Raw genomic sequence first — 115343 nt, 5'->3', positions numbered from 1 at the left:
GGACATGAAGGAAATGCTTATCCATTCGATCGGCTCGGACCAGACCATGACGGCGCTCGGCGTTTCCAGCAAGTTGAATGCGGACTGGGACTTTCTCTGCTACCTACGCACCCAAGGGCGCGATCAGGCCGAGCACTGGCTGGCACAGAACTTCAGTGCGATCGGCGAACGGTGCAGCATCGATTTGCGCAAGGAATTCCTTTAACGCCGCGGTGCGCCCCTGTTCGAGCGACACTGGGCGTACGCGTGTGCCAGCACATTCTCACGATAGCATCACCGAGATTGGGTGCATTCGAGGCCCTGTTGTTCGGCAAACGAGTGTCGATAAAATTGACAATTCAATTTCCCCCACCTTTGGGCGACAAGGGTTCCAGCCGGATACCCCAGTGACAAATTTATTTTGAGATACGCCTGTACGATGGCATCCGTCTGGTATGGACCTGATGCCCCCGCGTCGTTCATCGGGAACCACAATTAGAGCGCACATCGATGTCAGGACAAGTCCTCCAACAGCTCCCTTGCCTGACGCTAATCCACGGTATCAAACCCCTCCGTGAAGGAGCCATGAATCTCGGCCAACCCCTGCCGCGCCGCGCCGCTCTTGCCTTGGCGATGACTGACCTGGCCCCTTGGTCACGGGCGAGAGCAGTTGCCTGCTGAAAACAGGCCTCGGCTTCTTTGGTCCGAGCGGACGCGCAGGCCTCCTCTCCCGGCATCTGCAGCATCAAGTCCCCCTTGAGCCGAAGCAGTCTCGGTTCATCGAACCGCTCGCCGGTACTGCTCACCAGCGCCAGCGCCTCGCTCAGCACGCGAAGCGCCGCTTCAGGTTGCCCTGCCCTGCCATAAGCGTCGGCGAGCAGCCTCAGAAGTGATGGCTGGCCCAGTACCGCTCCGGTTGCTTCGCGGGCGTCAAGACCCTGGTGCATTTGCGCGATGCCCTCCTCATGACTCCCCTGCCTGGCGAACGCCCAGCCGCGCAGAATCGTTCCCCACGCCAGATAGAGTGGGAACCCCAGGTCGCTCGAGAGTGCGATCGCAGCGTTGGCATACTCCAGCGCCGGTTGCACTTCGCACCGGCGCTGATGCAGTTCGGCCGCGAAGATCAGGGTCAGGGCAAGGCCGAACGTGTCAGAGACTTTTCTGGCCAGCTCCAGTGCCTCCTCGCAGCGGGCGCGGGACTGATCCGGCAAGCCCAGATACCAAAGGAACCAGCTCAAGGTGCTCCGCATATGAACGGCGGGGTTTCGCGCATAACGCAGAAGATGACCGTATGACTGCCGGTCGGGCCGGTGCAGCTCCAACGCCCGCTCCATGTGGGTCCGGGCCAGCCTGATCTCGCCCAGTCGGAACACCGTCGTCCCAAGAACACGGTGCGCCTCCGCGAGTTGCTCCGGGTCTTGTGTGTCCCGCGCGAGACCGAGCATCCGCTCCGCCAGGCTCAACGCTGTCTTGAGTTGGGAAAACGCAACAGGTAGAACGACCACAGGCCTAGCTGCGCGGAGAAAGACTGCGGAGTTTCCCCGCCCTGTTCGCTCAGGGCGAGGGCACGCGTGTAGGTCGCCTCCACCTCTGACGCCCCAAAACCTCGCGCAGCCATCCAGGCTGGACCAAGGGTCAGCAGCAGAGTGAGGTCCTCGCGCAGGCGCTCCGGGGTATCAGGCAGGGATTTGAGCAGATCGAGGGCTGCACTGAGATGCCCGATCGCCTCGAGCTGAGCTGAACGTTGCAGCGCCTCCGCCTGGTCCAGCGGCTCCAGGCACAAATGGGTGTAGTAGGGCCTGTGTGACCAGTCATGACGGTACTCGGAGCGGTAGTTGACGAGCAGAAGCATCCTGGCACCCGGCACGTCCTCGATGAGGACATTGAGGAAAGCCTCCGTCTCACTATCCAGCCATTGCAGGTCTTCGATCAGGAGTATGAGTGTCTGATTCTGACTCTCGCGCACAAGCAGCCGCGCGATCGCCTCAAAGGTGCGCTGACGCCGGATGGCCGGATCCATCGTCGGCAATGCCGAGCCCGGCTCAACAATACCCAGCAGGTAGAGCAAGTAGGCAGTTGATCCTCCAGGGCGCGGTCCAGAATCAGGAGTCTGCCAGTTGCCTTCTCGCGATATCGGCGCTCGTCATCCTGTGCCGTAATCTGGAAATAGTTGCGCAGCAGGTCGATTAGCGGCAAGTATGGAAACGCCTTGCCATGCGACACCGAGAAGGTCTCGAGCACCATGCAGCCTTGCTGCGTGCGTGCCTTGAATTCATGGAACAGGCGCGACTTGCCCACGCCCGCCTCGCCCACCACGCCGACGATCTGCCCCTGCCCTGCGCGGGCCAGTTCGAGCGCTTCGCCCAGGCGCTTTAGTTCGGCCTCGCGACCGACAAACCGCGCCAGGCCGCGATGCGCTCCCACCTAAAGCGCGTGCGCAAGGCGCCCAGGCCAAGCACCTCGTACACCGCCAGCGGCTCGCGCAGGCCTTTGATCCGTGTGCGCCCTTTGAACTCGAAATACCCCTCGGCCAGTTTGTGGGTCGATTCGCTAACGAGGATCGATGACGGGGTCGCGACCCCTTCCATCCGCGCGGCGATATGGATTGTGTGGCCGACCGGGTCGTAGTCCGTGCGCAAGTCATCCTTGCGGATCGAGCGCACCACCACTTCGCCGGTATGGACGCCAACCCGGATCTGTAGCGGAATGCCCTGCTCCAACCGGACCTTGTCGCTATGGTGGCGCATGACCTGCTGCATGCGCAGCGCCGCAAACAGCGCCCGCAGCGCATGGTCCTCGTGGGCGATTGGCGCGCCAAACAGGGCGAGGATTCCGTCGCCGAGGGATTTGGCCACGTATCCCTCGTAGTGATGCACGGCTTCCATCATCAGCGCCACGACCGGATCGATCAGGCTGCGGGCTTCCTCGGGGTCCAGGTCTTGGATCAATGCCGTCGAGCCGGCCATGTCCGCGAACAGGGCGGTGATGGTCTTGCGCTCGCCACCAGCCTCCCCGCCCTTCGCCTCCATGGCGGACTGCTCGGCGCGGATCCGTTCGGCCAGATGGGGCGGTGTGTAGAGAATCGGTGCCGGCGAAGGTGGCCCAACAACGCGCCGCCGGGCCTGAGCCCTGACATCGTCAAGAAGGCCAACGGCGCCCTGAATACGGCGCTGAAGGACCTGAGCGTCGTCAAGAGCATCGTCGATCGTGGCGACGAGCCCGGCGGCGGCACGCCCGAGCAGTTCGCAACGCTGACCCGCACCCACTACAAGATGTGGGGCGATGTGGTGAAGGCAAACAACACACGGCTGATTAAGACAGCAAAGGCGCTGCACCTCCACGTGGCCAGGAAAATCGGTTTGCCCGGCCACGTGACGCGCCTTGTCCAGCCAGCCTACTTGACGCACGCGAGGTTGACGGCGAGTCCGCCCCAGTCGGTGGCCTGGTTGCTGTCCACCTGGACCTGCAGCTTGTCGTTGTGGAGAATGGTTCCGGAAGGCACCTCACGGGTGCAGTTCTGCAGACCGTTGGTCACCTTGCAGCCCAGGCTGCCGACCTCCGCCAGCTTCACCGCTGCGCCCGCCCCTGTCACCTTGTACACCGAGATGTCCAGCGATCCGTGCACCTTGCCGAGCGTGCTGGCCGTGAGCTTGACGCTGCTGCAGTCATAGGGAATCACGACACCGAAATCCGACGGCAGAGGCACCGCGCCGCCCGAGCCGGTCATGGCATAGTGGCCGCGGCTAAGCGTATCCGGCACGTTGAAGTTGCCGTTGTAGACCGTCGCAGTCGTCATTTTCGCGCCGGAGGTTGGCCACTTGCCGTCCTGCTTCGGGCCGTACAGCGTCGATGTCGAGGTATCGAAATAGAAATCGCCATCGACACCGATGCTGTCCGTCGGCGCGCCGCTGCCGTACAGGATGTGGCCGCCATTCCCAACCGTGCTCCCACCGGCCCCACCGGTCCCGCCGGTACCACCAGTGCCACCCGTACCGCCTGTACCGCCAGTGCCGCCAGTCCCGGACTGGCCGGCCAGCGAGACCCCCTGCGGCCACTGGTCGTTGGCCTTGGGCCCGTACAGCGTCCAGGTGTTAGTATCCAGGTAGTAATCGCCGTTGTTTCCGACGCTGTTGTCCGGCGCGCCCGCGCCCGTCAGCACGGTGCCGCCGCCGGGGCCCGACGAGCCGGACCCGCCACCCAACGGGACACCCGGCGGCCAGGTGCCATCCGCCTTGGGCCCGAACAGTGTCGAGGTGGTGGTGTTGATGTAGTAGTCGCCGTTGTTGCCGACGCCGCTGGTCGGATCGCCCGAGCCGGACAGCATGGTGCTACCGGCCAGACCCGTATTGCCGCCGGCCCCGGTGTTGCCTTGGGTGCCGCTCCCGCCCACCGGCCCTGCTATCGACACCCCAGCCGGCCACACGCCGTTTGCCTTGGGCCCGAAGAGCATCCAGGTCGCGGTATTGAGGTAGAAATCCCCGTCCTTGCCGATATCGGGCCCCGGGTCACTGGTACCGGACAGCATGGTGCTGCCAGCCGTGGCGGGAGTTGGCGCCGTCGTGGATGTGGACGTGGCCGATCCCGGGTTACCTGTCGTATCCGATCCCGGGTTGCCTGTCGTGGTCGCGGCTGACGTGGCGCTGGCAGGCGCCGAGTCGCCTCCGCCTCCCCCGCAACCGGCGACCGTGACGATCAGACAGGCGAGCGGCACGGCAGCCAGCCTCATGTGGATGCGTTTCATAGAGTCCCCCCTTTCCCGGCTTTTTTAGCCACTTTGAAATCCGATGGCTTGCGCTAGCGCCAACGATGCGTTCAATCTAGGTGGCGGGATTGGAAAGAAAAATCGCCTCTATGGACGAGCGCCGGGTATGCGGCAAGCGCGATCGGACGCCAAAAGGATGTTTAAGAAATGAAACATCGGGCCATCAAAGCGGCGCCCCTCTTGCCATGCATTTACCCCAGCAGAGATGTCAACTGCCCGCAGCCGCCATGCACACGTTAAATGCGCCCGCTTGCAGTGAAGGCCAGCCGACGCACACGACCCTGGCAGTTGTTTCAAAGTCGAATCAGCCTGCATTCCCCTGTTTGAAGGTAGGCGGTCGCCGCCTTACTTTCGAATCTGGACGTCGGCTACGGACTGGGGCAGCTTCGCGATATCACGCTCGATGTCAGCGTCGAGTTGCTTTCCGATAGCGCGAATGGCGACCAAGGGGCTGCCGGCCAACACCTTCAAGGAATTGCTCGCCCTCGCGACCCGCAGCTTGAATTGCGTATCAACACCAGCGTGCAGCCCGTGGACTTCGAGTCCGAGGATGTCGACATCGGGATGCAGCGTTCGGCGCAGCCGGATCCAGGGCTGCATGCCATCTCCGTCATGGATGAAACCGGAATCCTGGTTTGCTCGCCAAGGCTATGGGGCAAGCGCAAACCGCGGCTGGCCGAACTGGAGTCGATGACCCTGCTTCACAGCGCCAACCGTCCTGAGGACTGGCCGCTCTGGCTCAAGCTCATGGAGGTGCCGGACTTGCAGCCAGCAAACCAGATCGAATTCAGTTTCTCGCTGTTGATGTACCAAGCCGCACTCGAGGGTCTGGGTGTCTGCATTGCGCAGCCGGAATTCGTGGGAGAAGATCTCGCGTCGGGCCGACTCATCGCACCGTTCCCAGAGATCGTTGACGGGAAGAAAGCACTTCCTCGCCTGTCCGGAGCGGCGACGTCACGATCCCGCTGTCGCGCGCTTTTTCTCCTGGATACAGTCGGGTGCAGAGGCCCAGCCGGCGGGACGTGTGCGCTGACCGCATCCGAGCGTTATGAGCACCATTACAATTGACGCGATGATCGCTGCCGGCGCACCTGGACTGGTCGAAATTGGGCATCATCACGAAATCTATTTGAGTGACCCGCGCAAGATTGCTGCCGAGAAGCTTAAGACGATTTTGCGTAAGCCCGTGCGCGACGAAGAGACACCTCGCGAGCTTAGCGATGTTTATCGCATGGGCCGCTGCCTGTTCGAGCAACGGCCCATACGCCTTAAGAACGACCCATCGTCAAACCCGTAAGGAGTCAGCTGGACCCGCTGCGCGAATCGTCGCTGACTCATCCACTAGCGTTGGAACGGATCGAGGTTGAGGAACGGCTTAAGGCCGGTGCTCGCGCCCCCCGCTCCCACCGCACTAATGCATTCCGTGTTGTCCACGCCGTTCCCGGTGCTTCCGTCCTGCAGCAAGGCTCCGGAAGAGCTGACCTTATGCCCCTGGGGGAAGCAGAGCGAGGGGTGATCGAACGGCGCTTTGCGATAGCGCACGCGGTCATCACTCAGGGCAAGCATGAAAGCCACCAGGTCTTGCTTGTCCGACTCCGTCAGGCCGAGCGGCGCAATGCCCCGATCCAGATTCGCCCTGTTGACGTCCGCAAAATCCCCGCCACGGTTATAGAAGTCCACCACCTGCATCAGGGTAGATTTTCCGCCGTTATGGAAATACGGGCCGGTAAACTCCAGATTGCGCAGACTTGGTGTCTTGAAGGCACCGTCAACCGCCACACGCTGGGTCTCGCCAACTGCCGTCTCCTTGGTGGTATCGAAGCCGTTGCCCAGCAACTGGGTCTTGCCCTGCTGCGCCATCCGCGTTTCGGAGAACGGATTGCCGAACGGATCGATGCCGCCGACGCCGAGATCCTCTGCGGTCGGTTGCACGCCGATGTTGTAGAAGCCGTTGTCATAGACAGCTTCCAGCCCATCTCCCATTGGCATCCGCCTGAGCCGCTGCGCGGTCACGCTGGAGAATGAGGCGGCGGTCAGCTCAGCGCCTGAGTGACAGCGGCTGCAACGCCCGGTCCCGGTGAAGATTCTGGCGCCGCGTAACTGCTGCTCATTCAAGGCTCCGGTCTGGCCCTCGAGGTAACGGTCGACCGGCGTGTCATTGGCAATCAGGGTGGACTCGTAAAGCTGAACGGCGAGGCCGAAGAAGAGCGCGAAGTTGGCCTCCATCTGGCTTACCTCGAACTTCTCGTTGCTGCGCTTGAACTGGCGGGCGGGCAGCAAATCCATCGAGCCGACTTTCGCCTCATCCGCAGCCGACATGCGCATCAGTGTCGGTGAGGCCCAATACTCGGGGCGGAATGCCTTCTTGACCAGCTCAGAGTAAGTCGGTAGCTGATCGTTGTTGCGCAGTAACTCCAAGGGGCCAAGTACGCTGTCGTCCGCAGCGATGGTCTGGCCGGCCAACGGCCGCTGGCCAAGCAGCTTCTTGCCGAGCTTCATGAATGACCGGCCCGCGCAACTCATCTCGACCGCGCTCAGGGGCGGCCCGTCACTCTGCGACGCCAGGGAGGCGCCTGGAATGGCCACCTGGATTTGCCTGAGCACGCCACCCTCGTGCTTCCACACAAGGGCATTGGGATTCCTCATGCCAAACGGATCGCCGCCGTTGTACATGTTGTTGGCGCGCCCATCCCAGAAGTTGCGGAAATTGAATACCGCATTGATCACGGACGGCGTATTGCGTCCGGTCACTTGCCGCGTGTTGACGCCGTTGATGTTGAAGCCTGTACCGCCGTGGAAGATGTCGTCGGAAACCGTGGCGCAGACATCGCCTGTCTTGCCCGTGCCGAATTCAACGAAGTTGCGGGTGAATACCCCCTGCGAGCCAGAAACCTCATTGACGTTCGAGAGTTGCGGCTGCGCCTGGTTCACGTCCACGTGCTTGGTGAACGCAAAGTCTTCCGGCTTCAGGGTGTAGTTAGGCCGGCCCAGCTGGAAGGTCTTATCGCCGCCCAGCAGGCCTGGAGAGAGCTGGTTCGTGATGCGGTTGTCGACACCGGCATGGAAGTGGCAACTTGCACAGGCGGTCTTGTTGTCGCTGCCCACTTTCATGTCCCAGAACAGCGCCTTGCCGAGCTGGATGGCGGCCGCCTTGTCCTTGACAAACTGATCGAGAACTTCGGCAGGCGGACCGGGAACCACAGCGGTCTTGAGCGACTTCAGCCCCGCCAGGGGATCTACCACTTGCGCCTGCAGTAAGCGCCACATCAGAACTGGTGTCCCCAACAAGATGGCGACCATGAGCATCGCCTTAAGCGGTGCCTGACCGCGTTGCCTTTGGCGGCGCAATTTTCCAGCGCCCGGGGACGAGGAGCCGGCGCCGTCGATGCGTGACGGCAGGCAATCACCGGACCCGGGCGCATGAGCCCGGGATCGCGACTGCGCCGGGTCGGGGTTGGTATCACAAGCGTGGCTATTGCTGTTGTTGTTGGGCATATCTTTCACCTGGACCGTAGACGCTACAGCACATGAGTTTGAGCGGCGTTGTCGTGGTTCCCGTCGCCAAGGCATCGCCTCGCGCCAGGACTGCGCTCGGCCTCCTCACGCGTTGGCTGCTGCCTTGCAGGAGGACCCGCAGGAACCACGTCCAATCATATGTAGCTGCGACAGGGTGCAACGTGAGCCGTCTATGTGCGTTACCGCACAGACATTGCCGGTCACGCCACGGCACCAGAGCGTCGAGCAGGTCAGCTGCCTGGCCAAACGGGTCCTGCCGTGGAGCATCGCCTTAGCAACAATGAGACGGGGAGCCGCCCTGCGAGACACGATCGTTCTCGAGTTCGACGACGGCGATGGAATCGCGGTCAAGCGGATCGAGGTAATGCGGTTTCACCGCCTCGCTGGGAGTCACGCCTCGGGGAGGTCGGATTGTCCTTGGCTGAAGGTAAGGTCACTGATCAATTGCACCCAGCGGGAATTTATCGTCGAGCAACTCGATCGCTTTCGCCCGTCGCAGAGAGCATGCAAGGCATGCGGCGTGCACCGTCGCCTGCACGACGGTCATTGCTTCGAGCTGAAGGCCACACTCGGGAGGGTCTTTTACCGCCATAGACCAAATCGCGGTAGGAATACCAGTTGCCCGGTACCCCGCGCACATAGATCCCGGCGTGCTCCATTCGGGCACCGTATGTGCTTACCCACATACGGTGCCAGGAACTCGCGCGCAGTCATCCGGACTGGCGCCCGTTTGCCGGGCCGCTGTCACCCGCCAGCGTGCGCCACGCGATGGTGATCCTGAACGCGCTCTTCGCCTGGCTGACCGAGGCCGGCTACCTGGCCGGCAACCCGCTCGCGCTCGCGCGGCGCCGGCGTGCCCCGCCCCGGCCGCGCATCACGCGCTATCTGAGCCACCAGCTGTGGGCGACCGTCAAGGAAACCGTCGAGGCGATGCCGGTCGGCACCGTGCGCGAGCGCCTGCATGCGGCACGCTGCCGCTGGGTGCTGACGGCACTCTATCTGGGTGGGTTGCGCGCGTCGGAAGTCGCGAGCACGCCCATGGGAGCGTTCTTCTGCCGGCGCGACGCCCAGGGCATCGAGCGCTGGTGGCTGGAGGTAACCGGCAAGGGGCAACAAGACCCGGCAGGTACCGGCCACCGATGAACTGATCGCCGAACTGGCGCGCCCACGGACTGCCATCTAGCCCGCAGCATGGGAAACGCGCCCGCTGGTGCTGCCCGTTATCGGCCGTGAGACGGGTATCTTGGCCCTGGCAGAGACCGTCCCGGGCCATTTAACGGCTTCCGTCAACATCTGGCATGCGATGCAGCCGGTCCCGAAGGTGTCCCGGCGCGGGCCGGTTAAACCGCTACGCGCCGGCGCGTGAACTGCCGGGCTCAGCCCGAATCGAGGCCAGTTTCACGTATAACGTACTCCTCGAAATACCCAGTGTCCGGGCGGCCATAGACATGTTTCCATGGGCATTCGCGATCGCGTCGAGTATCGCTTGCCTCTCCATTTCCTCAAGACGACCAAATGAAACAGGTACTGACGTCGAGGTTGATACGGAAAGGGAGTCCTTTGGCGTCTGTGCGATGCTCGGGGGGAGCAGAGAAGTATCGATGATGTTGCCTTCGCTGAGCGCGAACATCACCTCGAAGACATTCTGCAGTTCACGTATGTTACCCGGCCAGCGATGGCTCAGAAGCGCCTGGCGCACGGCGGGTTCAAGCTGCTTGGGCGCACAGCTATACTTGCGTGCCAGTTTGCTGTTGAGATGCTCGATGATTGCCGCGATATCGCCCGGCCGGTCGCGCAGCGGCGGTAGCGGCAGGCTGACCACGCAGAGGCGGTGGTACAGGTCTTCGCGGAAGCGCCCGGCGGCGATCTCCTTCTGCAGATCACGGTTCGTGGCTGCGACGACGCGCACCGAAACGCGCCGCTCGCGGGTATCGCCCAGGCGGACCACAACGCCATCCTGCAGCACGCGCAACAGGTGGGGCTGCATGTCTAGCGGCAGCTCCCCAAGCTCGTCCAGGAAGAGCGTGCCGCCGTCGGCCTGCTCAAACTTCCCCGGAAGGCCACCACGACGGGCACCTGTAAAGGCTCCCTCGGTATAGCCAAAGAGTTCGCTGGCCAGGAGCTCACGGGTAAAAGCGCCGCAATTGACGGCAATGAATGGACCCTCGGGGCGCTTACCCGCCCGATGCAGCGCCCGGGCAAAGAGTTCTTTCCCTGCTCCGGTCTCGCCGAGGAGCAGTACGGGCAGATCCAGAGGGGCGATACGACGGGCGCGTGCCTTGGTCGCCTCCAGCACCTCACTTCCCCCGATGATCTCGCCAAACGCATCGTTTCCGGCCATTGTCGCCGTGACAGTGGCCGTAGCCGTGGACAGCGATACAGCGCTTCGGTTCTGGCGCGTCCCGAGCGGGATCACCAGCATCGTACCCAGCATCCCGTCATGGTCCTTCACCGGGTGCAGCCATTCGGGGCGCAGCCATTCCGGGCGTTGGCAGGACCGATCGATCTGGGGCAGTGCAAGGTTGAGTCCCGGCACCTGGCCGCCGACTTCCAACGGCAGCCGCACGTCATAGCTCTCCCGCGCCACCTGTGCATTTCCGTTAGCACGGACAATGCGTCCACGGCTGTCGACAAGCACAACATAATCGCTCGCGTAACGGATGAAATGGTCGATGGCTCGGGTCAGCAATCGCTCGTGGAGTGCAACTTCGCGACGTGCCAGTTCGCTTTCGATCTGCCTGGCTGCAGCCACCACCAGCCCCAAGGTGTGCCCATGGAAGGTTTCCTTGACGCCAGAAACATCCACGACTCCCAGCAGGGTGCGACTAAACGGGTCAAGAATGGGAGCCGCGGCGCAGGTCCAGCGCTTGACGTCCAGGCAGAAATGCTCGTCGGCATGGATCTGAACTGGAGCGGCGGTGGCGATCGCGGTGCCAATGGCATTGGTGCCGATGACATCCTCATTCCAGCAGCCACCGGTGGCCAGGTTGATCCCCTCGCCGATGCTCCGGGCCCTGGTCTCGCCATTGAGGTGGAGAACGGTGCCGCCCGGGTCACAGAGCATGATGAGGGTGCCGCATTCCCGCAGGATATCGCGCAGGCCCTCGAGTGCCGGACGCGCGGCCTCGCAGAGCTCCCGGTTCTGCCGCTGCAACTGACGGACACGTTCGGTGGCAGCTCCCGGTGCGGAGTGCCTGGCAGGGTCAACGGCCTCGGAACGACACCGCTGCCACGACGCCAGGACGACGCTGCGCACACCTGCCACTTCCAGGGGCTGGTCCTGCACAAATCGCTCCCAGGCGGAGGCCACGACGGGTTCGTCGCCGAGGCGGGGGATCAGGGTGCCGCAACGAGAAAACGGCATGGGACGATCGCTCTCAATTGACTGGAGTAACCGTATCCGCGTGCCATCGCCAAGTCAATAAATCTCTTTTCAAATCAATAATTTGTGCTTTGCAGCATACCAACGGAAGGTGTCCGGTTTCCGGCCATCGCAGCCAAAAGTGTACGGAAACCGGACAGCGACAGCAGCGCTCTCAGACAAGCGCGGTAGCGGCGACCGCAGCCGCCACGAACGGCCGCCCGTATGCACGGCGGCCGCTGAGGCGTAAGCCAGCATGCCCTGGTCTTTCCCGATGCGACACAGGCACGGGCTCACGATAACGATTGCGTTGAATTCGCGAACGTCCCGCCCTTGAATCCGACTCGGGAAACCGCTCGCAGCACGGACACACTTCGCAAGGCCGTGACCGTGAGCCGCCCGACAGCTTTGCACCCGCCAGCCAGCACAGCGCTTGCCCAAGACTTCCATACGTCGACCTGATCACTGCGGCTCTCGCCATATAGGCACCACATACAGAAGTGCTCACAGTTGTTGGAAATCAGGCGATAGCGGTCCTCGCCGATGCGGGAGTAGGCGCGTTGGACAGCTTCCACACCGGCGAACCTGGCACCGGGGCTTTGCCGGACCCAGACCGGATGCCCATGCGCGAATTCTGCGAGCGTGACTTCGAGCACCGGGGCGCGACGCAGTGACAGCGACAGCCCAGCGTAATGCACGACCTTGCCGGCCCCCGCATAGACGCCATGATGCGTGTACCAGAGTCGATCGGTGACGAGATGGGTTCCGATCGCCAGGTTCGTGTCGGCAGCCGCTTCGAAAGCTTCGACAATCAGGCGCCTTGACCTCATTGAATTCTTCATGGGCTTCACCACGTTCCGCTGCCATTCGTGTGAAGCCAGCGCATAGCGCGTGCCAGCGCTACAGCGATCTGCGCGGCGGAGCCCAGGAACGTCAGGGTCCATCGGCGTCCATCGCGGCAGCGACAGGGCAGACCTCCATGCCGCCCACGCCTGGCGCGATCCGCGTTGGGCAATCGTCAATGCTCCAACAGCTAAATGCCGGGGCTTGCCGAAGGCAATCGCATCGATCGCTGGCCAGAGAGCGTCCGATTCCCGGACACCGCTGCGCAGGGCGTCGTGAATCCGGACACCGACGCCAGGCATGCCGCGACCAGCGACGTGGTCAGGCAATGCCGGCAACTCGTTGATTTCAATCGCTTGCCGGGGTTGCTCCCTGGTGCCAGCCAGGCCTGGCACAAGCTTTGCCATGGATGAGTCGTGGGAGATCCCACCATGACTACACCAACGACAGGAGGCAGTATGCAACCGCAGTCCACCGTACAGGTGATGGGCATCGATGCTGGTGGCACGATGACCGACACATTCTTCGTTCGCTCGGATGGCCGCTTCGTGGTCGGTAAGGCGCAGAGCAATCCCGGCGACGAATCCCTTGCCATCTACAACTCCTCCGAAGATGCCCTCGCCCACTGGGACCGGACAGTGGACGACGTCTATCCGGAACTGGTGACTTGTGTCTATTCCGGTACGGCCATGCTCAACCGCATCCTCATGCGCAAGGGCCTCGCCGTCGGCCTCATCTGCAACCGCGGCTTCGAGCAGATCCATTCAATGGGCCGTGCGTTGCAGAGCTATCTAGGCTATGCCCTGGAGGACCGCATCCACCTGAACACCCACCGCTACGACGAGCCGCTGGTGCCCGTCTCGCGCACGCGCGGTGTCACCGAACGTACCGACGTGCAGGGGAAGGTGGTCATCCCCCTGCGTGAAGACGAGGTCCGCCAGGCTACCCGGGAACTGGTGGAGGCCGGCTCGCAAGCCATCGTCATTTGCCTGCTGCAATCCCACAAGAACGAATCGAGCGAGCAGCGCGCCCGTGACATTGTGCGAGAGGAGCTGAAAAAGCTGAAGACGGATATCCCAGTCTTCGCCTCGGTGGACTACTACCCGTCGCGCAAGGAGAGCCACAGGATGAATACCACCATCCTCGAGGCTTACGGCGCAGAGCCTTCGCGCCAGACCTTGAAGAAGGTGAGCGACCGGTTCAAGAAGCACGGCGCCAGGTTCGACCTGCGGGTGATGGCCACGCACGGTGGCACTATCAGCTGGAAGGCCAAGGAACTCGCACGCACGATCGTCTCCGGCCCCATCGGCGGTGTCATCGGCTCCAAGCTGCTGGGCGAGTATCTGGGCGACGAGAACATAGCCTGCTCCGACATTGGCGGCACAAGCTTCGACGTGGCCCTGATCACCAAGGGCAATTTCGCCATCAAGTCCGACCCCGACATGGCCCGCTTGGTGCTCTCCCTGCCCCTGGTGGCAATGGACTCGGTCGGCGCCGGCGCTGGCAGCTTCGTGCGCCTCGACCCCTACAGCAAGTCGATCAAGCTTGGCCCCGACAGCGCCGGCTACCGCGTCGGCACCTGCTGGCCGGAAAGCGGCCTCGACACGGTGTCCGTTTCCGATTGCCACGTCGTGCTCGGCTACCTGAACCCGGAGAACTTCCTGGGCGGTGCCATCAAGCTCGACGTGCAGCGCGCCCGCGACCACATCAAGGCGCAGATCGCCGACCCGCTCGGCCTGTCGGTCGAGGATGCCGCCGCCGGCGTCATCGAACTGCTCGATCTCACCCTCTCCGAGTACCTGCGCGCCAACATCAGTGCCAAGGGCTACAACCCGGCGGAATTCACCTGCTTCTCCTACGGCGGCGCCGGCCCGGTGCACACCTACGGCTACACAGGGGGCGTCGGCTTCAAGGACGTCGTCGTGCCAGCCTGGGCGGCAGGCTTCTCGGCTTTCGGCTGCGCCTGCGCCGACTTCGAGTACCGCTACGACAAGTCAGTGGACCTTGGTGTTGCCCAGCACGCCCCCGACGCCGACAAGGAAGCCGCCTGCAAGAGCCTGCAGGAAGCCTGGTCTGAACTGGCAGTCAAGGTCATCGACGAATTCGTCCTCAACGGCTATAAGCCCGAGGACGTGCTGCTGATCCCCGGCTACAAGATGCAATACATGGGCCAGCTAAATGACCTCGAGATCGTCTCGCCGGTGACCAGCGCCGCCACCGCCGCCGACTGGAACCAGATCGTCGAGGCCTTCGAGAACACCTACGGCCGCGTCTACGCGAGCTCCGCCCGCTCGCCGGAACTGGGCTTCTCGATCACCGGCGCCATCCTGCGCGGCACCGTCGTGACCCAAAAGCCCGTGCTGCCGGAAGACCCGGATGCCGGCCCCACGCCGCCCAGCGAAGCATATCTTGGCACCCGTCCCTTCTACCGCCACAAGAAGTGGGTGGATGCCGCGCTCTGGAAGATGGAAGCCCTCAAGGCCGGCAACCATATCGTGGGTCCCGCCATCATCGAATCCGATGCCACGACCTTCGTCGTGCCCGACGGCTTCGAAACCACGATCGACAAGCACCGCCTGTTCCATCTCAAGGAAGTGAAGTAAGGAGACCCGCCATGAACATGATGAGCAATAAAGAAATCGGCTTCGCCGACCTGCTGCAGAACGGCCAGACGCTCAAGCAGCACCGCGACGGCATCATCGAGCGCACCAAGGCCACCGGCCACTACAACGGCCTCGAGGAGCTGGAATTCCGGGACAGCGACCCGATCGGCTACGAGAAGCTGTTCTCCAAGCTGCGCGGCGGCCTGGTGCACGCCCGCGAGACCGCCAAAAAGATCGCCGCCAGCCCCATCGTCGAGCAGGAAGGCGAACTCTGCTTCACGCTCTACAACGCCGCAGGCGACTGCGTCCTGACCTCGACCGGGATCATCATCCACGTCGGCACCATGGGCGCGGCGATCAAGTACATGATCGAGAACAACTGGGAAGCCAACCCCGGCATCAACCCCGGCGACATGTTCACGACCAATGACTGTGCCATCGGCAATGTCCACCCCTGCGACATCGCCACCATCGTGCCGATCTTTTGGGAACGCCAGCTGATCGGCTGGGTCGGCGGCGTCACCCACGTGATCGACACCGGCTCGGTGACTCCGGGCTCAATGTCAACCGGCCAGACCCAGCGCTTCGGCGACGGCTACATGATCACCTGCCGCAAGACCGGCGTGAATGACGAGCCGCTGCGCGACTGGCTGCACGAGTCCCAGCGCTCAGTGCGCACGCCCAAGTACTGGATCCTCGACGAAAAGACCCGCATCGCCGGCTGCCACATGATTCGCGACCTGGTCGAGGAAGTGATTCGTGCCGACGGCATCGAGGCCTACGAGAAATTTACCTACGAGGTCATCGAAGAAGGCCGCCGCGGACTGCAGAGCCGTATCAAGGCCATGACCCTGCCTGGCAAATACCGCAAGGTCTCCTTTGTCGACGTGCCATACAAGCACGAGGACGTGCAGGTTTCCAACGCCTTCGCCAAGCTCGACTCCATCATGCACTCGCCGGTAGAGATGACCATCAAGCCGGACGGAAAGTGGCGCCTCGACTTCGAGGGCGCGAGCCGCTGGGGCTGGCACACATTCAACGCCCACCAGGTGGCATTCACTTCCGGAATCTGGGTGATGATGTGCCAGACCCTGGTGCCCACTCAGCGCATCAACGACGGTGCCTACTTCGCCACCGAATTCCGCCTGCCAAAGGGCACCTGGTGCAATCCGGATGACCGCCGCACCGGCCACGCCTACGCCTGGCACTTCCTGGTGTCCGGCTGGGCGGCCCTGTGGCGCGGTCTCTCACAGTCCTACTTCAGCCGCGGATATCTGGAAGAGGTCAACGCCGGTAACGCCAACACCTCCAACTGGCTGCAAGGCGGCGGCATCAATCAGGATGGCGAGATCCACGCGGTCAACAGCTTCGAGGCCAGCTCCTGCGGTACGGGTGCCTGCGCCGTCAAGGATGGCCTCAACCACGCCGCAGCCATCTGGAACCCGGAAGGCGACATGGGTGACATCGAGATCTGGGAGATGGCCGAGCCACTGCTCTACCTCGGCCGGAACGTCAAGGCCAACTCCGGCGGCTATGGCAAGTACCGTGGCGGTTGCGGGTTCGAGACGCTGCGCATGGTGTGGAACGCCCAGGACTGGACCATGTTCTTCATGGGCAACGGGTTCATGAACAGCGATTGGGGCATGATGGGCGGCTATCCCTCAGCCACTGGCTACCGCTTTGAGGCGCACAAGACAGGGCTGGACAAGCGCATAGCCATCGGCGATTCCTTGCCTCTGGGCGGCGACATCGATCCGGGCAACCCGGACTATGAGCGCCACATCGATGCCACCGCCGTGGTCAAGCGTGACAAGCAGTGCATCACCACGGAGGACTGCTACGCCAACCACGACCTGTACCTCAATTACCTGCGCGGGGGCCCAGGCTTTGGTGACCCGATCGACCGCGATCCGAAGGCCGTCGAGGCGGACCTCAATCAGAAATTCCTGCTGCCGGAATATGCGCGCAAGGTCTATGGCGCCGTCTTCACCCAGGACGCCAAGGGCGTGTTTACGGTGGATGCGGGCAAAACCCAGGCCCGCCGTGCCGAGATCCGCAAGGAACGCCTGGCCCGGTCACTGCCAACCCGCGAATGGATGAAGGAAGAGCGCGAACGCATCCTCAATAAGCACGCGTCCGTCCAGGTGCAACACATGTTTGCCACCAGCTTCGCCCTGTCGGAGAAGTTCACGCGCGAGTTCAAGGCATTCTGGAACCTCCCCGCGGACTGGCAGTTGCTGGAGGAAGAACTGGGCGTGCCGTCCTACGGCGCCAAGCACCGGATGGACCTCTCCCTGCTGCCCGACGTCACCACCGTCGTGCAGGTCGAAGAGTAATCACCGAATCAAGGAGCTGAACAATGTCTGCCTACACCAATGAACAGGTTGCCCACCTCGTCGAAGGCTCCCTGGACTGGGAAACCACCTTCCGCATGCTCTCGATGCCCAAGGATGACAGCCGGTTCGAGCAGTACCTGGCTGCCCTGCAGGCCAAGGTGAGCTTCCCGGACCGTATCGTGCTTCCACTCGGCCCGCACATGCATATTGTGCAATCGGCCGGCACCAGGAAGTGGGTGGTCAAGTGCGATTGCGGCCACGAGTTCTGCGACTACCGGGAGAACTGGAAACTGCATGCGTCGATCTACGTGCGTGACACTGAGGAGGCGATGACCGAGGTCTATCCAAGGCTCATGGCCCCTGACACCCAGTGGCAGGTATATCGCGAGTACTACTGCCCGGCGTGCGGCACCATGCACGACGTCGAGGCGCCCACGCCGTGGTATCCGGTGATCCACGACTTCGAGCCAGACATCGAGGCCTTCTATAAGGAATGGGTGCAGCTACCGGTCCCGGAGCGCGCTCCGGACTGATCGGAGGGTGAAGAGCGGGGGCAGACACCGTCTGTTCCCCGAGCCCAAGCGACAGGAACTGTGTGCCGTACCGATCAACGCCAAGCTGCATCCGCGGTGAAATCAACGGCATCCTGCAGCACAGTGGCGCCTGCCTCTCGTCACCGACGTCGGTACAGAGCTTGGCACACGGACCATCGTCGTCGGCTCCACCGACTACCATGCCCTTTTCGTGGCACCGGGCATGCCGGTCACCGATCTTGCCGAAGGCGCCCTCACCTGGCTGTTCTACACCAGCGGCACGCATCAGGCTGCCGCCGGAACGACGCGTGTGACGGCGCTGGCATAGGCCCGCGACACGGCGGTCAGATTGCGGTGGATAGCAGCACTGAATTTACCGAGGCACACCCCGAAGTGCCGTGGCGCAGCATGCGCGGCATGCGAAACCGCATTGCCCACGGCTATTTCGACATCAACCTCGATGTGGTGTGGGACACCGTGCAGACGGCGCTACCGGAGTTGTTGAAGCAACTGCCCGGCGTGCGCCTGGAGGCCAATGATGAAGACCGGGACGACTATGGGATGGAACCATGACCGGCTGGTTCGTCATCATTGAGCGGGCGAGAAACAAGCCATGTTGATCGGCTACGCGCGCGTCTCGACGCAGGATCAGAACCTGGAGCTACAGCGCGAAGCCTTGACCAAGGCGGGGTGCGAGAAGGTTTTCGAGGACAAGGTAAGCGGCACGTGGGCCGAGCGTCCCGGCTTGGCAAAGGCCGTTGAAATACTGCGCGGCGACATCCTGGTCGTCTGGAAACTGGATCGCCTGGGCCGCAGCGTCAAGCAACTGGTTGATCTGGTCAGCGAGTTGGACTGCTCGCCAGCGGCGTCCCGCCCAAGGACGTGGCCAAAAACCTGGGCGTGTCCATTCCTACGCTCTACCGCTGGGTGCCGGCCTCCGCGCACGCTTAGCGTACAATTTTTTCCGTGTCATGAGCAGCGGCACTGGCTGCCCGTCACAAGCGAGAGGTCTGGCGAAATCGCAAACTTCTCTGCAGCGCTCAGCCAGGCAGCATCATCGGCGAACGTCGAATGTTCGCGCCGACCTTCCTTGGCGTAGGACAGCTCCTCGAGAGGGAGGGCACTCTGGCCCAACGCGGCGCCCACATATTCTTCTGGACCGGTGCCATAGTCAAAGCGCTCCCGACGGTGGTTTGTTCGAAAAGCGCCCGCACGAACTGCGTGTAGCCGCGGCATTCCATGTTGGCACGCGCGTTGACCCGGAGATGTCGGCCTTGTCGGGGTTCGGGGAGCAATGGAACAGCCAACCGACTTAAGCCGATAGTTTTGCGGTAAACAAGGCAACTTTGCCATGTTGCCGCACGCTAACCTTGGCGAAATATCTGGCCAATGCAGATTCGAGACCAGACAGCGTATCGTCCCGGTTTCCAAAGATTCCCTTTTTGTTATACAGCTTCATCAGCCGACGCCCCAGCCAGTTGTGGGCAAATTGATCGCCAAGAATGGTCGCACCATACAGTGTGCCATCCGGAGTCAAATGCCGTTGCAATAACTCAAAAGCCGCTGTTGCTTTTTCTACCAGATTGCCTGGCAAGCAATGTAGCAAATAGAAAAGTGATATGGAATCGAACCTTTGGTGCCCTAGTGCACCACTAGGTTTGAGGATGTCTTCCTGTATCAACAACGGCTGTAAATGTACAATCGGTGAACATGCAGATTCAAGACTGTTGCGGTTCAAGTCGAGCAAAGCAATCTTTTGGTTCTCAGAGAATGAACTATGTGCCAGATAATATCCAGTGCCCACACCAATATCGAGGTGGTTCGCACTGAGGTATTTTTGGAAAAACGGAAGAAGAACAGAACGAGTTGGACACTGCCATGCATATCGGTTAGAAAACCCAAGTACCCACCAATCGTATATTTTCAGGACCAGCGGTGAGTAAACGGCTGCGCCGTTCTGGGTATTGTGATCTAGCTTGTTTTTCATACGTTGAGCCGCCTGAACGCCTGCTTCATGTTCTTTCGCGTCAGCGCCGCTGCCAGCAGCGCCGACCCCGTGTCCTCCGGTCCCTGTCGCGGACCACCGGCTTCGTCGCAGGCGGGGCCGGCTTCCGCTACCCCCTCCCGCACCGCTCGCGCGGGCTTCTGACGCAATGCCTTCGGTATCGACATGGCTTCGAACACTTCCTCTCGTTTGGCCCTTCGCCCGCAGCCCCTAGCCTTGCCGGCCACGGGTAAGAACGCACTACTTGCACCCACAAGAGTGCGCCCACGCTGGGCGCACCAAAGAAGCGTTCGACCTGGTTCAGCCACGAACTGCTAGTCCGACCGCAGCGTTTTCCTCTGGTGTCGCCAGCCAGTAGCCGGAACGAATGGCTGTTGCCACAAAGTACTGGATGGCTTCTGGAGTGGGAGGCATCGGCTCATCGTTGGCGGAGACTGGGCGGCCTATCTCTTCAAAAAAGCGGCCGAGCACGGCCGTCGTGGTGACGAGGCTGACCGACAGTTTATCCGATAGATTTCGAAAGGCGTGTTTCGCTTCGCTTGGCACCTGGATGAAATCGCCAGGCGAACACAGGGTCCAACTGTAGGTCCCGTTCGTCTCGACCAGGACCTCTTGTTCTCCGGACAACATCAGGAAGCATTCAATGCCCGCGTGACTGTGCAAAGGCACCACACCTCCAGGCGGAATGACACATCGCATCACGCAGTGTGTTTCGTCCGTCTCGGCGGGCGCCGTGAGGAACTGAACGGTCGGACCGAAAACGTCCAGCACGGGGTTGGCGATTTCTTTGTACACACGTACCGAGGGCCGCTGGGGCGATGACTGATTCAATTTAGGTACTCCGTTTCAACATCTGTAGTTGAGGTAGATTAGCGTAGGGGAAAAACGGACAAATGGTGTGTCTAAATCCAGAACGATGGATGGCCGGGATTCGTTAAAAATCCGCCACATCTCGACCTAAGAGGCTGATTTGAATGCAGAATCGATGGTCGGATCAGAGCGGTGAAACGGGGCGTTGAAGATCCAGCAGATAGTCTCCCCAGCCGGTGGGTGTGCTCCTATGGCGACAGCACCTTGCGCTCCTCAGAATGGATAGTAAATCGGTTTGTCCAGCGCACTCACCCATTGAGTCTGCGTGAACTCATGGAAGTTGGCTGGTCCGCCAAACCTTCCTCCGTTTCCGGATGCGCCCATACCACCAAATGGGGCATGAAACTCGTTGTTCACCGTTTGGTCATTGATATGAACCATGCCTGCGCGGATACCGGACGAAAAGGCGAGGCCGCGCGAGAGGGAGGCCGTATATACCGCTGCAGCAAGCCCGTATTCGGAGGCATTCACCAGGGCTACCGCTTCGTCATCGTCCTCGAAGACGGTGATTGGTGCAACCGGTCCGAAGATCTCTTCCGTGAATGCCGGCATATCGGACGAAACATCCGTGAGTACCGTCGGTTCGTAGAAAAGCTTCTCATAGCATCTCGGGCCGTTGATCAACCAGAAGCCGCTTGACCGGATCGACAGCACCGTCAGGATGACGACATTGCCGAGCGCCGGCGCCGGCGCGACTGACCTCATCGCCAGCAGAATGGGAAAGTTCCACGGCGCGAGGGACGCCTACGACACCAATCGGTACATGGCGGCAGATATTCATTCGCCCCGACATCGCCGAGGAATACAGCGCCGTCGGGTTGAGCCGGCATCGCGGCCGCCATGAGCAATTGCTCGTACGTCGCGTGTAGTTCCCATTCAGCCTTTGTGCCAGTCGATCCGCACTCGCGGACATTCCATTCGTTGAACTCAGCCGCCCGCTCCTTCAGGAGTCGCGCTGCTTCACGGATAATTTCAGCCCGCTTATCGAAGGGCGTGGACACCCATGCCGGTTGCGCGATGCATGCCGAGCTTACGGCCCGGTCGATATCCTCCGGAAGCCCCATTCCGATCGTCGCCAGTGTCTCTCCGGTCGACGGCTCGATAACGTCCGCCACACCACCGGTTGCCGGCACCCAACCACTCGAGAAGATTCGCCCTTCCCATGCGGGTGAACTGCTGTTGGTCATTCTGCTTATCCGCAAAAACGGTGGGACTGTTGTCAGGTCGATCAATCGACGGAGCTGGCCAGTACCTGCGCGTTGCTTGTCACCTGCACACTGGCAGATTGATGAAATGTTGTTCTATCACCGACGCAATGTTGATGCGGGGCGGATGCATGGGTCTCCTGCTATGCACGGCATTCCGTGTTGGCGCTGCGTAGTGCCGTCGATCGTGCGAGCTCCGTGACGGCGGTGACGGAATTCTCGTTCCGGGCTTCTCATTCCGCAATCAGATTACGGGAATGATGTTCATGAACGAGATGAATAACTTCAACATGAACCTGCTGCGCGGTTCTGACGCGCTCGGCCGGGCAGCGGAGGAGGATAGCGTGCAAAAGATGGAGGTCGATTTCGTCAGGCGCCCTGACTTGCGGCGAGGATGTCAGGGTTAATTCTGTTCGTTGGCCGGTGACGGTTTGGCGATGCTGGCCCCAAGGATTTGCTGTGACGCGAGGCGGCGCATTGTCACGTTGGCCAGTGCAAAGCGTAAGATCCAGCGACGCAAAAGAAAAATCGCTCTATCACGGCCATCGATTCTCGGCTGCGGTCATCAGCCAAGCGGTGCGCTGGTACTTTCGCTTTCAACTGAGTCTGCGCGATATCGAGGAATCGCTGTTCGAGCGCGGCGCTGTCGTCAGCCACGAAACGATCCGGCGATAGTGTGACAAAGTCGACGCGGGCTTCGCGCATCACGTCAGATTCGCACGCCGCAAGCCGGGCTCAACCTGGCATCTCGACGAGGTGTTCGCTGCGCGGCGAACCCTGCCTGCTGTGGCGTGCCGTGGTGCCGAACCCGACCATCGCTGCTGCCTGAAACGCCATCCTGAGCGCCCCCGTGGTTTCTGTCGGCGCCAAAGGCGCCGTATCCCGCATATGCCAAAGCCCACGATTGTGGCTCTCCCGGCTGCATCATTGTTCCTATAGTCGTATGGGGAATCAGGCCGAGCCTTCGTGGCATCGGTTTAAGCACGGGCCGCTCCGCCGAGGACCTACGGTGTGTCGCCATGATCGGCGAGCCGTATTCATCCACAAACAGGAGTCCAGGTCATGAGCGATAAGCCGACGATTGTGTTAGTGCACGGATTCTGGGGCGGTGCCGCGCATTGGCGGAACGTCATCATTGAGTTGGCGCGCGAGGGGCTATACGTCCCTTCGCGCCGTCGAGCTTCCGTTGACCTCGCTGGCTAACGATGCCGAGCGTACCCGCAAGATGATTGCCCAGCAGACAGGCCCCGTCCTGCTGGTGGGGCATTCGTACGGCGGCGCCGTGATTACCCAGGCGGGTGACCAGCCGAATGTGGTCGGGCTTGTGTATATCGCGGCTTTTGCTCCCGACGCGGGGGAGAGTCCCGGCGGCATCACGCAGCAGCATCTTCCTGTCGCGGCGCCGAACCTGGTGCCCGACAGCGATGGCTACCTGTGGCTCAACCCCGACAAGTTCCATGAGAGCTTCTGCCAGGATCTGTCGCCCGACGAAGCGCTGGTGATGGCGGTGACGCAGAAGGCGCCGCTTGCCAGCACCTTTGGCGATACCATCACTGCGCCAGCGTGGAAGACGAAGCCGTCCTGGTACCAGGTCTCCAGCGAAGACAGAATGATCGCCCCGGAAAACCAGCAGAGGATGGCGGCCCGGCTCAATGCCAGGAAAGTCATGACCCTGGCGGCAAGCCATGCTTCGCTTGCGTCGAAAGCAGCAGAAGTCGCGGCCTTGATCGACGAGGCTGCAACCGAGGCCATCAAGGCGTAGCTACTGCCGCCTCCCCTTATGCCGGCATGGGGGCGCTTGCCGCCCCTTCAGTCGCTACAGAGAAGAGGTTTCCCGTACAATCAGGGCTTACTTCGGAACACCGCGCCACCGATCCGGACCTACCCGATCCCGGCAACAAGGTATGTGTCCAATATGCTGCAAGGTCTACCCCACAGCACTGCGCCGGACCTGGTTGCAGTTGACAAGTTTCTTCCGCCTCGCGGCCCGGCCCGCGTCCTCGCGCGTGAGCGGCTGCTGACCCAGCTGTTCGAAGCGCGGCACAAGCGTTGCCTGGTACTGCAAGGCCCAGCCGGCTGCGGCAAGAGCACCACGGTGGTGGCCTGGCGGCAGGCGCTGCTGGGGCTGAACTTCGACGTTGCCTGGCTGCCCCTCACCGAGGATGACAACAAGCCTGGGCACTGGCTCGACAGCCTTCTGGCCAGCCTGGAGCAGGCCGATCCCGCCATTGCGCGCGAGGCGGCCCCACTGTCGGGACGGACCACCAACACCGAGGCGGTGGAATGCGCCGTGATTTCGCTGCTGCACGGCATCGCAGCCCATCAGCGCGACCTGACGCTGATCCTGGACGACGTCCACCACATCACCAGCGCCCGCATCCACGAAGCATTGCAATGGCTGCTGGACTACGCCCCGCCCGATTTCCACCTCGTGCTGCTGTCCCGTGCCGCCGTGCCGCTGTCTCTGGCCCGCCTGCGCGATCAGGGACTGGTACTGGAGCTGGACCAGCGCGACCTGCGCTTCACGCTGCCGGAGTCCGAGCAGTTCCTGAACGCCCAGCTCGACCATATCAGCCCTCGCGACGCCCGCACCCTGCAGGAACTGACCGATGGTTGGGTGGCAGGCCTGCACCTCTTCGTGGCGCACTGGAAGCGCAGGAAGCAAGCCACCGGCGGCGCATCGCGCTGACAGCCTGGTGCGCGCGCATGTGCAGAACGCCGGGGCGTTCACGCAATGTTTCGAGCGCGAGGTGCTGGCGCGCCTGTCACCGAGCGAAACCGCGCTGCTGATCCGCGTGGCGAGCAGCGACCGCTTCTGCACCGCGCTGTGCGCGGCGCTGACCGAGCCCCCCCAGCCGCCTTGCGGCCATTACCGGCAAAACCCCGCATTTCGTCGAGGGCGATGTGCGCGACCGCGCCTTGCTGGAGCAGCTGTTCGCCAGCCACCGGATTGCCGGCGCGATTCATTTCGCCGCACTCAAGGCGGTGGGCGTTTCGGTGCCGCAGCCGCTGGCCTATTACGACAACAACCTGAACGGCCTGCTGACGCTGTGCTCGGCCATGCAGGCGGCAGGGGTCAGGCAACTGGTGTTCAGTTCCTCGGCCACCGTCTACGGCAACCCGCAGAGCGTGCCGATCCTGGAGGATTTCCCGCTCTCGGCCACCAATCCCTATGGCCAGACCAAGCTGATGGGCGAGCAGTTCCGCGCGACCTGGAGCGCTCTGACCCGTCCTGGCGCATTGCCTACCTGCGTTACTTCAACCCGGTCGGCGCGCACGAAAGCGGCTTGATCGGCGAGGACCCCGGCGGCGTGCCGAACAACCCCGATCTCTTCGGCGATGAGGTGCGCGGTCGTCAGCGCGCGCAGCGCCGGGCTCGACACCAGCAGATCGGGCTTCACGTCGCGCTTACGTCACGACTCGACTTGGCGAGCCGAACGAGAAATAAAGTGTTCATGGGTCACCCTCCGCCGATGGGCATTCGCCACCACCTTGCCCGCGCCTGCGCATTTGGGGCAGTCGCTGCCGCGCCCACTGACGCGGTGAGGGCTGCGTGGCGCGCGCCGGTAGGCGTCCACTAGCCCTCCGCGAGCCTTCAGCTCGATTCGCTCGATGCGAATGGACGGCTTGCAGAATGCACTTGAAGTTACTCATAAGTCAGTAATATAGCGGACAGATGGGTGCCTGAAGAACGAGCGCACGAGCTTCGGGTCGCGGCGAATTTGTGCAAGCTGCTCGTGAATTCGCGGACCCAGCTTTTCGCCTTTTTGCAAAGGGGATCGCGCGACGCCGTTGCGCTTGACGTGACTCCACACCAACTCATCCGGATTGAGGTCCGGGGCGTGACCAGGCAGGAAATGCAAGGTCAGTTTGCCCTGCGTACTGGCGACGTAGTCCTTGACGATGGCTTTCTTATGCGCTGGCAATCCGTCGACGATCAGATGCACCGCCTTCTTTCGATTGAACATCAGCTTCTTGAGCAGCGTGACGAACAACTCACCGCTGAGCCCGCCTTCGTACGTTGCGAACCAGAAGGCACCCTTCGAGTTGACGGCGGACGCCGCGCTCATGCTTTGCCGTTGGCCGGGACGCTCGACAATGGGGGTTTCGCCGCGCGGCGCCCAGGTCTTGCCATGCACCGAGTCAGCGCGAAAGCCCGATTCGTCCCAGAAGAAGATATCCGCCTTCTGCTCACGAGCCTGCTTGGCAATGGCCGGATACGTGTCGTGCCGCCAGCGATCGATTGCCTCTGGATCGCGCTGGTAAGCGCGCTGCAGCGGCTTTTGCGGCGTCAGGTTCAGGCGTGCCAGCATCGCGCCGATCGAGGCCAGACTCAGCGTCACGCCGAACTTTTGCTGCACCAGTTCGCGAACCAGGTTGCGCGTCCACAGCCCAAAATCGAACCCGTACTGCATCGGATTCTTGCCGTTGATCCATCGCAACACCCGCTGCTCCTGCGCAGGCGTGAGCGTGCGCGGGCGACCCGTGCCTTTGGTCGAGCGCAGCGCCCGTACACCGCGGCCGCTCGCCTGGGCGCGAATCTTGTACGCCCACGACCGATTCATCCCGAACGATGCCGCGACATCATCCGGATGCTCCCCCTCGGCCATGCGTTGCACCGCCAGGATGCGCATTTCTTCAAGCGTGTTGTGAGCCAGGCTGCGGCCGTCGTGCTTCATGAGCGCTCCCCTCAATGACCATCGCTCAAGGATAGACTATTTGTCCGCCAAATTCCTGACTTATGAGTAATACAGGTGTCAACTAGTTGTATGTCAAGCCCACTTTGTGGGCGCTTATGTCGAGTCACCCGAGTTGAACTCACGAAGATTACGCCAACGCTCGTCCTTGACATCCTCTCCTCCCTAAAGAGGCTGTCGCGAAAGCCCATTGCCGATAAAATCCGGTGACGCAACCCTGATGAAGAGATGAGCGATGAGCACGGCTCGCAAAGTACCATCACCGGACAGTAAGCAACACGATCTGTTTGGTGGAGTGCCGGCTCAAGATGTCAGACCCAGGCCAAACGCGTCGGATACGGGGCGCCGGTTTGTAACAGGCAACCCGCATGAGATTGTCTTGGGCACGACGCGCCTGGAGGACTATCTGAAGCAGGCCGGTCAACGTGCACCATTTGTCGTAGCGCATTTGCTCGGACAGCAGGACTGGCTACCGTTCGAGCAGCGCTATGCAGCCACCGGGCGCGCTCCTTACGCGCCGCGCCTGATGATGGGTCTGATCCTGTATGGCGTCATGCAGGGTGTTCATTCGCTGCGTGAGCTGGAGCGACTGGCGCGGCTGGACTTGGGATGCATGTGGGTGACAGGGGGTATCGCGCCGGATCATGCCAATATTGGTCGCTTCATCGTATTGCACGAGGACTCGCTGACCCAGGGGTTTTTTGAATCGCTCACGCGCGCGATATTGAAAGCCAGTGGTTCCCGCAGCACGCGTTTAGCCGGCGACGGCACCGTCATTGAAGCGGCTTGCTCGCACTACAATTTGCTCAAAGAAGAGGCCGTCAAGGCGCGCGCAGAAGCCGCTATCGAAGCGGTTGAGCGGGCCCCCGATGATCAGGCCGTGCAACAGGAGCTGCAACGCAGCAAACAATGCCAGGACATCTTCGAGCAGCGTCAAGCCGCTCGCCACAGCCATGGCAAGAGCAGCGAGACCTTGCGCATCAGCGCCAGCGAGCCGGAGGCCATGGTGCAGCGCCTGAAGCGCGGACGTGGGTTCGCGGCATCGTACAAACCGTCGGTTCTGGCCAACGAAGATCGGATCATCACGGCCCTCGCGCTGGACGCGTCGAGTGAAACACAGGTAATCGCGCCAATGCTGGATCAAAGCGCACGAGTGACGGGTGCGCAGGCAGAAGAAGTGTTGCTCGATGCAGGATACTTCGACGATGAGGTCATCGAAGCGACGCTTGCGCGTGATGTCAGCCTGTTATGCCCGGATGGGCAGTGGCCTGCAAAGACGCGGGAAGAAGGACTGTTCCATAAAAGCGCCTTTGACTATTACCCGCAAACTGACACCTATCATTGCCCCGCCGGGCAAACGCTGATCCTGCTGAGCAAGTGCGAACAAACACTGCGAAGCCGAGAGCATCGTGTGTATGGGTCTACGAGCTGCGAGGGATGCCACTTACGCGCGAACTGTACGAAAGCGGCGCAGGGACGACGCATCAAACGCTACCCCGAGGATGAGCATCGCGAGGCGCTTCGCCTCGTGATGCAGCATCCTCAGGCGCGACGCATTTTCAGCCAGCGCAAGGCGATCGTAGAACCTGTGTTCAGCAGCTTGCGTTCCCAGCAGGGGCTGAATCGCTTTCGGCGCAGTGGGCTCCAGGCGGTCAAGCGGGAATTCGCCTTGCATGTCCTGGCGCACAACCTGTCCCGGGCAGTTGCCCTGTCGAGGGCATTATTTACCCTTTTGTATGCGGTTCTACGCGGCCTCCACGAGGTTGCGCACTGTTTTTTGGGACAGATTCTTCGATTTGTTGGCTCGCGCCAAAGCAATCACATCCACGCTCGGACTTGAATTGGACGCACAGCAGAAACGTTTTGCGACGGCCTCTAAAGGGAGGAGATTCCCTCTACAGGCGATCGATGTCCCGATCGGGCAAGGATATTTAGCGCAGCGTTCACATCGCGATCATGTACAGCACCGCATCGACTGCATACCCACTGCCTTATTCCAAGGTCTGCGATACCTTTCGGCCTCTCCGGCGGCATCGTGTCACACGAAGAGCAGACCTGGGTGGTGAAACGTTCGTCGACTTCCTCGTACCACGCGCCATGCGCAATCGCCTTGTACGCGAGCATTGTGCGGAAGGACGACCAGCCTGCATCGAGGACGGACTTCGCCATGCTGGTTCTGGCGAGGCTGGCGGCATTCACATTACCCACCGCGATGTAGTCGAAGTCCCGCACGATGCGATGCGAGAGCTTGTGCAGGAAGTCACGCCGCGCATTGGTGATGCGCGCGTGGACGTTGGTGGCCTGTCGTTTCTTGCGCGCACGCTGCGCTTTGGCAAGGGCTTGCTCAAGTTGGCCAAGGTGGCGCGGATTCCCGATCTTCTCGCCGGTGGAGAGTGTGGCAAGGTCCTTCAAGCCCAGATCGATGCCGACGCCGCGTTCCGGGCAGCGGGCCTGAGTGTCGGCAACTTCAATCACGATGTTCAGGAACCAATTGCCCCGGGCGTCGCGCGAGAAATTCGTGCCGTCCTTGATCTTGCCCTCGGGAAGGGGCCTCGAGTTGAACACGCGAAATGTGCTGCCGGCAAAGCGGAATGCGTCGCCCGAGCGCTTGAGATCCCGGCCCTTGAGCGGCACCCAGCCGAGGGATCTGCGGCCGCGATAGCGCAAGTAGGGCCGGCGATGCTGGCTACGCGACTTGGCGTACTGCTCGCAAACCGCATTGACGGTACCCGAATGGATGCCGAGCTCCTTGCTGCTGCCGGTCGTCAGCACGTTCAAATCGAAGCCCGTAGGCCATTTTTTGCCCCATTTGAGCGCGTGCTTCTGCGTATCATTGCAGAATTTCCAGACGTAGTTCACTACGCGGCTCTGCTGATTGAGCAGGCCGTTCAGCGACTTCACCCGGTAGCGATAGACGAGAAGCATGCCGGCCATTCTAACTTGGGAATGCCGCCTGTCGGCGGCGCTCCTTTCACTCCCCGCCCTGAAGGCCCTGAAGGGCGGGGTTTCTCGGAGCAAGTCTGATGAACTACAGTACCAACTGACCGGACGGAGGGTATCGTGGCAAGCCTGGATCGCGACATCTCTTCGTACGAGCGCTGGCTGCGCAAGCAATGCAGCGTCATCGAATCGGATCTGCAGGCGAAGCATGAGCGCATGCGACGAAGCCCCTTCGACTTCCTGCGCGCGACCTACTTTCGCTGGGCCAGAACGATTGGCTCCACCTGCCCCGGATGCACGGATGCGCCGAAAGTCGTGTGTGTCGGCGATATCCACGTCGAGAACTTCGGCACCTGGCGAGATGCGCAGGCGCGCCTGGTATGGGGCGTCAACGACTTCGACGAGGCCGCGGCGATGCCGTATGCCTATGACCTCGTCCGCTTGGCAACCAGTGCCGACCTGGCGCCGACGCTGCGCGTCAGCGCCGGGGACGCCGCCTCGGCCATCCTCGAGGGCTACCTGAAAGGCCTGGACAAGCCGCACCCGATGCTGCTCGACGAGCGCGAACATTGGCTGCGGCCGCTGGTCGCCGGGTCACAAGACGCCTCGCGCAAGTTCTGGAAGGAGGTGGACGACTATCCTGACGCGTCACCGCCGACACCCGTGCGTCACGCGCTTCGGAACAGCCTGCCCAAGGGGGCGAAGATCGAGCGTTACGCCTCGCGCACCAAAGGTGGCGGCAGTCTCGGCCGGCCGCGGTTTCTGGTGATCGCGCGCTGGCAGGGTGGCCGCCTCGTCCAGGAAGCCAAGGCTCTGGTTCCTTCCGCATGGCTTTGGGCCCACTCGAAATCACCCGCCAGGAGCCGCGTCCTGGATCTGGCCTTCGGCGCGCATCGCTCGCCTGACCCGAAGCTGCGCATCAAGTCTGGCTACGTCTTGCGGCGCATCGCCCCTGACGCCCACAAGGTGGAACTCGAGGATGTCGCGGAGCAAGGGCTTGGCACGAAGCTTCTGGAGGCGATGGGCACCGAGCTGGGCGCGATCCACGCCGCCGGCAAGCGCCGCAAGCGAATCCTGGAGGACGTGAGCAAGCGCGATCCCCGCTGGTTGCACGAGCTTGCCGCCGACGCAGTGCGATTCGTGCAAAGCGACTTCGAAACGTTGAAGGCGCTGTAGTTGAATTGCCCGCTCATGCCCGATGGATTTGCTGTGACGCGAGGCGGCGATCTCGAGCGCCGAGATGCGGTCGGGTGAGAGTTCGCCGTTCAAAACCGCGACCCTAACCTGCACCATGCAGTGCGCCCCTTCGTCCGTCCAGCGCATGATCATCGAAGCCAGGTTGGCCGACGAGGCCAGTGACCTTGCGCAACTGGGCCTGACCCTCGCGGAGGGGCGGTCGCTGCTGGCCAAGGTGCAACCACTCTCTTCCACGGCTCGAGCGTCTGCGCCTGCCGCCGGTCCTGGCCGGGCGCGACGGCAGCAACCGCGCACCTGCCCCGGCCGCCCGCATCGCCGCGGCCGACGACCGGGCCGCCGTCACCGCCTGGCTCGCCCGGTACGACGACAAACCAGCGACCCTCCCAACCTACCGGCGCGAAGTCGAGCGACTGATCCCTGTAGGCGGTCCTGCAGCTGGGCAAGCCGCTGTCTCGCTCACGCACGAGGGCCTGCTGGCCTACGAGCGCTTCCTGGCCGACTCGCAACCGGCCGCGCGCTGCGTCCTCGCCGGGAGCAAGAAGCTCGCGCGCAACCATCCGGACTGGCGCCCGTTTGCCGGGCCGCTCTCGCCCGGCAGCGTGCGCCAGGCGATGGTCATCCTGAATGCGCTGTTCGCCTGGCTGACCGAGGCGGGATACCTGGCCGGCAACCCGCTTGCCCTCGCCCGCCGGCGGCGCGCGCCAACGAAGCCGCACATCCCGCGCTAGCTGAGCCATGACCTGTGGGCGACCGTGAAGGCCGGTTCAGGGCAGATTATTGTGGTTGTTGAAACCGATCATTGTGAGCGTAGGGGTTTACCGTTACAAGGGAAATCCCTAATATGCTGCCATCGGATGCCGCAGCGCAACAAACCCTGGTCAAGGGATGACATTGGCATCCACCAGTTTGAAGAAGAGGTGAGCCATGAATACCAATCGCCAAACCCTGATCGCTGTCGCCGCACTCGCCGCCGCTCTGTCGGCCGCTCCGGCGCTTGCCAAGAGTGGCAAATTCGACACTTACACTGACGGCGCGAGGTCTGGGAAGTACGACGTTTACACTGACGGCGCGAAAAGCGGCAAATTCGACACCTATACCGACGGCGCCAGGTACTATATTGCGTCTGACCGCGCCCCCCTCTGAGCTGCAACCCTCGGTCTGGGACCACTCCCCCCGAACCCGGTCCCAGCGTTAAGGTCTTGGGGAGGGCTCCTTCAGGCGCCCTCGTCGCATTCCTTAGTCGAAGTAGCTCGCCCGGAGGTGGGCTTCAGACTGCTGCGAACCCCACACTTTTCTGAAGTGTGGGGTTTTTACTTTTCGGGTACCAGAACTTTCAGGCGGCCCAACTTGCCTGGTGGAAGGCGCATCGCGGGTGGATCTGGCCGGCCAAGAGGCCAGGCACGTCAGCCAGGTCCGATGCGAAACGGGCGCGGCATCTGCGAGCAGTCGTGCGGCAATAGCGCGATCAAATCCTGCGAATGTGTCGAAGCCCAGCTGATTCTCATCGATGTCCCTGAGGTCAGGGTATCGGCACAGGCCCGGCGAAGGTACGCAACGATTTGTCTCAGGGCCACGCGCTTCCCGCGCGGCGTCTTGGCCAACCGCGGCCGCGTCAAACCCAAGTGTGTACATCGCTGACAGGCCGCAGCCCGGCATTACACCTGCGCTGATCAGGGCACCACGCGACTTCTCCAGCTAGGCATGCTGATCCCACGCTGCCAGTTCACCAGGCTTGGCCGCATGGGCTGCTGCCTGTTCGAGCCAAGGCGCATGCGCCTTGGGAACGACCAGCATCGTCAAACCCAGTCCGTCCATCACACGCAGGGCGTGCTCGAGATTGACGCCCTTGCCGTTCTCCAGCTTGGACAGCATGCCGACAGAGACGCCGCAATGCCTCGCCGCCTGGTCAATGGGCATCCCTTCCCCTGCCCGGGTTGCTCGAATGCGGTCGCCCAGTGGTTGTAGGCCTTGCCTGGCGATTAATTGCGTTTTTATTTTGGCGTGCGACGTCTTCAAACTGCGCCAGAATCTGGCGCGGATGTGGCGCAGTATGAGAAATCGTGCGACATAAGTGACCCATGAGATACGGCGCGGCCAGTGCGAAGTTTTTTCGGGCCTGCCTGGAGATGGAGGTGACGTCGCACGGGAACTGCGCCATGACCAACATGTCCACTGCCCGGGCCTGCCTCGTCGAAGGTGCCAGCATCGCATCACGCCGAAATGGCCTGGCACCGAGGCTAGCCCAACGCCTGCCAAATAGCGGCCTTGCCCTGCCTGCGAGTGCACGGCCCCTCGTTGCCAGCCAACGGGCATGCTTGCTCCGCAAAGATGCGGCATCGCACTGGCGATTATTTGCATTTGTGGGGGCGCGAGGTCGCAGCTGTCGGGCCGCTAGGTCGGCCTGTAGTTCTTCGTGCGGACATTCAAACTTTGCCGGTGGGGCTTCCCCTGCGCCACCCTGATCCCGAATCAGCCGCTTCCGGCCAGCATCACCGCCCTATCCACCCCCCTAAAAGCCTTCACCCCCGCGCAAAAAGCACGACCGTGCCGACATTTCTAAACAGCCAGCCCGACATTTGAATCTGGTATTGACAATGTTGGTGTCAGGCACTCGCCGTTGCCGGGCGCGCCATGCAGTTTCAATACCTCACCGCGCCTGCCTGGGAGCTCCGCGCTTTCGATGCAGATTGACGCGAGCGGTGCAAAAATGTCCAAACCAATCAAAAATTCAAGTTACGCTGAATTGTTGCCGCGATTCCGCAAGACTTTGTTGCGCAATGCTTTTTACCGAAAGCGCGGTTACGTCAGACAGGCACCGCTGCGGTTGATCGCCGTGGTGCGCCACTTCCGGCTCAAACTCGGAGATGCGGATGGGCTCCAGCACAGTGTCTCAGCATGCCTCCTGAAGCTCGTTACTCTGTCCGGTTGTTCGGTGAGTTCCATCTCGACGGTGCTGACGCGCACATACCCGATGCGAACTCCCCCCGATTACAGGCGCTGCTTGCCTACCTGATTCTGCGTCGGGGCGCGCCGCAGTCGCGCCAGCAACTTGCATTTCTGTTCTGGCCCGATTCCGGGCAAGCCCAGGCGCGCAATGCTCTGCGTCAACTCCTGTTTCAGCTGCGCAAGGCTTGGCCGCAGGCAGCCCGGCTCGTCCACGCCGATGCGCAAATGGTGCGATGGCTGCCCGATTCGGCGCTCGATCTTGATGTGGCCCAGTTCCAAATCGCCCTCGCCACTGCAGAGCAAGCTGCCAAGAACGGAGACGCCGCCGCCGAAGAGGAAATGCTGACGCATGCCGCGGAGTTGTATCGCGGCGACTTGTTAGCGAATTGCCTCGATGAGTGGATAGCCCCGGAGCGCGATCATCTGCGCGAACAGTGCATCGCGGCGCTCGCCCGTCTCAGCGAGTTGAGTGAGAACAGACGCGACTACGCAAAGGCGTTGAAGCACACGCAACAATTGCAGCGGCTAGATCCATGCCGCGAACCTACCTATATGACGTTGATGCGTCTGCATGCACTGAACCGCGATCAAGCGTCCGCGTTGCGCGCCTATCGATCCTGTGTTGAAACGTTCGAGCGCGAGTTAGGCGTCGTGCCGAGCAGCGCTCTGCGAGAGGCCTATGCGCGCCTCGCTGCCGAGGCTGCACCAACGCAACTCCAACGCCCGCGGGACGCAACGTTGCCCTTGATTGGACGTGATCGTGAATGGCAACAGCTCCTCGAAGTGTGGCAGCGCACGCAACTCGGCGACAAGCAATTCACCCTGATCTCGGGCGAAGCCGGCATTGGCAAATCGCGCCTGGCACAGGAGTTTCTCGTATATATCGCCGGGCAAGGAATCACCGCGGCGCACTCGCGCGCCTACGCCGCCGAGGGACGGCTTGCGCTCACGCCGGTCACCGCCTGGCTACGAAGCCATGCGCTGCACGAAGCGATAAGCCGGCTCGACAAACTATGGCTGACCGAAGTCGCCCGTCTTCTGCCTGAACTGCTGACGCAGCAACCCGGCTTGTCACCGCCCTCTCCGTTCACCGAATACTGGCAACGCCAGCGCTTCTTCGAGGCGCTGGCACGAGCTGTCCTGGCGAAAGGCGGGCCGCTGCTGTTGTTGCTAGACGATCTGCAATGGTGCGACGCGGAGACGCTCGAATGGCTGCGCTTTCTGATGCACTTCGACGTGGGCGCGAAGCTCCTGGTGGTCGCTACGGCGCGTCATGAAGAAATCATGCCATTGCACGCCGTGAACCGGCTGCTTGACGCCTTGCGCCGCGACGACCAACTCATCGAGATATCACTGGACGCCCTGGATGCCGCCGAAACCGCGAAGATCGCGGCCCAGATCATAGATCGACCGCTGGCCGATACGGAGGCCACACGGCTGTTCCAGGAGAGCGAGGGAAATCCTTTGTTCACAGTCGAGATGATGCGCGCCCGCTCGGACATCGCGACGGCCGATGGAGCGCAGAGTGGGACAAGTTCGAAGTTGCCACCCAAGGTATATTCGGTCATCTCGAATCGGCTGGCGCAACTCTCGCCCGCCGCAAGGGACATCGTCGGGCTAGCCGCGATCATTGGACGCGCCTTCAACGCCGACGTACTCGCCCTGGCGAGCGACTTGAGCGAGGACGCTCTCGCAAGCGCGTTGGACGAACTCTGGCAACGGCGCATTGTGCGCCAGCCCGACAGTGGGAGCATGGCCTTTGACTTCAGCCATGACAAGATCAGGGACGTGGCATACGCCGAGGTGAGCCCCCTGCTGCGCCGCCGCTTGCATCAGCGCGTGGCGCGGGCACTCGAGCAGGAACCAGGCGGTGATCTCGACGCTGTAAGCGCACAGATTGCTGCGCACTACGAGCAGGCGGGCCAGACCAGCCGGTCAGCCGCTTTCTATCGTCACGCGGCTGGCGTCGCACAGAGTGTGTATGCCTATGACGATGCAATCGCGCTGCTGCAACGCGGGCTGTCACAAGCCAATCAGATCGTGGACCCACAAGAGCGCGCCAGGCAGTCGTTGGCATTGCAACTCGACCTTGCGCCACCCATCCGCATCTCCCGCGGCTGGGCGGCTCCCGAGCTGGAATCGCCGCTGCGAGGCGCCGTGGAACTCAGCAGATCCGCGGGCGACGTCAGTCAACAGGCGCGCGCTCAGGTCAGCCTTGCATTCTTTCTCGAAGTGAGGGCGGAAATTGCGCAGGCACAGAGCCTGAGCGAGGAACTCCTTGCGGGGTTGGGCCCGCTTGGCTCGGGTACCTACGCGGTGATGGCGTGGACCAACGTGATGGGGAGCCTGGTCCAGAAGGGAGATTGGGTGGCGGTGGAAGCTGCGTATCAACGTGCGCACGACGCGTATGACGAGGCCCAGCACGCCGAGCATGTGTCACTGATGGGCGGCAACTTCGGCGTATTGGCCGCAGCATGGTCGGCGCATGCATTCTGGTTCACGGGACTTGCCGACCAGGCCTTGCAGCGTGGGCGCGAAGCACTGGCGATGGCGAATCGCGTGGCACACCCATTCTCCCAGGCGCTTGCATTGGCCTATCTCGCCATGCAGCATGCCCTGCGACGCGAGCACGGTCTCACGCTTCACTACGCCAGACAGGCGCATGAGATCGCCGAACGGTACCACGTCGGGTATTACCTCGCCTGGGCCGACGTGCTGCTCGCATGGGCGAGCGCCAAACAGTCGCCGAGCCCCGAGGCTGTGGCAGGGATGCAGGCGGCTATCGACGGCTTTCTCGCCACGGGCGCACGCCTGCGGCTGACGCTGTATCGCGGGCTGCTGGCGGAATGTCTGGGCGACGTGGGTGAAACCGAGGCCGCGCTTGCAGCGCTCGATCGAGCGCTCGATGACTCCAGGCGCACAGGGGAGCACTGGCTGGACGCCGAACTGTATCGCCTGCGCGGCGAGCTGCTGTTGCACAACAGCGCCAACTTCGTCGAAGCCGAATCGTCGTTGCTCAGGGCGCTCGAGATCGCCACGAGCCAGGGAGCTCACTCACTCGAGTTGCGCGCCGCCCTGTCGCTGGCAAAGCTGCGACAGAAACAGGGCCACGTTGACGCGCGTACTGCGGTCGAGCCGCCGCTCGCCCGATTCACCGAGGGCTTCGACCAGCCCGACATCATCGAGGCGCGAGCGTTCCTTGTGCGTTAGTTGCGGTTGGACCGCTCAGCCCGGCCGGGCAGGAAGATCTCACATCTAACGCCCGACCTAACGCTTTCCAGACGCTGCGGTTGATACAACTACTGCATACCAACCGTGCAGGAGGCAGCCATGGAATCTTCGCTGAATGAGACCGTCGCAACCGCGCTTAAACCGCATTTTCGGGGCGAATTGATTCAACCTGGTGATGCGGCCTACGACCAGGCGCGCAAGGTATACAACGGAATAATCGACAAGCGCCCGGCGCTGATCGCGCGCTGCAACGACGTTGCAGACGTCATTGCGGCGGTGAACGCCGCGCGAGACGGGGGACTGATGTTGGCCGTGCGCGGAGGCGCACACAATGGCGCCGGGCTCGGCACATGCGATGGCGGACTGGTAATTGATCTGTCACCGATGAAAGGCGTGTTTGTCGATGCGAAGCGCAGGACGCTTCGCGTCGGCGGTGGCTGCACCTGGGGCGATGTGGATCATGCCGCAAGCCCCTATGGCCTGGCGACGCCCAGCGGATTCATCTCGACCACCGGTGTGGGCGGGCTGACGCTTGGCGGGGGCATTGGCTATCTCAGCCGAGCATTCGGTTTGACGATCGATAACCTGCTCAGTGCGGAGGTTGTGCTGGCCGACGGACGCTTGGTCAATGCCAGCGACGACGAAAACGCGGACCTGTTCTGGGCGCTGCGCGGCGGCGGTGGCAACTTTGGCGTGGTCACGTCGTTCGAGTTCAAGGCCCATCCCGTCGGCACGGTCTACGGCGGCCCGATGCTGTGGCCGATGGACAAGGCGCGCGAGTTGATGAAATGGTGGCGCGAGTTCATCTTGACCGCGCCGCAGGACATCAATGGCTGGTTCGGCTTCGTTACGGTTCCGCCCGCGCCGCCGTTCCCCGACGCTGTTCACCTGCAAAAGATGTGCGCCGTGGTGTGGTGCTATACCGGCCCGCTGGATGAAGCCGAAGCCCGCTTCCAGCCGATTCGCGACGCCATGCCGCCAGCGGTGGACTTTGCCGGGCCCATTCCATGGCCGGTCCTGCAGAGCCTGTTCGACGGGCTGTATCCGCCTGGCTTGCAGTGGTACTGGAAAGCCGACTTCGTGAGCGACCTGAGCGACAAGGCGATTGACCTGCACATCAAGTACGCGCAGCAGTTGCCGACGATGCATTCGACCATGCACCTGTATCCGATCAACGGCGCGGCGCATCGCGCAGGCCGAAACGACACTGCATTCAGCTACCGCGATGCGAACTTCGCCAGCGTGATTGTCGGCGTGGATCCCGACGCGGCCAACAACGATCGCATGACTCGGTGGGCGAAGGACTATTGGCTGGCGCTGCACCCGTACGCGGCAGGCGGAGGCTACATCAACATGATGATGGACGAGGGTAATGACAACGTGAAGGCGGCCTATCGCGACAACTATGCGCGCCTGGCGGAAATCAAGCGGAAGTACGACCCGGAAAATCTGTTCCGTGTGAATCAGAACATCAGGCCTACTTGATACAGCGGATGGGGACATGCGGAGGGAATACCCCTTGCGGAGCACTCCCCTTACCTATTGGAATCTGAAGGACATTTTCATGAGCAAGATCGTGTGCACGGGATTCGCGGCCTTGATGTTCGCTTTCGCCGGTTGCGCTGGCACCGGGAGTGACGCGGATTGTTCCGGCGGCAAATCCATGGGTGCAATCGCCGGTACAGGTGATCGGGCAAACGAGGGGCAACGTTCGCTCTACCTGTTTCAATAGGGGGCGCGCGGCGGGAGACCTATCAAGAAGGCGGGCTGGCAAACGATAATGTCTCGATCATGCAGAGCTCGGTGCCACAATGCCCTACCGGCAGGCCAACAGGTCATTTGTGGTGTTCGGCAACTTGTTCCCCCCATAGCCGCGACCCCGCCTTCTCGCCGCAAAGCTCCGGTTCTGATACTTACCGGCCGCAAACGGGGGGGTTCGCAGCCGGCGCTGTCGCGCTAACTCATGATTGGTGCCATCGCGGTTTCGATTCGAGACACCTGGTTCCCAGTGATCATACCGCCGAGAATCTGACTGAAGCGGGGTTCCTGCACTCCGGAAATGATGTATTGCCACCTGTATGCTGCAAGCAGGCTCATGCGCACAGATTCTTTGTCGGCCATTGGCAGCGATCGTCCGCAGATCATCGCAAAGTAATCAGCGTCCGCGCGAGCGTGTGTTTGCAGCATGCCGTCGACGGCGGCGATCAGTTCGATCAGATCGTTGACACCTGCGTCACGTTCTTCAGGTGAAAGCGTCGCATCTTCGCGGCGCCATTCGATTTCATCGAGAATCGCATGCTGTGATTCCTCGCGCCAGTGATAGAGAAAGACATCCTTCCATAGTTCAGACGAATTCGGGTCCCCGTCGATGCTGCCGCGATAGTGCGCGAGCACGAAGAGTTCGATGTGACAGGTTAGAGCGAGCACTGCCCATGTGGACTTCGCGAGTACGAACGACGCCACGCTGTTTGCATCCGGCAAAAACGTGTAACCGGCTGGCATGCCTTCGGCGCACATGCCTTCGATGCGGCGAAACAGCTCCTGATGCTTGATTTCTTCATCGGTGAACCGGACGAGTGCTTCGAGTGCGCTTTGGTCGCCGAGGCGGTATGGGCCGCTCATCTCCAGTACCTTCGCTGCAATGAAGCGTTCGACGAGGCCAAACATGTTTGCGTAAGTGCGGCCCTGAATCTGACTGAGCAGGCGCTGCTCGTCGGAACCAAGAAAGGCGAGAGCATCGACCTTCGATAGCGCGTCCGGGAGAAACTTTTTCGTGAAATCGAAGCTTCTGCCGCGAATCACGTCGCGGTCGATATCCCAGCGGACGCGCTTGGATGCAGCGATACACTTGGCATAGCGGTTGGTGTTGAGCTTATGCCCATCAGTCATGATTTCCATTGAAACATCTCCTTCAGTTGCGATTCACGGATACCTCACACGGCAGCCTGGCGGCAGTTCTGAGGCTCTGGGGTGCGTGAGCTGCCGTGCCGGTGCCGCCCGGGATTTCCCGGCCCCTCGAACGTGTCAGCCAGGTTGGGCGTACGGCATCGTCACGATCCAACTATCGTTGGCGGACGTCATCGATCTGTGAACAGCGTGCGAGGCCGCGTAAAAACGCCGTTAAAAAAAAAGAGACTCATGAAGGACAGACGGGCGGGCAGTCTGCATGGGATGCCTGAATGTCGTGCAGCGCGGAGTACACTGTTTGAGGGCGACGCATCACCTCACGCACGACATGACCCGGCTCAAGATCGAAGTCCTCGGAGGCCTGCACATCCGGCTTGCTGGGCAGCATGTGCCGCTGGACTTTCCCACCAGGAAGAGCAAGGCCATCCTGGCCTACCTTGCCTTGTCGCCAGGCATGCTGCGCTCGCGAGAGCAACTGGCAAGTGTGTTCTGGGAGCGCAGCGCTGAAGAGCAGGCGAGAGCCAGTTTGCGGCAGACACTGTCGAGCTTGCGCCGGATTCTCCCGAACGCGCCGCCATTTTTGAAAGCGGAGCCGGATGCCATCTGGCTCGACGCACATCTCGTGGAAGTCGACGCGTTGCAATTCACGCACCTCGCGACTGAGCGGTCTCCCGATGCACTGGCAAAGGCTGTCGCGCTCTATCGGGGCGCACTACTGGATGGTTTTGGCCTGCGTGAAGAGCCCTTCGAGCAGTGGATGATGGTCGAGCGTCGCTGGTTTCATGAGCGCGCTGTGGAAGCGTTCGCCGAACTCGTCAGCCATTATGAGCAGTCTGGCGAATTTAGTCGTGCAATTGCGGCGGCAAGCAGAGCACTGGCTTTGGACCCATTACTCGAATGGGCCCATGCGGTGCTTATGAGGCTCTATGCGAGGACGGGACGCCGGGACGCTGCCGTTCGCCAATATCAGGAATGCGTCCGTGTGCTCAATACCGAACTTGGCATTGCCCCCGCAGAGGGCACGCAACGTCTGGCAGCCCGAATCCAGCAGGATTCAGGCGGGGATAGAGAGACTGCAGGTCCAGCTGTGTCTGTCGGGAAGCCGGCTCAGCAGTCCGGCAGCGCGTGGCGCGCTGAGTACGAAGCAGACAGTGCGACGGTATTGCCGGCGGAGCGTAAGCAGCTAAGTGTGCTCTGCGCGCGCATGCGCGAGCCAATTAGCGACATGGATCCCGAAATTGCGCTTGAGCGCGTCGACCCTGTGCTGAAAGCAATGGTCGACGCTGTTCGGCGATTCGGCGGCTTGGTCACCCAGCTCAGAAGCGATGGTGTGACAGCACTGTTTGGGGCGCCTGTCGCACACGAAGACCATGCGGTGCAAGCGTGTTACGCAGCGCTCGCGATGCGCGAAGGCATCTCGGCGATCATTGACCGGCCTCTGGATGTACGGATCGGCATACATTCTGGCGAGGCCGTCGTCCGGACGATTGGAAACGACCGGTCGCAACACTATGACGCGCTTGGCTCTGTACCGCAGCTTGCAAATCAGATAGAGGCCGCGCTCTCTGCCGGAGAGATCGGCGTGAGCGCCGACACGGCGCGGTGTGCGGAAGGCTTCATCGAGGTCTCGGATCCTCGCGCGACGCCGCTTCCTGGCGCGACGCCTCCCGTCGAAATTTTCATGCTGCGTACGAAGTCTGCGTTGCGTCTTCGCTGGAACGCTCGCACCGTACGCGGCCTCACACGTTTTGTCGGCCGCGACGCGGAGATGGCCAGTTTGCAGGGGATGCTCGAGCGTGCCGGACGCAGCGCAGGCCAGGTATGCGCGATCGTCGGAGAACCAGGCGTGGGAAAGTCTCGCCTCGTGCACGAGTTTGTCAACTCGGAACAAGCGGCCGGGTGGACAAAATTCGAGACCGGCACGACCTCACACGACACTAGCGCGATCTATCTTCCGCTCGCCAACCTGCTGCGGACATGGTTCGGCATCGGCGAGCGCGAGCCACTGGCCGAGGCAGCCGACAAGCTTCGTCGCGGCGTCGACGCGGTCGACCCGGAACTCGCGTCGACGCGTCCCGCGCTCGCTGTAGTGCTGGACTTGCCGCCGGACGATCCGCAATGGGAGATGGCGAGTCCGCCGCAAAGGCGCAAGCGCACGCTCGAAGCGGTTGCCACGCTTGTGATCCGCGCGAGTGAGCAGCGTCCACTGATACTCGTTGTCGAGGATCTGCACTGGATCGATGACGGCACCCAGGCTGTGCTCGATCATCTCGTCGACTTCATTGGTGCGTCGCGCGTGATGCTTCTCGTGACCCATCGACCCGAGTATCGGCACAAATGGTCTGGCAAGAGCTATTTTTCCCAACTGCACGTGGACAGTCTTGGCGACGAAAGCGCAGAACTGCTGCTGCGGACGCTGCTCGGCGACGACGGCGGGCTTTCCGCGCTTCGCCGGCGCCTGATCGAGCGCACGGGAGGCACGCCCCTTTTCCTGGAAGAGTCTGTTCGTGCGCTGGCAGATGCGGGCGCACTGGTCGGCCAGATGGGTGCCTACCAGATGGTTCGAGCCATCGACACGTTCGATATTCCATCGACCGTGCACGCGGTCCTTGCTTCGCGGATCGATCGCCTGTCCGCGCAGCAGAAGATCCTGCTGCAGATGGCGGCCGTGATCGGTCACGAGTTTCCGGTCGATCTTCTGCAGCCGATAGCCGATCTCGACCGCGAACGGGTACTCGATCTGCTGGCTGATCTGCAGGCGGCTGAATTCGTCTATCAGACCCGGTTTTTGCTGCACCAGCAATACACCTTCAAGCACGCGCTCACGCATCGTGTCGCTTATGCAAGCGTACTCAAAGAGCGGCGACGCTCAGTGCACGTACAGCTTGTGGATGTCATCGAGCGACTTTACGCGCAACGTCTCGACGAGCATGTCGAACGCCTCGCGCATCACGCGCTTGCTGGCGAACTATGGGACAAGGCTGTTCATTATCTGTACCAGTCTGCGGGCAAGGCTCTTCAGCGGTCCGCGTATCAGCAGGCGGTTGAGCACCTGAACAGAGGGCTCGAGATCATCCGGACGTTGCCTCGCACCCCTGCCCTGCTCAGGCAAGAACTCGATTATCAGAAGGTCCTGGGCATGACCATGATGGCGGCGAAGGGCTGGGCGGCGAAAGAAGTGCTTGACGCGTATACGCAGGCGAGGGCGCTCTGCGAGGAGCTTGGAGACGAGAGCGAACTGTTCACCGTGCTACGGGGCGAAGGACAGTATCGAATGATCCGTGGCGAGTCGGAAATCGCCCGCGAACTCGGCAATCGTTGCACAGCTCTGACGGCGGGTTCACATGACCACGGGATGCAAATCGAGACGCATCATCTTTTCTGGACGAATAGTTTTTTCATGGGTGAATACACTACCGCAGAGTTTCATAGTTCAAGAGGAATGGTCCTTTACGAGCGCGAGCGAGACCACGCGCTGACATTCAAATACTCTGGACATGATCCTGGTGTGTGCTGCCGATGCTTCACCGCGTTAGTGCAGTGCCTGCGCGGATACCCGGACAAATCGCTGTCGATTTGCGACGAGGCGCTGGAACTCGCGCAAGAACTTGGTCATCCACTGACGACGGCATTGGCATACTGGGCATGTAGCTTCGCGCATCTCCTGCGTGGCGAGCCGGAGCTGGCGAGACAGTGGGCGGCGCGGGAAATTGCAGTTTGCGAGGAGTACGTTTTGCCCTTGCTGCTGTCGCAAGGGATATTTCAGCTGGGTTGGGCGCTGGCGCAGCTTGGTGATCTCGACGAGGGCATAGAACGGATGCGGGAGGGCATTTCAGCAATCAGTGCAACGGGTGCCGAAATGGGGCTGCCGTACTTCAATGCGCTGCTTGGCGAAGCGCTTGGCCGCGCGGGCAAACCAGAGGCAGGGCTCGTCGAGATCGATCGGGCGCTCGCCGCTGTCAATCAGCACGGCGGACGCTTCCAGCTCTCGGAAATGCTGCGTCTGAAAGGCGAATTGCTCGCAGCTCAGTGCCCCGTGCGACGAGAAGAAGCACTCGCGTCCCTTCGCGAGGCGATCGCGGTTGCGCAAAGGCAGGGCGCCAGTTTTCTCGGGCTTCGGGCGGCGATCAGCCTTGCACGCCTGTTGGCAGCAACGGGTGACATTGAAAATGCATACGCCGTGCTGCAGCCCGCTTGCGAAAGCATAAGGGAAGGAAGTGAACTCACTGATGTTCGCACGGCGCAAGCACTCCTGGCTGATCTGAAGAGTCGCTAGCGCAAGGCTGAGTGGAAAGAACCGTCGGAGGCGCGTAACCAAGCTGAATCGAGACAAGAGCTCTCAGCAAGGCGGAAGGCGCGTCAGCAAGCCCAAGCGAATGGCATTTCCGCACCGATCGAGGACCGCATACGAGATTGACGCCCATCCTGATCGGCGCCTCTACCCTTCCAGCCAGGCATGCTGTTCCCTGGCAGCATCCTCGCCGGTCTTCGCCGCATGGGCTGCTGCCTGTTCGAGCCAAGGCGCATGCGCCTTGGGAACGACCAGCATCGTCAAACCCAGTCCGTCCAATACACGCAGGGCGTGCTCGAGGTTGACGCCCTTGCCATTTTCTAGCTTGGACAGCATGCCGACGGAGACAGCGCAAGTTCTCGCCGCCTGGTCAATGGGCATCCCTTCCGCTGCGCGGGTTGCTCGAATGCGGTCGCCCAGTTGATGAATGGTGCGAATTGTTGCGCGCGAAGGTGGCGTCGGATCAGGTAGTGGTCGCGGCATGGAGGCCCGTCTCGTGGAGGGAAGTCAGCGAAGAGGCTGCTCGCCAAATTGTTTCATGATCATGAAATTATACTCCGCAACGGTAATGGTTGCGCTCTATTCCGAGGGGAACGGCCTTATGCCAGCCAGCTTACGCACGGTTGTACGTGAAAGCTTGGCGATTAATTGCGTTTTAATCTCTGCACTACCCTTCGAGCAGTTGCCGATGCAGCACATGACCACCCGGCCCAGCTACGTGCGGAATGAGGGTCGGGCGCCGCCACGTTTGAGCTGCATGATCAGCCTTCCTGATCGCCTCCGGCGTATTCACGATCTCGCCCCACATACCTGACTTCGCCGCCTGTGTCAGCCACCGCCACTTCGAAACCCGTGGGCCATTTCTTGCCCCCATTTGAGGGCGTGCTTCTGTGTGTCATTGCAGAAGTTCCAAACGTAGTTCACCGCGCGGCTCTGCTGATTGAGCAGGCCGTTCAGCGACTTCACCCGGTAGCGATAGACGAGAAGCATGCCGGCCATTCTAACTTGGGAATGCCGCCTGTCGGCGGCGCTCCTTTCACTCCCCGCCCTGAAGAGGCCGTCGCAAAACGTTTCTGCTGTGCGTCCAATTCAAGTCCGAGCGTGGATGTGATTGCTTTGGCGCGAGCCAACAAATCGAAGAATCTGTCCCAAAAAACAGTGCGCAACCTCGTGGAGGCCGCGTAGAACCGCATACAAAAGGGTAAATAATGCCCTCGACAGGGCAACTGCCCGGGACAGGTTGTGCGCCAGGACATGCAAGGCGAATTCCCGCTTGACCGCCTGGAGCCCACTGCGCCGAAAGCGATTCAGCCCCTGCTGGGAACGCAAGCTGCTGAACACAGGTTCTACGATCGCCTTGCGCTGGCTGAAAATGCGTCGCGCCTGAGGATGCTGCATCACGAGGCGAAGCGCCTCGCGATGCTCATCCTCGGGGTAGCGTTTGATGCGTCGTCCCTGCGCCGCTTTCGTACAGTTCGCGCGTAAGTGGCATCCCTCGCAGCTCGTAGACCCATACACACGATGCTCTCGGCTTCGCAGTGTTTGTTCGCACTTGCTCAGCAGGATCAGCGTTTGCCCGGCGGGGCAATGATAGGTGTCAGTTTGCGGGTAATAGTCAAAGGCGCTTTTATGGAACAGTCCTTCTTCCCGCGTCTTTGCAGGCCACTGCCCATCCGGGCATAACAGGCTGACATCACGCGCAAGCGTCGCTTCGATGACCTCATCGTCGAAGTATCCTGCATCGAGCAACACTTCTTCTGCCTGCGCACCCGTCACTCGTGCGCTTTGATCCAGCATTGGCGCGATTACCTGTGTTTCACTCGACGCGTCCAGCGCGAGGGCCGTGATGATCCGATCTTCGTTGGCCAGAACCGACGGTTTGTACGATGCCGCGAACCCACGTCCGCGCTTCAGGCGCTGCACCATGGCCTCCGGCTCGCTGGCGCTGATGCGCAAGGTCTCGCTGCTCTTGCCATGGCTGTGGCGAGCGGCTTGACGCTGCTCGAAGATGTCCTGGCATTGTTTGCTGCGTTGCAGCTCCTGTTGCACGGCCTGATCATCGGGGGCCCGCTCAACCGCTTCGATAGCGGCTTCTGCGCGCGCCTTGACGGCCTCTTCTTTGAGCAAATTGTAGTGCGAGCAAGCCGCTTCAATGACGGTGCCGTCGCCGGCTAAACGCGTGCTGCGGGAACCACTGGCTTTCAATATCGCGCGCGTGAGCGATTCAAAAAACCCCTGGGTCAGCGAGTCCTCGTGCAATACGATGAAGCGACCAATATTGGCATGATCCGGCGCGATACCCCCTGTCACCCACATGCATCCCAAGTCCAGCCGCGCCAGTCGCTCCAGCTCACGCAGCGAATGAACACCCTGCATGACGCCATACAGGATCAGACCCATCATCAGGCGCGGCGCGTAAGGAGCGCGCCCGGTGGCTGCATAGCGCTGCTCGAACGGTAGCCAGTCCTGCTGTCCGAGCAAATGCGCTACGACAAATGGTGCACGTTGACCGGCCTGCTTCAGATAGTCCTCCAGGCGCGTCGTGCCCAAGACAATCTCATGCGGGTTGCCTGTTACAAACCGGCGCCCCGTATCCGACGCGTTTGGCCTGGGTCTGACATCTTGAGCCGGCACTCCACCAAACAGATCGTGTTGCTTACTGTCCGGTGATGGTACTTTGCGAGCCGTGCTCATCGCTCATCTCTTCATCAGGGTTGCGTCACCGGATTTTATCGGCAATGGGCTTTCGCGACAGCCTCTGAAGGGCGGGGTTTCTCGGAGCAAGTCTGATGAATTCCTGGAACTTGGCCGGACTGTCCGCGGGCATGGGGAGGGAACCTGTGCTGGCCAGCATGGCCTGGTAGCGGGGCGAATTGACCGCGGCCTTGATGGCCCGCTCAAGTTTCTGGACAACAGCGGGCGGCGTGCCCGCCGGCGCTCCGTAGCCCCACCAGGGATTGGGCCTCCCATCGATGTCCGATTCCACGAACGTGGGGACGTTGGGCAGGCTTGGCAAGCGCTGTGGCGTGCCGACCACCACGATATTCACAGCCCCCGTTTTCAGCAGCGACAGGCCCTGAGTGATGGAAGTAAAGAAAAATTGATATCGTCTTCGTCAAGAGCGCCGCCGAGAAGGCGCGCCTGGTGGACTGCGTGTCGGCCGGCAACGTCGAAGACCCGCTCCGCGCCGCTCACCGTGATCATCGCCTTCGACAAGGCCTTTCACGACCAACTGCCGCGCCTGTTCCCGCACGCCGACGCCCGTTCCTGTTACGCCGGCAACGATGAGAAGATCGCCCGCGACGCGCTGATGAACAGCTCGCTACAAGACGGCTACTTCATCCTGGCCGCACGTGCGCTGGGCCTGGATTGCGGCCCGATGGCCGGTTTCGACGCCGACAAGCTCAACGCAGCCTTTTTCCCCGATGGCAAGTGGTCGGTCAACTTCCTGGTCAACCTGGGCTACGGCGTTGCCGACAAGCTGCATCCGCGCCTGCCGCGCCTGCCGTTCGACGAAGCCTGCCGCATCGTCTGAAGACGCCGCGCGCCGGTGGCGCCAGAAAAAAAAAGCGACCCATCGGGTCAAACCCATCGGGTCGCTTTTTTTCTGGTTCATCGCCAATCTGCGGGGTGGGGCGAGGGTCTCAGAACGCCCCTGAGCTGTCGTACGCGCGGTGCGGCCCGCCGCCAAAAAGCGAACGCTCAACGTTTGACATGAGTGGCGGCCGCAAGTGGGCGAAGTCCGCTTGTGGACGTCCCTCGATGGAAGGGTTAGGCCTCGGGTTCGTGGCAAACCACTTCGATGTTGTGCCCGTCCGGACCAATGACGAAAGCTGCATAGTAGTTCGCGTGGTAGTGCGGGCGCAGACCAGGCGCACCATTGTCTTTGCCACCCGCCTCCAGAGCCGCGCGATAGAAAGCTTCGACTTGCTTGCGATTCTCGGCCGTGAACGCCAAGTGAAGATGCGCCGGCTTCTCCTCGGTTTGGTACAGGCACAATGAAGCCTTACCCTTTGGGCTAAGCTCGACACCGTACGTCGGCGGCCCCTCCGAGGCAACAGCTACGCCGAGCGGTTCGAGTGCCTTGAGGAAGAACGCTTTGCTCGCTGCATAGTCGCTGACTCCGAATTTGACGTGGTCAAACATTAGTTCTCCTGAAGAGTGTGGGCCTTAGCCAGCCATCAACGTAAAGACGGTCTTCAGCGGCCGTTACCACACGGGAGATGGTGACTGGTTTTTTCGACAAGGCGGTTGACCTATCTATCGATAGCGTACTAGATGGACTACTTTTCAACCTGGAACAAGCATGGGCAGAGGATTGGAAAAGCTTGCTGAGTTTTCCGAAGGTTGCGCCAGAATGGTCAGTAACGGACAAGCAACGTTTGAATGACGGACTTCAGTATTACCGAGTTCATGGCCTCCGGTAGAGCGGGAAAACCACAACAGGTCGACGAGCTAAACGAGCCATTTGGGGTTACCCCGTTTCATCGGACAGATTCGCATTGGAATTTTATGTCGATGGGTTTCCTCCTTGTGATGGGGCAGTGTAGGCCCGGTGTAGCGCCGGATTCATGCCATTGACAGGCAGCTTTTCAAATTCCTGCGGGGAACGATAGCCCAGGGCGCTGTGCAAGCGGTGCGAGTTGTACCAGCCCTCAATCCAAGTGAACAACGCCTGTCGGGCGTCGTCGTGGGTGGCGAAGTGCGAGCGGTTCAGCAATTCGCACTCGAGCGTGGCAAAGAAGGCCTCACACATGGCGTTGTCGTAGGCATCGCCCACTGAACCCATGGAGGGGCGTACGCCCGCATCCCGACAGCGTTGGCCAAAGGCCACCGACGTGTACTGGCACCCCTGGTCCGAATGGTGGATCACCGACGTGGGATGTCGCTGCGCGAGCGCCATGTCCAGCGCCTGCAACATCAGCGCGGTGCGCAGGTGGTTGTCCATGGCCCAGCCCACGATGCGTCGGCTGTATACGTCGAGGACGACAGCCAGATAGTAAAAGCCGGCCTTGGTCGGAATGTACGTCGCATCGGCAACCCAAAGCTGGTTGGGGGCCTCAGCACGGAAGTGCCGCTGCACCAGATCGGCAGCGGGTCTGGCCCGCGCTGCGCGGTGCGTCGTGCAGATGAAGTGTGGCCGGCATGCCCCGCGCAGCCCGGCCTCACGCATCAGTCTCGCCACGCGCTTGCGCCCCACCCGGATGCCCTGACGCAGCAGAGCCGCGTGTACCCGGGGCACGCCATAGGTGCCGCAGGAGTGCGAGTGAATTGCTCGGATCTGCACCAGCAGCAGCTTGTCACGCACGACACGGGGGCTCGGGCTACGCCCGTTCCACGCATGGAACCCACTGCGCGAGACCTTAAGCAGCCGGGCCATGGTGGACAGCGGATAACGAGCTTGGTTCGCCTTCATGAATTCGTACCCTTGTCGGGCAGCGAGTCGGTCTCCCGGGCGAACCAAGCCGCGGCTTTTGCAAGTATCTCCCTCTCCATTTTGAGCTGCCGGTTCTCACGGCGTAGCCGTGTGAGCTCCTGGTGCTCGGCACTGGTCAGGCCATCATGACGTGTGCCTGCGTCACGCTCGGCCTGTGCAACCCAGTTGTAAATGGTCTGAGCCGTGGGTTCGAATTCTTTGGCCAGATCTTCGGGGCGGCGACCTGCATGGACCAAGTCAACCATTTGCTGACGGAAGACAGTGCTGTACGGTGGGCGCGTTTTCGGCATAGTGCACCTCCTGTTTACTCAAGATAGGCACTGTCCGAAAAAGATGGAATGAACGCGCCCCGGCCCTCCCCGATGATAGGGGCTGTGGTTCAGTTGCACATCTGGGAAAGATGACAGGTGGGGGTAGGCGGGTCCCCCATCACGAAACGGCATCGATGTGCCAGAGTGGGAGTTGTCACAATCCACACAGGATGGAGGAACCCGAAATGAATACTACGTCCTACGGCCTGGACATCGCAAAAACTGTCTTCCAGCTCTATTGGGTCGAACCTGATGGCAAGTGTTTCAACCGACATTTCAGTCGACCGAAACTGATCGAATTCCTCGCCCGACGTGAGCCGGGGCGCATCGCGCTGGAAGCATGCGGCAGCGCACACTGGTGGGCTCGCCAGCTACAGGCCATGGGCCATGAACCGGTGCTGCTGCATGCCCAGTACGTACGCCCGTTCGTGCAGACCAACAAGACCGATGCGGCCGATGCCAAGGCCATCTGGACCGCAGCTCAGCAGCCAGGCATGCCCGTCGTGGCGCCCAAGACCGAGTCCCAACAATGCGTGCTAAGCCTGCACGCCATGCGCCGGCTGCGCGTGAAGATGCGCACCATGCTGGTCAACCAGCTGCGCGGCATGCTGTTCGAGTTCGGCGTTCATTTTCGGCGTGGACTGCGAACAGGCCTACATGAAATCGTCGAGCGCATGGCCGAAATCGAGCAAGACGTGCCGCCTACACTGTTTGAGTTCGTGCGCGAACAATTGCTAAGCATCGAGCAACTCGATCAAGAGATTGCCCGCCTCGATCAACGCATCGACGCCTGGGCGCGGCAGAATCGGGCCTGCCATGCGATTCTCGCCATCCCCGGCATCGGCATGCTCACCGCTACCGCCATGATCGCAACCATTGGCGACGTGCACACCTTCAAGTCCGGGCGGCAACTGGCGGCCTATTTTGGCCTGGTGCCGAAACAGACCGGCACTGGTGGCAAGGTCTGGCTGGGCGGCATCAGCAAACGTGGCGACCCCTACGTGCGCACCTTGCTCATTCATGGCGCTCGGGCCGTGCTGAATCATCTGCGCAGGAAGAATCAGCCCGGCTGGAGCCTGAGGCTCGCGCAGCGACGGCCTGCAAACGTCGTTGCCGTCGCCATGGCCAACAAGATGGCACGCACAGTCTGGGCGCTGTTGGCGCATGACCGAGCTTATGACCGAGACTACGTCTCGGTCAGGCCTGCCTGACCGGCAAGGCCCGGCTGGCAGGGAAGAAAGGCAGGACCCGTCCACAGGTTGCGACGGTTAGATGAACATCATGGCAAGACAGGTCGGACCGCGGGAGCGCAAGCCCAATGACTCGCAGGTGCCTCAAAGCACGAAAAAAAGGTAGGGACGCTCCCGGCGGAATATCCATGATGGCCCGCAGGCGTCGCCTGCAACCCAAGGCCGGATATAAGTCTGCAACCAGTCCTGCTCAAGCCAAGCGATGGTCGTCTTACCTTGCAAACCGGGGCGCGTTCATATAAGCGGGTCACCTCCAATAAGGCGGAAGGCAATACGTGCGTCTGCGGCTGGAACTAAAACAAAAGCCCCGCGCGGATTGCTCCGGCGGGGCTTGGATGAATGTGGTTGCGGGGGCAGGACTTGAACCTGCGACCTTCGGGTTATGAGCCCGACGAGCTGCCAACTGCTCCACCCCGCGCGACGCAATATACGCTGGTTGGCAGCACCTGGATACCCCTTACACAAAAAAACCTGTGCAGATAGCTAAGCGGGTCTTCTCGGGCCGACCGCTTTGGCGCTGGCTCCGGAAGCTCGCTCTTGTGTCAGGCCTTACCTGGAGGGGGATCGCAGCCGAGGGCACCGCCTCGGGTGGACCAGCAAGCGTAAGGCGCGGCAGCACGCCAAGCCAGAAGCATTTCCGCACCGATCGAGGACCGCATCCGAGAATGACGCCCAGCCGGATCGCCCCCTACGCTTCCAGCCAGGTATGCTGTTCCCTGGCCGCATCCTCGCCGATCTGGGCCGCATGGGCCGCTGCCTGTTCGAGCCAAGGCGCATGCGCCGTGGGAACGTCCAGCATCGTCAAAGCCAGCCCGGATAATCAAGAATTCGTGGGATTATTAAACGTCTGCCAGCTAAACGACTGGAGCGCACCTTGACGACAGAATGGATGGAGTATAAGTGGCCCTCAGATCACTATGGCGTTACACAGTACAGGATTTTCAGATCACCAGCGAGATCGGCGCTGCTCGGCGCTCCGTGGTAACCGATGGCAGAACCCTTGAGACCTACCCCGCTGGTTCTCGCCAGGCGCCCACGCTGCAGGCCCACCTGACTTACGCACTCCGACAAGAGGGCCTTGAGTTGCCTTAACGGCGCGTTTGCATAACCGTCGGCGATATGCGGCTGAGCCTGCGTGAGGTTTGCGGAGCGCAACCAGCAGCAGATGCCCCTGTTCTACCAAGCTTGGGCCATCAACCACATTTCGTAGACACCGTCTGCGAAATTGCCCCGCCCCCAGATATAGGCATCGTCTGCAATTTTCACGGCTGACGAGACTCCTAGAGCCTTCTCCACGCCAGTCAGCAGCGTGCCCGGCACCGCCGGCGGGCTGCTCCATCTGCCCGGGCCGTGCCTCAAGTCAAAGATTGAGGCGCTGGAAATACCCGGTCAGTTCGAGGTAGCCCCGTCCGACCGCATTGCCTCCCCGCAACGCCGTCACCGCGCCCTCCCAATAGACCGCGCCGGTGCTCGCGCGGCTATCGAGTTCCTGATCATCCATCAGCGGTACCAGTTCGAGCGTGAGATCGCCTGCGTTCAACCCCATGGCAACCGGATAGCTCGTGCCCGTACGAGGCGAGCGCCAACGGCGCGCCGGCATGAAGTTGACCTCTTCGGGAGCCAGTACCTGGACGCGACCGTCGCTGCCGCGCAGCGTGCCGCCTCCCCAGAACTTGCGCCCCGCCTTGTCCCGGATCTGGAAAGCCATCAACGCGCCGCCGTCATTCAGGTTGATGCCGAGCCAGTCCCAGCCGACGGCCTCGTCGGCCAGCAAGGTCGACGACCATTCGTGATCCAGCCAGGCAGTGCCATGCACGGTTTCCTGCTGACTGCCCCGCTTCAAGGTGCCGCTCACCTTGAGCCCTGGCTGGCTGTAGTAATAGCTCGCCTGGGCCGCCAGAGGGCCCTTGCGGCTGTAACCCCGTTCGCCCTGTAGAAGCAACCTCTGGGTTGGCTCCATTGTCAGATCGAGCGTGAAATCCCGCGCGGGAATTCTGGCTCGGTAGCGCCCCGTCATTTCTCGGCGCAGCGACCAGTTGTCGATGTACACATCGGTGTCGGCAGTATTGGCAAGCGCCAGGCCAAAGCCGCTGCGCACCGCGCGCTGGTCGTGTTGGAGCTTGCCGACCACAGGCTCGCTCAGTGCGACATTCGCGAACAGCAGTTGCAGCGGCGCGAAGCGGCTTGGGTTGGCCTGGTCAATCTGCGGGCGCGAGCGGAAGAACGTAACCTGGAAGCCGAGCAGCGCTCCTGCCTGCGTCTGCAGCCAGCCGGTGGCATACCACCATTCGGTGCGATAGTCGGGGTGCGCGCCGTGGTCGCGTGGGAAGGCCAGGGTTCGACCTGCGTCGACTGGCGGATAAGCGGGCGCTGCGCCCAGCGCCGCGGCCGCCGCGCCGGAACCCGGCAACAACAGCAGGAATGAGCGCCGCTTCACCAATCCTCCTGCACCGCGCGCACGGCGCTACGCGACATCGCCTGCCGCCCGCTAGCCAGCGCAGCCAGCGAGGCCGCTGCCACCACCGCGCTCGCCACCTGGGCCAGGAATGCCCAAGGCACATGCAAGCTCATGGTCCAGTGGAACGACTGCGGGTTGACAACGTGAACCAGGATCAAGGCGATGACCCATCCCAGCGCAAGACCGGCTACCACGCCAAGCAGAGCGAGTAACGCGCCCTCCAGTGCCAGCATCGCGCCGATCTGCCAACGCATGAAGCCGAGATGCCGCAGCATGCCGAATTCCCGCGCACGCGCCAAGGCCTGCGCGCTGAAGCTGGCGCCGATGCCGAACAGGCCTATCACGACCGCTATACCCTCCAGCAGGTAGGTCACTGCGAAGCTGCGGTCGAAGATTTTCAGGGTGATGGTGCGAATCTCGCCGCGCTCGGCGAAGGTAATGTGTTCACCGCCGGCGACGCGCTGACGCAGCCTCTCCTTGACCTGCGCCGGGCCGTTGCCCTGCTCCAGCCACAGGGCGACGTCAGTGACACGCCACTCGTCCGTGAGCCGCCGATAATCGTCCTGGCTGATCACCACCGTACCATACTGGCGCGCGTAATCGCGCCACACGCCGCCCACCAGGAAGGCGACGGCCCGGCCCTGCAGCGGCAGCGTGATACGTTGTCCCGGGCGGAAGCCATAGAGGTCGACCATCGCCTCGCTGACCCATACCGCCGGCGGATCACCCGGCTGCGCCGCGACGGGCGCAGCCGTCAGCGGCAACCGCGCGCCCGGATTGCGCGGATCGATCGGCCTGGCAATGACCGTTACGGGGGGGCGCTGGGGATCAAGCAGGATCTGGCTCGAACGTAGAAACTCGGCACGCGCAACGCCACGGACGCTGGCGATGGCGGCTTGGTCGTCAAGCGAGAAATACGCGCTATCGCCGTATGACGATGCACGCAGATAGAGGTCGGCCGGCAGGACATTGTGCAGCCAATCGTCCACCGAGATGCGGAAGCTTGACACCATAATCGCCATCGCGGCCATCAGGCTGAAGCTGGCGACAATGCCGGCCAGGGCGATGGACGCGCGGCCCGCTGCGCCGGCGAGTTGGGTCAGGGCAAGCTGCGGCACAGCCTGTCGCGAAGAGGGCAGCAAGCCGAACACAAGATGCGCCAGCCATGGCATCAGCAGGATGGCGCCCACCAACAGCAGGGCGATCGCCGCATAACCGAAGACCGGCAGATCCGCCACCGGCCGCAGTGGCGTCAGCCCAAGCCCGGCTGCCATCGCAGCAAGCCCGGTCCACGGCGAGCGTAGCCGCTTGAGCGGTGTCTCCTCATCGCCCGCCTTGAGCGCCTGCGCCGGCCGCGCGCGGGCGGCCTCCCATGCCGGTGCGAAACTGCCGAGCACCGCCGCGGACAAGCCGAGCGCGAAGAAGATCAGCGCTGCCAGCGCGTCGAAGCGGACCTTGGGCTTTACACCTTCAAAGTAGCCACCGCCCAGATCACCGCCCGCGTACCCGAGTACCGCGGCGGCGAGGACAAAGCCAAGCGCCAGGCCGAGCATCGCGCCGAGCGTGCCTTGAGCCGCGCCTTCCGCCAGCAACAGCCGCAGCAGACCAGCGCGCGTCATCCCCAAGGCGCGCAGCAGTGCAAGCTGCGAGCGCCGCCGCAGCACCGATACAGCCTGCATCGTGAACACCAGGAAGGCGCCTGTGAACAGCGCCACCAGGGCGAGCACGTTCAGGTTCACCCGATAGGCGCGCGACAGGTTGGAAGTCCGACGCGCGTTGTCCTGCGGCGAACCCGCCACCACACCTGGCGGCAGCAGCGCGGCCAGCGCTTGCGCAAAGTTGCCCGTGTCCACTCCCGGCCTGAGCTTGACGTCGATCCGCTGCAACAGGCCAAGCCGGTCGAGGCGCCACTGCGCCGCACCGATATCCATCACGCCCAGACGCATGCCCTCGCCCGCCGCCGGCAGCGTGCCGGCAATACGCAGCGTAAGCGCGGTGAGCCCGACTTGCACGGTGAGCGGGTCCCCGGGCTTGAGATCGAGCCAGCTCAGCGCCGCCGGCGAAAGGAACACGGCGTCGGGATCGAGAACGTCGAGCTTGCCCGCGCGCTCCTCGGTGGGCCGCCCGATCAGATTGGGTGTCACAGGCGCCGCCCGGAACACATCGATGCCAAACAACGTCAGCGCACCGGTGCGCCCCGGCACCAGCGCATTGACTTCCACCACAGGGCTGGCCGCCGCCACCTCCGGCAGGCCCGCGATGCGCGGATAGAGCGATTCGTCGAAGCCGATGCGCGGCCCGCGGATCTCCAGATCGGCATTCCCCATCAAGGAGCGCACCGCCTGGGAAAACTCCGCCAACGCAGCGTGGTTGACCAGATGCACGCCATAGCCCATTGCCACACCGATGGCCACGGCAAGGATGCCGATGATGGCGCGTCCGGGATGGGCGCGCAATTCGCCCAGGAGTAGCACAAGGCCGAGCGAGCTTCGCGTTCGCATGGCTTAGGCGGCCGCGCTCATTGGCGGCAGTGGCCCCAGCGGCGTCAATCCGCCTGGCGTCAATTGCAAGACGCGATCCGCCGTCGCCGCAGCCAGTGCCGAGTGCGTGACGATAATCGCGGCCGTGCCATTTGCGTTGACCAGTTCGCGCAGCAGGCTTAGTACCCGCGCAGCCGTCTCGTGATCAAGGTTGCCAGTCGGCTCATCTGCCAGCAGCAGCATCGGCCGGTGTACGAGGGCACGTGCAATTGCCACCCGCTGCAGTTCCCCGCCGGAAAGCTCGCGCGGCAGACTGTCCTCGCGCCCCTCAAGCCCAACCGCGGCGAGCATCTCGGCAACGCGCGCTGACGCCTTTTCCCGCTCGAGGCCGTTCAACAGCAGCGGCAGCGCCACGTTCTGCGCCGCGCTCAAATTCGGCAGAACATGGAAGGCCTGGAACACGAACCCCAGCTTTCGCCGCCTCAGCAAGGTTGCGGCATCGTCGTTCAGCTTGCCCAGATCCTGTCCGTCGAACTGGATGCGGCCACTGTCGGGCCGATCCAGGCCGGCGATCAGGTGGAGCAGCGTTGACTTGCCCACGCCAGATTCACCCATGACGGCGACATATTCGCCGGCGTCCAGCGCAAGACTGACTCCTCGGAGAACCGTGCGCGGTCGGGCGCCGTTGTATGTCTTGGAGACGTCTGTAAGGGTCAGCACAATTTTGTCAACCTCGCAAGGCGCGCGTCCACGGCAAACCAATGACGGGAGAGCGGGCACAAGCCATTCTGCCACCATGGGAAGGCGCCACATAGGTAACAAGTAATGGAGGAATGACCCGCCGAATGGAACGACTGGGACCCCTCCCCCAGTACCTGCCGCGTAATGACCGAGGGCGCGTGTTGAGCACTTCGGCAACGCCACGGATCGCGAGCGGTACACGAGCACCGCATGAAAGTTATTTCAGCCGCATTTGATTGATTTCACGCATGACCTGCCTGCACTGCGTTGCCCGTAGGGCAACGATTTCGTGTAAAGATTGCTGTTCCTCGAACAAATTTTCCAGCCAACAATCCCCCCACAACCGATTCTCGTATCTACGCGAGAAGGTCCAAGAAAGTGGAGGACGACATGCAAGACCGAGGACTACCCCCCGTCAAACGCTGGATCGCGCTTAGTGCCGCCATCCTGGGGATTACGCTGACCAGCGCGCCGGCGTCCGCCGCCGACGCGTTTCCCACCAAGCCGATATCGATGCTGGTCGCATTCCCGCCGGGGGGCCCCGCTGACGTTCTTGCGCGGGCCATGCAGCCGGCGATGGCCAAGGCGCTCGGCCAGCCCGTGGTCATCGAGAATCTGCCCGGCGCCGGCGGCGCGCTGGCAGTGCAGCGCCTGCTGAGCCGTCCGGCCGATGGCTACACGCTGATCATGGGCTCGCCCAACGAGGCCATCCTGACGCCGCTGGCGCTTGCCAGCGCCAAGTACAAGTCGGAGGAGCTGGCCCTGCTGGCGCCAGTCTCGAACCACCCGCTCGTCGTGATGACGCGCAGCGACCTGCCGTACAACTCGCTCGAACAGATCATCGCGGCCAGCAAGTCGGCAGGCAGCAAGAGCCTGACCTTCGGTAATCCGGGCTACGGGACCATGTACCACATCGTCGCCGAATACATCGCTCAACTGACCGGCGCCAAGATGCTGCAGGTGCCGTACAAGGGCGCCACGCCGATGCTGGCAGACCTGACCGGTCGCCAGATCGACATGACGATTCTGCCAAACCTCGGTGCCTCCACGCAGCTGCTCGAAACGCACAAGATCAAGGCGGTCGCAGTGCTGGACACGCAGCGCATGCGAACGCTGCCCGATGTGCCTGCCATCTCCGAAACCAGCGTCGCGCGCAAGTCCGAATTCACTTATTCGATCTGGCTGGGCGTCATGAGCAGGGCCGGCATCCCGGCGGAGCGTGCCCGCGTATTGATGGACGCCTCGCAGCAAGCGCTGCGGTCGCCCGAACTGATCAAGGCGCTTGAGCTCTCCGGCGTGCAGCCGATGAAGCCGCAGACGCTCGAGGCCTCCGCGAAGTTCTACGTCGCCGAGACCGAGAAGTTCAGGAAGATGGCCGGCTCGATAAAGCTGACGCCGCAATAATTCCACCCGTCACGGCCGTTCCCATGGCGGCGCCGGCGCTGGCGTCGCTGGCCCCGCCTCGTTCCAGCATCCCGTTCCAAGGAGGTCTTCCTTGAATATCCTAGTTGCCGGTTTCCAGCACGAAACCAATACGTTCGCCCCAACCATGGCCACCTACGAGAGCTTCGTCCGCGGCGAGGATTTTCCCGCCATGGTGCGCGGCGAGGCGATCTACGACCTGCTGGGTGTGAACGTGCCGATCAGCGGCTTCATCCACCACGTTCGCGAGCACGGTCACACCGTCACGCCGGTGATCTGGGCGGCTGCCGGGGCCTCGGCCCACGTCACGACCGATGCCTACGAGCGCATCGCCGGCGAGATCGTGGAGGCGGTAAGGACGGCCTCGTACGACACGATCTATCTCGACCTGCATGGCGCCATGGTGGCCCAGCACCTCGACGACGGCGAGGGCGAGTTGCTGGCGCGCATCCGTGCCGTGGCCGGCCCGGACATGAAGATCGTGGTCTCGCTGGATCTGCATGCCAACGTCACCGAACGGATGCTCGCGCTGGCGGATGGAGTGGTGGCGTATCGCACCTATCCACACGTGGACATGGCCGCCACCGGCAAGCGGGCAGCCGAGATGCTGCTGGAGTTATGCAGGCGGGAGTCGCGTGCGCACCTGGTGGCACGACGCGTGCCGTTCCTGATACCGGTCAACAGCATGTCCACGATGATGCAGCCCGCTCAAGGCATCTACGGCCTGCTCGAAGAGCTGGAGCCGCAAGGCGTGCTGTCGCTGTCGTTCACACCGGGCTTTCCCGCGGCCGACTTCGCCGAGTGCGGTCCCGTGGTTTGGGGGTACGGCTTCGACAGAACCCGCGTCGAGCGGGCCGTCGACGCACTGTTCGCGCGCATCTGCGAACCCGAGAGCCAGTGGGCCGTGCAGTTCGAGGAGCCGGATGCAGCGGTGCAGCGTGCCATGCGGATCGCGCAAAAGGCCACGCGGCCAGTGATCCTCGCGGACACGCAGGACAACCCGGGCGTCGGCGGCGATGGCAACACCATGGGCATGCTGCGTGCGCTTCTCAAGGCCGGCGCGCAGGACGCCGCGATCGGGATTATCTGCGATCCCGCCGCGGCCGCGGCCGCGCACCAGGCTGGTGTTGGCGCGAGGATCGAAATTGCGCTTGGCGGCTGCCCACAGGTGAGCGAGGATGCCCCGCTGCGGGCGACCTTCGAGGTGGAGGCGCTGTCTGAAGGCAAGTTCGTCTACGGCGGACCGATGATGCACGGCAAGGCTGCCAACATGGGACCAATGGCGCGACTGCGGCTCGATGGCGTGCTCGTTGCCGTTAGCTCGACCAAGGCACAATTGCTCGACCGCAACATGTACCGCGCGGTCGGCATCGATCCGGCGGGGATGAAGATTCTCGTGAACAAGAGCTCGGTGCATTTCCGCGCCGACTTCGCCGCGATCGCGGAAGACATTTTCGTGGTGCGTGCGCCCGGTCCGTTCATCGCCGATCCGGCGTACCTGCCATGGCAGCATCTCAAGCCCGGCATGCGCCTGAAACCGAACGGTCCGGCGTTCGCGCCGGCGCCCCGAATCTACGATAAGCTTACGCAGCTCGGCATCGAACTGCCCAAGGCTTCGGGCCCGGCGGCGGCCTATGTGCCGAGCGTGCGGTCCGGCAAGCTGATCCACGTGTCCGGCCATCTCTCTCGCGTCGATGGCCAGGTTCGGACCGGCCGCTTTGGCGACGACCTGCGCACCGCCGACGGTATCGCGGCGGCCCGCTTGGTTGCCATCGACTTGCTCGCGACGCTGCACGCCGCCACCGGCGACCTCGATTCGATCGTGCGGATCGTCAAGCTCACCAGCCTCGTCCATTCGACAGCGGACTTCACCGAGCAGCACCTCGTGACCAATGGCGCCAGCGAACTGCTCGCCGAGGTGTTTGGCACGCGCGGCCAGCACGCGCGCAGCGCGTTCGGCGTGCCGCAGTTACCACTCGGCGCCTGCCTGGAAATCGAACTGATCGTCGAGGTCGCCTGATTCCATGCGCGGCCTGAAACGTGATCGTTCCAATAAACCACTGCAGTTGCTTTAAAGCTCAACTTACGTTTGCAGCGACACAGCATCCGCGACCATCGCCAGGAAATTAGCCGTCTTCGCTGGTGTTGGCTCGATCCTCGACGCGAGCGCCAAGCGGATAGAGATGGAGCTGCCAACTATGTCTCTATAAACAACTCCCTCCACCTGTATTTGGCAAACAGAGGCAGGAACGAGCGACACACCGAACTCCGCTGCAACGAGATTCACAACCGAGGAGAGCTGCGGCGCTTCCTGGCCCGCAATGGGATCAAAGCCAGCCTTCTTGCACGCGCCGACGATGACGTCATGCAAAGTCGGACTTGCTTCCCTAGGTAGCAGTACAAAATGGTCTTCTGCCAATGCGTCGAGGGAGATTCGACGTCTCTTCGCAAGATGGTGCGTTGCAGGTAGCACGACCTTCATTGGCTCCACGGCAATGTGCTGAAGTTGAACCCCAGCCGGCGATTGCCCGCTCAATCGGACAAAGGCCACATCTACTCGACCATCATTAAGATATGCAAGGAGCTCGGACGTGTTACCTTCCGCCAGGGTCAGGACGACATTCGGGTAGTCCTGTCGATAAGCGCGGATTAGCCTGGAGACCACGGGGTTGAACGCGGCAGAGCCGGTAAATCCGATGTTGAGGCGCCCGATTTCGCCCCGTCCGGCGCTTTGCGCTTTCTCCACTGCTGCGCGCGTGTCATGAAGTATTCGCCTGGCATCCGTTGCAAACGCCTCGCCCGCTTCCGTCAAGACCACGCCATGCCCGGTTCTGCGGAAAAGCTTTACGCCGAGCTCCTCCTCCAACGCGTGAATCTGCTGGCTGAGAGGCGGCTGTCCAATGCCAAGCCTTTCCGCTGCCCGCGTTACGTTGCGCTCGTCAGCGACTGCGAGGAAGTAGCGAATATGCCGCAGCTCCATGCGATATCTGCTGTTATATATATCAGAAAGATGCGATAGATATTGGACAGTATATCAGCGACAGGCCAGAATGCCGCGTATCCCGCCTTGCCGAGAGCGTCCCGGTGTCTATGACCGCGGCGATGCTGTTTGAGGCCGAGGCGGCGAATCCATCCAACGAAAAGAATCAGCCCCCATGGAAAAGCTGCAGTCAACCAGGCCCGAATACCGGAACATCGGTATCTCGCAGATCGCGAGATACCGCTTGCCCTGGGCCGGCAAGGTATCCATCCTGCATCGCGTCAGCGGTGCCTTGATGTTCCTCCTCCTTCCCTTCGTGCTGTACCTGTTCGAGCAGAGCATCACTTCGGAACTGAGCTTCGCAAAGTTCTCGGCCCTCCTGTCCGGCGGCTTCGTCAAGCTGGTTCTGCTGGCCCTGATCTGGGGTTATCTGCATCACTTCTGCGCCGGTATCCGTTTCCTGCTGCTGGATGTGCACGTTGGTGTCTCCAAGCCCGCTTCGGCTAAGTCTGCCATCAGCGTGCTGGTTGTCAGCCTGCTGCTTACCCTGATTTTCGGCCTGAAGCTGTTCGGCCTGTTCTGAGGAGAATCACGGTGGCAAACAACAATATCGGTCCCAAGCGTCTTGTCGTCGGTGCCCACTACGGCCTGAAAGACTGGCTCGCGCAACGCGTCACGGCCGTGATCATGGTGGTCTTCACCGTCGTCCTGGCCATTGCCTTCCTGCTGTCGAACGGCGCTTCATACGAAGCGTGGGCAGGGCTCTTCTCCAACCAGTGGATGAAGATCATCACGTTCCTGACCATCCTGTCGCTGCTCTATCACGCCTGGATCGGCGTGCGCGACATCTGGATGGACTATGTGCGCCCGATGGCCGTGCGCCTGGTGCTGCAAGTTCTTACGATTCTGTGGCTCGTCGGTTGTGCGGGCTACGCTGCTCAGATTCTCTGGAGGGTGTAATAAATGGTCGCAGTCAAGACTGGATTGCCGCGTCGCCGCTTTGACGTGGTCATCGTCGGTGCTGGCGGCGCCGGGATGCGCGCATCCCTCCAGCTCGCGGAAGCCGGCCTGAACGTGGCCGTGCTGTCCAAGGTGTTCCCGACCCGCTCGCACACCGTGGCGGCGCAGGGCGGTATCGGTGCTTCGCTGGGCAACATGAGCGAAGACAACTGGCACTATCACTTCTACGACACCATCAAGGGCTCGGACTGGCTGGGTGACCAGGACGCCATCGAGTTCATGTGCCGTGAAGCCCCGAAGGTCGTGTACGAGCTCGAACACTTCGGCATGCCGTTTGACCGCAACCCCGACGGCACCATCTACCAGCGCCCGTTCGGCGGCCACACCGCCAACTACGGTGAAAAGCCCGTGCAGCGCGCCTGCGCCGCGGCTGACCGTACCGGCCACGCGCTGCTGCACACGCTGTACCAGCGCAATGTGCGCGCCAAGACCCACTTCTTCGTCGAATGGATGGCGCTGGACCTGATCCGCGACCAGGACGGCGACGTGCTGGGCGTGACCGCGCTGGAAATGGAAACCGGCGAGGTCTACATCCTCGAGGCCAAGACCACGCTGTTCGCGACCGGCGGTGCCGGCCGCATCTACGCCGCTTCCACCAACGCCTTCATCAACACCGGTGACGGCCTGGGCATGGCCGCACGCGCTGGCGTGCCGCTGGAAGACATGGAATTCTGGCAGTTCCACCCGACCGGCGTGGCCGGCGCGGGCGTGCTGATCACCGAGGGCGTGCGCGGCGAGGGCGGTATCCTGCGCAACAAGGACGGCGAGCGCTTCATGGAGCGCTATGCCCCGACGCTGAAGGACCTGGCGCCGCGTGACTTCGTCTCGCGCTCGATGGACCAGGAAATCAAGGAAGGCCGCGGCTGCGGCCCGAACGGCGACTACGTGCTGCTCGACCTGACCCACGTCGGCGCCGAGACCATCATGAAGCGCCTGCCGTCGATCCGCGAAATCGGCATGAAGTTCGCCAACGTCGACGCGATCAAGGAACCGATCCCGGTGGTGCCGACCATCCACTACCAGATGGGCGGCATCCCGACGAACTATCACGGCCAGGTCGTGGTGCCGAAGAACGGCAACCCGAACGAAGTCCTGAACGGTTTCTACGCGATCGGCGAATGCTCGTGCGTGTCGGTGCACGGCGCCAACCGCCTGGGCACCAACTCGCTGCTGGACCTGGTGGTGTTCGGCCGCGCGGCCGGCAACCACATCATCGCGCAGAACCTGAAGCAGAAAGAGCACAAGCCGCTGCCGGCCGATGCCGCCGACCTCGCGCTGTCGCGCCTGGCCAAGCTGCAGGCAACGTCGTCGGGCGAGTACACGCAGGACGTGGCCAACGACATCCGCAAGAACATGCAGTCACATGCCGGCGTGTTCCGGACGCAGAAGCTGATGGACGAAGGTGTCGAGCGCATCCTGGAAGTCTCCGAGCGCGCCAACAACATCCACCTGAAGGACAAGTCCAAGGTCTTCAACACCGCGCTGGTGGAAGCCCTGGAAGTGGCCAACCTGGTGGAAGTGGCCAAGGCCACCATGATCTCGGCGGCCGCTCGCAAGGAATCGCGCGGTGCCCACGCGCACAGCGACTTCCCGAATCGCGACGACCAGAACTGGCTCAAGCACACGCTGTTCTACAGCGAAGGCAACCGCCTCGACTACAAGCCGGTGAAGATGGAACCGCTGACGGTGGAAAGCGTGCCGCCGAAGGCCCGTACCTTCTGAGCACCGCATCGTAGAGATAACAGGACCCACAGAAATGAAGCGTATTTTCGAAGTCTACCGCTACGATCCGGACAAGGATGCGGCACCGCGCATGCAGACCTACGAGGTCGAGCTGGACGGTCACGAGCGCATGCTGCTGGACGCGCTGGTCAAGCTGAAGAAGCTGGACGAAACCATCTCGTTCCGCCGTTCGTGCCGTGAAGGCGTGTGCGGCTCGGACGCGATGAACATCAACGGCAAGAACGGCCTGGCGTGCCTGACCAATATGCGCGAGCTGCCGGACCGCATCGTGCTGCGTCCGCTGCCCGGCCTGCCGGTGGTGCGCGACCTGATCGTCGACATGACGAACTTCTTCAAGCAGTACAACTCGATCAAGCCGTTCCTGATCAACGACGAGCCGCCGCCCGAGAAAGAGCGCCTGCAGTCGCCGGAAGAGCGTGACGAGCTGGACGGCCTGTACGAGTGTATTCTCTGCGCCAGCTGCTCCACGTCGTGCCCGTCGTTCTGGTGGAACCCGGACAAGTTCGTCGGCCCCGCCGGCCTGCTGCAGGCTTACCGCTTCATTGCGGACAGCCGCGACCAGGCCACCAGCGAGCGCCTGGACAACCTGAACGACCCGTACCGCCTGTTCCGCTGCCACAGCATCATGAACTGTGTCGACGTGTGCCCGAAGGGTCTGAACCCGACCAAGGCCATCGGCAAGATCAAGGAGCTGATGGTCCGCCGCGCGGTTTGAGGAATACGATGCCAAAGCCGTCGCAGTCAACGAAGGACATGGCCGTAAGCGAACGGCGATCTCGCCTTGACGACGGCATGCGCACTATAAGCGAATCGCTGCTGTCCGTGAAGCTCGCGAGGCCAAGGCAGAGGCGACAGGCCAGCTTGGCCGGAGTGTCCCCTCACCTGCCAGGCTAGTGCAATGTTCCATTCTGTTTGGAACTTAAGCGGCGGTTGGCGCGAATGACCTTCTGTAGGATGTCGCGAGCGCTCTTGGTCCAGATGAACGGCTTGGGGTTGGTGTTGTGGTGAGCGATGTACTCGTTGATGGCGTCGACCAGTTCCGGCACGCTGGTGAATACGCCGCGGCGAAGTCGCTCGGTCGTGATGTCGCGAAAGAACCGCTCGACCATGTTCAGCCATGACGCCGAGGTGGGCGTGAAGTGCATGTTGATGCGCGGATGCTTGGCCAGCCAGTCTTGCACCGCAGGATGCTTGTGGGTGGCGTAGTTGTCGGCGATCAGATGCAGCGTTTTGTCCTTGGGCGTCTCGCGGTCGATCTTGCGCAGGAACTTCAGCCACTCGGTATGGCGGTGGCGCTGCTGGCACTGGGCGATGACCTGGCCATCGAGCACGTTGAGCGCGGCAAACAGCGTGGTCGTGCCGTTGCGCTTGTAGTCGTGCGTCATGGTGGCCGCACGTCCCTTCTTCAACGGCAAGCCGGGCTGCGTGCGATCCAGCGCCTGCACCTGGCTCTTCTCATCGCAGCACAGCACCAGCGCGTGCTCGGGTGGCGACATGTAGAGGCCAACGATGTCTTCAAGCTTCTCGACGAACCGCGGATCGCGCGAGACCTTGAAGCCGCGCACGATGTGCGGCTTCAACCCGTGGGCGTGCCAATGGCGCATGACGGTGCTGGCGCTCACGCCCAACTCGGCGGCCATCTTGCGCGTGCTCCAGTGCGTGGCCGCCACGGGCTTCGTTTGAGTGGTCAGCTCCACCAGCCGCGCCGTGTCCACCTTCACCGGCGGCGCACCGCGCGGCAAGTCGCGTTCGATACCGGCCAGCCCCGATTGCGCATACCGCTCACGCCAACGCGAGACCTGCACGCGTCCGACTCCCAACTGCTCGGCGATGTCCTTGTTCTGCAATCCGTTGGCGGCCAGCAGCACAATGCGCGCGCGCTGCGCCAGCCTCACGCTCGTGAGCTTCGACCGAACCAGCCTCGTCAACTTGGTTCGCTCCTCGTCGGTCAACATGATCTCGGGGGCAACTCGCACTCGCTCTCTCCACGCTGTATCGCAGTAGGGCATTGGAGACGCCGAATTCATATAAGTTCCATCAAGAACAGAACGCTACACTAGCTACCTTCGTTTTCCGCTGTGCAGGCATTAAACACGGCCCGCACAACAGACAGAGGCACGGACCCGAGAAGTGCGGCGGCCTCCGCCTGGCAGTCGCGTGTGGGGCCAACCGGCACGCCAGGCTGATTGATCGCGGGTGTCTTGCCGGGCTGCATGCCCTCGTTCGTCGCGGAGCAGGCGCTTAGCAGGCTCAGCGTCGCGAGCACTTGCACGGATCCGAGACGCAAATGGAACCATTTCGTTGCCCGCATCTCGCTGTGCCTCCTATTTACCGGGACCCGCAGCCAGTTATCGAACTCAGAGGCGAAACACCACACTTAGCATGGGACCCTTGAGGGTGAGCCTTTGCACCAACTGGTTACCGCCCAACTGGTAGGTGATGTAGCGATAGGACAATTGCACATCCCCCCACCTTGCCGCGTACGCCGCCCCCCCGTACGCTTGAACCGTGTATCTGGAGGAACCGGTGCCGACGTCAATGTAATAAGGCACGTACCACTTGCCACTGCTACTGAGATTGATGCGTCCGCGCATACCGACTATGCCGTCCACGATATTCGCCGTCTGCGATACGCTCCCTTGCCTTGCCAACATCGCGCCTTGTTGATCGAACGTTGCGGATAATGTCCAGTTCGCGTTAGCGCTCAGGTTCAGATACCGGAGCCCGCCGAACGGCATGACAGCTCCCCAAGGCGCACGCAGGGCTGTATAGCCTCCTGCAAGTGCGAACAGGCCGCCGCTCAGGCCGCTGCTGACATCGGTCGCCAGGTCGCGCGGGACGACAACCCTGGTGCCGCCCTCCGCCCCCACGGCCTTGAGGTTGGTTTGCTGACGACTAAAGTCAAGGTAGATCGCGTCGGCAAGGACAGTCCAATCTCCCTTGCTGGCTTCGACCTGCAGCATCAGAACAAACTGCAAATTCTGGAGATAGCTGTCCGGCCCCGCTCCAACATCGAGGTTGCCACCTCCGGTAGACGAGGATCCGGAGAAGCGCAACGCGCCGCTCACGTTTGGCAACCAAAGATACGGGGCGACGGAAAATTGCCAGCCGTCAGCATCCGTCGGCGCGGCATGCGCCGACCCGGCGGCGACAGCAAGGACGATAGTGCTCCCAAGACAACGGCGGCCCAGATTAGCGCATAGGCCTTTACTGTTTGGTGCACCGAACCGACCAGCGAGTCGCACTTTTCTCATGGCTTTGCCCCCATTTCACAACACGCTGCGCCCCGTGCGCATGAGGGAAAGGGATTGCGGGGGTCGTCGGAGCGCCCGGTGCCGGCCCCCATCACCAATGCAATGCCACGGGAAATGTTTGCTGATGCAAATCCAAGATAGCAGACGCCCATGGTGGCGAGCGCCGGCCCCGCATCCGTCGTGCCGTGGCGTCTTGGTCACAAGTGCGCCATCACCCATCCAAATGAAGGCGGAAGGGATCACAAGGTGCCCTGAGCCACTTCAATTTCTCGGTGGATTTGACGAACCACAGCGCTCGCCCTTTACGACCTCAGATTGAAGGCGTTGCCTTTCCGCTTGACACGGCACGCTTGACGTCTACGCTTGATGCATCCAACACGGCACACCGCCCATGCGCCCCACATGGAAGTTCACGCCGCTCGCGACGCTCCTTGTCTTTCCCTTGGTTGGGATCGCGCAGCCTGAGGCCGTCCCGGCCTTTAAGGCAAGTGGACTCTCTCGAAGCCAGGGTACAGGGCTGCGTCACCTGTCACGGCCAGAGCGGCCAAGGCACAGCAAACGGCTACTTCCCCCGCATAGCCGGCAAGCCGGCAGGGTACCTCTATAACCAGTTGGCGGCCTTTCGCGACGGCACGCGGCGGTATCCGCCGATGAACTACCTGGTGGCCTACCTGCCCGACCCCTACCTGAAGGAAATTGCCGAGTACTTCGCCAAGCTGCGGCCGCCCTTCGCGCCCAAGGAGAGCAGCAACGCCGCGCCGCCCGTGCTCGCCCGCGGTCAGGCGCTGGTGAACAAGGGCGACGCTGGCCAGGGCATTCCGGCCTGCGCCGCCTGCCACGGCAACGGGCTGACCGGGATGGAGCCGGGCATTCCGGGGCTGGTCGGGCTGCGCCGCGCGTATATCGTCGGCCAGCTCACGCGCTGGAAGGTAGGCGAGCGCCATGCGGCCGAGCCCGACTGCATGAAGCGCATCGCCGGGCGGCTGAGCGATGCCGACGTTTCGGCGGTGGCTGAGTGGCTATCGCAGCAGCCGGCGCCGAGCGACCCGTCGCCGGAATCCTCAAACCTGGTTCGCATGCCGCTGGCTTGCGGCAGCCAGCGGTGATGCAATGAAACGTTGGCCCGTACTCGTCCTCGGCACTGCGGTCATACTCGTCATCGTGGTGCTGGCGATTCGCTTCATGCAGCGCCCCACTTCGGCGCCACAGCAGGCGGGCTCGCCGCCGACCAAAGCCGCCCCGTCCGGGCCGGTCGGCGCTGCCACCCAGATCATCACCAAGGGCGAGTACCTGGCCCGCGCCGGCGATTGCGTGGCCTGCCACACCGAGCCAAACGGAAAACCTTTTGCCGGCGGACGGCCAATGGCCACCCCCTTCGGCAACCTCTACGTGCCCAACATCACGCCCGACGATGAGACCGGCATCGGTCGGTGGAGCGCTGACGACTTCTACAAGATGATGCACACCGGCGTCTCGCGCGATGGCACCCTGCTCTACCCGGCCATGCCGTTCGCTTCGTATACGAAGGTAACGCGCGCGGATTCGGATGCCATTTATGCCTACCTGATGTCGGTGCCGCCGGTGAAGCATCCCAACCGGCCACACGAGCTGCGCTTTCCGTTCAATAAGCGCGAGTTGCTGATCGGCTGGCGCACCCTGTATTTCAAGGAAGGCGAGTACCAGCCCGATCCGAAGCAGACGGCGCAATGGAACCGTGGTGCCTACCTGGTGGAGGGGCTGGGCCATTGCGCGATGTGTCATACGGCCATCAATGTGCTGGGCGGCTCCAGCGAATCGAAGGAATTCGAGGGCGGCATGATCCCGAACCAGAATTGGTACGCGCCGTCGCTGACCTCCAATCGCGAGGCGGGACTGGGCAACTGGCCAATCAAGGACATCACCGACCTGCTGCAGGTGGGCATCTCTCACCGGGGCACGGTGTATGGACCGATGGCCGAAGTGGTCTACAACAGCCTGCAATACCTGACCGATGCGGACGTGGAAGCCATGGCCGTCTACTTGAAATCGCTGGCCCCGCGCGACACCGAGCCGCCGCCCACCAGCCAGGCGCGGCTGGTCCAACCGGCGGTGATGGAACTGGGCCGGCAGGTCTACACCCAGCAGTGCGCGATGTGCCATGCCGACGACGGCAAGGGCCATCCGCCCTCCTTCCCGCCGCTGGCCGGCAACCAGTCGATCACGATGGCCTCGCCGGTGAATTCCATCCGCATGGTCCTCAATGGCGGCTATCCGCCCGGCACCGCCAAGAATCCCCGCCCACACGGAATGCCGCCGTTCTCGCACATTCTTGACGACGACAAGGCTGCCGCAGTCGTTACCTATATCCGCGTAGCGTGGGGCAATGCCGGTACGCCGGTCGCCCCAAACCAGGTGAATGAGCTGCGCAAGCTGCTGCCGGAGTGAATCCGATGACCATACCCAGTCCGATACCCGGCGCGAAACCGGGCGCCTCCGATCCTGACCATGCCGAGCCCATCGAGCCCAACGAGGCCGACGTGCATCGCGTGGTCAGTGCGGGGCCGACCGGCGCCTTCGCCGTGGCAGGGGTGGCGACGGCCATCGTCGTGCTGATCTACCTCGCTTTCTGGTTCTTCATCCACGTGCCGAGGGGGATGGTCCAGTGAACGCAGCGACGCCGCCCTCCGGTCCGTCCGCCGCCCCGGACGGCCATCACGCCGAGGCGGTCGCGGTCGCGGCCGAGCGGCGCTGGGCCGTGGTGGTCGGACTCATCATCGCCGTGATCATTCTGTTGATGATCTTCGCCGGGCTGCACTGGGCGTCGATGCCGCCATCGCGGGTGGAGACGGTGGATGTGAAAACATTGCACCTGCGCGGCGAGTTCGCCGAGGGCAACCTGGGCACCGCCGTGGACGCCGATGGCAAGGTCACGGTGCGGCTGATCGCACAGCAGTACTCCTTCGAGCCACAGTGCCTCGTGGTGCCTGCAGGCGTGCCGGTAACCTTCCGCGGCACCGCCGCCGACACCATCCATGGCTTCATCGTCGGCACGACCAACGCCAACACAATGCTCATTCCGGGCTTCGTAGCCACTTTCACCACCACCTTCCCCAAGGCCGGCGAGCACCTGATGCCCTGCCACGAGTACTGTGGCACGGGCCACGAGGCGATGTGGGCTCGGGTGGAGGTCCTGCCCCGAGAGGAGTTCATGGCCCGCGCGCGTGGCGCGGAAAGGATGAACTGTGTTTCTCGCTAGAAAGCTTGTCCTCGCGCATTTCTGGGTGGCGTTCATCGCCTTCCTCGGCGCCATCCTGCTTGGCGAATGGCAGATGTTCATCCGCAGCCCGCTGGCGCAGTGGGTCAACAATCCCGAGCACTACTACCGCTCCGTCACCGCCCACGGCACGGTCATGGCCTATGTGATGCCCACGCTGGTGGCGATGGGGTTCGGCTACGCCATCACCGAGCTGTCGCTGAAGCGGCCTCTGCTGGGGCTGCGCTGGGCGTGGCTCGGCTTCTGGCTGGTGATTGCGGGCACGGTGCTGGCGTCCATCGCCATGGGGCTGGGCAAGGCGTCGGTGCTCTACACCTTCTACCCGCCCATGATCGGCAGCCCGTTCTACTACCTCGGCGTGGTGCTGGTGGTGGTGGGCTCGTGGGTGTGGGTGGCGCTGATGTCGGTGAATCTGCACGCCTGGCGGCGAGACAACCCCGGCGCAACCGTCCCGCTGGCACTGTACGGCACAGTGGCCGGCGCTTACCTGTGGGCGTGGACGTCGGTGGGTGCGGCGGTCGAGGTGCTTGTGCTGATCCTGCCCGCGTCCCTGGGACTGACCGACACCATCAACGCCGGGCTATCGCGTGTGTTCTTCTCCTGGACACTGCACGCCATCGTCTACTTCTGGCTGATCCCGGCCTACGTGGCCTTCTATAGCATCGTGCCGCGCGCCATCGGCGGGCGGCTCTACAGCGATACGATGGGGAGGGTAGCCTTCGCGCTGTTCCTCGTTTTCTCCATGCCCATCGGTATCCATCACCTGTTTGCCGATCCGCAGGTCGGCGCGGGCTTCAAGTTCGTGCATGCGGCCATGACAGGGCTGGTGACAGTGCCCACGCTGCTCACGGTGTTTACCATCGTCGCCTCGGTGGAGATCGCGGGGCGGCTGCGCGGCGGCAAGGGCGTGTTCGGCTGGCTGACGGCGCTGCCGTGGCGCAACCCGATGATGCTGGCGGTAACGTTTTCCTTCATCATGCTCGGCCTGGGCGGCGCCGGCGGCATTATCAACATGAGCTACCAGCTCAACGAGACGATACACAACACGCAGTGGGTCACCGGACATTTCCACCTGATCTTCGCCGGCGCCGTCGTCATCATGTACATGGTGGTCGCCTATGACATATGGCCGCAGCTCACTGGCTGCGCGCCGCTGCAATCGGGGCTGGTGCGCCTGCAACTGTGGCTGTGGTTCCTCGGCATGCTGGTGCTGTCGCTACCGTGGCACTGGGTGGGCCTGCTCGGCATGCCGCGCCGCATGGCCTACTACGACTACAGCCACCCGGCGCTCCAACCGCAGGCATGGACGGTGACGGCCTCCACTTTCGGGGGGCTGGCGATGGTTGTCTCGGCCATCCTGTTTGTGCTGATCCTTGCCCGCGCCCAGCGGCGCCCCGGGCCGGCGCCCGCACCATACACCTTTAGCCAGCCGCTGCTTCCCGGGGCCCGGCCGCCAGCCGCACTGAACGGCTACGCGCTTTGGGTGGGCATGATGATCGCGCTGACGCTGGTGAATTATGGCTATCCCATCGTGCAAATGGCCATGCTGGACAACGCCCGCGTGCCGGTGGTGCCCATCGGGAGCCGCTGATGCAAGACAACCGTACGCCCCCGGACCGCAGCCCGCTCGGCAGGCAGAGCGTGGTGGCTCTGGCCGCGCTCACCGCCCTGCTGATGCTGGTCGGTTTCCTGTGGCTGCCCATGGCGCAAGGCGACTTTACCGTGCGTGGACTGTGGGACACCATCTGCCGTGCTGCGGGCGTACCATCCCAATGGGCCGGTAACAGTGCTGCCCGTACCGGCCACGTGGCCACCAACGTCGTGCTGGACCGCGCAATGGCCCATGCCGCGCCGGCCGACGCCGTAGGCCGGGGTGCCACGCTCGCATTGAACTGCACCATGTGCCATGGCGCGCAGGGCATGAGCGCGTCCAATGCGCCCAACCTCGCCGGACAGTATCCCGAAGTCGTCATCAAGCAGTTGCAGGACTACAAGACAGGCAAGCGTGGCAGTCCGATCATGGAGACGCTTTCCCGCAATCTCTCCGAGCGCGACATCGCCGACCTCGCGGCCTACTACGCTTCGCTTCCCAAGGCCCGCACGGCTCCGACGACCTACGACGAGAACCTGCCCGCGTTGGTGCGCGTGGGAGACCCGCTGCGCAATGTGGCGCCCTGCATTTCATGCCACGGAGGCGTGGATCAGAAATTCGGTGCGCCGTGGCTCGAAGGCATGCCGCACGCCTATTTGACAAGCCAGTTGCATGCGTTCCGCGACGGTACCCGCCGTAATGACGGCGAGGCGCAGATGCGCAATATGGCGCGAGCGATGAGCGATCAAGAGATCGAGGAAGTTTCGAATTTTTACGCAAGAAAAAACAGTGCGGCAGAGGGGCGCTAGAAGTCAGTATGGCCATGCCGGCTTCGTCGACAAACGCCTTTGTACCGGTCATGGTGGTGCCCCAACGACACGCCACGTTCCATAGGCTGGAGGCACGGCGCGGCACCACAGCGGCAGGTACCGCGCCACGTCGCGCGATGCTCTCGACATGTGTTTGGGCGGCTTGTTCGGTTGTCACGTGTATGGCCCCCGGGCGAGCGGCTTTAACTGGCCGCCGAGACCCGAGCTTCGGCCTCGGCAGGAAAGCTGTCGATGGTGTTCAGCTTCGACGTGTCCAGAGCCGTATCGAGCGGCCCGGAGCCTGTCAACGCCGGCGCATCGCGGCGATGCACATCGTGGGTCACGAAGCCGATGTCGTGGCTCGGAATTGCCAGGCACTCGGGACGGGCAAACGAGCCGCGGATGTCGTCCAGCCCGCTGGTCCAGTGCTCGCCCATGGTGTCGGCGCTGAACTCGAAGTCCTTGTAATGTCCTTCGAAGAATTTATTGCGGTAGATCAGGTGCACGACGTTGACGGCGCTGCCATCGGCAATCCGCTGCGCCTCGCGCATCAGCGGATGGGTCTCGCGGACAGACTTCGGCACGTGTTCCAGCAGTTCCTTGATCAGCCGCGCATGCTTCTGGCGGCCTTCCATGAACGCGGTGACGGAGCGGGTCCGGCTCGAGTACTGGATGTCCTTGGTGCGCTCTGATACGTCCAGGAAGTTGCCCGGCAGGGCCCCGCTCGCGCTCCACAGGTCCACCTGGAAGATCAGCGTGTCCTTGTGCTGCGATTCGCGCAGGATCTCGGTCAGCGGTGTATTCGATACGAGGCCGCCATCCCAGTAGAACTCGCCGTCGACCTCCACGGCCGGGAAGCCCGGCGGCAGCGCGCCGGACGCCATGAAGTGTTCCGGCTTGAGGTGCATCTTCGTGTTGTCGAAGTACACGAGGTTGCCGGTGCGGACGTTGACCGCGCCGACGGAGACGCGCATTTCACCGTCGTTGATGCGATCGAAATCGGCGTACTTGAGCAGGGTCGCGCGCAGCTCGCTCGTATCGTAGAAGCTCACCTGGCTCGGCGCGCTGCCTTGGCTGCCAAAACTGTGCAGCGGCGAGCGAGGCACGAAGAAGCCCTGCTGGCCTTCCACCAGCGCACGGCCGGCGGCCCACATGCTCGACCACTTGCGCGCGATGTCCCAGAAGCCGAAGGTCGCCGGCACCCAGGCACCGACATTGCCAATCACGTCCGCCGGCAGGCTGATCGTATTCCAGAATCCGCGCAGCGCTTCCACGCGATCCTCGGGGGCATTGCCAGCGATGATTGCGGCGTTCAATGCGCCGATCGAAATGCCCGATACCCAGGTCGGGTGGATCCCCGCCTGGGCCAGGCCTTCGTAGACGCCAGCCTGATAGGAGCCAAGTGCGCCGCCACCCTGAAGGACGAGGCCGACCTCGTCATAGGGCGGCAACGTCAGCGGAGATGCTTGTTGAAATGTCTTGCGTTGACTGCGGTGCACGTCGGCTCCTTGTCTTACTGCATGAACCAGCCGTGGCTGACCACGACCGACTGGCCGGTCAGCGCGGCGGATTCAAAGCCGGCCAGGAACGCGACCGTGCAGGCCACGTCGGCGACGGTCGTGAATTCGCCATCGACCGTTTCCTTGAGCATGACGTTGCTGACGACCTCGGCTTCGGAAATGCCCAGCGCCTTGGCCTGATCGGGGATCTGCTTGTCGACCAGCGGGGTGCGGACAAAGCCCGGACAGACGACGTTGGCGCGAACGCCACGCGGGCCGCCTTCCTTGGCCACGACGCGGGCCAAGCCCAGCAGCCCGTGCTTGGCCGTGACGTAGGCCGACTTAAGCTTGGAAGCCTCGTGCGAGTGGACCGAGCCCATGTAGATGATCGCCCCGCCCTTGCCGGCCTTGTACATGTGCCGGATGGCCGCGCGGGTCGTCAGGAAAGCGCCATCGAGGTGAATGGCGAGCATCTTCTTCCAGTCGGAGAACGCGTAGTCCTCGATCGGATTGACGATCTGGATGCCGGCGTTCGATACCAGCACATCAATGCCGCCCAGCTTTGCCACCGTTTCTTCGATGCCGGCGTTGACCGCTTCCTCGTTCGTGACGTCCATCGCCACGGCAATCGCCTGGCCACCGTTGGCGACGATCGACTCGGCCGCTTGGCGCGCATTCTGGAGATTCAGGTCGGCGATGACAACGGCCGCGCCGTCATGTGCCAGCTGACGGGCGCATTGTTCGCCAATACCACTGGCTGCGCCGGTAACGAGGGCGACTTTTCCTTGCAATGACATGGTTGCTCCTTGCGGGGGTTATTGATTGACGACCAGCTTCGGCGCCTGTGCCGGCGCGAGGTAGTCGAAAGCGACCTCCCCGATATCGAGGGTGACGTTGGCGATCAGATGCTTGGCACCGACGACGCGGCGGACCGGCAGGTCGGCGACCGGCGCCAGAGCATGCGCGTGGAGTTCCAACGCGCCGGGGCCTGCCCATGCGCCCAGCACCGTGACATCGCGCAGGAGGAATCGGACCAGTTCGCAGATCCGCGCCGAGCCGTCGACGTGCGGCAAGACCTTTAGCAGGTAGTTCGGCGTGTCGGCGAGGTGTCGCTGTTCCGTTTCGAGATCGAGTGGGCGGAACTTGAAGCCCATCGTGCCGGTGGCGATGCGCTGTGTGCCATAGTCGAGCGTGCCGAGCAACGTATCGTGTCCGTCGATCGACAGGCGCGGCGAGCCGAGCTTCTTAGGGAAGCCCCAGATTTCACGGCCGCCGGCAATGGGGCCCTCGTCATCGAGGTACATCGCATGGGTGTAATTGCCCTTGCGTCCCTGCTCGCCGATGACGGGAATGACCTGGCCGCTTTCGGTGTAATTGCCGAAGCCGGAGGAATCTGGCATGCGGATGAATTCGTAGTGGACAAGGTTCGCGTCGGGCTGCAGCGGCTCGGGCACGACGGCTCGCAGCGCGTCGGGATCGGTCTCGTAGGAAACGATGAAGTATTCGCGCTGCAGAAAGCGGAACGGCGGACGCGGATACGACGGGTTATGCACCGGCATGGCAAATGCGTTTCGGCGGATATGTTCTGTGTTCACGGCGTGTTCCCTCTGAGATGTGAAGCCATCTGGTCACGCAGCACGCCCCGTTGGGGGTCGCTGGGCCGAGCGAAGCCAGCGCGTGCAGACACACTCGCACGGCAATCATGTCGCGTGGAAGATGGGGTGGCCCTGGCCTGTCAGCCTGGAGGTTCGGTTGGAAGAGTGGGCGGGATGCTGCAATGCAGGATGGCCCATCATATGATTTTCTTTCGCGCAGCAAAACGCCGACATTGGTCAAGACCTTGTTGTCCCAAAAGCGACAATATGATTGTCCTTTAGCGGATGGGTCGCTGAAATTGACTCATCCGCGCCACCACCTCTGACGGCACGCCGTGCGGTGACCCCATGTGGGCGAACAAGCACTATTGCCGGGCGGGTGCCTCCGACGATGCGCTATCCATGGCATGCGGAGCGGTGTCGATGAAGTGCCGTCTGGGAGAGGCCAAGTCAGGGGTGTCTTTAATGACGCAAGAACTAATTTCGCAAACGCCTGGATCTTCCTGCCAGGTGGGTACCAACGCGTGAGTTGCGAATGTCCTCGTTGGGATCACGCGCCCTAGTGGATTGCGAGCGCCAATCCAACCTGTGTCGCGTCGCAGCGACTCCAGTCTTTCCAAGCATCGCGCCGACTCACCGTGCCATAACACCACTTCGCTTTGATCACACGCTCGCGCAGCCGATTCTTGGAATACACATCAGTACCGCGCAGACCTGGGAGCGACATCACGAGGTTCTCGAATCGCATGTCAATGTGGTACCAGTCCAGCACGCGAGCCGTTGCAGACGGCAACTGAACGTCGCGATGTCGATGGCCTTCTTCCGCGTACTGCACCCGGTTTCGCCGACCGAGACCGAGATCCGTCACGTCGCGCTGGGCATGGATGGCGGGCCGGAGATCGCCAACCGCGAACGGCTGCGGATCCACGAGCATTTTCAGGGCCCGTTCGTCCGATCCTGGTCAACCGCGGGCTGAACCGCGAAGTCGTCGCCGCGAACGGCGACAAGGTCTCGCACGCCACCGACGAAGGCGACATGCGCGAAGCCTATCGGATGTGGAAAAGGATGATAGCGCCAGTATTCGTTGTGCAGTCCGCCCGACGATTCGTCTGGCTACCTGATCGCCGTGAAGCGGGAGCAAGCCTCGCGCGGCGGCTCCGCCGCCCTGCATGACAATGTGCAGGAAAGCACCGAGTTGTCCATCAGCGCCCCGCGCAGCCTGTTCAGCCTGTCGCCGGAGGCAAGCGGACACCTGCTGTTTGCCGCCGGCATCGGCATCACCCCGCTGCTGAGCATGGCCCATGCGCTCAACCGACAGGCCCTCCCCTACCACAGGCCCTCTCCGAAAACGGATGATCCCGGCTGAACTGCCGCCCCCAGCAATCCACTCGGATGAAGGGCTCGACTTGCAGCAACAAGCCCGACGGCATCGCAAACGCCTTGGCAATGGGCACCCGTTGCTGCTGCCCTCCCGAGAGGAATTCCGGACAGGCTCGCCCATGCCCGAACAACTCACCAGGCTAGCGTCGTTCGGGCGTGGCCCGATCAGCGACGTCAGCGCCAAATTTATGCATTAGCAGCGGATCGTCTCATCCGTCACGACTACAAGGCGCAATTGATACCGCTGCGGGAACGCGATGACCAACCGTGATAGAGCGATCTTGCCTTCTTCATCGCTCCATCTGGCGCAACGGGGCCGGCAACCTGACGCCGATCCGGCTGGCAAGGTGGGAAAACCCCAGCGCATATGATATAAGTGAATTCAGTCTCCGCATCCTGGCCGGGCAAGCAGCCCTGCAATTCGAGCGGCGATTCCGAATATAGGGGCACTTAGCCCCACCGGAAGCCGGCCAACAGTGGTTCGGCGCAAAACAACCGCCCTCCGGCAAACGTAGCGACCCAATGCACTCTGTACAGATCCGCACCGCCAACCACCAGCATGCCAAGCATGTTGCGGCTGCGCGCGCCTGTGCACAGCAACGCGGCCTCGCCGCCCTGCAAGTCAGGGTCGCCCAACAGTTCCATCTTCCCGCCGTGCTTCTCTTAGCCGTGCGGGGAATCAGGGACTAGCCCACAGTCCGGATCTGATCTCCCCGCACGGCACATTGCCCGGGGGCCGCAAGCATCGATGGCGGCCCACTGTTCAACGTGCAAATGGGAGAGAGCATGCCGACGATCAGCCGCAAGACCTTAGTCATCTATCGCAGGACACTCTGCGCGATGGGGGCGATGGCCGTCCTCTACCTTGCCCTCAATCTCGATTGATCAGACGCCGATACCGATCGGATTAAATTCTGATCCAATGCGCGCCGGCCGGTCGTCCGGCGCGCAGACTCCTTTGCACCAAATCCTTTAGCCGGCGCCGGACTTGTCCGTCGCACGACGGCCCTAGCCAGCTTACAAGCTACACCTTCATGGCCATGGAGCTCTCTCAGAATTTTGTCAAAGCCAAACGCCCCTGCGCGGATGGATACAAATGGTTCCTGCGCAACCGCCACGGTGGAAGCGACTACCAGCGCCTGCTCGATGCGCTGGTCCAGGCTGACCGCGTCGGCGATGCGTGCTGGCTGCTCAACCAGTTCGGCCCGACAGACACCATCCTCACGCTGGATGCGCTCGATGCCAAGGCGCTGGTTTTTGCCGGCACCGTGATCGTGCGCGGCGTCATCGATGTCGAGTCAGTGATCAGGGCCGGGCGCAGCATCCGCGTCGGCGCGGGCATCCGGGCCGGCATTTCCATCGTCGCCGGCGAGAACATCGACAGCGCGGGCAATCTCTACAGCGGCGGCACCATCGAAGCCGGCGGCGACATCAAGGCCAATTGGGGCATCGAAGCCGAGACAGAAATCGACTGCAAGGGCAATGTCCGCGCTGGCTGGGATGTCACCGCCGGCGAGCACATCTCCGTGAGCGGCAACCTGCGAGCCGGGGAGAACATCGTGGCGCAAGGCGCTATCCGCTGCGGTCAGGGCATCAAGGCGGGTGGGAATATCGAAGGCCAGCACGACGTCGTCGCCGGTTGCGGCATCGAGGCCGGCGGCGCAATCCGTGCCGGCCAGCACCTGGTGGCGGGCTGGGGCATCAGGGCCAGAGAGACCATCGCAGCCGAAGGCGCCATCAAGGCCGGCGAAGGCGTGCAGACCGAGGAAGACATCCTGACCGGGCCGGGCTACGGCATCTACGCCGGCCTGAACGTGCGCGTCGACGCCTGGGAAGATAGCGCTCGCATTGTCGCAAGGCAGAAGCCTTCCACGCTGGTGTGCGGAAGCTGGCAGCCGCGCTGAGGCGCGGCTGCTGACCCAGGGCCGTGGCGCCCGCTTGCAGGGCATGGTGGTCGAGCACGACGGTGCGTTGGTCACGCTGGGCAACTTCCGTGAGCCTAATCCACGCCTGTTGGTCGGAAGCAAGCGCGATGTGCCACTGACGTTCACTGAGAGCGGTGAGTCCTAATCATCCTTGGATCGAGATCGCAGGATTCGCGGAACTCTGCAGAATCATAGGAGCAAGCAATCGTTATGGTAGGTATAGGGTGTGTATTGGCCGGGATAGGCCTCGCTGCACTCGTCGCGGCGGTACAGGCAAGGCGAGCGGGCGAGGCGCTCCGAGATGTGCGACTGTTGACTGGCGTGTCAGCAACCTGTGCTTTGGCGGGGCTGATGCTCGCGATGGACCTGATGGGATGGAACGCGTAGTTGGCATTCAGTCTGCGGCATAGATCTGCCTGCCTTCAAGGATTGGGGGCAGCGATCTGTTCTGGCCCATCTCGGCCAGGGTGGCCCGGAAGGCATCACGGACAGCCAAGTTCAGCGAGCACGCGGGCGCGTGGGTAGTGATTGCATCGATGGCATCATTCAGCGGGATCTGCTGATCCTTGCCATCGCGGTTGACTAGCTGTGATGCAAGATGCGGCCATGGATTCACCGAGAGCATGTTGGGGCGCCAAGCGGAACCATGGGCGACGGCGGCCTTAAGCAGGCCGCCGGTCGGGCATGTGTGCTGGCAGCGGCACCGTCAGTTTAGTACCGAAGAGCGCTACCCTGATCTTTGGAAAGTTCAATAGACGCGTTCGGACTCCAGGATTTCCTCGACCGTGACTTCGAGAAAGTTCCGGCTCTCTGGTATGGCGACACGGACATGCTGGCCCTCGTGCAAACCAAGCAGCGCCATACCCGCCGGCGACAGAATCGACAGCTTGCCGTGGCGATAGTCGGCGTCTTCAGGGTACACAAGGCGCCAAAGCAGATGCTCGCGATGCTGCGCTTCGATGCATAAAAAGGGGGTGTGCAGCGTTATGGCCTTGGCCGGCAGGCTGGTGTGCGTGCAGATGATCGCATGATCAATCATGTCACGCAGGCACTGCCGCTTATGCGTCGGCAACCCCTGATCCACCACAAGAGAATTAAGCCGCTCGACGTGGGCCGTTGTAAGGAAAACCGTCTTTCGCATTGCAAACTCCGCGCATCACTGTGAATCCACGCACCAGGCAGGCAGCGCTGTCCATGGCTGCAGGGGAATGAGTTTCGGCCCGGTGCTCTGCAGACAGTACCAAACGGTGTCAGGCAGAGTGCCGGGCGGCACGGAGCATTGCGGCAATCGCCGCGCGAAGGAGCGGGAAAGTGCGTTTCACGGGAATCCGGGTGCAAGAATGACAACCCTCACAGCCCTCATTTAAACAGGGTTCGCATCTCAAGGGAAGCCATGACGGTCTGGCGGGTTACTGCGCCAAGGCAAGGATATCGGCAGCCGGTTTGCCTTTTTTTGGGAATTGGATAAGATATCGAATATTCAACGGATCGTTTTCAGTTTTCTGCTTGAGGAACTAGGCAATGGATACGGTGGTGCAGTATTTCTGCCTGGTCGGGTTATCAGGCATGAAGCGACAGCCGGTATCGCACATAGTAGCCTTACCGTCACAAGTTGGCGCTGCAACGAAGGTCTCGCGCTTCTACAGCAAGACGCATTCGCGATATGGAGCGGGTCGCGCCTGCCTCTAATTTTTCCGGAGCTTGTTGGGCACGCGACTGAAGCGCCCAACCAGCTCCGGATTTCCCCCACCTTGCACTTCTTTTTCCGTATTGGTCATTCAATCAATGGGGTCGCCCTGTTGAATTTCGAATGATCATTGGCTTGCGGTCAGAGATGACTGTTGCTGCCATGCAGCGGGCACATGTGCGAGGAGCATTCATGCATTTTCCCTGGTAATCGGGCAGCAAGCCGGCTGAATCCAGCTTTTGCCGTGACGGGCTCGCATGTGGCCCCATTCCAATCAGCGCGCAGAAGAAAATCGCGTGTGCTTACAGGGGTGTGATCATGAATTCACTAGCCATACACCATATTTCCATAGCGCAGCGCTCGAACCTTGAAGTCTTGCGAGGCATGGCGGACATGGTGGGCCTCATGGACCACGCTTTTGCTCACTTTGAAAAGCTGCTCGAATGGAATCTTCAGTTGGTCCCTTTCTCGTTGCAAGGATCCAGTGAGTGCACGAAACGGATGTTCGCAATGGGCAGGCCTCAGGATCTCCTGGCAATGCAGATCGCTCTGATGCAATTGGCAAGCGGGCACGTTTTCTCATTCCAGCATGATCCAAGCCCGGATTCGTGAGCACCAGAGTCGAAGCTACGAAGCGCAGCGCGGCATGTCCCGGCATCCGCCCTACGCCGTCACGCCACAGCGCGAGGCCGCGTGGTGTGCTGGATGCATGGATGTGGGCGCGCAAAAAAACGGTATAAATTCGACAAACGCGGCTAATTCACCACGGCCCCAGTGTCCGCTCTACAAAGGTGGCCTCGAGCGGCACGCCGAGAAAGCGCGCGATCTCCACGATTTGCCCGTACAGCATCCATTGCCCGTGATGGATGCTGCAGCCGCGCGCGCGCGCCGCTGCCAGCAGCGCGGTCTCCGGATCGCGCACGACAGCTTCGCAGACCAGCGTGCCGGGAGCCAGGCGCTCGGCCGGCAACGGCAGCGCATCGTCGTCGCGCAGGCCGAGCGACGTGGCGTTGACCACCACATCGAACCCGGCCGGGTCGTCGCCGCCCGCGCGGATCGCCATGTCGGGCAGCGCGGCGCGCAACCGTTCCACCAGCTGCGCCGCCTTCTCTGCGGAGCGGTTGTGGATCACCAGTTCCGCTGGCCGTTCCCGCGCGATGGCGAAGGCCATGGCCTTGCCCGCGCCGCCGGCGCCGACCTGCAGGACGCGCTTGTCCGCCAGCGCGTGGCCGCGCTCGCGCAGACCGGCGACGAAGCCATCGCCGTCGAAGTTGCCGCCGACCCAAATGCGCCGGTCGCGATCGTAGCGCAGCGCGTTGACCGATCCGACCATGCGGGCGGTCTCCGTCAGCTCGGCGCATGCCGCGACGACCGCCTCCTTGTGCGGCACGGTGACCACCATGCCGGCCAGGTTCATCATTGCCGGGAGACTGTCGAGCAGCGCACGCAACTGCTGGGGCGCGACGTGGAACGGCACGCACACCGCATTCAGGCCCTGGCGGGACACCGAGGCGTTGAACAGCTGCGGCGTGCGCACCTGGCCGATGGGGTCGGCGATAATGCCGACAAGCTGGGTATTGCCGTCGATTTGCATGCTCAGATCCCCGCCATGCAGGTGTACTTGATCACCAGGTAGTCCTCGATGCCGTAGTGCGAGCCCTCGCGCCCCACGCCCGATTGCTTGACGCCGCCGAACGGCGCCACCTCGGTGGAGATCAGCCCGGTGTTCACGCCGACGATGCCGTATTCCAGTCGTTCGGACACGCGCCAGACACGGCCCAGGTCGCGCGCGTAGAAATAGCTGGCCAGGCCGAACTCGGTATCGTTGGCCATGGCCACGACCTCGTCCTCGGTGTCGAAGCGGAACAGCGGCGCCAGCGGACCGAAGGTTTCCTCGCGCGCCACCAGCATGCCGGGGGCCACGTCCGCCAGCACGGTGGGCTGGAAGAACGAATGGCCGAGCGCGTGGCGTTGCCCGCCCTGCAGCACGCGCGCGCCCTTGCCGATGGCATCGGCAATATGCTCCTCCACCTTGGCCACGGCCTTGTCGTCGATCAGCGGGCCGATGCGCACGCCGTCCTCCATGCCGTTGCCGACCTTGAGCGCCGCCACTGCGGCCACAAGCTTCTGCGCGAAGGCCTCGTACACGCCGGACTGCACGTAGATGCGGTTGGCGCAGACGCAGGTCTGGCCGGCGTTGCGGTACTTCGAAACGATCGCGCCTTCCACGGCGGCGTCGAGATCGGCATCGTCGAACACGATGAAGGGCGCGTTGCCGCCCAGCTCCATCGACACCTTCTTGATCGTCGAGGCGGTCTGCGTCATCAGCACGCGGCCGACCTCGGTCGAGCCGGTAAAGGTCAGCTTGCGCACCAGCGGGTTGCTGCTCATCTCGCCGCCGATGGCGCCGGCCGAACCGGTCACCACCGACAGCACGCCGGCCGGAATGCCGGCGCGCTCGGCCAGCGCCACCAGCGCCAGCGCGGACAGCGGCGTCTGCGAGGCGGGCTTGAGCACCATGGTGCAGCCCACCGCCAGCGCGGGGCCCGCCTTGCGCGTGATCATCGCCGCGGGGAAGTTCCAGGGCGTGATGGCCGCGCACACGCCCACCGGCTCCTTGGTAACGACGATGCGCTGGCTGTTGACCGGTGCGGGGATGGTGTCGCCGTAGACGCGCTTGCCTTCCTCGGCAAACCATTCGATGAACGAGGCCGCGTAGGCGATCTCGCCGCGCGCCTCGGCGATGGGCTTGCCCTGTTCCGCCGTCATGATGCGCGCCAGGTCTTCCTGGTTGGCCATGATCAGCTCGAACCATTTGCGCAGCAGCGCCGAGCGTTCCTTGGCGGTGCGCGCGCGCCACGCCGGCTGCGCGCGGTTGGCGGCCTCGATGGCCTGGCGGGTCTCGTCGGCGCCCAGTTGCGGCACCTGGCCCACGCGTTCACCGGTGGCCGGGTTGGTGACGGTGATGCGGCGCTCACCCTCGAGCCAGCGGCCGTCGATATAACACTGCTGCCGCAGCAGCGAGGAATCCTGAAGGTTCAGCATAGTCGGTGTGATGGTTAGGCCGTATCAGCCGGCCATATAGAGGCCGCCGTTGACGTGCAGCACCTCGCCCGTGATGAAGCTGGCGGCGCCGCTGCACAGGAAAGCGATCGCGCTGGCGACTTCGCGCGGATGGCCCAGCCGCCGCAGGGGGGGTCTGTTCCACCGATTCGGCGCCGCGTGTACGCACCAGTTCGGCCGTCATCGGCGTTTCAATGATGCCAGGCGACACGGCATTGACACGGGTACGCGGCCCCAGTTCGCGCGCCAGGCTGCGCGTGAGGCTCAGCAGCGCCCCTTTGGAGGCCGCATAGTGGGCGTTGCTGTAGGCCCCGCGGTGCGCCGCCACCGAGGTCAGGTTGACGATGGCGCTGCCCTCCCGCAAGGCCGGAATCGCGCGGCGGATCAGGTAGAAGACGCCGTCCAGGTTGATGCCAAGCGTCTGGCGCCACTGCGCGTCGGTCATTTCCGCGACCGGCTGGGACTGGTACAGGCCGGCGGACGGCACCAGGAAATCGATGCCGCCAAAGCGCTCGACCGCCGTGGCGACGGCGCGCGCGCTGTCGTCCGGGCTGGCGGCGTCCATGGGCAGCGTCACGTTGCGCTCGGGGTCGCCAAGGCTGCGCGCGAAGCCGGCCAGGCCGTCCGCATCCAGGTCGGTCAACACCAGGTTGGCGCCGCCGGCGTGGAACAGGCGCGCGAGCTCGCGTCCGATCCCTCCGTTGGCGCCGGTCAGCAGCAGCGTACGCGATGCAAAGTCAGACATGCAGTGTCTCCATGCGGTCGGTTCGATTCAGATATGCAGGGCGCGGCCGTAGGCCGCCAGGACGGCCTCGTGCATCGCCTCGGACAGGGTCGGGTGCGGCAGCACGGCCGCCATCAGCTCGGCCTCGGTAGTTTCCAGCGCCTGCGCAATGCCGTAGCCCTGGATCATCTCGGTCACCTCGTCGCCCACCATGTGGGCGCCCAGCAGTTCGCCGCTGCCTTCGTCGAACACCACCTTGACCAGCCCGCCAGTGGCGCCCATCGCGATGGCCTTGCCGTTGGCCGAGAACGGGAACCTGCCGACGCGCACGCGGTGGCCTGCCGCCATCGCCTGCGCTTCGGTCAGGCCGACGCTGGCTACTTGCGGATGACTGTAGGTGCACGCCGGGATCCGGCGCGGGTCGAGCGGGTGCGGCTGGAGCCCGCCAATTTTCTCGACGCAGATCACGCCTTCATGGCTGGCCTTGTGCGCCAGCCATGGCGGGCCGGCCACGTCGCCGATGGCGTACACGCCCGGCTCGCCGGTACAGCCGTATGCGTCCGTGACGATATGCGTGCGCTCGACCCTGACCCCGGTGCCTTCCAGGCCGAGATCCTCGACATTGCCGACGATGCCGGCCGCGACCAGCACCACGTCGGTCTCAAGCCGCACGGATTCGCTGCCTGCCAGCGTCACCGTCCACCCGGACGCACCGCGCTGGGCACCCTCCAGGCGGGTGCCGGCGTGGATGGCGATGCCGTCGCGCCGGAGCTGGTTCGCCACCTGCGCGGAGATCTCCGCATCCTCCGTTGGCAGGATGCGCTCGGCCATCTCGACCAGCGTGACCTGCACGCCTACCGCGTGATAGAAGCTCGCGAACTCCACCCCGATCGCCCCCGCGCCCACGATCAGCAAGCGGCGCGGGATCGTCGGTGGCGCCAGCGCCTCGCGGTAGCTCCAGACGGTGCTGCCATCGACCGGCAATTGCGGCAGCGGCCGCGCGCGCGCGCCGGTGGCAAGGACGATATGGCCGGCGCCGATGGTGCTGGCCTGGCCGTCTGCCGCGCTCACCTGGAGCCGGCCCTTGCCCGCCAGCCGCCCATGGCCGTTAAGCACGGTGACGCCGTGCTTCTTCATCAGGTGCGCCACGCCCTTGTTGAGCTGCGCCGCCACTGCGCGCGAACGCGCCACCATGGCCGGCACATCCGCGCGGGGCTCGCCCACGGCGACGCCATAGGCCGCGGCATCCTTCACCATGCGCAGCACGTCGGCCGAGCGCAGCAGGGCCTTGGTCGGGATGCAGCCCCAGTTGAGGCAGATGCCGCCGAGCGCATCCTTCTCGATCACCGCGGTACGCATGCCCAGTTGCGCGGCGCGGATGGCGGCGACGTAGCCGCCGGGCCCGCCGCCGACGATGGCAAGGTCGAACGAAGATGTCATCGCGCCCCCTTCAGACCAGCATGGCCAGCGGGTTGTCCAGCAGGCGCCGGACCGCGGCCAACCACTTGGCCGCCAGCGCGCCGTCGATGGCCCGATGGTCGACCGAGAGCGTGCAGCGCATGACCTGGGCCACCTCGAGCTTGCCGTCGCGCACCACCGGCATCGCCTGCGCGGCGCCCACCGCCAGGATCGCGGCCTGCGGCGGGTTGATGATCGCGGAAAACTCACCCACGCCATGCATGCCCAGGTTGCTGACGCTGATGCTGCCGCCCTGGTATTCGTCCGGGCGCAGCTGGCCCGCGCGCGCGCGGGCCGCCAGCTCGGCGATCTCGGCGCTGATCGCTGACAGCGGCTTGCGCTCGGCCGCGCGCACGATCGGGGTGATCAGGCCGCTGTCGGTGGACACGGCCACGGCGATGTCGGCCGTGCGGAACTGGCGCAGCGCGCTATCGGTCCATGCCACGTTGGCCTCCGGTACCTCGCGCAGCGCCACGGCCACCGCGCGCACCACGAAGTCGTTGACGGAGATCTTGCGCGCGGCGCCGGCGTTGATCTCGGCGCGCAGCGCCAGCAGCCGGTCCACCTGGCAGTCCGCCGACAGGTAAAAATGCGGGATGGTGACCTTGCTTTCCGCCAGCCGGCGCGCAATGGTGCGCCGCATATTGCTGTGCGGAATCTCGATGAATCCTTCGACGGCGGCATCCTGCACCGGTGCCGGGCTGCCGGATGCCGGGGCCGTGGCAAGGGCCGGGACCGCAGCAGGAGCCTGGGCCGCCTCCACATCGCGCCTGACGATCCGCCCGTTCGGGCCGCTGCCCGTCAGCTTGGCAAGGTCGAGGCCGCGTTGCGCGGCCAGCCGCCGTGCCAGCGGGCTCGCGAAGATGCGGGCGGGCGCGGTGGCGGGTTCGGCGGCCAGGGGCGCTACAGGCACGGCGGGTGCCGGTACCGGCGGCTGCGCCCCAGGCACCACGATGGCACCAGACGACACGATCAGCGCGTCGATATCGGCATGCGTCTCGCCATTGACCAGCAGCACGCCAATCGGCGCGCCGACCTCCACCTCCTGCCCGGGCCGAGCCAGCATCCGGCCGAGCGTGCCGGCGGTGTCGGCGTTGAGCTCGACCATCGCCTTGTCGGTCTCGATCTCGGCAATGCAGTCGCCCACGGCAATCTTGTCGCCCTCCTGCCGGGTCCAGGCCTGCAGGGTGGCGTGGGTGGCATTGGCGGCCACCTCGGGCATGCGCAGCAGGATGGCCATCAGGCATCTCCCTTGGCAAGCAGGTCGGGACGATAGCCGGCGATGTCGGTGTACTGGACGATCTCCAGCACGTTGCCCTCCGGGTCGCGGCAGAACGCCAGGTAGGTGCCGGGGCGGACCTCGACGCGGCGGGGACCGGTCATGAACTCGACGCCCTGCGCCAGCATGGCATCGACCACGGCCTGGATGTCGTCGACGATGAAGGTCAGGTACGACGCGTTGGCCTTGTCGAGGATATATGCCGTCGCCGGCTCGGCGGCGGGCGGGTGCGGCGGCGCCAGCAGCTTGATGCGCTCGCCATAAGGGGTCTGCAGGCGCACGACGGTGTAGCCCTGCGCGTGCATCGCCGCCTGCACTGATTTCTCCGCCGGCACCACCACCTCGCTGACAAAGGTGAAGCCCAGCACGTCTTCGTAGAAGAGGCGCATGCGGGGCAGGTCCCGGACCGCGATGCCGACTTCCAGTGGTACCACCATGTTCATCTTCATTTCCATGACTCCCCGGTTCAGGCCAGGCCCTTGTCGCGCATCACATGGCGCAGGCCGTCGATGACTTCTTCGGTGCGCGCCGCCGCCGCCCGCTCGAGCACCTTGGAGATGCTCGGTGCCGCTTCCGCGCCCGTGACGCGCTGCACGGGCTGGTCCAGCCAATCGAAGCAGCGCCGCTGGAGCTCGTCGGCGAGCCAGCCGCCATAGGAAGTCCCGCGCGCGCCCTGCTCGACGATCAGCACGTTGTTGGTCTTGCGGATGCTGGCTTCGATGGTTTCCCAGTCCAGGCTGGCGCGGTCGAGCCAGCGCAGGTCGATCACCTCGGCGTCCACGCCGGTCTTCTCCACGGCTTCCAGCGCGTGGCCGACCATCGACAGGTAGGTGATGACCGTGACCTCGCTGCCTTGGCGCCGCACCGCCGCCTTGCCCAGCGGCAGGTGGTAGTCCAGGTCGTCCACCGGGCCGAGCGCGGAGCTGTTGTACAGGTCCACGTGCTCGATCACCAGCACCGGGTCCTTGCAGGCCAGCGCGGTATTCATCAGCCCCACATAGTCGAACGGGTTCGACGGCGCCACGATGCGCCAGCCCGGATTGGTCGCGAAGATCCCGGCCGGGTCCATCGAGTGCTGGGAACCGTAGCCGGTGCCCATCGCCACCTTGGTGCGCAGCACCAGCGGCACGTCGCTCTCGCCGCCGAACATGTGCCGGGCCTTGCCGATCTGGTTGAAGACCTGATCGGCGGCAACCCACATGAAGTCGGGGTACATGAACTCCACCACCGGCTTGAAGCGGCCATCCAGCGCCACGCCGCCGCCCAGGCCGACAAAGGCGTTCTCGCTGATCGGCGTGCCCAGCACGCGTTCCGGGAAGCGGTCGCGCAGCCCGCGCGTGGCGCCGTTGGTGCCGCCCTTGAGCCGGTGGACGTCTTCGCCCATGACCACCACCGTGCTGTCGGTTTCCATGCGCCGGCCCATCACGTCGGCCACCACGTCGACGAACTTGCGGGTGTCGAGCATGCCGGTGAAGGTATCCTGGTCCGCGTAGCGCAGCCCTTCCAGTTCCTTCAGGTCGCTGCGGATGCCCACGTCGCGGAAGTCCGGGCTGGGCCACAGTTCCGGGCGGATGATGCGCTTGCCCGCCTTGCCGGACGGATCGGGCTGCGTCAGCGCCGCCATGGCGGCCTGCATCGCGGCCCTGACGCGCTCGCGCAAGGCCTGCACCTGCTCCGCCGAGAGCAGGCCACGTGCCTGCATGCGGCGCGCCAGCAGTTCCAGCGGGTCGCGCGCGCGCCACTGCTGCTCTTCTTCCTTGCTGCGATAGCCGAACGCGCTGCCCGGGAACGGGCCGTTCTGGTGGAGGAAGCGATACACCTCCGCCTCGATCACCGCCGGGCCGTGGCCGGCGCGCATATGCGCCAGCGCCTGTTGCATCGCCAGGTGCACGGCCAGCGGATCCATGCCGTCGACCTTCCAGCTGCGGATGCCGAAGCCCGGCCCGCGCGCGGACAGGCGCGGCTCGGCCGTCGATTCCGCCACGGTGGTGGAGACCGCATAGCCGTTGTTCTCGATGAAGAAGCACAATGGCAGCTTCCACGCGGCGGCCAGGTTCATCGTCTCCAGCACCGAGCCGATGTTGACCGCGCCGTCGCCAAAGTAGGTCACGGCCACCGCGTCGGTACCGGCATGCTTGTGCGCCCAGGCAGCGCCCGCCGCCAGCGGCACGCCGCCGCCGACGATGGCGTTGGTGCCCAGCGCGCCGGCCTCGGCCCATTGCAGGTGCATCGAGCCGCCGCGGCCCTTGCAGAAGCCCTGCGCCAGCCCGAGGATCTCCGCCAGCGTGCGCTGCAGCAGCGTCTGCACGGCGGTGGAAAACGGCGCATCGGGATCCAGCCCTTGCGGTGCCAGGTAGCCCAGCGCCTTGGACAGGAACTGGTGGTGCCCGCGGTGCGAGCCGTTGACCTGGTCCGCGCCGGTCACGCCGACGATGGAGCCAGCCGCGCCGCCCTCCTGCCCGATGCTGGAGTGCGCCGGCCCGTGGACCAGGCCTTCGGCGGCCAGCTCCAGCACGGCTTCTTCGAAGCCGCGGATCAGGTGCATGTGGGTCAGCATGGTGCCCAGCAGGCCTGGGGCCGCGTTGGCCCAGTCTTCCTCCGTGGTGCGCAACTCGACCCAGTCGGCGCCGGGTTGCAGGGCGATGCATTCAGACATGGAATAGTCCTTGGTTCAGGATGTTCGGATCGTGTAGACCGGGCCGCCCGGGCTCAGAAGCCGTCGGCCGTCCAGCCGCCGTCGGAGACCAGCGCGTGGCCGGTGATGAACGCCGCCGCGTCCGACGCCAGGAACAGCGCCACCTCGGCCATCTCCTCCGGGGTGCCGAAGCGGCGCAGCGGCGTGCGCGCCATCAGCGCCTCGGCGTCCAGCGCGCGGCGCTCGATCAGCGTGTCGGTCAGCGCGGTGCGCGTATAGCCCGGACAGACGGCATTGACGCGGATATTGTGCTGCGCCCATTCGGCCGCGAGCGACTTGGTCAGCGACACCACGCCAGCCTTGGCCGCGCAGTAGGCCAGCCGGTTGGCGGACGACACCATGCCCCACATCGACGCCGTGCTCAGGATGACGCCGCCGTTCTGGCGGATCATGCGGCGCGCGGCGGCCTGGGTGCAGTAGAAGACGCCGGAGAGGTCAATGTCGATGGCGCGGCGCCACTCGGCCGGCGTCAGCGCGATCGACGGCTTGTTCATCGAGATGCCGGCGTTGTTGAGCAGGATGTCGATGCGGCCGAAGCGCGCCTCGGCCTCGGCGCAGGCGCGCTCGACCGCCTCGTCGTCGGTGATCGACGCCTGCACGGTCAGCACCTGCAGGCCGGGGAAGGCCGCCTCGAGCTCATGCCGGGTAGCGGCCAGCCCTTCGGCGTCCAGGTCCAGCAGCACCAGGCGCGCGCCGTGGCGCGCGAAGCCGTGGGCCATGGCGCGGCCGATGCCGCTTGCGCCGCCGGTGTTGAGCACCACCTTGCCTTCCAGGCCCGGATAGCGGGCCGGGGCAAACGGTTGCGCGCCGGGAAATCCGGCAAAAGAAGGGGCGTTCATACCGCGAGCCAGTCCTTGAGTAGTTGGGGGTTGGAGGTCAGTTGTTCCGGGGTGCCTTCAAACACGATGCGGCCATGGCCCATCACGCAGACGCGGCTCGACACCTTGAGCGCGATGGCGAGCTTCTGCTCCACCAGCACCACCGAGACGCCGCGCCGGTGGATGTCGCGGATGGCTTCGCCGACCACGGCGACGATCTTGGGCGCCAGGCCTTCGGTTGGCTCGTCGATCAGCATCACCAGCGGGTTGCCCAGCAGCGAGCGGCACATCGTCAGCATCTGCTGCTCCCCGCCGGAAAGGCTGCCGGCCTTGGTATTGCGCCGTTCCTTCAGGCGCGGGAAATAGTCGAACATCTGCTCCACGGTCCACTGCGGCGCGCCTTCTGGCGCGCGCTGCTCGCCCATGCGCAGGTTCTCGTCGACGGTCAGGTTGGCAAACACCTCGCGCTCTTCGGGCACGTAGGCAATGCCGCTGCGGCAGATGGCATACGAGCGCGCGCCGGTCAGGTCGCGGCCGCGCAGGCGGATGTGTCCGGCCGAGGGCGGCACCAGCCCCATGATCGCCTTGAGCGTGGTCGAGCGGCCGGCGCCGTTGCGGCCGAGCAGGCTCACGACCTCGCCCTGGCCGACCTGGAAGTCCACGCCATGCAGGATGTGGCTCTTGCCGTAGTGCGCGTGCAGCTTTTCCACCGAGAGCAGCGGTGCGGGGTTCATACGCTGACCTCCTCGCCCAGGTAGGCTTCCTTCACGCGGGCGTTGTTGCGGATTTCGTCGGGCGTGCCGGTGGCGACAATCTCGCCGTAGACCAGCACGCTGATGCGGTCGCTGAGCGAGAACACCACGTCCATGTCGTGCTCCACGATCATCAGCGTGCGGCCCCGCGTGACCTCGCGGATCAGCCCCGCGGTGTAGCTGGTTTCCTCGTGCGACATGCCGGCCATGGGCTCGTCGAGCATGATCAGCTGCGGGTCGGACGCCAGCGTCATGGCGATCTCCAGCGAGCGCTGCTCCGAGTACGACAGCTCCCCGGCAATCACCTGCGCGCGGCGCGCGAGCCGCACCTGCTCCAGCAGGTGCGCGGCTTCCTCATTGACCGCGCGCGCCTTGTGGGCGAACCGCCACAGCGTGTACTGGAGGCCATGCCGGCGCATCAGCGCCAGGCGCAGGTTCTCGAACACGGTCAGGCCGGCGAAGATATTGGTGATCTGGAACGAGCGGGCCAGGCCACGGCGGTTAATGTCCTGCGGCGAGAGGCCATGGATCGGCTTGCCGCCAAGCAGGATCTCGCCGCGCGTGAGCGGCAGGCGCCCCGAGATCAGGTGGAACAGCGTGGACTTGCCGGCGCCATTGGGGCCGATCAGCGCATGGCGCTCGCCCGGCACGATGTCCAGGTCGACGCCGCGGATGATGTCGACGTCGCCGAACGACTTGCGCAGCCCGCGCAGCGACAGGATGGGGGATGCGGTCATACGGGGTTCCTCCCGGCCTCGATGGCATCGCCGGCGGCGATGTCCGTGGTTTCAGCGCCCTCGCGCAGCCGCAGCCAGCGCTGGCTGGCATGCCGGGCCAGCATGGCGCCTGCGCCCACCAGCACCGCTGGCGGCAGCCACGTCAGCGCCGACAGCGGCGCCCATTCGCGGCCGAACAGCGGGATCGGCGGCCAGCCGGCGCCACCGTTCAGCGCGGCCAGCGCGCGATAGTCCTGCGAGAAGAAGCGCTGCAGCAGTTCCACGCTGAACACGGTGCCGCCCGCCAGCAGCAGCGTGGCGACGACGAACGCGGCAGCGATCGGCAGCAGGCGGCGCGCGCCATAAGTCTTGCTGCCGGCGACCCACCAGGTCAGCAGGCCCGAGATGCCGGCCGGCATGAACAGCATCACCAGCACGAACACGATGCCCTGGTACAGCAGCCACGAGCGCGTCAGGTCGGACACCGCGTAGCCGAAGAAGGTCATCAGCGCCGCGCCGAGCGCCGGGCCCAGGAAGACCTTGACGCCGCCGATATAGCTGTTGAGCACCACCGCCGCGGAAACACCGGCGTCGAACAGGACATAGTTGGCGGCCTCCATGTTGATGGCCTGCAGGCCGCCGGCAATGCCCGAGAACATCGTGGAAATGGCGAACACCAGCACGCCGAGCCGATGGATGTCGTAGCCGAGGAAGCGCAACCGGTTGGCGTTCTCGCGCAGGCCCAGCGTCAGGCGGCCGACCGGCGTCAGCGTGTACAGGTAGAGCAGCGCCAGCGACAGCAGCACCCAGGCCAGCGTCAGGTAGTAGACCTGGTTGCTGTCGCCGAAGGTCAGGCCCCAGGCCGGCATGCGCATGGTGGAGATGCCGGCTTCGCCGCCGAACCAGCTCTTGATGTGCGGCGCCAGCGCATGCAGCAGCTCGGCCAGTGCCAGCGTGATCATGGCGAAGTAGACGCCGGTGCGCTTGGTGGCGAACCACCCGGCGACCAAGCCGATGGCAAGCCCGGCCGCGCCGCCCGCCAGCGGCAGCAGCGGCGTGGGCAAGAGGCCATTGCCGCCCACGGCGTTCATGGCGTGGACCGTGGCAAACGCGCCCACGCCAAAATACGCGGCATGGCCGAACGAGAGCATGCCGCCCTGGCCGCTGAGCAGATTGAAGGCCATCGCGAACAGCACCGCGATCAGCATCTGGATGGTGGCGTTGACCAGCGACGGCGACAGCACCGCGGGGGCCGCGACCAGCGCGGCAACGGCGAGCGCCAGCAGGATATTGCGGGAATGACGCATGCTTACTCCTTCTCGCCCATCAGGCCGGACGGACGGCACAACAGGATCAGCAACATCAGCGCGAACGGGATCGTTGCCGACAGGCTGGACAGTTTCAGGGTCAGCAGCCCGCCCGCGCGGTTGGCCCACTCGCCCGCGCCCACCAGCGCCAGCAGGTCGGCCAGGCTGCGGTCCACGCCGACCGACAGCGCCGTCATCAGGCCGATCAGCAGCGAAGCCACCATGGCGCCCTCCAGCGAGCCAAGCCCGCCCACCACGACCACCACGAAGACCAGCACGCCCAGTTCCAGCGCCATGTTGGGGTTGGTGGTATAGAAGGCGCCCGCGACCGCCCCGGCCAGGCCGGCCAGCGCCGCGCCGATGCCGAACACGCCCATGAACACCAGCGGCACGTTGTGGCCCAGCGCCTCGGCCATGCGCGGCTTGTAGATGGCCGAGCGCACCACGATGCCGACGCGCGTGCGGGTCAGCAGCAGGTAGATGACCACGAACATCGCGATGGCCACGATGCCCATGAAGACGCGGTAGAACGGGTAGGTTGACGCGCCCACGTGGAACGCGGCGAAATCCAGCGACGCGGGCACCCGGTAGTCGACCGGGAAGTTGCCGAAGAACAGCTTGACCAGTTCGGCGATGATGAACGACAGGCCGAAGGTGAGCAGCAGCTCATGGGCATGGCCGTGGTGATGGACACGGCGCAGGAAAAAGCGCTCCACGGCCACGCCGACCAGTCCCACCAGCAGCGGCGACACCACGATGGCGGGCCAGAAGCCGATCACGCCCTGCAGCGAGAAAGCAAGATAGGCACCCAGCATGTAGAACGATGCATGGGCAAAGTTGAGCACGCCCATCATGCCGAAGATGAGCGTCAGGCCGGCGGAGACCATGAACAGCAGCAGGCCGTAGATGGCGCCGTTGAGCAGCGAGACGATGAAGTATTCCATGTGCGCTTCCTGGGGACGAGCCGGGCCGCCGCGCGCCGGGACGTGCCCGTGCGCGCGTGGCGGGTGCGGCCCGGACGGGCCGCGAACGCGGCGGAAGAGGCCTAGGCCGGGCGCTGCATCTTGCAGCTGGCCTGCGGCGGCGTGGCGGCTTCTGCGGCGGAGAAGGTCTTCACCGGCTTGAAGCCCATGTCGGTGCCGTCCACCTTGAACCTGGCGTCCTTGCTGACCACCGACACCACCATCGGCAGCAGCACCTGGTGGTCATCGGCACGCATGCTCAGTTCACCCAGCGGCCCCTTGAGCGTGGCCTTCTCCAGCGACTTGGCCAGCGCGGTGACGTTGAGCTTGCCGCTCTCCGGCTTGACCGTCTTCAGGGCCTGGCCCAGCATCTCGATGCCGAACACCGCCTGCGGCTCGACATAGGCGGGCAGATGCCCTGCCTTGGCTTTGAAGTCGTTGGCGAACTTCTCGCCCTCGGCGCCGCCCGCTTCCACGTTGAACGGATGGGCGACATAGTGGCCGAGCGCCACCTCGCCGGCGTTGCCGAGATTGCCCGGCTGGTCCAGGAACACCGTGGCGAAGCGGGTCTTGAGGCCTGCCGCCTTGGTGGATTTCATCAGCAGCAGCAAGTCGTTCGACCAGTTGCCGGTCATCGTGGTATCGGCCTTGGTCGCGGCAATCTTGGCCACGTACGGCGAGAAGTCCTGCACCTTGTTGACGTCGTGCAGCGTCTTCTCCACCACCTGGTAGCCGCCTGCGGCCGCGTCCTTGGCGATCGCCTTCTCCATGTCCATGCCCCAGGAATAGTTCTGGTTGATGGAGTACACGCGCGTGCCGAGCGCATTGAGCGGCTTCATCGCGCCGACCAGCGCCTTGACGCGGATCTCGGCGTTGGTGGCGAACTTGAAATGGTAGAAGTGGCACTTCTCGCCGGTCAGCTCGAGCGCTTCGCCGCCAACGTTGAGGAACAGGATCTCCTTGCCCAGATTGCGCAGGTTGTACTTGCGCACGTCCTCGGTCAGCTGGCCCGATACCGCCGACGACGCGCCCTGGACCACGATCTGCACGCCATCGGCAATGGCGGCCTTGAGCTTGTCGGCGGCACCGGCGGGGCCACCCTGGTTGTCGTACTCCACCAGCTGCAGCGGTTCGCCGTTCCAGCCCCCGGCGGCATTGATCTTGTCGATCGCATAGCGCGCCGCGGCGCGGAACATCAGGCCGGTAGAGGCTTGCGGGCCCGACAGCGTCTCCACGATGGCGATCTTGACCGGAGCCGCGTTTGCGGCGCCCCCCAGCAGCGAAAGGGCCGCGCAAGCGACAAGACGACTGGGAAAACGGCTACCGCTCATGGTTGTCTCCTGTTGTGTTGGTCTGGTGGAAGTGGCCGGTTCGAGCCGACCAAATTGGCCTGACCACAACAACAAGTGGTCAGACCAGTTAAATATAGAGAGACCGGCGGATACAGTCAATGCCGTATCGACGGATCTAGGGTTTCCACGGGGGAAGCAATTTCCCGGAAAGCAGCGCGCCGGGCATGCTACATTAAGCTGTAAGACCAGTTACACACACCGATCCATGCAAGGAACCGAGCGCCCGGCCGAGGGAGAAGAATCATGACGTCGAGAGGATCTGCCCAGGTGCTGAAGACACCCAAACGCGCGGAAGGGACATCGTTCTACCCCGAGCCCAGGCACCTGCCCGACGAGATTGCGTCGCGGCTCACGCAAGCCATCCAGGCCGGCGAGTTCGCAATCGGCGACCGGCTGCCCAGCGAGCGCGACCTTTGCGAACAGTTCTCGTGCAGCCGCGCGGTGGTCCGCGAAGCCCTCTCGCAACTCAAGAGCGAGGGACTGGTCTCGTCACGGGCCGGCAGCGGCGTGTTTGTCACCGAGCGCAGCCAAAAGCAGGCATTTCGGATGCAGGACGTCACCATTGACGAGAAGGACTCGCTGGCCATGGTGATGGAACTGCTGGTGACGATCGAAGTGGCAGCAACCCGGTTCGCCGCCATGCGCCGCTCGCCAGAAGACCTCAAGCGCATCAAGCGCGCACTGATCGGAATGGAATACGAGATCGCCAACGACCGGCTGGGCGATGAGGAGGACTTTGCTTTCCACCAGGCGATCGTGGACGCCACGCACAACCCGCATTTTCGGGCGCTGTCGGAGCACCTGGAGCATGGAGCAAGGCGCGTCATCCGGCAGGCACGCAGCAACACCAAGGCGCAGCATGCCGACCTCATCGAGGCCGTGCAGCAAGAGCACAAGGCCATCTATGACGCCATCGCCGCCGGCGATCCGGCGCGCGCGGCGGAAGCCGCGGAAACCCACCTGCGCAACGCCGCGGAACGGCTGAATATGTATCTGAAGGGTTGAAGATTGCCCGCTTTGGGCGGCTCGCGCAGTTGCTGTTGAGGATCGCTTCTATGCGGAATAGTTTGTCAAGTAGCGGTAAGCCTCTGTGCGGCGGCCGGCGCCACGCGCGCGGGCGCACCTGGTCCGAGCCCACCGTGCTCGCCGATGCCTCGACCGCGATGCGGCTGGCCACCGAAGAGCCCTTCGGACCGGTCGCACCGCTGTTTCCGTTCGATGCCGATGACGAAGCCATTACCGCAGCAAATGCCGTGGAATACGGCCGGGCGCCTATGTCTACAGCCGCGACATCAACCGGATCTGGCGTGCGATCGATGCGCTGGAAACCGGAATGGTGGGCATCAACAGCGGGCTGATCTCGACGGCGGTCGCGCCGTTCGGAGGCGTCAAACAATCCGGCCTGGGCCGTGAGGGCTCGAAGTATGGCCTCGACGAGTACCTCGTGCTCAAATACGTTTGCCTCGGCAGACTCTAGTCTGCAGCACAGACCGACTCGGGAGCCGGTCTGCCTTCAGCCTGCGTCAGTAGGCAGCGGCTGATCGACAATCGCCTGCGCACGGGCGGCGTCCACACCGAGCGCTCGCAGCAGGCAGACGCAAAAGGAGCGCACATAGCCCGGCGGGCGCGATTCGCTCAGCAGCGCCCGCATTGCCATCCGCACGCTGCCCACTACCAGGTCGCTGGCACTGGCAAGATCGCCGAACTCGAACTGGCCCACATGCTTGCCGGCAATCAGCTCCGGGCGGGGATAGCTGAGCAGGTCCTCGTTGATGGACTGGCCATCCACCGACAACGCATAAACGAGCCAGCCCCAAGCGGGCTTCTCGACCGTGCGCTGCAACACGAGGCGCGTCTGCGCCGCAAAGCGTTCGACCGGATCTGCAATGGTGTGGCAGCGTCGCTGGATCTCGTCGAACGGATCGTGGCCGATCTCCTTCCACAGATCCGCGAGCAACTCGTCGCGAGTCTCGTAATAGTTGTAGAAGGTGCCGCGCGCCACGCCAGCAGCCTGGATGAAATCGTCGATCGTCGCCTTCTTCTCGCCCAGATCCGCAACCACCCGGGCAGCCGCCTCCAGCAGCTTCTGCCGCGTCCGGGTCCTGCGCTCTTGCCCGATCTCTACCCGTCTGACGTTGTTCATGTTTGCCCATTGTCCTGTCTGGTCAGCATGATACCAAATAGACTGATATTGTTCATATTGACAAATATAGTCTAATAACTCATGATGGATCCACTGCCGGGCCAAGGCCGCGGCTACATCAAAAAAGTGCATCGCCGGTGGCGCGTGCGCCTGGAATGGAGACACGTATGGACCACTCCCATGCTCAAAGGGAATCAAGGATCTCTCCGCAATGGCTCGCGTCGACGCCGCTGATGGACGATATCCAGGCCGGGAGCCTGCGGCATATCCTGAATCTCGCCGCCCGGCTCCCGGACGACTGGTCGGGCATGCAAGGCCGCACCACCTTGCAGGAGGACTTCGGCGCACTGCGCTTCCAGCTTGCCTACATGGCCTATGCACTAGGCCTCGCCCACGTACATCGCCTTCCCGCCGCCCCGGCCGTGTTCAGGCAGCCGTTCGACAGCCTGATCGGCAAGATCCTCTCCCCCGATGTCTGGACCTACTGGCACTACGTCGGCACCGGCAACGGCCCGTTCAACAAATCGCTGGGCGAACTGCCCGCGCAGTGGGATCCGGTGGTCAGGGACAACATCATGTACAGCGCCTATGTGCAGAGCATGGCGTTGCTCTATCACTACCTGTTCCGCGACGACAAGTACGCTGCCGAGGGTGCACTGACCTTCTCGGTCAACCCTCTGTTCTGGGGTGAAGGCGGCAAGCATTTTGCGTACGACGAGCGGTCGCTCAACCAGCACCTTTACTGGAGCATGGTCGAGCGTGGCTATCTTGGCATCGCCTGCGAGCCCAATTGCGTATTCCAGATCTGCAACCAGCCTTCGATCCTGGGCTTTCGCTACCATGACCTCGTCTACGGAGGATCCATCGCAGAGGAAGTGACCACGGGCTACCTGCAGGCCTGGTCCGAGTTCGGCGTACTGAACGACGCCGGCCACTTCAATATGATGGTGCAGGAGCGCGAGCGCCAGGTGATCACGCCCACCAATCTGCCCTGGACGGATTTCTGGATGGCTGCGTTGATGCATGCGTGGAACCCGGATTTCGTGAAGGAGCATTACCCGCGCTTCGTCGCGCAGTGGGTAATCGACGGTCCGGATGGCAGCGCCTGGGTCAAGCCTGCGCCGACGCTCGCCCCCGGCGCTGCGGACCGATCTACGGCGTATGACTTCGGCTGGGCTGCGGTGTGCGCTTCCGAGGTTGGCGATGAAGCCTTGCTCACGCGCCTGCATGCCTATGCCGACGCACGCCTGGACCCGACCTGGCAACACGGCGGCCTCTACTATCCGCGTTGCGACCAACGGCTCGACGAAGACGGCGTGTTGCGTGCCATGGATCCGCATACCGGCAATGCCTTGCTTCCCTATTCACGGCTCAATGTGCCCGGTGGCCTGCGCGCCCTTTATGAAGGGCCATGGCAGGACGAGCATTTCGCGCAGCCCGGCCTGACAGCGGTGACGCCTTCACTCGACGTTCGTCGCGCATGGTTCGATCCGCATATCAACGCCCTGGCACTGACGTTGACCCCGGTGCGAGATACCAGGGCCAAGCCTGAGGCGCGCCTTGAGCTGGACAACGTATGGAACCGCGGCAACTGGCGACTGGAGCGCGACCAGGAACTGCTGGCTTACGGAAAGGCGGACCAGGTCCTCTGGACAAGCCCCAACGTCAGGGTTGAACGGGCACATGAGCAGATGATCGTCGAGCTCGATGTTGTCGACACAACCACGATGGTGCTCTCATGGAACTGAAGGCCAGCCCGGGCGGGGAATTCTCGCTGATCGATCATGACGGCCAGGCCGTGACGCAGGACAGCTATCGCGGGCGCTACCGCCTGGTCTTTTTCGGCTTCACGCATTGCCGAGTGGTCTGCCCGCGCAATCTGGCGCGCTTGTCCCGCATCCTGGAGGTGCTGGGCCCGCGCGCCGAGGAGATCCGCCCCCTCTACGTCAGCGTGGATCCCGAGCGGGATACGCCCGAGATCATGAAGGACTTTCTTGCCAGGAACTATCCGCGCTTCACCGGCCTGACGGGAAGCCGGGCCCAGGTCGATCACGCCAAGCAATCCTTCCGCGTCTTCGCCGAGCGCAAGGCCGATGCCGACGATCCGGACGGCTATGCCGTGCCGCATACCGCCATCACTTACCTGATGGACCGGAGTGGCGGCTATCTCGCGCATTTTCCGGAGAGCCTGCCAGAGCAGGAGGTGCTCCAGCGGATTTCGGCGCTGCTGGATTCGGCAAGCGCCGCAAGCCAGTAAAGACAACCTGAAGCAAGCTGAAGCTTCCCATAAGCCATCCACACTATCACGCGCCACCAATCAAGAGCGCGACGCGGAGACCCCCACGTGGAAACATCCATTGGAGACCTCATCAGGCATTCGGCAGTCAAGTATTCCGATAAGACTGCGCTGATTGTCGATGGGAGGCGTTACTCGTTCACGGAAATCGACACCCTGTCGTCAAATGTGGCTGCCCATTTGATCAGACGCGGGCTTGAGCCAGGGGCGAGGGTGTCGCTCTACTCGCCCAACTGCGCCGAGTGGATCATTGCCTATTACGGGATCCTGAAAGCGGGTTGCGTCGCCAACCCACTCAACCTGATGCTGACCGCGTCCGAGGCACTGTATGCCATCCGCGACTGCCAAGCGGCTGCTGTGTTCGGCCAGCTGGATAAGCTTACAGCGCTTCGCGCGCAGTCCGACAGCGCAGTGCCAGGCCTGATCTCATTTCAGGGTCCGTCCGGCGGGATTGAAAGTTTCGAGGCATGGATCGCCGCCCCGCCAGAGTCGATCGATGGCGAACGCCCTGTCGTCCCCGACGCCATCAGCACGATCGCCTACACATCCGGCACGACGGGCAATCCCAAAGGTGCCGTATTGTCACACCGCTCGATCTTGCTGAATAGCGCGATGACGGCCACGTATCATGTCCGCACCGCGCAGGACACTGTGGTCAGTGCGCTGCCCCTCTCGCACGTCTACGGCAACATCGTCATGAACAGCGCCATCGCCTTTGGCATGACGCTGGTGCTCCACAGCACCTTCAAGCCCGAGGACATACTGGGCAGCATCCAGCAGCATCGCGCCACCTTATTTGAAGGCGTGCCGACGATGTATATGTACTTGCTGGACTTCCCGCATCTGGCCGACTACGACCTGTCATCGCTGACCCGCTGCACGGTTGGCGGGCAGACCATGCCGCTGGCCAAAATGGAACAGGTGGAAGCACGGTTCGGGGTTCCCCTGCTCGAGCTGTGGGGCATGACGGAACTTGGCGGCCTGGGTACAACGCACTGCCTCCACGGCCCGCGTCGCCTGGGATCGATCGGTATCCCGCTGCCGTTCATGCAGGCCCGTGTCGTCGGCCCTGGCTCCGCTTTGCCGCTGGCGACCAACGAGGTGGGCGAGCTCGTACTGAAAGGACCGCTGACGATGGAGGGCTACCTGAACGCCCCCGATGCCACCGCCGAAACGCTCGATACAGAAGGCTGGCTGCACACCGGCGACCTGGCCTATGTCGACGCTGACGGGTTCATCTATATCGTCGACCGTCTCAAGGACATGATCATCACCGGCGGCTACAACATCTATCCGGCCGAGCTGGAGCGGGTGCTTTGCGCACACCCCGCAGTGGCCATGGCAGCGGTGGTAGGCGTGCCCGATCCAACCAAGGGCGAACTGGCGAAAGCCTTCGTCGTGCTGGCCCGCGGCATGTCCGTTACCCAGGACGAGATCCTGGAGTTCTGCCGGACACGCCTGGCGAACTACAAGGTTCCGAGAATTGTGCAGTTCGTCGATGACCTGCCAAAGACTGCATCCGGAAAAATCTTGCGCCGGCACCTGAAACGCAGTTAACGCAATTCAGAACCCATCCAGGAGGGCCAGATATGGCTTGTTGCCTGCTGGCAATGGTGGCGCTCGGCCCGGGCATCGCCTTGCTGGGCTGGCTACGGCAAATGCTTGGCGGTGCGTCGCGCGCGCCGTGCTGCCCGGCCGGGATACGACGGCGTCGGCCCCGTGCCGCGCTTCTCGTGGCTGCCATGTCGTTGATTTTCCCAGCCGGTGCCGCGCTGGCTGACTACGCATGGGATGCCTGGCTGGCGCATCAAAGCCACTTCAGGCAAGCCGTCGGCCAGTTTGAAGCCGAGCTTCAGGCGTCTCGCTGCAAAGCATCTCCGGCATCAGGCGAGGCGCGGACAGTACCTCCCAACGGCAGCGTAGCACTGCTTTCCCAACACACCGCAAAAATGCGAGGAGACAAATGAAACACGTACCAACAGAACCGGGACGCGTACCATTCGCGATGACGATCCATGGCAAGCGGGTCGAATCGGCGCAAACAGGGGTCGCGCTTAACCCGGCAACCGAGGAGGAAATCTGCCGCTTTCCCATGGCGTCCAGGGACGACCTCGAGGCTGCGGTAGCAGCGGCCCAAGCGGCGTTCCCCCGTTGGGCTGCCACGGCGACAGAAGAGCGGCAGCGCGTGGTCACGGCGCTAGGCGACATTATCGAGCGCAACTTCGAAGCGTTCGCCCAGTTGCTGTGCACGGAGCAAGGCAAGAGCCGTGCCGCAGCCGAATGGGAAATCGGCGGATCGGTTCACTGGTGCCGGGAGATTGCGAAGCAGCGCCTGGACGAAGAAACCGTGGACGTTGGCGGCGATGACGCGGTGGTCACGCGCTACACGCCGATCGGCGTGGTCGCAGGGATCACGCCGTGGAATTTCCCGTTGCTGCTGGCAATCTGGAAGATCGCGCCGGCCCTGGTCGCGGGCAATACGATGGTGCTCAAGCCCTCCCCTTACACACCGCTGTGCACGCTCTGGTTCGGTGAACTCGCGCAAGACGTGCTGCCGCCTGGCGTGCTCAATATCATCTCCGGTGGCAACGAACTGGGGCAATGGCTGACGGAACATCCACATATTGGCAAGATCGCATTCACCGGATCCACCGCAACGGGCAAGAAGGTGATGCAGAGCGCGGCAAGCAACCTGAAACGCCTGACGCTGGAACTGGGGGGCAACGACGCAGCCATCGTGTTGCCGGATGTTGATCCGAGCAAGATCGCCAAAGAGCTGTTCTGGGCATCGTTCGCTAACAGCGCGCAGTTCTGCGTTGCCTGCAAGCGCCTCTACATCCACGAAGAGATCTACGACGAAGTCGCCGAGGCACTGGTCGCTTATGCGAAGAGCGTGACGATGGGCGAATGGACCGGCGCCTACGTCGAACTGGGTCCGCTGCAGAACCGCATGCAATACGACAAGGTGCGGGATCTGCTGGACGACTCGCGGGCACAGGGACACAAGTTCCTGCTCGGTGGCGACCTGCCGGATCGGCCTGGCTACTTCATCCCGGTCACGCTGATCGACAACCCGCCTGAGGATGCGCGCTGCGTCACCGAGGAAGCTTTCGGACCGGTGTTGCCACTGCTGAAGTGGCGCGACCTCGACGATGTCATCGAACGGGCAAACCGCAGCCACTACGGCCTTGCCGCCTCGGTATGGTCGCGCGACACCGACATGGCGCAGCGCATCGCCGCCCGGCTCGAAACGGGAACCGTATGGATCAACCAGGTCCATGTGTTCTCGCCACACGTTGCATTTGGCGGGCACAAGCAATCGGGCATGGGCATCGAGAACTCGCTGCATGGCCTGGCCGAGTACGCCAACTTGCAAACGATCCGCAGCAAGCCATTGGCGGCCTGATGCGGTCCGCTTCATTCGGCAAACCACGATAAGCATTGGAACCTGGGAGTCAGAACTAATGGAGAAGACAACACTGCGGACTGTCATGGCCGCTGTCGTGCGGGAAAAATCGGGGCCGTTCCTGCTTGAGGAGATTGGGCTGGAGGAGCCCCGCGACAACGAGGTGCTGGTCAGGATTCTTGGCACCGGCGTCTGCCACACCGACATGGTGGTGCGCGACCAGTATTTCCCGACCCCATTGCCAGCCGTGCTGGGCCACGAGGGTGCCGGCGTCGTGGAAAGGGTCGGCGCTACTGTCACCAAGGTCGCGCCCGGTGACCATGTCGTGCTGACCTACGCGAGCTGTGGCATCTGCGCGAATTGTCAGAAGGGACTTTATGGGTACTGCCTTGACCTGTATGGCAGGAACTTCTCGGGTGCGCGCCCGGATGGTTCCTCGCCGTGCTGCTCGGCGCATGGCGGGCGCCTGAGCGGATATTTCTTCGGCCAGTCGTCGTTTGCGGAATACGCGGTGGCGACGGAGCGCAACGTGGTCAAGGTGCGCAAGGACGTGCCGATCGAGTTGATGGGGCCGCTTGGCTGCGGCATCCAGACCGGAGCCGGTGCGGTGATCAATGCGCTGAAGCCTGGCGCAGGCTCAAGCATCGCCGTGTTCGGTGCAGGCTCGGTTGGACTGGCGGCAGTCATGGCCGCGCGCGTGGTCGGCTGCACCACCATTATCGCCGTCGACATCGTGCCTGAGCGGCTTTCCCTGGCTCAGGAACTGGGCGCCACGCATGTGATCAACAGCGCCGATGGCGATACGATCGCGCAGATTGCGGCAATCAGCGGTGGTGAAGGGGTTCAGTACTCGCTGGAATGCACGGGGATTCCGCGTGTGGTACGCCTGGCAGTGGACTGCTTAAGGCTGACGGGTACCTGCGGATTGATCGGGGTCGCCCCACTAGGTACCGAGATCGCACTGGATCTCAACACGATCCTCTTTGGCCGTTCGGTAAGGGGCATTATCGAAGGGGACAGCATCCCTGACATCTTTATTCCCCAACTGATCGAACTCTGGCGCCAGGGACGTTTCCCGTTTGACAGGCTGCTGCGCAAATACCATCTGTCTGAGATAAACGAGGCGGTAAAAGCAAGCGAACGGGGGGAAGTCCTGAAGGCCATCGTTACTCCCTAAGTGGTTGTCCAGTTCCTGAGCACGCTGCCCTGCGTGCTCGGGTCGATACCTCTACCCTCCCCTTAAATCTTATGAACGTTACCGATATCGCCACCCGATGGCTTGACCAACTCCAGCAACCTGATTCGGTTGCGTTTGCTAACCTTTTCACCGAGGATGGCCTGTATGTCGATCCTTCCTGGGGGCTGGCGCGGCAGGGGCGCGAGTTCGTCCGGCTGCATCACCGCAAATGGCACGCTGCAGTCCCCGACTTCAAAGCCGAGCTCGAGCGGGTGCTTGTCGACGACATGACGGCAACTCTTCTCTACGAAGGGACTGGGACATTCGATGGAGAGTCGCTTGGAGCAGGCGAGAACCTGATGCAGCCAACTCATCGCGCTTTCAAAGCCCGCGCTGTCATTATTCTCGACCTTGACGAAAACGGGCTCGTCAAATGCTGCACCGAATATTATGACCGGTCCATCATGCCAATGGGTGTGAAAACACCTTATGCCGACGATCCACGCGGACTGCAATAGCTATCTTTATCGGGCGCCGCCGTTTTCCCTTTGACAGCATGCTGCGCAAACACGCGATGTTGGGGATAGGGGACTTTGCCGTGTATGACTGTACGCGCCCCTATGAGCTGCATTTCGAAGCCGCCCATGCCATGCGTGACTGAGGATAGCCATGCAGCAGCAATGGGGGGCCACTACCGCCGCCAGGGCGTCAATCGTGACGCCATGGCCAGGAAGGCGCTGGCGGCGCCCTGCCTACCGCGGCCGCGACGTCAGCCAATCCTGGGCGCTGGCCTCGGCCTCGTTGAAGGCTTCGGCGTTCAGGTGCCCCGCTCAGGCATCAACGGGCCGGGCACTGCCGGGCCTGTTGTAGCCACTGTGCGCGCTCCGGCTCCGTCAGCGCATTGAACCACGCCATGCCGGCGTGCGGATCGGCGTCGGCCTCGGCGGCAAAGACGCCGCCGCCGACCTCCTCGCCGTTCTCGAGCAGGCGCAGCCGCCAGCCGCCACCCAGTGCGGCCGGGCGCGGGTCGATTCGTAACGATAGTTGGTCATGGTGGATCCTCGCGGCTCACCGCGCGGCCTCGAACGGGTTCAGCAGGGCGACGCCGAAGTGCGCGAAATCACTGACATTGCGCGTCACGACGGTGAGATGGTTCTGCTTGGCCGTCGCCGCGATCATCGCGTCCTCGTACAAGGTGTCGGAGCGCCGATGCATCAGGCGCGCCCACAGGCGAAAGGTCTCAGCGTCCATCGGCAGCACATTGTAGGTGTCCGCAACCAGATCCACCCACTGCTCGATCTCGTCCGCTTTAGCGCCATCCTGATCCCGCGTAAGCTCGATGCCCGCCTGGATCTCACCCAGGGTCACGGCTGACAGGAACAAGTCGGCGTCCGCGACCGACTGCAGCCAAGCGACCACCGCGCCATGGGGACGCGGCTGGCGCAACTCGGAGATGACATTGGTATCCAACAGGTACATGGCGGTTAGCTGATGGGCTCAATAGGGCGGCGGCGCGCCCCGCCACGGGGCAGCACCAGGAACTCCGTTCGGGCCGTATCAGCGAGCAACAGTTCCTTCAGCGACGGCCTGGCCGCCGCATGCAATCGGCGCCATTCTGCCGCGGACACCAGCACAGCCGCCTCCGCCCCGCGCTTGGTGACCATCTGCGGCCCGTCGGACAGGCAGGCATCGAGAAATTCGCTGAAACGCGCTTTAGCGTCTTGGACTGGCCATGCTTTCATGTTCGCCCCAAGAGAGACTAGTTACCTGACTAGTCTAGACGAATTGGAACGCCATGCCAAGTCCAGCATGTGCAGGCTGCGCCCTAGGTCTGCTCTGTTTTTGTGAGAAGTGACGCCGCCGCGCAACCATCGCCAGTAACATCCGGCGCGCCGGTCAGGGCATCGGTGATCCTCGCCGATCTTGACCGCATGAGCCGCTGACTGGTCGAGCCAAGACGCATGGGCCTTGGGAACGACAAGTTCAAACCCAGTCCGTCCATCACACGCAGGGCGTGCTCGAGATTGACGCCCTTGCCGTTCTCCAGCGCGGACAGCATACAGAGGGGGACACCGCAATGCTGCGGATCGTGCGCAATGCTCGCTGATGTTCAATCCGCTGGGTAACCGCAAGTTCACCTCGTCGTGCGATACGGCCAAGCAGGCCCTGGCCAGCACTGGCGCAAGCTACCAGATCGTCGACGCCGTGCCTGGCACGACCGCGCGAATCCGGATCGGCAACGACATCGTGAATGCCTACGATGCCGGCGGCATCGCACCGGAACAGGCGAAAGCCCAGTCGAATCAGCTGGCGCAGGCACTGCGCACGGCGCTGCACGGGAACGGCTATCCGGCAACGAGCGATCCGAACGCGTTCGACGCGCCGAAGGTCCTGCTCCTGCTGGTACTGTTCTTCGCCAGTTCGATCCTGACGGTGATGACGATCGGGCCTGCCCTGGCCGAGATGTTCCCGACACGCATCCGCTATACCTCAATGGGCGTGCCTTACAACCTGGCTACCGGCTGGGTCGGCGGACTCCTGCCAACCTTTGTGTTCGCCATCTCGGCGCAGACGGGGAATGTCTTCTCCGGGCTGTGGTATCCGCTGGGCTGGACTATCGTGTCGCTGGTCGCTGGCTTTTCCGCGAGACCCGCGACGTCGATATCACGGCTGACGCCTGACGCGTCCTCAAGCCATCCCATGCAGGTTGCGCCTCCTTGCCGGCCTGTCAGGTACTGAACGCCAGGAGCTGGGCACCCTCTGTCACCTGCTCGCCGATGCCGTACAGCACTTCACTGACGACGCCGTCGGCCGGCGCGCAGATGGTGTGCTCCATTGTCATCGCCTCCATCACCAGCAACGGTGCCCCGCGCGTCACGGTGCTGCCGGCCTCGCCCCTCACGGCGATGATCTTCCCAGGCTGGCGCGGTGAGCTTGCTCCGTTGCCCCCCGACATCCCGGGCTTCTTAACGGCTTCCCTCAACAGCAAAAGCCGTGCTCTCCCGCGTATGCATGAGTTTCGTCAGACCGAAGGGTCCTTTTCTGAATCGTGAATTCCAATGCCGGCGCGCTCCACTTACCGTATCGTGGCGCGGCAACAGAGCGAACGAACAAGAACGGTGCACGCCACGGCGTGGCCAACAAGGAGACGACGATGAAACTGGCCCTCGACAGGCTGCGGCTGCTGGGCGGCAAGCTGGCAATGGTGGCGACCGGCCTGGCGGGCGCGGTTGGCGTGGCGGCAATGGCGGCACCGGGCGCCGCGCTGGCCGCATACCCCGACAAGCCGATCCGGCTGATCGTGCCGGCTGCCGCGGGCGGCACCACGGATATCGCGTCGCGCCTGGTCGGCAAACGCCTGGGCGAGCTGCTAGGCCAGCCGGTGGTGGTGGAAAACCGCGCCGGCGGCGCCGGCATTATCGGCGCGCAGGCGCTCAGGCAGTCTGCCGCCGACGGCTACACCCTGATGATGGGCAATATCGGCCCCAATGCGATCAACTATAGCCTGTACCGGCAGCTGCCCTACCGCGCGGAGGACTTTGCGCCGGTCACCATGGTGGTGTCGGTGCCCAATGTCCTGGTGGTCAATGCCAAGGTGCCGGCGCGTACGGTAGCCGAGCTGGTGGGGCTGGCCAGGGCCCAGCCCGGCAAGCTTTCCTTTGCCTCGTCGGGCACTGGCCAGTCGGTCCATCTGTCCGGCGAGCTGTTCCGCAAGCGCACTGGCACTGACATCATCCATGTGCCCTACAAGGGCGCGGCACCGGCCGTGGCCGACCTGGTCGCCGGCCAGGTCACCATGATGGTGGACAACCTGCCCAGCTCGCTGCCGCATATCCAGTCGGGCAAGCTGCACGCGCTGGCCGTAACCAGTGCCACCCGTGTGCCCGAACTGCCCGATGTGCCCACCATGAAGGAAGCCGGCCTGGACGACTTCCAGGTGACCGCATGGTTCGGCCTGGTGGCTCCAGCCGGCACGCCGTCGGCCGTGATCGACCGGCTGCAGAAGACCGTGTCGGGCATCCTGGCCGAGCCCGAGGTCAAATCGCGCCTGGCGGAGCTGGGCGGCGTGCCCGGCGGCGATACGCCCGCGCACTTCGGCAACTTCATCAAGAGCGAGCGCGAGCGCTGGGCACGCGTGGTCAAGGACACCGGCATTCCGCTGCAATAGCCCACCGGCCCGCCGACTATTCGGACCGCCACGAGACGCGCGACATGATCGACAAGACTGTGACATCACTGGAGCAGGCAGTGGCTTGCATCCCCGACGGCGCCACCGTGCTGGTGAGCGGCTTCGGCGGCTCTGGCATTCCCGGCGCACTGCTCGACGCACTGCTCGCCCAAGGCGCGTGCGAACTCACCATCGTCAACAACAATGCCGGCAACGGCGACACGGGCATCGCGGCGCTGATCCGCGCCGGGCGCGTACGCAAGGTGGTCTGCTCCCATCCGCGTTCGAGCAATGCCGAAGCCTTCATCGAAGCCTACCGCGCCGGCAAGGTTGCACTGGAATGCGTGCCGCAGGGCACGCTGGTGGAGCGCATGCGCGCCGCCGGCGCCGGACTCGGGCCGTTCTTCACGCCAACCGCCTATGGCACGGCACTGGCCGATGGCAAGGAAACGCGTGAGATCGATGGCGTGGGCTACGTGCTGGAGCAGCCCCTGCGCGGCGACTTCGCGCTGGTCAAGGCGCATCGCGCGGATCGCTGGGGCAACCTCACCTACCGCTATGCGGGCCGCAACTTCGGGCCTGTGATGTGCACCGCAGCCCGCCACACCATCGTCCAGGTCGACCAGATCGTGCCGCTGGGCACGCTGCTGCCGGAACAAGTGATGACGCCTGGCATCTTCGTCGAGGCTGTGGTGCAGACCGGAGAACGCCATGCCGCGTGAGATGCCGCCGATCCAGCAGTTCCGACTCAGCCGCCATGCCATGGCGCGCATCGTGGCCGCCGATATCCCGGACGGCAGCTGCGTCAATCTCGGCATCGGCATGCCGACGCTGGTGTCTGACCAGTTGCCGCCGGACCGGGAGATCATCCTGCACAGCGAGAACGGCATCCTCGGCATGGGTCCGATGATCCGCGAGGGCGCAACCGATCCTGACCTGATCAACGCCAGCAAGGCGCCGATCGGGCTGCTGGCGGGCGCTTCCATCTCCGACCATGCTGTGTCCTTCGCGATGATGCGCGGCGGCCATATCGACATCACGGTGCTGGGCGGCTTCCAGGTCTCCGCCACGGGCGACCTGGCCAACTGGTCGACCGGCGGCCCCGATGCGATTCCCGCAGTAGGCGGTGCCATGGACCTGGTGGTAGGGGCGCCGAGGCTTTTCGTGATGATGGAGCACGTTACCCACGACGGCCAGCCTAAGATCGTTGATCGCTGCAGTTATCCGCTCACCGGCATCGGCGTGGTGCATCGCATCTACACCGATCTGGCGGTGATCGACGTGCAGCCCGGCGGAGGGTTGCTGGTCACTGGCCTGGCCGAGGGAGTGCCCTTCGACACGGTGGCGGCGCTGAGCGCGGCACCGCTCGTACTGGCGGCGCAGTGCCGGGTGTTGTGCTAATGGCCAACACCCGACCGCCCATCGCTGGGCGCTGAAGCTACTGCCGGCACGGCACAAAGTGTGTTCGTCGTCGCAAGTGCCCAGTGGGAAGGAGCTGGCGCATGGACGAGACCTACATGTACGACATCAACACCAAACGGGAAACGCCCATCGTCGTTCTCCGGGTCAAGTACCTGAACGACATCGTCGAGGTGCGACACGAAGTCGCTTACAGAAGTTGTTCGCCCTTCTCGCCGTATAGAAGGAGTGAACCACCGGTGTCACCCGGTGAATCCAGGAGCCTGAATCAAGAGCGGCTCTGACAACGTAACGAAGCGCCGCAAGGCGCGGGGTATCAATCGCGAGAGGCGTACCCTTCTGGCAGCCATAAGCCGGATGAGTGCCAGATAGTCGGTATGGTGAAAACATTTGAATCTGCAACAGGGTCGTTATGTTGAACGAGCGGAAATGGCTATTGCGCTCGAACCAAACGGTACTGGAGGTGGGAACAGCGTTTCTCGATTACGCGTTCGTGACCCATATACCTTCCGGCCCAGAGCAGGCACCTAACCCGACGTACTTCCGTAAGCGGAACGTGGAAACCCCGTATCGCTCCCTTCGGGGACAGCAGGCTGCGAGGCCTGCCCATGGCGGTGCGGGCACAGGATCGGGGAAAAAGCGAATGCCCGACTGTAATGGACGGGATACGGGTTGCAACATCACCCGACGCGAAAGCGGGCAGACTTCCTCATGGTCTCTCCTCACCAGAGAGTTTGCAGAATCATCTATACGGAAGGAAAGCAAATGAGTGCAGCAACACGGGCGCGTGCACCTTCTGGCGTGGCGTGGGACGGCATCAATTGGGCCGATGTTCAACGTCAGGTAAGAAGGCTGCAGTCGCGTATGGTGAAGGCGGTACAGGCCGGCCGCCATAACAGGGTGAAAGCCCTGCAATGGCTGCTGACCCACTCGTTCAGCGGCCGTGCATTAGCCGTCAAGCGGGTGACTGAAAACAAAGGCAGGAACACCCCCGGTGTGGACAAGGTAACGTGGAAAACACCGGCGGCAAAGGCCAACGCGATTGCGTCGTTGAAGAGGCGGGGTTATTCGCCCCTTCCGCTTCGGAGGGTTTTTATTCTGAAGAAAAACGGCAAGACGAGGCCCCTCGGCATCCCCGTGATGAAATGCCGCGCCATGCAGGCGCTACATCTGCTGGCGCTGGAACCCGTTGCGGAAACCACTGCGGACCTGAACTCTTATGGGTTCAGGCCGGAACGCTCAACTGCTGACGCTGGAGGACAATGCTTCATTTCTCTGGCGAAAAAGGCGAGTGCGGAATGGGTGCTGGAGGCTGACATTCAAGGCTGTTTCGACAAAATTTCCCACGACTGGATGATCGCCAATCTCCCCACGGACAAGGTGATCCTAAAGAAGTGGCTCAAAGCGGGCTACGTGTATCAAAACGAACTCTTCCCCACTGACGCCGGCACCCCGCAAGGGGGAATCATTTCACCGGTGGCAGCCAACATGACGCTCGATGGCCTCGAAGCTAGGCTAGCGGAAAAATTTCCGCGAGCCAGGCAGAGAGGACTGAAAATTAACATGGTGCGTTACGCGGACGATTTCATTATTACCGGCCACTCGAAAGAGTGGCTGGAACATGAAGTCAGGCCGGCAGTAGCTGAATTTCTGGCGGAACGCGGGCTGGTCTTATCCCCAGAAAAAACCAGGATAACGCACATCAAGGAGGGGTTTGATTTTCTCGGATGGAACATTCGCAAGTACAACGGCAAGCTACTGATGAAACCGTCGAAAGCGAACGTCAAGGCGCATCTTGACAAAATTCGTGAAATCATCAAGGCCAACAAGACGGCTAAACAGGCGAGCCTGATAAGGCTGCTCAATCCTGTTTTACGAGGATGGGCGAATTATCACAGCCATGTAGTCGCCAAGAAAACCTTCGATCGGGTTGATCACGAGTCTGGTCAATGCTATGGCGATGGGCGGCAAGAAGGCACCCTAACAAAGGCGCCCGATGGATAAAAACGAAATACTTCAAAACCAAAGGTCTCCGGGACTGGGTATTTGCCGCCACAGAAAAAAAAGAGGATGGCACGACAAGAGAGGTCACCTTGCTGAAGGTATCGGACACGCCAATCAAACGGCATGTCAAGATCAAGGCGAGCGCCAATCCGCACGATCCGCACTGGGCGCCGTACTTCGAATCCCGATGGGGCCAGAAGATGCTGAACTCGGCGCGAGGGCACGGTAAGCTGTACCGTGTCTGGCTAAGGCAAGATGGCATGTGTTCCAACTGTCAGCAGCCCATCACAATGAACACCCGCTGGGATGTTTCGCATATTGTGAAGCAAACTGACGGCGGGACGGATGCAGCAAGCAACCTTCAAGTGCACCATCTCAATTGCCGTAGAACTCCGCAATACGCCTGAAAAGAAGTTGTGCCACCGGGTGTCGACAGATGCCTTTGTAGAGGCTTGAGCCGTATGCTCCTAAAGGCGCACGTACGGTTCTTAGGGGGCCGTACCGCAGCAATGCGGTACGGCTACCCGACCAGGACGATGGGCGACGCAGGCCGCAGTGCTGGCCAGTGCCTCGAACCACTGGCGGCGCCACACCGCCGGCTCGCACGTGACCGACCAGCGGGTTGACCTGCGTTTTGTGCTCGACAACGTTGGACGTGCCTCGATCGCTACCAGCGCTTACCTGCACAACGAAGCGGATGGGCGGCACGAGGCCACCCAAGAGCGACTTCGTACACGGTGGATCCACAGGACGTAGGCTCTCCGCTTCGTCTGTGCCGTTTGCGTGGCCTGACTATCGCAAATGACAGAACCTGCACCGTCAAACTGGTCCCATCGATAGGACCACCCGGTTCCATTGAGTCGCACAGCGGCGAGGCATAGAGTCCCACTGACTCCTTCGGGAGAAGAAACAGCCGTGGAGACAGACATGCCCTTCAGCAGAAGAAAGATTCTCGCCAGCACTGCGCTGGCCGCCCTGGCCGTGATGGCCCCCGTGGCGCAGGCCGCGGCGGACAAGCCGATCACAATCGTGGTCGGCAGCCCCGCCGGCGGCACCACCGATGCACTGGCGCGCCTGATCGCCCGTTCGATGGGCGAGACGCTGCAGCGTACCGTTGTCGTCGACAACAAGCCCGGCGCCGGCGGCAATATCGCCGCGCAATTCGTGGCGCGCAGCACCCCGGACGGCAGCACGCTGCTAATGAGCTTCACCGGCCATACCATCAACGCGTCGCTTTACAAGAACCTGCCGTTCGACGCGGTCAAGGACTTCACGCCGATCTCGATGGTCGCGCGCGTGCCGAGCGTGCTGGTGGCGCGCAAGAACGTGCCGTTCTACACCACCGCAGGCCTGATCGACTACGCGAAGCGCAATCCGGGCAAGCTTAGCTTTGCCATCGGTGCGCAGGGGTCGTCGCTGCACCTGGCCAGCGAGCAGTTCAAGCTGCAGACCGGCACCGACATCCTCAACATTCCCTACAAAGGCACGAACCCCGCACTGACCGACCTGCTCGGCGGCACTGTGGACCTGATGTTCGCCAGCACCGTCAACGTGCTGCCACATGCCAGGACCGGCGCACTCAAGATCCTCGGCGTCAGCAGCAAGGAGCCGTTGCCACAGTTTCAGGGCGTGCCGGCCGTCGGCAGCACCGTGAAGGGCTTCGAGTCGTCGGCATGGTTTGGCCTGTTCGGCCCCGCCAGGCTGCCGCAGGCGGTCACCGACCAGATCTATCGTGCCGTGAAGATCGCCGTGGAAGATCCCGCCTACAAGCAGCGGATGGAAACCGAGGCCGCCACCGCGGTGAGCATGACGCCGCAGGCGTTCGCGCAGTTCGTGCGCAAGGATATCCAGCACTGGGCCAAGGTCATCCAGGCATCGGGCACGCGGGTGGAATGATGGCGCAGAAGCTGGCACAGACGTCGGCACAGACACTGGCGCAGAAGCTGCTGGCCCGCGCGGCCGGCCGCGACCAGGTCACGCCGGGCGAGATCATCAATTGTCGCGTGGACCTGGCGATGATGCACGATTCGGGCGGCCCGCGCCGCGTGCAGCCGCTGCTGCAAAAAATCGGCGCCAAAGTATGGGATCCGGCCAAGGTCGTGGTGGTGACCGATCACTACGTGCCGGCCCATGACCAGGACAGCCGCAAGATCGTCCAGATCGCGCGCGACTGGGTCAGGGACACCGGCGTGGCGCGCTTCCACGACATGGAAGGCATCTGCCACGTGGTGGTGCCGCAGAAAGGCTACCTGCGTCCCGGCATGTTCGCCGTGGGCGGCGACAGCCATTCGTCGACGGGCGGCGCGTTCGGCGTCTACATGTTTGGCATCGGCGCCACCGAGATGCTAGGCGTGCTGGTGACCGGCGAGATCTGGGTGCGGGTGCCGCAGACCATCCGCATGCAATGGCACGGCCAACTGCGCGCCGGCGTGTCGGCCAAGGACATGATGCCGCGTATGTGCACGCAGTTCGGCATGGACGGCGGCCAGTACCAGGCCGTGGAGTACACGGGTGCCGCGGTGTCGGCATTGTCGATGCAGGAACGGA

General features: G+C 63.1%; 91 protein-coding genes, 1 tRNA gene and 18 pseudogenes (2 of these 110 only partly in view). 58 read left to right on the top strand and 52 right to left on the bottom strand.

The window, feature by feature from the left end; all coding sequences use genetic code 11:
• Positions 1-205, top strand: the end of a protein-coding gene (locus tag AC10V3_RS35120) for a patatin-like phospholipase family protein (RefSeq protein ID WP_022540444.1). Its footprint begins 848 nt before the window's first position; only the last 205 of its 1053 coding nucleotides appear in the window; its start codon lies beyond the left edge, outside the window; it ends in the stop codon at positions 203-205.
• Positions 206-458: 253 nt separating this feature from the next.
• Here the strand turns inward: AC10V3_RS35120 and AC10V3_RS35115 are convergent, their stop codons facing one another.
• The 4 genes and pseudogenes from AC10V3_RS35115 to AC10V3_RS35100 all read right to left on the bottom strand — a co-directional run bounded on the left by AC10V3_RS35115 (position 459) and on the right by AC10V3_RS35100 (position 5341).
• The gene (locus tag AC10V3_RS35115) at positions 459-1442 is read right to left on the bottom strand and encodes a tetratricopeptide repeat protein (protein WP_490924475.1); all 984 of its coding nucleotides are present in this window, start codon (positions 1440-1442) and stop codon (positions 459-461) included.
• 287 nt (positions 1443-1729) lie between these two features.
• Positions 1730-3008 (bottom strand): annotated as a pseudogene (locus AC10V3_RS35110) (AAA family ATPase); the annotation flags it as partial.
• A gap of 365 nt (positions 3009-3373) precedes the next feature.
• Complete coding sequence (locus AC10V3_RS35105; protein ID WP_490924474.1) at positions 3374-4720, bottom strand: hypothetical protein; 1347 nt, start codon at positions 4718-4720, stop codon at positions 3374-3376.
• Positions 4721-5086: 366 nt separating this feature from the next.
• A complete protein-coding gene (locus AC10V3_RS35100; RefSeq protein WP_022540452.1) occupies positions 5087-5341 on the bottom strand; it encodes a hypothetical protein in 255 nt (84 codons plus the stop codon).
• Between AC10V3_RS35100 and AC10V3_RS35095 the strand changes: the two genes are divergently transcribed.
• Positions 5264-5809, top strand: a complete 546-nt coding sequence (locus AC10V3_RS35095) for a LysR substrate-binding domain-containing protein (RefSeq protein ID WP_490924659.1) — start codon at positions 5264-5266, stop codon at positions 5807-5809. The genes AC10V3_RS35100 and AC10V3_RS35095 overlap by 78 nt on opposite strands.
• A 25-nt stretch (positions 5810-5834) precedes the next feature.
• Positions 5835-5933, top strand: a pseudogene (locus AC10V3_RS35090) (GyrI-like domain-containing protein); the annotation flags it as partial.
• 149 nt (positions 5934-6082) lie between these two features.
• Here AC10V3_RS35090 and AC10V3_RS35085 read toward each other — a convergent pair.
• Entirely contained in the window at positions 6083-8236 is a 2154-nt protein-coding gene (locus tag AC10V3_RS35085; protein WP_490924473.1) for a cytochrome-c peroxidase, read from the bottom strand.
• A 319-nt stretch (positions 8237-8555) separates the two neighbouring features.
• Between AC10V3_RS35085 and AC10V3_RS35080 the strand changes: the two are divergent.
• Positions 8556-8843, top strand: a pseudogene (locus AC10V3_RS35080) (ISKra4-like element ISBusp5 family transposase); the annotation flags it as partial.
• A gap of 107 nt (positions 8844-8950) precedes the next feature.
• Positions 8951-9491: pseudogene (locus AC10V3_RS35075) on the top strand (tyrosine-type recombinase/integrase); the annotation flags it as partial.
• Positions 9492-9605: 114 nt separating this feature from the next.
• Here the strand turns inward: AC10V3_RS35075 and AC10V3_RS35070 are convergent.
• Complete coding sequence (locus AC10V3_RS35070; RefSeq protein WP_022540457.1) at positions 9606-11621, bottom strand: sigma-54-dependent Fis family transcriptional regulator; 2016 nt, start codon at positions 11619-11621, stop codon at positions 9606-9608.
• Positions 11622-11911: 290 nt separating this feature from the next.
• Positions 11912-12868 carry a lecithin retinol acyltransferase family protein gene (locus AC10V3_RS35065; RefSeq protein WP_349605738.1) on the bottom strand — a complete coding sequence of 319 codons (957 nt, stop codon included), beginning with the start codon at positions 12866-12868 and terminating at the stop codon, positions 11912-11914.
• Positions 12869-12919: 51 nt separating this feature from the next.
• On the opposite strand from AC10V3_RS35065, the gene AC10V3_RS35060 reads away from it, so the two are divergent.
• The 5 genes and pseudogenes from AC10V3_RS35060 (at position 12920) to AC10V3_RS35040 (ending at position 18884) form a co-directional block, all read left to right on the top strand.
• The gene (locus AC10V3_RS35060; protein WP_454754235.1) at positions 12920-15064 is read left to right on the top strand and encodes a hydantoinase/oxoprolinase family protein; all 2145 of its coding nucleotides are present in this window, start codon (positions 12920-12922) and stop codon (positions 15062-15064) included.
• Positions 15065-15075: 11 nt separating this feature from the next.
• Positions 15076-17400: a hydantoinase B/oxoprolinase family protein gene (locus AC10V3_RS35055; protein ID WP_490924472.1), complete on the top strand. Its 2325-nt coding sequence runs from the start codon at positions 15076-15078 to the stop codon at positions 17398-17400.
• Positions 17401-17423: 23 nt separating this feature from the next.
• Positions 17424-17933 (top strand): acetone carboxylase subunit gamma, encoded by a 510-nt coding sequence (locus AC10V3_RS35050; protein ID WP_490924471.1) that lies wholly within the window; start codon positions 17424-17426, stop codon positions 17931-17933.
• Positions 17934-18287: 354 nt separating this feature from the next.
• Positions 18288-18506, top strand: a pseudogene (locus AC10V3_RS35045) (HepT-like ribonuclease domain-containing protein); the annotation flags it as partial.
• A gap of 40 nt (positions 18507-18546) precedes the next feature.
• A pseudogene (locus AC10V3_RS35040) lies at positions 18547-18884 on the top strand (recombinase family protein).
• Between the two features lie 361 nt (positions 18885-19245).
• On the opposite strand, the gene AC10V3_RS35035 reads toward AC10V3_RS35040, so the two are convergent.
• The 5 genes from AC10V3_RS35035 to AC10V3_RS35015 form a co-directional block, all read right to left on the bottom strand.
• Positions 19246-19920 carry a class I SAM-dependent methyltransferase gene (locus AC10V3_RS35035; protein ID WP_490924470.1) on the bottom strand — a complete coding sequence of 225 codons (675 nt, stop codon included), beginning with the start codon at positions 19918-19920 and terminating at the stop codon, positions 19246-19248.
• Positions 19917-20117, bottom strand: a complete 201-nt coding sequence (locus AC10V3_RS35030) for a hypothetical protein (RefSeq protein WP_490924469.1) — start codon at positions 20115-20117, stop codon at positions 19917-19919. Before AC10V3_RS35030 ends, AC10V3_RS35035 begins: the two co-directional genes overlap by 4 nt.
• A gap of 121 nt (positions 20118-20238) precedes the next feature.
• The gene (locus AC10V3_RS35025; protein ID WP_454754238.1) at positions 20239-20769 is read right to left on the bottom strand and encodes a cupin domain-containing protein; all 531 of its coding nucleotides are present in this window, start codon (positions 20767-20769) and stop codon (positions 20239-20241) included.
• A gap of 252 nt (positions 20770-21021) precedes the next feature.
• Entirely contained in the window at positions 21022-21513 is a 492-nt protein-coding gene (locus tag AC10V3_RS35020) for an aldehyde dehydrogenase family protein (protein WP_490924468.1), read from the bottom strand.
• Complete coding sequence (locus AC10V3_RS35015) at positions 21510-21995, bottom strand: aldehyde dehydrogenase family protein (protein ID WP_490924467.1); 486 nt, start codon at positions 21993-21995, stop codon at positions 21510-21512. The genes AC10V3_RS35020 and AC10V3_RS35015 overlap by 4 nt, the downstream gene beginning before the upstream one ends.
• A gap of 284 nt (positions 21996-22279) precedes the next feature.
• On the opposite strand from AC10V3_RS35015, the gene AC10V3_RS35010 reads away from it, so the two are divergent.
• The 5 genes and pseudogenes from AC10V3_RS35010 to AC10V3_RS34990 form a co-directional block, all read left to right on the top strand.
• Positions 22280-22420 (top strand): hypothetical protein, encoded by a 141-nt coding sequence (locus AC10V3_RS35010; protein WP_490924466.1) that lies wholly within the window; start codon positions 22280-22282, stop codon positions 22418-22420.
• Between the two features lie 85 nt (positions 22421-22505).
• Positions 22506-22812 (top strand): annotated as a pseudogene (locus AC10V3_RS35005) (IS6 family transposase); the annotation flags it as partial.
• A 263-nt stretch (positions 22813-23075) separates the two neighbouring features.
• Positions 23076-23775: pseudogene (locus tag AC10V3_RS35000) on the top strand (alpha/beta hydrolase).
• 153 nt (positions 23776-23928) lie between these two features.
• The gene (locus AC10V3_RS34995; protein ID WP_490924465.1) at positions 23929-24702 is read left to right on the top strand and encodes an AAA family ATPase; all 774 of its coding nucleotides are present in this window, start codon (positions 23929-23931) and stop codon (positions 24700-24702) included.
• 179 nt (positions 24703-24881) lie between these two features.
• Positions 24882-25336 (top strand): annotated as a pseudogene (locus tag AC10V3_RS34990) (NAD-dependent epimerase/dehydratase family protein); the annotation flags it as partial.
• A 327-nt stretch (positions 25337-25663) separates the two neighbouring features.
• Here the strand turns inward: AC10V3_RS34990 and AC10V3_RS34985 are convergent.
• Positions 25664-26692, bottom strand: coding sequence for an IS630 family transposase (locus AC10V3_RS34985; protein WP_490924464.1), 1029 nt, complete (start codon positions 26690-26692; stop codon positions 25664-25666).
• A gap of 397 nt (positions 26693-27089) precedes the next feature.
• On the opposite strand from AC10V3_RS34985, the gene AC10V3_RS34980 reads away from it, so the two are divergent.
• Positions 27090-28550 carry an IS1182 family transposase gene (locus tag AC10V3_RS34980; protein ID WP_490924454.1) on the top strand — a complete coding sequence of 487 codons (1461 nt, stop codon included), beginning with the start codon at positions 27090-27092 and terminating at the stop codon, positions 28548-28550.
• 35 nt (positions 28551-28585) lie between these two features.
• Here the strand turns inward: AC10V3_RS34980 and AC10V3_RS34975 are convergent, their stop codons facing one another.
• The gene (locus AC10V3_RS34975) at positions 28586-29635 is read right to left on the bottom strand and encodes an RNA-guided endonuclease InsQ/TnpB family protein (RefSeq protein WP_490924463.1); all 1050 of its coding nucleotides are present in this window, start codon (positions 29633-29635) and stop codon (positions 28586-28588) included.
• A 135-nt stretch (positions 29636-29770) separates the two neighbouring features.
• On the opposite strand from AC10V3_RS34975, the gene AC10V3_RS34970 reads away from it, so the two are divergent.
• Positions 29771-30826 (top strand): DUF2252 family protein, encoded by a 1056-nt coding sequence (locus AC10V3_RS34970; RefSeq protein WP_349607587.1) that lies wholly within the window; start codon positions 29771-29773, stop codon positions 30824-30826.
• 945 nt (positions 30827-31771) lie between these two features.
• Positions 31772-31990 carry a hypothetical protein gene (locus AC10V3_RS34965; protein ID WP_490924462.1) on the top strand — a complete coding sequence of 73 codons (219 nt, stop codon included), beginning with the start codon at positions 31772-31774 and terminating at the stop codon, positions 31988-31990.
• Between the two features lie 552 nt (positions 31991-32542).
• Here the strand turns inward: AC10V3_RS34965 and AC10V3_RS34960 are convergent.
• The gene (locus AC10V3_RS34960) at positions 32543-32764 is read right to left on the bottom strand and encodes a helix-turn-helix domain-containing protein (protein WP_490924461.1); all 222 of its coding nucleotides are present in this window, start codon (positions 32762-32764) and stop codon (positions 32543-32545) included.
• A gap of 978 nt (positions 32765-33742) precedes the next feature.
• Here AC10V3_RS34960 and AC10V3_RS34955 point away from each other — a divergent pair.
• The 3 genes from AC10V3_RS34955 (at position 33743) to AC10V3_RS34945 (ending at position 38756) form a co-directional block, all read left to right on the top strand.
• Positions 33743-37003: an ATP-binding protein gene (locus AC10V3_RS34955; protein WP_490924460.1), complete on the top strand. Its 3261-nt coding sequence runs from the start codon at positions 33743-33745 to the stop codon at positions 37001-37003.
• 120 nt (positions 37004-37123) lie between these two features.
• Positions 37124-38509: an FAD-binding oxidoreductase gene (locus AC10V3_RS34950; protein WP_490924458.1), complete on the top strand. Its 1386-nt coding sequence runs from the start codon at positions 37124-37126 to the stop codon at positions 38507-38509.
• Between the two features lie 79 nt (positions 38510-38588).
• A complete protein-coding gene (locus AC10V3_RS34945; protein ID WP_454754254.1) occupies positions 38589-38756 on the top strand; it encodes a hypothetical protein in 168 nt (55 codons plus the stop codon).
• A gap of 224 nt (positions 38757-38980) precedes the next feature.
• On the opposite strand, the gene AC10V3_RS34940 is transcribed toward AC10V3_RS34945, so the two are convergent.
• Positions 38981-39922, bottom strand: a complete 942-nt coding sequence (locus AC10V3_RS34940) for a hypothetical protein (RefSeq protein WP_490924456.1) — start codon at positions 39920-39922, stop codon at positions 38981-38983.
• 337 nt (positions 39923-40259) lie between these two features.
• On the opposite strand from AC10V3_RS34940, the gene AC10V3_RS34935 reads away from it, so the two are divergent.
• The gene (locus AC10V3_RS34935) at positions 40260-44207 is read left to right on the top strand and encodes an AfsR/SARP family transcriptional regulator (RefSeq protein ID WP_490924455.1); all 3948 of its coding nucleotides are present in this window, start codon (positions 40260-40262) and stop codon (positions 44205-44207) included.
• Between the two features lie 162 nt (positions 44208-44369).
• On the opposite strand, the gene AC10V3_RS34930 is transcribed toward AC10V3_RS34935, so the two are convergent.
• From AC10V3_RS34930 to AC10V3_RS34915, 4 genes and pseudogenes are all read right to left on the bottom strand, one after another.
• Entirely contained in the window at positions 44370-44705 is a 336-nt protein-coding gene (locus tag AC10V3_RS34930) for a helix-turn-helix domain-containing protein (RefSeq protein ID WP_349607603.1), read from the bottom strand.
• Between the two features lie 338 nt (positions 44706-45043).
• Positions 45044-45212 (bottom strand): annotated as a pseudogene (locus tag AC10V3_RS34925) (RNA-guided endonuclease InsQ/TnpB family protein); the annotation flags it as partial.
• A gap of 99 nt (positions 45213-45311) precedes the next feature.
• Positions 45312-46772, bottom strand: a complete 1461-nt coding sequence (locus tag AC10V3_RS34920) for an IS1182 family transposase (protein ID WP_490924454.1) — start codon at positions 46770-46772, stop codon at positions 45312-45314.
• A 169-nt stretch (positions 46773-46941) separates the two neighbouring features.
• Positions 46942-47271 carry a tripartite tricarboxylate transporter substrate-binding protein gene (locus tag AC10V3_RS34915; RefSeq protein ID WP_490924452.1) on the bottom strand — a complete coding sequence of 110 codons (330 nt, stop codon included), beginning with the start codon at positions 47269-47271 and terminating at the stop codon, positions 46942-46944.
• A gap of 56 nt (positions 47272-47327) precedes the next feature.
• Here AC10V3_RS34915 and AC10V3_RS34910 point away from each other — a divergent pair.
• Positions 47328-47757, top strand: a pseudogene (locus AC10V3_RS34910) (malonic semialdehyde reductase); the annotation flags it as partial.
• A gap of 236 nt (positions 47758-47993) precedes the next feature.
• Here AC10V3_RS34910 and AC10V3_RS34905 read toward each other — a convergent pair.
• Complete coding sequence (locus AC10V3_RS34905; RefSeq protein WP_454754267.1) at positions 47994-48368, bottom strand: VOC family protein; 375 nt, start codon at positions 48366-48368, stop codon at positions 47994-47996.
• A gap of 364 nt (positions 48369-48732) precedes the next feature.
• Positions 48733-49949, bottom strand: a protein-coding gene (locus AC10V3_RS34900) for an IS3 family transposase (protein ID WP_414225148.1) whose coding sequence is annotated in 2 segments (ribosomal slippage) — positions 48733-49700 and positions 49700-49949 — 1218 coding nt in all. Because the reading frame shifts where the segments join, the coding sequence is not laid out codon by codon here.
• A 206-nt stretch (positions 49950-50155) separates the two neighbouring features.
• Between AC10V3_RS34900 and AC10V3_RS34895 the strand changes: the two genes are divergently transcribed.
• Positions 50156-51181: an IS110 family RNA-guided transposase gene (locus AC10V3_RS34895; protein ID WP_022540268.1), complete on the top strand. Its 1026-nt coding sequence runs from the start codon at positions 50156-50158 to the stop codon at positions 51179-51181.
• A 381-nt stretch (positions 51182-51562) separates the two neighbouring features.
• Here the strand turns inward: AC10V3_RS34895 and AC10V3_RS34890 are convergent.
• From AC10V3_RS34890 to AC10V3_RS34875, 4 genes are all read right to left on the bottom strand, one after another.
• A tRNA-Met gene (locus AC10V3_RS34890) sits at positions 51563-51638 on the bottom strand.
• 942 nt (positions 51639-52580) lie between these two features.
• On the bottom strand, positions 52581-53657 hold the full coding sequence (locus tag AC10V3_RS34885) for a lipocalin-like domain-containing protein (RefSeq protein WP_490924450.1): 1077 nt from the start codon (positions 53655-53657) through the stop codon (positions 52581-52583).
• Positions 53654-56179 carry an FtsX-like permease family protein gene (locus AC10V3_RS34880; protein ID WP_490924449.1) on the bottom strand — a complete coding sequence of 842 codons (2526 nt, stop codon included), beginning with the start codon at positions 56177-56179 and terminating at the stop codon, positions 53654-53656. Before AC10V3_RS34880 ends, AC10V3_RS34885 begins: the two co-directional genes overlap by 4 nt.
• 3 nt (positions 56180-56182) lie before the next feature.
• Positions 56183-56878 (bottom strand): ABC transporter ATP-binding protein, encoded by a 696-nt coding sequence (locus AC10V3_RS34875; protein ID WP_490924448.1) that lies wholly within the window; start codon positions 56876-56878, stop codon positions 56183-56185.
• Positions 56879-57289: 411 nt separating this feature from the next.
• Between AC10V3_RS34875 and AC10V3_RS34870 the strand changes: the two genes are divergently transcribed.
• Together AC10V3_RS34870 and AC10V3_RS34865 are read left to right on the top strand one after the other, a co-directional pair.
• A complete protein-coding gene (locus tag AC10V3_RS34870) occupies positions 57290-58303 on the top strand; it encodes a tripartite tricarboxylate transporter substrate binding protein (RefSeq protein WP_490924447.1) in 1014 nt (337 codons plus the stop codon).
• A gap of 91 nt (positions 58304-58394) precedes the next feature.
• Complete coding sequence (locus tag AC10V3_RS34865) at positions 58395-60341, top strand: Atu1372/SO_1960 family protein (RefSeq protein WP_490924446.1); 1947 nt, start codon at positions 58395-58397, stop codon at positions 60339-60341.
• A 63-nt stretch (positions 60342-60404) separates the two neighbouring features.
• On the opposite strand, the gene AC10V3_RS34860 is transcribed toward AC10V3_RS34865, so the two are convergent.
• Positions 60405-61301 carry a LysR family transcriptional regulator gene (locus tag AC10V3_RS34860; RefSeq protein ID WP_349607940.1) on the bottom strand — a complete coding sequence of 299 codons (897 nt, stop codon included), beginning with the start codon at positions 61299-61301 and terminating at the stop codon, positions 60405-60407.
• Positions 61302-61476: 175 nt separating this feature from the next.
• Here AC10V3_RS34860 and sdhC point away from each other — a divergent pair, with 175 nt between their 5' ends.
• The 4 genes from sdhC to AC10V3_RS34840 are packed head-to-tail and all read left to right on the top strand — an operon-like array spanning position 61477 to position 64779.
• Positions 61477-61884 (top strand): succinate dehydrogenase, cytochrome b556 subunit, encoded by a 408-nt coding sequence (gene sdhC, locus AC10V3_RS34855; protein ID WP_349607942.1) that lies wholly within the window; start codon positions 61477-61479, stop codon positions 61882-61884.
• Positions 61885-61895: 11 nt separating this feature from the next.
• Entirely contained in the window at positions 61896-62261 is a 366-nt protein-coding gene (gene sdhD, locus AC10V3_RS34850; RefSeq protein ID WP_010814617.1) for a succinate dehydrogenase, hydrophobic membrane anchor protein, read from the top strand.
• A 3-nt stretch (positions 62262-62264) separates the two neighbouring features.
• Complete coding sequence (gene sdhA, locus AC10V3_RS34845; RefSeq protein ID WP_022535986.1) at positions 62265-64043, top strand: succinate dehydrogenase flavoprotein subunit; 1779 nt, start codon at positions 62265-62267, stop codon at positions 64041-64043.
• A gap of 34 nt (positions 64044-64077) precedes the next feature.
• A complete protein-coding gene (locus AC10V3_RS34840; RefSeq protein ID WP_011298473.1) occupies positions 64078-64779 on the top strand; it encodes a succinate dehydrogenase iron-sulfur subunit in 702 nt (233 codons plus the stop codon).
• Between the two features lie 175 nt (positions 64780-64954).
• Here AC10V3_RS34840 and AC10V3_RS34835 read toward each other — a convergent pair whose 3' ends face one another.
• Positions 64955-66040, bottom strand: coding sequence for an IS630 family transposase (locus AC10V3_RS34835; RefSeq protein WP_041681043.1), 1086 nt, complete (start codon positions 66038-66040; stop codon positions 64955-64957).
• Between the two features lie 381 nt (positions 66041-66421).
• Positions 66422-67318 carry a hypothetical protein gene (locus AC10V3_RS34830; protein WP_490924444.1) on the bottom strand — a complete coding sequence of 299 codons (897 nt, stop codon included), beginning with the start codon at positions 67316-67318 and terminating at the stop codon, positions 66422-66424.
• Positions 67319-67806: 488 nt separating this feature from the next.
• On the opposite strand from AC10V3_RS34830, the gene AC10V3_RS34825 reads away from it, so the two are divergent.
• From AC10V3_RS34825 to AC10V3_RS34800, 6 genes are read left to right on the top strand one after another with little or no spacing between them, the layout of a single operon-like run.
• Positions 67807-68424, top strand: coding sequence for a c-type cytochrome (locus AC10V3_RS34825; RefSeq protein ID WP_490924443.1), 618 nt, complete (start codon positions 67807-67809; stop codon positions 68422-68424).
• A 4-nt stretch (positions 68425-68428) separates the two neighbouring features.
• Positions 68429-69742 (top strand): c-type cytochrome, encoded by a 1314-nt coding sequence (locus tag AC10V3_RS34820; RefSeq protein WP_490924442.1) that lies wholly within the window; start codon positions 68429-68431, stop codon positions 69740-69742.
• Positions 69743-69747: 5 nt separating this feature from the next.
• Positions 69748-69963, top strand: a complete 216-nt coding sequence (locus AC10V3_RS34815; protein ID WP_490924441.1) for a hypothetical protein — start codon at positions 69748-69750, stop codon at positions 69961-69963.
• On the top strand, positions 69960-70553 hold the full coding sequence (locus AC10V3_RS34810) for a cupredoxin domain-containing protein (RefSeq protein WP_490924440.1): 594 nt from the start codon (positions 69960-69962) through the stop codon (positions 70551-70553). The genes AC10V3_RS34815 and AC10V3_RS34810 overlap by 4 nt, the downstream gene beginning before the upstream one ends.
• A complete protein-coding gene (locus tag AC10V3_RS34805) occupies positions 70540-72162 on the top strand; it encodes a cbb3-type cytochrome c oxidase subunit I (RefSeq protein WP_454754270.1) in 1623 nt (540 codons plus the stop codon). The genes AC10V3_RS34810 and AC10V3_RS34805 overlap by 14 nt, the downstream gene beginning before the upstream one ends.
• Positions 72162-72971, top strand: coding sequence for a c-type cytochrome (locus AC10V3_RS34800; RefSeq protein WP_490924439.1), 810 nt, complete (start codon positions 72162-72164; stop codon positions 72969-72971). The genes AC10V3_RS34805 and AC10V3_RS34800 overlap by 1 nt, the downstream gene beginning before the upstream one ends.
• Before the next feature lie 203 nt (positions 72972-73174).
• On the opposite strand, the gene AC10V3_RS34795 is transcribed toward AC10V3_RS34800, so the two are convergent.
• The 3 genes from AC10V3_RS34795 to AC10V3_RS34785 are packed head-to-tail and all read right to left on the bottom strand — an operon-like array spanning position 73175 to position 76065.
• Positions 73175-74470 (bottom strand): DUF3734 domain-containing protein, encoded by a 1296-nt coding sequence (locus tag AC10V3_RS34795; protein ID WP_490924438.1) that lies wholly within the window; start codon positions 74468-74470, stop codon positions 73175-73177.
• A gap of 14 nt (positions 74471-74484) precedes the next feature.
• On the bottom strand, positions 74485-75267 hold the full coding sequence (locus tag AC10V3_RS34790; RefSeq protein WP_490924437.1) for a 3-hydroxybutyrate dehydrogenase: 783 nt from the start codon (positions 75265-75267) through the stop codon (positions 74485-74487).
• Positions 75268-75285: 18 nt separating this feature from the next.
• The gene (locus AC10V3_RS34785; RefSeq protein ID WP_490924436.1) at positions 75286-76065 is read right to left on the bottom strand and encodes an acetoacetate decarboxylase; all 780 of its coding nucleotides are present in this window, start codon (positions 76063-76065) and stop codon (positions 75286-75288) included.
• A gap of 796 nt (positions 76066-76861) precedes the next feature.
• Between AC10V3_RS34785 and AC10V3_RS34780 the strand changes: the two are divergent.
• The 3 genes and pseudogenes from AC10V3_RS34780 to AC10V3_RS34770 form a co-directional block, all read left to right on the top strand.
• Positions 76862-77238: pseudogene (locus AC10V3_RS34780) on the top strand (SRPBCC family protein); the annotation flags it as partial.
• Positions 77138-77395: pseudogene (locus tag AC10V3_RS34775) on the top strand (ferredoxin reductase domain-containing protein); the annotation flags it as partial. The pseudogenes AC10V3_RS34780 and AC10V3_RS34775, both read left to right, overlap by 101 nt.
• Before the next feature lie 1090 nt (positions 77396-78485).
• Positions 78486-79349, top strand: coding sequence for a hypothetical protein (locus AC10V3_RS34770; protein ID WP_490924435.1), 864 nt, complete (start codon positions 78486-78488; stop codon positions 79347-79349).
• A 415-nt stretch (positions 79350-79764) separates the two neighbouring features.
• Here AC10V3_RS34770 and AC10V3_RS34765 read toward each other — a convergent pair whose 3' ends face one another.
• Positions 79765-79995, bottom strand: coding sequence for a hypothetical protein (locus AC10V3_RS34765; protein ID WP_490924434.1), 231 nt, complete (start codon positions 79993-79995; stop codon positions 79765-79767).
• 123 nt (positions 79996-80118) lie between these two features.
• Positions 80119-80511: a GreA/GreB family elongation factor gene (locus AC10V3_RS34760; RefSeq protein WP_349608104.1), complete on the bottom strand. Its 393-nt coding sequence runs from the start codon at positions 80509-80511 to the stop codon at positions 80119-80121.
• Positions 80512-81375: 864 nt separating this feature from the next.
• Here AC10V3_RS34760 and AC10V3_RS34755 point away from each other — a divergent pair.
• On the top strand, positions 81376-81669 hold the full coding sequence (locus tag AC10V3_RS34755) for a hypothetical protein (RefSeq protein WP_490924432.1): 294 nt from the start codon (positions 81376-81378) through the stop codon (positions 81667-81669).
• Positions 81670-81817: 148 nt separating this feature from the next.
• Here the strand turns inward: AC10V3_RS34755 and AC10V3_RS34750 are convergent, their stop codons facing one another.
• The 13 genes and pseudogenes from AC10V3_RS34750 to AC10V3_RS34690 all read right to left on the bottom strand — a co-directional run bounded on the left by AC10V3_RS34750 (position 81818) and on the right by AC10V3_RS34690 (position 96162).
• A complete protein-coding gene (locus tag AC10V3_RS34750; protein WP_490924431.1) occupies positions 81818-82651 on the bottom strand; it encodes a shikimate dehydrogenase family protein in 834 nt (277 codons plus the stop codon).
• A 2-nt stretch (positions 82652-82653) separates the two neighbouring features.
• Positions 82654-84102, bottom strand: a complete 1449-nt coding sequence (gabD, locus tag AC10V3_RS34745) for an NADP-dependent succinate-semialdehyde dehydrogenase (protein ID WP_490924430.1) — start codon at positions 84100-84102, stop codon at positions 82654-82656.
• 24 nt (positions 84103-84126) lie between these two features.
• Positions 84127-84865, bottom strand: a pseudogene (locus AC10V3_RS34740) (SDR family NAD(P)-dependent oxidoreductase).
• Between the two features lie 27 nt (positions 84866-84892).
• Positions 84893-86284, bottom strand: a complete 1392-nt coding sequence (gene lpdA, locus AC10V3_RS34735; protein WP_490924429.1) for a dihydrolipoyl dehydrogenase — start codon at positions 86282-86284, stop codon at positions 84893-84895.
• 10 nt (positions 86285-86294) lie between these two features.
• Positions 86295-87542, bottom strand: a complete 1248-nt coding sequence (locus AC10V3_RS34730; protein ID WP_490924428.1) for a pyruvate dehydrogenase complex dihydrolipoamide acetyltransferase — start codon at positions 87540-87542, stop codon at positions 86295-86297.
• On the bottom strand, positions 87542-88030 hold the full coding sequence (locus AC10V3_RS34725; protein WP_490924427.1) for a VOC family protein: 489 nt from the start codon (positions 88028-88030) through the stop codon (positions 87542-87544). Before AC10V3_RS34725 ends, AC10V3_RS34730 begins: the two co-directional genes overlap by 1 nt.
• 17 nt (positions 88031-88047) lie before the next feature.
• Positions 88048-90237 (bottom strand): alpha-ketoacid dehydrogenase subunit alpha/beta, encoded by a 2190-nt coding sequence (locus AC10V3_RS34720; protein ID WP_349608119.1) that lies wholly within the window; start codon positions 90235-90237, stop codon positions 88048-88050.
• Between the two features lie 53 nt (positions 90238-90290).
• A complete protein-coding gene (locus AC10V3_RS34715; RefSeq protein ID WP_414223411.1) occupies positions 90291-91115 on the bottom strand; it encodes an SDR family NAD(P)-dependent oxidoreductase in 825 nt (274 codons plus the stop codon).
• A complete protein-coding gene (locus AC10V3_RS34710) occupies positions 91112-91828 on the bottom strand; it encodes an ABC transporter ATP-binding protein (RefSeq protein WP_490924426.1) in 717 nt (238 codons plus the stop codon). The genes AC10V3_RS34715 and AC10V3_RS34710 overlap by 4 nt, the downstream gene beginning before the upstream one ends.
• The gene (locus AC10V3_RS34705) at positions 91825-92583 is read right to left on the bottom strand and encodes an ABC transporter ATP-binding protein (protein ID WP_490924425.1); all 759 of its coding nucleotides are present in this window, start codon (positions 92581-92583) and stop codon (positions 91825-91827) included. Before AC10V3_RS34705 ends, AC10V3_RS34710 begins: the two co-directional genes overlap by 4 nt.
• Positions 92580-93869: a branched-chain amino acid ABC transporter permease gene (locus AC10V3_RS34700; protein ID WP_490924424.1), complete on the bottom strand. Its 1290-nt coding sequence runs from the start codon at positions 93867-93869 to the stop codon at positions 92580-92582. Before AC10V3_RS34700 ends, AC10V3_RS34705 begins: the two co-directional genes overlap by 4 nt.
• A 2-nt stretch (positions 93870-93871) precedes the next feature.
• Complete coding sequence (locus tag AC10V3_RS34695; RefSeq protein ID WP_349608129.1) at positions 93872-94813, bottom strand: branched-chain amino acid ABC transporter permease; 942 nt, start codon at positions 94811-94813, stop codon at positions 93872-93874.
• Positions 94814-94914: 101 nt separating this feature from the next.
• Positions 94915-96162, bottom strand: a complete 1248-nt coding sequence (locus tag AC10V3_RS34690; protein WP_490924423.1) for a branched-chain amino acid ABC transporter substrate-binding protein — start codon at positions 96160-96162, stop codon at positions 94915-94917.
• Positions 96163-96426: 264 nt separating this feature from the next.
• Here AC10V3_RS34690 and AC10V3_RS34685 point away from each other — a divergent pair, with 264 nt between their 5' ends.
• Together AC10V3_RS34685 and AC10V3_RS34680 are read left to right on the top strand one after the other, a co-directional pair.
• The gene (locus AC10V3_RS34685) at positions 96427-97188 is read left to right on the top strand and encodes a FadR/GntR family transcriptional regulator (RefSeq protein WP_349608132.1); all 762 of its coding nucleotides are present in this window, start codon (positions 96427-96429) and stop codon (positions 97186-97188) included.
• 80 nt (positions 97189-97268) lie between these two features.
• Positions 97269-97660 (top strand): annotated as a pseudogene (locus AC10V3_RS34680) (aldehyde dehydrogenase family protein); the annotation flags it as partial.
• Between the two features lie 36 nt (positions 97661-97696).
• Here AC10V3_RS34680 and AC10V3_RS34675 read toward each other — a convergent pair.
• Positions 97697-98326: a TetR/AcrR family transcriptional regulator gene (locus tag AC10V3_RS34675; protein ID WP_490924422.1), complete on the bottom strand. Its 630-nt coding sequence runs from the start codon at positions 98324-98326 to the stop codon at positions 97697-97699.
• 167 nt (positions 98327-98493) lie between these two features.
• Here AC10V3_RS34675 and AC10V3_RS34670 point away from each other — a divergent pair, with 167 nt between their 5' ends.
• The 7 genes from AC10V3_RS34670 to AC10V3_RS34640 all read left to right on the top strand — a co-directional run bounded on the left by AC10V3_RS34670 (position 98494) and on the right by AC10V3_RS34640 (position 105723).
• Entirely contained in the window at positions 98494-100074 is a 1581-nt protein-coding gene (locus AC10V3_RS34670; protein ID WP_490924421.1) for a linalool dehydratase/isomerase domain-containing protein, read from the top strand.
• Positions 100065-100583 (top strand): SCO family protein, encoded by a 519-nt coding sequence (locus AC10V3_RS34665; protein ID WP_349608138.1) that lies wholly within the window; start codon positions 100065-100067, stop codon positions 100581-100583. The genes AC10V3_RS34670 and AC10V3_RS34665 overlap by 10 nt, the downstream gene beginning before the upstream one ends.
• Positions 100584-100670: 87 nt before the next feature.
• Positions 100671-102179: a class I adenylate-forming enzyme family protein gene (locus AC10V3_RS34660; protein WP_490924420.1), complete on the top strand. Its 1509-nt coding sequence runs from the start codon at positions 100671-100673 to the stop codon at positions 102177-102179.
• A 185-nt stretch (positions 102180-102364) separates the two neighbouring features.
• Positions 102365-102589: a hypothetical protein gene (locus AC10V3_RS34655; RefSeq protein WP_490924419.1), complete on the top strand. Its 225-nt coding sequence runs from the start codon at positions 102365-102367 to the stop codon at positions 102587-102589.
• Positions 102586-104028, top strand: a complete 1443-nt coding sequence (locus tag AC10V3_RS34650; RefSeq protein ID WP_490924418.1) for an aldehyde dehydrogenase family protein — start codon at positions 102586-102588, stop codon at positions 104026-104028. The genes AC10V3_RS34655 and AC10V3_RS34650 overlap by 4 nt, the downstream gene beginning before the upstream one ends.
• Positions 104029-104086: 58 nt before the next feature.
• Positions 104087-105205: an NAD(P)-dependent alcohol dehydrogenase gene (locus AC10V3_RS34645; protein WP_022540460.1), complete on the top strand. Its 1119-nt coding sequence runs from the start codon at positions 104087-104089 to the stop codon at positions 105203-105205.
• A 71-nt stretch (positions 105206-105276) separates the two neighbouring features.
• A complete protein-coding gene (locus AC10V3_RS34640; RefSeq protein WP_349608142.1) occupies positions 105277-105723 on the top strand; it encodes a nuclear transport factor 2 family protein in 447 nt (148 codons plus the stop codon).
• Positions 105724-106273: 550 nt separating this feature from the next.
• Here AC10V3_RS34640 and AC10V3_RS34635 read toward each other — a convergent pair.
• From AC10V3_RS34635 to AC10V3_RS34625, 3 genes are all read right to left on the bottom strand, one after another.
• Positions 106274-106684: a type II toxin-antitoxin system VapC family toxin gene (locus AC10V3_RS34635; RefSeq protein ID WP_022540463.1), complete on the bottom strand. Its 411-nt coding sequence runs from the start codon at positions 106682-106684 to the stop codon at positions 106274-106276.
• Positions 106685-106689: 5 nt separating this feature from the next.
• A complete protein-coding gene (locus AC10V3_RS34630) occupies positions 106690-106947 on the bottom strand; it encodes a type II toxin-antitoxin system Phd/YefM family antitoxin (RefSeq protein ID WP_022540464.1) in 258 nt (85 codons plus the stop codon).
• Positions 106948-107030: 83 nt separating this feature from the next.
• Positions 107031-107264 (bottom strand): hypothetical protein, encoded by a 234-nt coding sequence (locus tag AC10V3_RS34625; protein WP_022540465.1) that lies wholly within the window; start codon positions 107262-107264, stop codon positions 107031-107033.
• Positions 107265-107311: 47 nt separating this feature from the next.
• Between AC10V3_RS34625 and AC10V3_RS34620 the strand changes: the two genes are divergently transcribed.
• Positions 107312-107944 (top strand): hypothetical protein, encoded by a 633-nt coding sequence (locus AC10V3_RS34620; protein ID WP_022540466.1) that lies wholly within the window; start codon positions 107312-107314, stop codon positions 107942-107944.
• Here AC10V3_RS34620 and AC10V3_RS34615 read toward each other — a convergent pair.
• Positions 107934-108147 (bottom strand): annotated as a pseudogene (locus AC10V3_RS34615) (acyl-CoA carboxylase biotin carboxyl carrier protein subunit); the annotation flags it as partial. The gene AC10V3_RS34620 and the pseudogene AC10V3_RS34615 sit on opposite strands and share 11 nt — an antisense overlap.
• 260 nt (positions 108148-108407) lie before the next feature.
• On the opposite strand from AC10V3_RS34615, the gene AC10V3_RS34610 reads away from it, so the two are divergent.
• The 8 genes and pseudogenes from AC10V3_RS34610 to AC10V3_RS34575 form a co-directional block, all read left to right on the top strand.
• A complete protein-coding gene (locus AC10V3_RS34610) occupies positions 108408-109373 on the top strand; it encodes a Bug family tripartite tricarboxylate transporter substrate binding protein (RefSeq protein WP_041682435.1) in 966 nt (321 codons plus the stop codon).
• 44 nt (positions 109374-109417) lie between these two features.
• The gene (locus AC10V3_RS34605) at positions 109418-110095 is read left to right on the top strand and encodes a 3-oxoacid CoA-transferase subunit A (protein ID WP_022540469.1); all 678 of its coding nucleotides are present in this window, start codon (positions 109418-109420) and stop codon (positions 110093-110095) included.
• Positions 110085-110774 (top strand): 3-oxoacid CoA-transferase subunit B, encoded by a 690-nt coding sequence (locus AC10V3_RS34600; RefSeq protein WP_022540470.1) that lies wholly within the window; start codon positions 110085-110087, stop codon positions 110772-110774. Before AC10V3_RS34605 ends, AC10V3_RS34600 begins: the two co-directional genes overlap by 11 nt.
• Before the next feature lie 7 nt (positions 110775-110781).
• Positions 110782-110893, top strand: a pseudogene (locus AC10V3_RS34595) (IS6 family transposase); the annotation flags it as partial.
• Positions 110876-111076, top strand: a complete 201-nt coding sequence (locus tag AC10V3_RS34590; protein WP_454754282.1) for a hypothetical protein — start codon at positions 110876-110878, stop codon at positions 111074-111076. The pseudogene AC10V3_RS34595 and the gene AC10V3_RS34590, both read left to right, overlap by 18 nt.
• 481 nt (positions 111077-111557) lie before the next feature.
• Positions 111558-113203, top strand: a pseudogene (gene ltrA, locus AC10V3_RS34585) (group II intron reverse transcriptase/maturase).
• Between the two features lie 520 nt (positions 113204-113723).
• A complete protein-coding gene (locus AC10V3_RS34580) occupies positions 113724-114692 on the top strand; it encodes a tripartite tricarboxylate transporter substrate binding protein (RefSeq protein WP_041682324.1) in 969 nt (322 codons plus the stop codon).
• Positions 114689-115343: the 5' portion of a 3-isopropylmalate dehydratase large subunit gene (locus AC10V3_RS34575; RefSeq protein ID WP_051370066.1), read on the top strand. The gene runs 644 nt beyond the window's last position; only the first 655 of its 1299 coding nucleotides appear in the window; the start codon lies at positions 114689-114691; its stop codon lies beyond the right edge, outside the window. The genes AC10V3_RS34580 and AC10V3_RS34575 overlap by 4 nt, the downstream gene beginning before the upstream one ends.

Source organism: Cupriavidus sp. PB-02 (genome assembly GCF_058252315.1).
Note: the sequence above shows the minus strand (reverse complement) of the source record. Positions and strands in the feature narration are given on the sequence as shown.

What these genes read in the sequence shown, in the direction of transcription:
- AC10V3_RS34860 (WP_349607940.1), bottom strand. Translation starts at nt 61,301, where the DNA reads ATGGAGCTGCGGCATATTCGCTACTTCCTCGCAGTCGCTGACGAGCGC.
- AC10V3_RS34880 (WP_490924449.1), bottom strand. Translation starts at nt 56,179, where the DNA reads ATGCGAACGCGAAGCTCGCTCGGCCTTGTGCTACTCCTGGGCGAATTG.
- AC10V3_RS34820 (WP_490924442.1), top strand. Translation starts at nt 68,429, where the DNA reads ATGAAACGTTGGCCCGTACTCGTCCTCGGCACTGCGGTCATACTCGTC.
- AC10V3_RS35105 (WP_490924474.1), bottom strand. Translation starts at nt 4,720, where the DNA reads ATGAAACGCATCCACATGAGGCTGGCTGCCGTGCCGCTCGCCTGTCTG.
- AC10V3_RS34625 (WP_022540465.1), bottom strand. Translation starts at nt 107,264, where the DNA reads ATGCTGTCCGCGCTGGAGAACGGCAAGGGCGTCAATCTCGAGCACGCC.
- AC10V3_RS34725 (WP_490924427.1), bottom strand. Translation starts at nt 88,030, where the DNA reads ATGAAGATGAACATGGTGGTACCACTGGAAGTCGGCATCGCGGTCCGG.
- AC10V3_RS35100 (WP_022540452.1), bottom strand. Translation starts at nt 5,341, where the DNA reads ATGCAGCCCTGGATCCGGCTGCGCCGAACGCTGCATCCCGATGTCGAC.
- AC10V3_RS34655 (WP_490924419.1), top strand. Translation starts at nt 102,365, where the DNA reads ATGTCGTTGATTTTCCCAGCCGGTGCCGCGCTGGCTGACTACGCATGG.
- AC10V3_RS34590 (WP_454754282.1), top strand. Translation starts at nt 110,876, where the DNA reads ATGGACGAGACCTACATGTACGACATCAACACCAAACGGGAAACGCCC.
- AC10V3_RS34750 (WP_490924431.1), bottom strand. Translation starts at nt 82,651, where the DNA reads ATGCAAATCGACGGCAATACCCAGCTTGTCGGCATTATCGCCGACCCC.
- AC10V3_RS34940 (WP_490924456.1), bottom strand. Translation starts at nt 39,922, where the DNA reads ATGGAAATCATGACTGATGGGCATAAGCTCAACACCAACCGCTATGCC.
- AC10V3_RS34830 (WP_490924444.1), bottom strand. Translation starts at nt 67,318, where the DNA reads ATGAGAAAAGTGCGACTCGCTGGTCGGTTCGGTGCACCAAACAGTAAA.
- AC10V3_RS34945 (WP_454754254.1), top strand. Translation starts at nt 38,589, where the DNA reads ATGAGCAAGATCGTGTGCACGGGATTCGCGGCCTTGATGTTCGCTTTC.
- AC10V3_RS34580 (WP_041682324.1), top strand. Translation starts at nt 113,724, where the DNA reads ATGCCCTTCAGCAGAAGAAAGATTCTCGCCAGCACTGCGCTGGCCGCC.
- AC10V3_RS34955 (WP_490924460.1), top strand. Translation starts at nt 33,743, where the DNA reads ATGCCTCCTGAAGCTCGTTACTCTGTCCGGTTGTTCGGTGAGTTCCAT.
- AC10V3_RS34720 (WP_349608119.1), bottom strand. Translation starts at nt 90,237, where the DNA reads ATGTCTGAATGCATCGCCCTGCAACCCGGCGCCGACTGGGTCGAGTTG.
- AC10V3_RS34840 (WP_011298473.1), top strand. Translation starts at nt 64,078, where the DNA reads ATGAAGCGTATTTTCGAAGTCTACCGCTACGATCCGGACAAGGATGCG.
- AC10V3_RS34985 (WP_490924464.1), bottom strand. Translation starts at nt 26,692, where the DNA reads ATGAAGCACGACGGCCGCAGCCTGGCTCACAACACGCTTGAAGAAATG.
- AC10V3_RS34620 (WP_022540466.1), top strand. Translation starts at nt 107,312, where the DNA reads ATGTTCAATCCGCTGGGTAACCGCAAGTTCACCTCGTCGTGCGATACG.
- AC10V3_RS34710 (WP_490924426.1), bottom strand. Translation starts at nt 91,828, where the DNA reads ATGAACCCCGCACCGCTGCTCTCGGTGGAAAAGCTGCACGCGCACTAC.
- sdhA (WP_022535986.1), top strand. Translation starts at nt 62,265, where the DNA reads ATGGTCGCAGTCAAGACTGGATTGCCGCGTCGCCGCTTTGACGTGGTC.
- AC10V3_RS34605 (WP_022540469.1), top strand. Translation starts at nt 109,418, where the DNA reads ATGATCGACAAGACTGTGACATCACTGGAGCAGGCAGTGGCTTGCATC.
- AC10V3_RS34760 (WP_349608104.1), bottom strand. Translation starts at nt 80,511, where the DNA reads ATGCGAAAGACGGTTTTCCTTACAACGGCCCACGTCGAGCGGCTTAAT.
- AC10V3_RS34960 (WP_490924461.1), bottom strand. Translation starts at nt 32,764, where the DNA reads ATGCCCATTGACCAGGCGGCGAGGCATTGCGGCGTCTCTGTCGGCATG.
- AC10V3_RS34670 (WP_490924421.1), top strand. Translation starts at nt 98,494, where the DNA reads ATGGACCACTCCCATGCTCAAAGGGAATCAAGGATCTCTCCGCAATGG.
- AC10V3_RS34995 (WP_490924465.1), top strand. Translation starts at nt 23,929, where the DNA reads ATGCTGCAAGGTCTACCCCACAGCACTGCGCCGGACCTGGTTGCAGTT.
- AC10V3_RS34965 (WP_490924462.1), top strand. Translation starts at nt 31,772, where the DNA reads ATGAATACCAATCGCCAAACCCTGATCGCTGTCGCCGCACTCGCCGCC.
- AC10V3_RS34640 (WP_349608142.1), top strand. Translation starts at nt 105,277, where the DNA reads ATGAACGTTACCGATATCGCCACCCGATGGCTTGACCAACTCCAGCAA.
- AC10V3_RS34610 (WP_041682435.1), top strand. Translation starts at nt 108,408, where the DNA reads ATGGTGGCGACCGGCCTGGCGGGCGCGGTTGGCGTGGCGGCAATGGCG.
- AC10V3_RS35020 (WP_490924468.1), bottom strand. Translation starts at nt 21,513, where the DNA reads ATGAGGTCAGTCGCGCCGGCGCCGGCGCTCGGCAATGTCGTCATCCTG.
- AC10V3_RS35065 (WP_349605738.1), bottom strand. Translation starts at nt 12,868, where the DNA reads ATGGCAAAGCTTGTGCCAGGCCTGGCTGGCACCAGGGAGCAACCCCGG.
- AC10V3_RS34630 (WP_022540464.1), bottom strand. Translation starts at nt 106,947, where the DNA reads ATGAAAGCATGGCCAGTCCAAGACGCTAAAGCGCGTTTCAGCGAATTT.
- AC10V3_RS34685 (WP_349608132.1), top strand. Translation starts at nt 96,427, where the DNA reads ATGACGTCGAGAGGATCTGCCCAGGTGCTGAAGACACCCAAACGCGCG.
- sdhC (WP_349607942.1), top strand. Translation starts at nt 61,477, where the DNA reads ATGGAAAAGCTGCAGTCAACCAGGCCCGAATACCGGAACATCGGTATC.
- AC10V3_RS34905 (WP_454754267.1), bottom strand. Translation starts at nt 48,368, where the DNA reads ATGTTTGACCACGTCAAATTCGGAGTCAGCGACTATGCAGCGAGCAAA.
- AC10V3_RS34665 (WP_349608138.1), top strand. Translation starts at nt 100,065, where the DNA reads ATGGAACTGAAGGCCAGCCCGGGCGGGGAATTCTCGCTGATCGATCAT.
- AC10V3_RS34935 (WP_490924455.1), top strand. Translation starts at nt 40,260, where the DNA reads ATGACCCGGCTCAAGATCGAAGTCCTCGGAGGCCTGCACATCCGGCTT.
- AC10V3_RS34645 (WP_022540460.1), top strand. Translation starts at nt 104,087, where the DNA reads ATGGAGAAGACAACACTGCGGACTGTCATGGCCGCTGTCGTGCGGGAA.
- AC10V3_RS35050 (WP_490924471.1), top strand. Translation starts at nt 17,424, where the DNA reads ATGTCTGCCTACACCAATGAACAGGTTGCCCACCTCGTCGAAGGCTCC.
- AC10V3_RS34715 (WP_414223411.1), bottom strand. Translation starts at nt 91,115, where the DNA reads ATGAACGCCCCTTCTTTTGCCGGATTTCCCGGCGCGCAACCGTTTGCC.
- AC10V3_RS34790 (WP_490924437.1), bottom strand. Translation starts at nt 75,267, where the DNA reads ATGTCATTGCAAGGAAAAGTCGCCCTCGTTACCGGCGCAGCCAGTGGT.
- AC10V3_RS35055 (WP_490924472.1), top strand. Translation starts at nt 15,076, where the DNA reads ATGAACATGATGAGCAATAAAGAAATCGGCTTCGCCGACCTGCTGCAG.
- AC10V3_RS34705 (WP_490924425.1), bottom strand. Translation starts at nt 92,583, where the DNA reads ATGACCGCATCCCCCATCCTGTCGCTGCGCGGGCTGCGCAAGTCGTTC.
- AC10V3_RS34975 (WP_490924463.1), bottom strand. Translation starts at nt 29,635, where the DNA reads ATGCTTCTCGTCTATCGCTACCGGGTGAAGTCGCTGAACGGCCTGCTC.
- AC10V3_RS34930 (WP_349607603.1), bottom strand. Translation starts at nt 44,705, where the DNA reads ATGCCGCGACCACTACCTGATCCGACGCCACCTTCGCGCGCAACAATT.
- AC10V3_RS34730 (WP_490924428.1), bottom strand. Translation starts at nt 87,542, where the DNA reads ATGGCCATCCTGCTGCGCATGCCCGAGGTGGCCGCCAATGCCACCCAC.
- AC10V3_RS35035 (WP_490924470.1), bottom strand. Translation starts at nt 19,920, where the DNA reads ATGAAAAACAAGCTAGATCACAATACCCAGAACGGCGCAGCCGTTTAC.
- AC10V3_RS35070 (WP_022540457.1), bottom strand. Translation starts at nt 11,621, where the DNA reads ATGCCGTTTTCTCGTTGCGGCACCCTGATCCCCCGCCTCGGCGACGAA.
- AC10V3_RS34800 (WP_490924439.1), top strand. Translation starts at nt 72,162, where the DNA reads ATGCAAGACAACCGTACGCCCCCGGACCGCAGCCCGCTCGGCAGGCAG.
- AC10V3_RS34895 (WP_022540268.1), top strand. Translation starts at nt 50,156, where the DNA reads ATGAATACTACGTCCTACGGCCTGGACATCGCAAAAACTGTCTTCCAG.
- AC10V3_RS34675 (WP_490924422.1), bottom strand. Translation starts at nt 98,326, where the DNA reads ATGAACAACGTCAGACGGGTAGAGATCGGGCAAGAGCGCAGGACCCGG.
- AC10V3_RS34870 (WP_490924447.1), top strand. Translation starts at nt 57,290, where the DNA reads ATGCAAGACCGAGGACTACCCCCCGTCAAACGCTGGATCGCGCTTAGT.
- AC10V3_RS34650 (WP_490924418.1), top strand. Translation starts at nt 102,586, where the DNA reads ATGAAACACGTACCAACAGAACCGGGACGCGTACCATTCGCGATGACG.
- AC10V3_RS35010 (WP_490924466.1), top strand. Translation starts at nt 22,280, where the DNA reads ATGAACGAGATGAATAACTTCAACATGAACCTGCTGCGCGGTTCTGAC.
- AC10V3_RS35015 (WP_490924467.1), bottom strand. Translation starts at nt 21,995, where the DNA reads ATGACCAACAGCAGTTCACCCGCATGGGAAGGGCGAATCTTCTCGAGT.
- AC10V3_RS34815 (WP_490924441.1), top strand. Translation starts at nt 69,748, where the DNA reads ATGACCATACCCAGTCCGATACCCGGCGCGAAACCGGGCGCCTCCGAT.
- gabD (WP_490924430.1), bottom strand. Translation starts at nt 84,102, where the DNA reads ATGCTGAACCTTCAGGATTCCTCGCTGCTGCGGCAGCAGTGTTATATC.
- AC10V3_RS34700 (WP_490924424.1), bottom strand. Translation starts at nt 93,869, where the DNA reads ATGCGTCATTCCCGCAATATCCTGCTGGCGCTCGCCGTTGCCGCGCTG.
- AC10V3_RS34755 (WP_490924432.1), top strand. Translation starts at nt 81,376, where the DNA reads ATGAATTCACTAGCCATACACCATATTTCCATAGCGCAGCGCTCGAAC.
- AC10V3_RS34690 (WP_490924423.1), bottom strand. Translation starts at nt 96,162, where the DNA reads ATGAGCGGTAGCCGTTTTCCCAGTCGTCTTGTCGCTTGCGCGGCCCTT.
- AC10V3_RS35060 (WP_454754235.1), top strand. Translation starts at nt 12,920, where the DNA reads ATGCAACCGCAGTCCACCGTACAGGTGATGGGCATCGATGCTGGTGGC.
- lpdA (WP_490924429.1), bottom strand. Translation starts at nt 86,284, where the DNA reads ATGACATCTTCGTTCGACCTTGCCATCGTCGGCGGCGGGCCCGGCGGC.
- AC10V3_RS34770 (WP_490924435.1), top strand. Translation starts at nt 78,486, where the DNA reads ATGGAGCTCTCTCAGAATTTTGTCAAAGCCAAACGCCCCTGCGCGGAT.
- AC10V3_RS34950 (WP_490924458.1), top strand. Translation starts at nt 37,124, where the DNA reads ATGGAATCTTCGCTGAATGAGACCGTCGCAACCGCGCTTAAACCGCAT.
- AC10V3_RS34600 (WP_022540470.1), top strand. Translation starts at nt 110,085, where the DNA reads ATGCCGCGTGAGATGCCGCCGATCCAGCAGTTCCGACTCAGCCGCCAT.
- AC10V3_RS34635 (WP_022540463.1), bottom strand. Translation starts at nt 106,684, where the DNA reads ATGTACCTGTTGGATACCAATGTCATCTCCGAGTTGCGCCAGCCGCGT.
- AC10V3_RS34695 (WP_349608129.1), bottom strand. Translation starts at nt 94,813, where the DNA reads ATGGAATACTTCATCGTCTCGCTGCTCAACGGCGCCATCTACGGCCTG.
- AC10V3_RS34765 (WP_490924434.1), bottom strand. Translation starts at nt 79,995, where the DNA reads ATGCTCTCGGTGAATCCATGGCCGCATCTTGCATCACAGCTAGTCAAC.
- AC10V3_RS35085 (WP_490924473.1), bottom strand. Translation starts at nt 8,236, where the DNA reads ATGCCCAACAACAACAGCAATAGCCACGCTTGTGATACCAACCCCGAC.